Source organism: Flaviramulus multivorans (assembly GCF_021728415.1).
GTDB lineage: Bacteria > Bacteroidota > Bacteroidia > Flavobacteriales > Flavobacteriaceae > Sabulilitoribacter > Sabulilitoribacter multivorans.
On the sequence record NZ_JAKKDV010000005.1, the window covers coordinates 173,015 to 279,853 of the forward strand.

The 106,839-nt window shown below is 33.1% G+C and carries 93 protein-coding genes and 2 tRNA genes (1 of these 95 running past the window's edge); 50 read left to right on the plus strand and 45 right to left on the minus strand.

Annotated elements, in window-relative coordinates:
• On the plus strand, positions 1–1,051 hold the 3' portion of the coding sequence (hutU, locus tag L3X39_RS12265) for a urocanate hydratase (protein WP_237232117.1). Its footprint begins 947 nt before the window's first position; only the last 1,051 of its 1,998 coding nucleotides appear in the window; its start codon lies off the left edge, out of view; it ends in the stop codon at positions 1,049–1,051.
• Complete coding sequence (gene hutI, locus L3X39_RS12270; RefSeq protein WP_237232118.1) at positions 1,051–2,289, plus strand: imidazolonepropionase; 1,239 nt, start codon at positions 1,051–1,053, stop codon at positions 2,287–2,289. Before hutU ends, hutI begins: the two co-directional genes overlap by 1 nt.
• A gap of 346 nt (positions 2,290–2,635) precedes the next feature.
• Here hutI and L3X39_RS12275 read toward each other — a convergent pair whose 3' ends face one another.
• The 3 genes from L3X39_RS12275 to L3X39_RS12285 form a co-directional block, all read right to left on the minus strand.
• Positions 2,636–3,877: an alginate lyase family protein gene (locus L3X39_RS12275; protein ID WP_237232119.1), complete on the minus strand. Its 1,242-nt coding sequence runs from the start codon at positions 3,875–3,877 to the stop codon at positions 2,636–2,638.
• A gap of 136 nt (positions 3,878–4,013) precedes the next feature.
• Positions 4,014–5,246 (minus strand): M48 family metallopeptidase, encoded by a 1,233-nt coding sequence (locus L3X39_RS12280; protein WP_237232121.1) that lies wholly within the window; start codon positions 5,244–5,246, stop codon positions 4,014–4,016.
• Positions 5,247–5,250: 4 nt separating this feature from the next.
• Positions 5,251–6,045: a TrmH family RNA methyltransferase gene (locus L3X39_RS12285; RefSeq protein WP_237232122.1), complete on the minus strand. Its 795-nt coding sequence runs from the start codon at positions 6,043–6,045 to the stop codon at positions 5,251–5,253.
• A 79-nt stretch (positions 6,046–6,124) separates the two neighbouring features.
• Here L3X39_RS12285 and L3X39_RS12290 point away from each other — a divergent pair, with 79 nt between their 5' ends.
• Positions 6,125–6,916 carry a DUF6503 family protein gene (locus tag L3X39_RS12290; RefSeq protein WP_237232123.1) on the plus strand — a complete coding sequence of 264 codons (792 nt, stop codon included), beginning with the start codon at positions 6,125–6,127 and terminating at the stop codon, positions 6,914–6,916.
• Between the two features lie 37 nt (positions 6,917–6,953).
• Here L3X39_RS12290 and L3X39_RS12295 read toward each other — a convergent pair whose 3' ends face one another.
• From L3X39_RS12295 to L3X39_RS12305, 3 genes are all read right to left on the minus strand, one after another.
• Complete coding sequence (locus tag L3X39_RS12295) at positions 6,954–8,255, minus strand: amidohydrolase family protein (protein WP_237232125.1); 1,302 nt, start codon at positions 8,253–8,255, stop codon at positions 6,954–6,956.
• 12 nt (positions 8,256–8,267) lie between these two features.
• Positions 8,268–11,240, minus strand: a complete 2,973-nt coding sequence (locus L3X39_RS12300; RefSeq protein WP_237232127.1) for an amidohydrolase family protein — start codon at positions 11,238–11,240, stop codon at positions 8,268–8,270.
• A 74-nt stretch (positions 11,241–11,314) separates the two neighbouring features.
• Entirely contained in the window at positions 11,315–12,382 is a 1,068-nt protein-coding gene (locus L3X39_RS12305; RefSeq protein ID WP_237232129.1) for a DUF3810 domain-containing protein, read from the minus strand.
• A 73-nt stretch (positions 12,383–12,455) separates the two neighbouring features.
• Here L3X39_RS12305 and L3X39_RS12310 point away from each other — a divergent pair, with 73 nt between their 5' ends.
• Both L3X39_RS12310 and L3X39_RS12315 read left to right on the plus strand, forming a co-directional pair.
• Positions 12,456–13,916 carry an aminoacyl-histidine dipeptidase gene (locus tag L3X39_RS12310; RefSeq protein ID WP_237232130.1) on the plus strand — a complete coding sequence of 487 codons (1,461 nt, stop codon included), beginning with the start codon at positions 12,456–12,458 and terminating at the stop codon, positions 13,914–13,916.
• 354 nt (positions 13,917–14,270) lie between these two features.
• Positions 14,271–14,897 carry a luciferase domain-containing protein gene (locus L3X39_RS12315; RefSeq protein ID WP_237232131.1) on the plus strand — a complete coding sequence of 209 codons (627 nt, stop codon included), beginning with the start codon at positions 14,271–14,273 and terminating at the stop codon, positions 14,895–14,897.
• A 241-nt stretch (positions 14,898–15,138) separates the two neighbouring features.
• On the opposite strand, the gene yidD is transcribed toward L3X39_RS12315, so the two are convergent.
• The 6 genes from yidD to L3X39_RS12345 all read right to left on the minus strand — a co-directional run bounded on the left by yidD (position 15,139) and on the right by L3X39_RS12345 (position 21,044).
• Positions 15,139–15,363: a membrane protein insertion efficiency factor YidD gene (gene yidD / locus L3X39_RS12320; protein WP_237232239.1), complete on the minus strand. Its 225-nt coding sequence runs from the start codon at positions 15,361–15,363 to the stop codon at positions 15,139–15,141.
• 79 nt (positions 15,364–15,442) lie between these two features.
• Positions 15,443–16,927 carry a cysteine--tRNA ligase gene (cysS, locus tag L3X39_RS12325; RefSeq protein ID WP_237232132.1) on the minus strand — a complete coding sequence of 495 codons (1,485 nt, stop codon included), beginning with the start codon at positions 16,925–16,927 and terminating at the stop codon, positions 15,443–15,445.
• Positions 16,928–16,940: 13 nt separating this feature from the next.
• Positions 16,941–17,303, minus strand: coding sequence for a four helix bundle protein (locus tag L3X39_RS12330; RefSeq protein WP_237232133.1), 363 nt, complete (start codon positions 17,301–17,303; stop codon positions 16,941–16,943).
• Positions 17,304–17,405: 102 nt separating this feature from the next.
• Positions 17,406–18,083: a GTP cyclohydrolase I FolE gene (folE, locus tag L3X39_RS12335; protein ID WP_237232134.1), complete on the minus strand. Its 678-nt coding sequence runs from the start codon at positions 18,081–18,083 to the stop codon at positions 17,406–17,408.
• A gap of 282 nt (positions 18,084–18,365) precedes the next feature.
• Complete coding sequence (locus tag L3X39_RS12340) at positions 18,366–19,874, minus strand: OmpP1/FadL family transporter (RefSeq protein WP_237232136.1); 1,509 nt, start codon at positions 19,872–19,874, stop codon at positions 18,366–18,368.
• 30 nt (positions 19,875–19,904) lie between these two features.
• The gene (locus tag L3X39_RS12345) at positions 19,905–21,044 is read right to left on the minus strand and encodes a hypothetical protein (protein WP_237232137.1); all 1,140 of its coding nucleotides are present in this window, start codon (positions 21,042–21,044) and stop codon (positions 19,905–19,907) included.
• Positions 21,045–21,142: 98 nt separating this feature from the next.
• Between L3X39_RS12345 and proS the strand changes: the two genes are divergently transcribed.
• From proS to L3X39_RS12375, 6 genes are all read left to right on the plus strand, one after another.
• On the plus strand, positions 21,143–22,621 hold the full coding sequence (gene proS / locus L3X39_RS12350; RefSeq protein WP_237232138.1) for a proline--tRNA ligase: 1,479 nt from the start codon (positions 21,143–21,145) through the stop codon (positions 22,619–22,621).
• A 147-nt stretch (positions 22,622–22,768) separates the two neighbouring features.
• A tRNA-Glu gene (locus L3X39_RS12355) sits at positions 22,769–22,840 on the plus strand.
• Between the two features lie 26 nt (positions 22,841–22,866).
• Positions 22,867–23,118, plus strand: a complete 252-nt coding sequence (gene rpsT, locus L3X39_RS12360) for a 30S ribosomal protein S20 (RefSeq protein WP_237232139.1) — start codon at positions 22,867–22,869, stop codon at positions 23,116–23,118.
• Between the two features lie 240 nt (positions 23,119–23,358).
• Positions 23,359–23,904: a YceI family protein gene (locus tag L3X39_RS12365; RefSeq protein WP_237232140.1), complete on the plus strand. Its 546-nt coding sequence runs from the start codon at positions 23,359–23,361 to the stop codon at positions 23,902–23,904.
• 29 nt (positions 23,905–23,933) lie between these two features.
• Entirely contained in the window at positions 23,934–25,199 is a 1,266-nt protein-coding gene (locus L3X39_RS12370; RefSeq protein ID WP_237232141.1) for a hypothetical protein, read from the plus strand.
• Between the two features lie 109 nt (positions 25,200–25,308).
• A complete protein-coding gene (locus L3X39_RS12375) occupies positions 25,309–25,896 on the plus strand; it encodes a YceI family protein (protein ID WP_237232142.1) in 588 nt (195 codons plus the stop codon).
• Positions 25,897–25,977: 81 nt separating this feature from the next.
• Here the strand turns inward: L3X39_RS12375 and rho are convergent, their stop codons facing one another.
• Positions 25,978–27,573 carry a transcription termination factor Rho gene (rho, locus tag L3X39_RS12380; protein WP_237232144.1) on the minus strand — a complete coding sequence of 532 codons (1,596 nt, stop codon included), beginning with the start codon at positions 27,571–27,573 and terminating at the stop codon, positions 25,978–25,980.
• Positions 27,574–27,760: 187 nt separating this feature from the next.
• Between rho and L3X39_RS12385 the strand changes: the two genes are divergently transcribed.
• Entirely contained in the window at positions 27,761–28,171 is a 411-nt protein-coding gene (locus L3X39_RS12385) for a DUF4293 domain-containing protein (RefSeq protein ID WP_237232146.1), read from the plus strand.
• 150 nt (positions 28,172–28,321) lie between these two features.
• Here the strand turns inward: L3X39_RS12385 and L3X39_RS12390 are convergent, their stop codons facing one another.
• Complete coding sequence (locus L3X39_RS12390) at positions 28,322–28,819, minus strand: metallophosphoesterase family protein (protein WP_237232148.1); 498 nt, start codon at positions 28,817–28,819, stop codon at positions 28,322–28,324.
• A gap of 126 nt (positions 28,820–28,945) precedes the next feature.
• On the opposite strand from L3X39_RS12390, the gene L3X39_RS12395 reads away from it, so the two are divergent.
• The 3 genes from L3X39_RS12395 (at position 28,946) to L3X39_RS12405 (ending at position 32,910) form a co-directional block, all read left to right on the plus strand.
• Positions 28,946–30,100, plus strand: coding sequence for a hypothetical protein (locus L3X39_RS12395; RefSeq protein ID WP_237232150.1), 1,155 nt, complete (start codon positions 28,946–28,948; stop codon positions 30,098–30,100).
• Between the two features lie 301 nt (positions 30,101–30,401).
• Complete coding sequence (gene truA / locus L3X39_RS12400) at positions 30,402–31,151, plus strand: tRNA pseudouridine(38-40) synthase TruA (protein WP_237232152.1); 750 nt, start codon at positions 30,402–30,404, stop codon at positions 31,149–31,151.
• Positions 31,144–32,910 (plus strand): ABC transporter ATP-binding protein, encoded by a 1,767-nt coding sequence (locus tag L3X39_RS12405; protein WP_237232154.1) that lies wholly within the window; start codon positions 31,144–31,146, stop codon positions 32,908–32,910. The genes truA and L3X39_RS12405 overlap by 8 nt, the downstream gene beginning before the upstream one ends.
• Here L3X39_RS12405 and L3X39_RS12410 read toward each other — a convergent pair.
• The 5 genes from L3X39_RS12410 to folP are packed head-to-tail and all read right to left on the minus strand — an operon-like array spanning position 32,907 to position 36,834.
• Positions 32,907–33,698 carry a DUF3667 domain-containing protein gene (locus L3X39_RS12410; RefSeq protein ID WP_237232155.1) on the minus strand — a complete coding sequence of 264 codons (792 nt, stop codon included), beginning with the start codon at positions 33,696–33,698 and terminating at the stop codon, positions 32,907–32,909. The two genes, L3X39_RS12405 and L3X39_RS12410, sit on opposite strands and share 4 nt — an antisense overlap.
• A 1-nt stretch (position 33,699) precedes the next feature.
• On the minus strand, positions 33,700–34,485 hold the full coding sequence (locus L3X39_RS12415; protein ID WP_237232156.1) for a DUF3667 domain-containing protein: 786 nt from the start codon (positions 34,483–34,485) through the stop codon (positions 33,700–33,702).
• Positions 34,485–35,270 carry a diadenylate cyclase gene (locus L3X39_RS12420; RefSeq protein WP_237232157.1) on the minus strand — a complete coding sequence of 262 codons (786 nt, stop codon included), beginning with the start codon at positions 35,268–35,270 and terminating at the stop codon, positions 34,485–34,487. Before L3X39_RS12420 ends, L3X39_RS12415 begins: the two co-directional genes overlap by 1 nt.
• Positions 35,271–35,305: 35 nt before the next feature.
• Positions 35,306–35,998: a hypothetical protein gene (locus L3X39_RS12425; protein ID WP_237232158.1), complete on the minus strand. Its 693-nt coding sequence runs from the start codon at positions 35,996–35,998 to the stop codon at positions 35,306–35,308.
• 11 nt (positions 35,999–36,009) lie between these two features.
• Positions 36,010–36,834: a dihydropteroate synthase gene (folP, locus tag L3X39_RS12430; protein WP_237232159.1), complete on the minus strand. Its 825-nt coding sequence runs from the start codon at positions 36,832–36,834 to the stop codon at positions 36,010–36,012.
• Between the two features lie 104 nt (positions 36,835–36,938).
• On the opposite strand from folP, the gene L3X39_RS12435 reads away from it, so the two are divergent.
• The 11 genes from L3X39_RS12435 to L3X39_RS12485 all read left to right on the plus strand — a co-directional run bounded on the left by L3X39_RS12435 (position 36,939) and on the right by L3X39_RS12485 (position 47,745).
• Positions 36,939–37,475: a DUF1599 domain-containing protein gene (locus L3X39_RS12435; RefSeq protein ID WP_237232160.1), complete on the plus strand. Its 537-nt coding sequence runs from the start codon at positions 36,939–36,941 to the stop codon at positions 37,473–37,475.
• Between the two features lies 1 nt (position 37,476).
• Positions 37,477–38,790: a BT_3928 family protein gene (locus L3X39_RS12440; RefSeq protein WP_237232162.1), complete on the plus strand. Its 1,314-nt coding sequence runs from the start codon at positions 37,477–37,479 to the stop codon at positions 38,788–38,790.
• Positions 38,787–39,863, plus strand: a complete 1,077-nt coding sequence (locus L3X39_RS12445) for an ABC transporter permease (protein ID WP_237232240.1) — start codon at positions 38,787–38,789, stop codon at positions 39,861–39,863. The genes L3X39_RS12440 and L3X39_RS12445 overlap by 4 nt, the downstream gene beginning before the upstream one ends.
• A 2-nt stretch (positions 39,864–39,865) precedes the next feature.
• Entirely contained in the window at positions 39,866–40,369 is a 504-nt protein-coding gene (locus L3X39_RS12450) for a TlpA family protein disulfide reductase (protein ID WP_237232164.1), read from the plus strand.
• A 144-nt stretch (positions 40,370–40,513) separates the two neighbouring features.
• Complete coding sequence (gene tpiA / locus L3X39_RS12455) at positions 40,514–41,263, plus strand: triose-phosphate isomerase (RefSeq protein ID WP_237232165.1); 750 nt, start codon at positions 40,514–40,516, stop codon at positions 41,261–41,263.
• Positions 41,264–41,417: 154 nt separating this feature from the next.
• Positions 41,418–42,494: a right-handed parallel beta-helix repeat-containing protein gene (locus L3X39_RS12460; RefSeq protein ID WP_237232167.1), complete on the plus strand. Its 1,077-nt coding sequence runs from the start codon at positions 41,418–41,420 to the stop codon at positions 42,492–42,494.
• Between the two features lie 15 nt (positions 42,495–42,509).
• Positions 42,510–43,922, plus strand: a complete 1,413-nt coding sequence (locus tag L3X39_RS12465; RefSeq protein ID WP_237232169.1) for a T9SS type A sorting domain-containing protein — start codon at positions 42,510–42,512, stop codon at positions 43,920–43,922.
• Between the two features lie 121 nt (positions 43,923–44,043).
• Positions 44,044–45,939, plus strand: coding sequence for an ATP-binding protein (locus tag L3X39_RS12470; protein WP_237232171.1), 1,896 nt, complete (start codon positions 44,044–44,046; stop codon positions 45,937–45,939).
• On the plus strand, positions 45,929–46,564 hold the full coding sequence (locus L3X39_RS12475) for a response regulator (RefSeq protein WP_237232172.1): 636 nt from the start codon (positions 45,929–45,931) through the stop codon (positions 46,562–46,564). Before L3X39_RS12470 ends, L3X39_RS12475 begins: the two co-directional genes overlap by 11 nt.
• 35 nt (positions 46,565–46,599) lie before the next feature.
• The gene (gene prmA, locus L3X39_RS12480) at positions 46,600–47,436 is read left to right on the plus strand and encodes a 50S ribosomal protein L11 methyltransferase (RefSeq protein ID WP_237232174.1); all 837 of its coding nucleotides are present in this window, start codon (positions 46,600–46,602) and stop codon (positions 47,434–47,436) included.
• 33 nt (positions 47,437–47,469) lie between these two features.
• Positions 47,470–47,745: an ATP-dependent Clp protease adaptor ClpS gene (locus tag L3X39_RS12485; RefSeq protein ID WP_237232177.1), complete on the plus strand. Its 276-nt coding sequence runs from the start codon at positions 47,470–47,472 to the stop codon at positions 47,743–47,745.
• Here the strand turns inward: L3X39_RS12485 and L3X39_RS12490 are convergent.
• Positions 47,742–48,545 carry a sulfite exporter TauE/SafE family protein gene (locus L3X39_RS12490; RefSeq protein ID WP_237232179.1) on the minus strand — a complete coding sequence of 268 codons (804 nt, stop codon included), beginning with the start codon at positions 48,543–48,545 and terminating at the stop codon, positions 47,742–47,744. The two genes, L3X39_RS12485 and L3X39_RS12490, sit on opposite strands and share 4 nt — an antisense overlap.
• Before the next feature lie 190 nt (positions 48,546–48,735).
• Here L3X39_RS12490 and L3X39_RS12495 point away from each other — a divergent pair.
• Both L3X39_RS12495 and L3X39_RS12500 read left to right on the plus strand, forming a co-directional pair.
• Positions 48,736–48,809 (plus strand) — tRNA-Arg (locus L3X39_RS12495).
• A gap of 142 nt (positions 48,810–48,951) precedes the next feature.
• Entirely contained in the window at positions 48,952–49,929 is a 978-nt protein-coding gene (locus tag L3X39_RS12500; protein WP_237232180.1) for a type I phosphomannose isomerase catalytic subunit, read from the plus strand.
• 18 nt (positions 49,930–49,947) lie between these two features.
• Here L3X39_RS12500 and L3X39_RS12505 read toward each other — a convergent pair whose 3' ends face one another.
• The 7 genes from L3X39_RS12505 to L3X39_RS12535 all read right to left on the minus strand — a co-directional run bounded on the left by L3X39_RS12505 (position 49,948) and on the right by L3X39_RS12535 (position 60,927).
• Positions 49,948–51,606, minus strand: a complete 1,659-nt coding sequence (locus L3X39_RS12505) for an alpha-amylase family glycosyl hydrolase (protein ID WP_237232182.1) — start codon at positions 51,604–51,606, stop codon at positions 49,948–49,950.
• A 2-nt stretch (positions 51,607–51,608) separates the two neighbouring features.
• A complete protein-coding gene (locus L3X39_RS12510; RefSeq protein ID WP_237232183.1) occupies positions 51,609–53,477 on the minus strand; it encodes an alpha-amylase family glycosyl hydrolase in 1,869 nt (622 codons plus the stop codon).
• A gap of 10 nt (positions 53,478–53,487) precedes the next feature.
• Positions 53,488–54,645 (minus strand): alpha/beta hydrolase, encoded by a 1,158-nt coding sequence (locus L3X39_RS12515; protein WP_237232184.1) that lies wholly within the window; start codon positions 54,643–54,645, stop codon positions 53,488–53,490.
• Positions 54,642–56,579, minus strand: a complete 1,938-nt coding sequence (locus L3X39_RS12520; RefSeq protein WP_237232185.1) for a glycoside hydrolase family 13 protein — start codon at positions 56,577–56,579, stop codon at positions 54,642–54,644. The genes L3X39_RS12515 and L3X39_RS12520 overlap by 4 nt, the downstream gene beginning before the upstream one ends.
• A gap of 25 nt (positions 56,580–56,604) precedes the next feature.
• Complete coding sequence (locus L3X39_RS12525; protein ID WP_237232186.1) at positions 56,605–58,911, minus strand: glycoside hydrolase family 65 protein; 2,307 nt, start codon at positions 58,909–58,911, stop codon at positions 56,605–56,607.
• A gap of 1 nt (position 58,912) precedes the next feature.
• Positions 58,913–59,581 (minus strand): beta-phosphoglucomutase, encoded by a 669-nt coding sequence (pgmB, locus tag L3X39_RS12530; protein WP_237232187.1) that lies wholly within the window; start codon positions 59,579–59,581, stop codon positions 58,913–58,915.
• Positions 59,582–59,853: 272 nt separating this feature from the next.
• Complete coding sequence (locus L3X39_RS12535) at positions 59,854–60,927, minus strand: LacI family DNA-binding transcriptional regulator (RefSeq protein WP_237232188.1); 1,074 nt, start codon at positions 60,925–60,927, stop codon at positions 59,854–59,856.
• A gap of 238 nt (positions 60,928–61,165) precedes the next feature.
• Between L3X39_RS12535 and L3X39_RS12540 the strand changes: the two genes are divergently transcribed.
• The 5 genes from L3X39_RS12540 to L3X39_RS12560 all read left to right on the plus strand — a co-directional run bounded on the left by L3X39_RS12540 (position 61,166) and on the right by L3X39_RS12560 (position 70,946).
• A complete protein-coding gene (locus L3X39_RS12540; RefSeq protein WP_237232191.1) occupies positions 61,166–64,069 on the plus strand; it encodes a SusC/RagA family TonB-linked outer membrane protein in 2,904 nt (967 codons plus the stop codon).
• Between the two features lie 31 nt (positions 64,070–64,100).
• Positions 64,101–65,690 carry a RagB/SusD family nutrient uptake outer membrane protein gene (locus L3X39_RS12545; RefSeq protein WP_237232193.1) on the plus strand — a complete coding sequence of 530 codons (1,590 nt, stop codon included), beginning with the start codon at positions 64,101–64,103 and terminating at the stop codon, positions 65,688–65,690.
• Between the two features lie 16 nt (positions 65,691–65,706).
• Positions 65,707–67,047 (plus strand): SusE domain-containing protein, encoded by a 1,341-nt coding sequence (locus tag L3X39_RS12550; RefSeq protein WP_237232195.1) that lies wholly within the window; start codon positions 65,707–65,709, stop codon positions 67,045–67,047.
• Positions 67,048–67,110: 63 nt separating this feature from the next.
• Positions 67,111–70,008 carry an alpha-amylase family glycosyl hydrolase gene (locus tag L3X39_RS12555; RefSeq protein ID WP_237232197.1) on the plus strand — a complete coding sequence of 966 codons (2,898 nt, stop codon included), beginning with the start codon at positions 67,111–67,113 and terminating at the stop codon, positions 70,006–70,008.
• An 11-nt stretch (positions 70,009–70,019) separates the two neighbouring features.
• Positions 70,020–70,946 (plus strand): T9SS type A sorting domain-containing protein, encoded by a 927-nt coding sequence (locus L3X39_RS12560; protein WP_237232199.1) that lies wholly within the window; start codon positions 70,020–70,022, stop codon positions 70,944–70,946.
• Between the two features lie 67 nt (positions 70,947–71,013).
• Here L3X39_RS12560 and L3X39_RS12565 read toward each other — a convergent pair whose 3' ends face one another.
• Positions 71,014–72,117: a glycoside hydrolase family 53 protein gene (locus tag L3X39_RS12565; protein ID WP_237232200.1), complete on the minus strand. Its 1,104-nt coding sequence runs from the start codon at positions 72,115–72,117 to the stop codon at positions 71,014–71,016.
• A gap of 864 nt (positions 72,118–72,981) precedes the next feature.
• Between L3X39_RS12565 and L3X39_RS12575 the strand changes: the two genes are divergently transcribed.
• Positions 72,982–74,952 carry an endonuclease gene (locus L3X39_RS12575; RefSeq protein ID WP_237232203.1) on the plus strand — a complete coding sequence of 657 codons (1,971 nt, stop codon included), beginning with the start codon at positions 72,982–72,984 and terminating at the stop codon, positions 74,950–74,952.
• 70 nt (positions 74,953–75,022) lie between these two features.
• Here L3X39_RS12575 and L3X39_RS12580 read toward each other — a convergent pair whose 3' ends face one another.
• Together L3X39_RS12580 and L3X39_RS12585 are read right to left on the minus strand one after the other, a co-directional pair.
• Complete coding sequence (locus tag L3X39_RS12580; RefSeq protein WP_237232204.1) at positions 75,023–76,870, minus strand: M56 family metallopeptidase; 1,848 nt, start codon at positions 76,868–76,870, stop codon at positions 75,023–75,025.
• Position 76,871: 1 nt separating this feature from the next.
• Positions 76,872–77,231: a BlaI/MecI/CopY family transcriptional regulator gene (locus L3X39_RS12585; protein ID WP_237232206.1), complete on the minus strand. Its 360-nt coding sequence runs from the start codon at positions 77,229–77,231 to the stop codon at positions 76,872–76,874.
• 261 nt (positions 77,232–77,492) lie between these two features.
• On the opposite strand from L3X39_RS12585, the gene L3X39_RS12590 reads away from it, so the two are divergent.
• Positions 77,493–78,443 carry a calcium/sodium antiporter gene (locus tag L3X39_RS12590; protein ID WP_237232207.1) on the plus strand — a complete coding sequence of 317 codons (951 nt, stop codon included), beginning with the start codon at positions 77,493–77,495 and terminating at the stop codon, positions 78,441–78,443.
• A 28-nt stretch (positions 78,444–78,471) separates the two neighbouring features.
• Here L3X39_RS12590 and L3X39_RS12595 read toward each other — a convergent pair whose 3' ends face one another.
• Positions 78,472–79,632 (minus strand): glycoside hydrolase family 130 protein, encoded by a 1,161-nt coding sequence (locus tag L3X39_RS12595; protein ID WP_237232208.1) that lies wholly within the window; start codon positions 79,630–79,632, stop codon positions 78,472–78,474.
• 156 nt (positions 79,633–79,788) lie between these two features.
• Complete coding sequence (locus tag L3X39_RS12600) at positions 79,789–80,811, minus strand: glutamine synthetase beta-grasp domain-containing protein (RefSeq protein WP_237232209.1); 1,023 nt, start codon at positions 80,809–80,811, stop codon at positions 79,789–79,791.
• A gap of 276 nt (positions 80,812–81,087) precedes the next feature.
• On the opposite strand from L3X39_RS12600, the gene L3X39_RS12605 reads away from it, so the two are divergent.
• The 6 genes from L3X39_RS12605 (at position 81,088) to pyrF (ending at position 88,590) form a co-directional block, all read left to right on the plus strand.
• Positions 81,088–83,274: a glutamine synthetase III family protein gene (locus tag L3X39_RS12605; protein ID WP_237232210.1), complete on the plus strand. Its 2,187-nt coding sequence runs from the start codon at positions 81,088–81,090 to the stop codon at positions 83,272–83,274.
• Positions 83,275–83,356: 82 nt separating this feature from the next.
• Positions 83,357–84,535 (plus strand): AIR synthase related protein, encoded by a 1,179-nt coding sequence (locus L3X39_RS12610; RefSeq protein WP_237232211.1) that lies wholly within the window; start codon positions 83,357–83,359, stop codon positions 84,533–84,535.
• Positions 84,536–84,689: 154 nt separating this feature from the next.
• Positions 84,690–85,649 (plus strand): DUF3078 domain-containing protein, encoded by a 960-nt coding sequence (locus L3X39_RS12615; RefSeq protein WP_237232212.1) that lies wholly within the window; start codon positions 84,690–84,692, stop codon positions 85,647–85,649.
• Positions 85,650–86,051: 402 nt separating this feature from the next.
• Positions 86,052–87,128, plus strand: a complete 1,077-nt coding sequence (gene prfA, locus L3X39_RS12620; protein WP_237232213.1) for a peptide chain release factor 1 — start codon at positions 86,052–86,054, stop codon at positions 87,126–87,128.
• A 47-nt stretch (positions 87,129–87,175) separates the two neighbouring features.
• Positions 87,176–87,778 carry a hypothetical protein gene (locus L3X39_RS12625; protein WP_237232214.1) on the plus strand — a complete coding sequence of 201 codons (603 nt, stop codon included), beginning with the start codon at positions 87,176–87,178 and terminating at the stop codon, positions 87,776–87,778.
• Positions 87,775–88,590 carry an orotidine-5'-phosphate decarboxylase gene (pyrF, locus tag L3X39_RS12630; protein WP_237232215.1) on the plus strand — a complete coding sequence of 272 codons (816 nt, stop codon included), beginning with the start codon at positions 87,775–87,777 and terminating at the stop codon, positions 88,588–88,590. Before L3X39_RS12625 ends, pyrF begins: the two co-directional genes overlap by 4 nt.
• Here pyrF and L3X39_RS12635 read toward each other — a convergent pair.
• Together L3X39_RS12635 and L3X39_RS12640 are read right to left on the minus strand one after the other, a co-directional pair.
• Positions 88,587–88,736, minus strand: a complete 150-nt coding sequence (locus L3X39_RS12635) for a hypothetical protein (protein ID WP_237232216.1) — start codon at positions 88,734–88,736, stop codon at positions 88,587–88,589. The genes pyrF and L3X39_RS12635 overlap by 4 nt on opposite strands.
• Positions 88,737–88,814: 78 nt before the next feature.
• Positions 88,815–89,015: a Lacal_2735 family protein gene (locus L3X39_RS12640; RefSeq protein WP_237232217.1), complete on the minus strand. Its 201-nt coding sequence runs from the start codon at positions 89,013–89,015 to the stop codon at positions 88,815–88,817.
• A gap of 203 nt (positions 89,016–89,218) precedes the next feature.
• Between L3X39_RS12640 and L3X39_RS12645 the strand changes: the two genes are divergently transcribed.
• Complete coding sequence (locus tag L3X39_RS12645; protein ID WP_237232218.1) at positions 89,219–89,692, plus strand: hypothetical protein; 474 nt, start codon at positions 89,219–89,221, stop codon at positions 89,690–89,692.
• A gap of 10 nt (positions 89,693–89,702) precedes the next feature.
• Here L3X39_RS12645 and L3X39_RS12650 read toward each other — a convergent pair whose 3' ends face one another.
• Complete coding sequence (locus L3X39_RS12650; protein ID WP_237232219.1) at positions 89,703–90,404, minus strand: DUF4197 domain-containing protein; 702 nt, start codon at positions 90,402–90,404, stop codon at positions 89,703–89,705.
• A gap of 43 nt (positions 90,405–90,447) precedes the next feature.
• Here L3X39_RS12650 and L3X39_RS12655 point away from each other — a divergent pair, with 43 nt between their 5' ends.
• A complete protein-coding gene (locus L3X39_RS12655) occupies positions 90,448–91,404 on the plus strand; it encodes an MBL fold metallo-hydrolase (protein WP_237232220.1) in 957 nt (318 codons plus the stop codon).
• On the opposite strand, the gene purU is transcribed toward L3X39_RS12655, so the two are convergent.
• Positions 91,399–92,253, minus strand: coding sequence for a formyltetrahydrofolate deformylase (gene purU / locus L3X39_RS12660; RefSeq protein ID WP_237232221.1), 855 nt, complete (start codon positions 92,251–92,253; stop codon positions 91,399–91,401). The genes L3X39_RS12655 and purU overlap by 6 nt on opposite strands.
• Positions 92,254–92,398: 145 nt before the next feature.
• Between purU and L3X39_RS12665 the strand changes: the two genes are divergently transcribed.
• Positions 92,399–95,815 carry a methylmalonyl-CoA mutase family protein gene (locus L3X39_RS12665; protein ID WP_237232222.1) on the plus strand — a complete coding sequence of 1,139 codons (3,417 nt, stop codon included), beginning with the start codon at positions 92,399–92,401 and terminating at the stop codon, positions 95,813–95,815.
• A 4-nt stretch (positions 95,816–95,819) separates the two neighbouring features.
• On the opposite strand, the gene L3X39_RS12670 is transcribed toward L3X39_RS12665, so the two are convergent.
• On the minus strand, positions 95,820–96,515 hold the full coding sequence (locus L3X39_RS12670) for a DUF4328 domain-containing protein (protein WP_237232223.1): 696 nt from the start codon (positions 96,513–96,515) through the stop codon (positions 95,820–95,822).
• An 88-nt stretch (positions 96,516–96,603) separates the two neighbouring features.
• The gene (locus L3X39_RS12675) at positions 96,604–96,999 is read right to left on the minus strand and encodes a hypothetical protein (protein ID WP_237232224.1); all 396 of its coding nucleotides are present in this window, start codon (positions 96,997–96,999) and stop codon (positions 96,604–96,606) included.
• A 123-nt stretch (positions 97,000–97,122) separates the two neighbouring features.
• On the opposite strand from L3X39_RS12675, the gene L3X39_RS12680 reads away from it, so the two are divergent.
• The gene (locus tag L3X39_RS12680) at positions 97,123–97,563 is read left to right on the plus strand and encodes an Lrp/AsnC family transcriptional regulator (protein WP_237232225.1); all 441 of its coding nucleotides are present in this window, start codon (positions 97,123–97,125) and stop codon (positions 97,561–97,563) included.
• A 32-nt stretch (positions 97,564–97,595) separates the two neighbouring features.
• On the opposite strand, the gene L3X39_RS12685 is transcribed toward L3X39_RS12680, so the two are convergent.
• Positions 97,596–98,807, minus strand: a complete 1,212-nt coding sequence (locus L3X39_RS12685) for an MDR family MFS transporter (RefSeq protein ID WP_237232226.1) — start codon at positions 98,805–98,807, stop codon at positions 97,596–97,598.
• Positions 98,808–99,075: 268 nt separating this feature from the next.
• Here L3X39_RS12685 and L3X39_RS12690 point away from each other — a divergent pair, with 268 nt between their 5' ends.
• Complete coding sequence (locus L3X39_RS12690; protein WP_237232227.1) at positions 99,076–99,675, plus strand: DUF1684 domain-containing protein; 600 nt, start codon at positions 99,076–99,078, stop codon at positions 99,673–99,675.
• An 81-nt stretch (positions 99,676–99,756) separates the two neighbouring features.
• Here the strand turns inward: L3X39_RS12690 and L3X39_RS12695 are convergent, their stop codons facing one another.
• The 5 genes from L3X39_RS12695 to L3X39_RS12715 form a co-directional block, all read right to left on the minus strand.
• A complete protein-coding gene (locus tag L3X39_RS12695) occupies positions 99,757–100,143 on the minus strand; it encodes a GNAT family N-acetyltransferase (RefSeq protein WP_237232228.1) in 387 nt (128 codons plus the stop codon).
• A 42-nt stretch (positions 100,144–100,185) separates the two neighbouring features.
• Positions 100,186–100,824 carry a DUF1801 domain-containing protein gene (locus L3X39_RS12700; protein ID WP_237232229.1) on the minus strand — a complete coding sequence of 213 codons (639 nt, stop codon included), beginning with the start codon at positions 100,822–100,824 and terminating at the stop codon, positions 100,186–100,188.
• Positions 100,825–100,835: 11 nt separating this feature from the next.
• Positions 100,836–101,201: a fluoride efflux transporter CrcB gene (gene crcB / locus L3X39_RS12705; RefSeq protein ID WP_237232230.1), complete on the minus strand. Its 366-nt coding sequence runs from the start codon at positions 101,199–101,201 to the stop codon at positions 100,836–100,838.
• Entirely contained in the window at positions 101,202–102,227 is a 1,026-nt protein-coding gene (locus L3X39_RS12710; protein WP_237232231.1) for an SRPBCC family protein, read from the minus strand.
• Positions 102,228–102,670: 443 nt separating this feature from the next.
• Positions 102,671–102,856: a hypothetical protein gene (locus L3X39_RS12715; RefSeq protein WP_237232232.1), complete on the minus strand. Its 186-nt coding sequence runs from the start codon at positions 102,854–102,856 to the stop codon at positions 102,671–102,673.
• A gap of 38 nt (positions 102,857–102,894) precedes the next feature.
• Here L3X39_RS12715 and L3X39_RS12720 point away from each other — a divergent pair, with 38 nt between their 5' ends.
• Entirely contained in the window at positions 102,895–103,281 is a 387-nt protein-coding gene (locus L3X39_RS12720; protein WP_237232233.1) for a pyrophosphohydrolase domain-containing protein, read from the plus strand.
• Between the two features lie 36 nt (positions 103,282–103,317).
• Here the strand turns inward: L3X39_RS12720 and L3X39_RS12725 are convergent, their stop codons facing one another.
• A complete protein-coding gene (locus L3X39_RS12725) occupies positions 103,318–104,385 on the minus strand; it encodes a branched-chain amino acid aminotransferase (protein ID WP_237232234.1) in 1,068 nt (355 codons plus the stop codon).
• Between the two features lie 93 nt (positions 104,386–104,478).
• Here L3X39_RS12725 and L3X39_RS12730 point away from each other — a divergent pair, with 93 nt between their 5' ends.
• The 3 genes from L3X39_RS12730 to L3X39_RS12740 all read left to right on the plus strand — a co-directional run bounded on the left by L3X39_RS12730 (position 104,479) and on the right by L3X39_RS12740 (position 106,700).
• Complete coding sequence (locus tag L3X39_RS12730) at positions 104,479–104,982, plus strand: DUF4920 domain-containing protein (RefSeq protein WP_237232235.1); 504 nt, start codon at positions 104,479–104,481, stop codon at positions 104,980–104,982.
• A gap of 1 nt (position 104,983) precedes the next feature.
• On the plus strand, positions 104,984–105,709 hold the full coding sequence (gene mnmC2, locus L3X39_RS12735; RefSeq protein WP_237232236.1) for a tRNA (5-methylaminomethyl-2-thiouridine)(34)-methyltransferase MnmC2: 726 nt from the start codon (positions 104,984–104,986) through the stop codon (positions 105,707–105,709).
• 85 nt (positions 105,710–105,794) lie between these two features.
• Positions 105,795–106,700 carry a TIGR01777 family oxidoreductase gene (locus L3X39_RS12740; RefSeq protein ID WP_237232241.1) on the plus strand — a complete coding sequence of 302 codons (906 nt, stop codon included), beginning with the start codon at positions 105,795–105,797 and terminating at the stop codon, positions 106,698–106,700.
• The last annotated feature ends 139 nt before the right edge of the window (positions 106,701–106,839 follow it).

A 106,839-nucleotide genomic window follows, 5' to 3' on the forward strand; every position in this document is an offset into this window, starting at 1 on the left:
AAACGTAGTAGATGTTTGGGAGCGTTTTTATTATGACAATATATTTATACATGTAGGTTCGGATCAAACCTCATTACATATTCCTTGGACTGGTGGTTATTACCCCGTTGGAATTTCTTATGATGAATCCAATAGATTAATTCGAGAACAACCAAAGCTATTTAAAGAAAAAGTACAAGATTCGTTACGAAGACACGCTGACATAATCAACAAACACGCTTCTAGGGGCACTTATTTTTTCGACTATGGCAATGCTTTTTTATTAGAAGCTTCACGTGCTGGAGCAGATGTGATGGCTGATAACAATATCGATTTTAAATATCCATCCTATGTCCAAGATATTTTAGGGCCTATGTGTTTTGATTATGGATTTGGTCCTTTTCGATGGGTTTGTACTTCAGGCAAACCAGAAGACTTAGACAAAACCGATGAGATAACTGCTGAAGTTTTACAAGAAATCATGGAAAACTCACCAGAGGAGATTCAACTGCAAATGCAAGATAATATTACTTGGATTCAAGATGCCAAAAAAAATAATATGGTGGTAGGCTCACAAGCACGAATTTTATATGCAGATGCTGAAGGACGAGCTAAAATTGCGGAAGCATTTAATAACGCTATTGCAAAAGGTGATATCGGACCTGTTGTTTTAGGTCGCGATCACCATGATGTGAGCGGTACAGATTCCCCTTACCGAGAAACCTCCAATATTTATGACGGTAGTAAATTCACTGCGGATATGGCTATTCATAACGTTATTGGAGATGGTTTTAGAGGTGCTACTTGGGTGTCTATTCATAATGGTGGTGGTGTTGGTTGGGGCGAAGTGATAAATGGTGGTTTTGGAATGTTATTAGACGGTACTAAAGAAGCAGAAGCCCGATTAAAAAGTATGCTTTTTTATGATGTTAATAATGGTATTGCTAGAAGAAGTTGGGCAAGAAATGATGAAGCTATGTTTGCTATTAAAAGAGAAATGGAACGCACACCAAATTTAAAAGTAACTTTACCTAACTTAGTTGATGATAATTTATTAAACGATTTATTTTAATGATAACCCTTTTTAAAAATATCAAAGAGCTCATTCAAGTTAGAAACGAGACTATTTCGTTTGTTTCTGGCAAGAATATGAATGTTTTGCCTACCATAAAAAATGCGTATTTATTGGTTGAAAATGGCATTATAGCAGATTTTGGTTCTATGAGTAATTTAAAATCTATGGATGCTGATGAAGTTATAGATGCCACGGGAAAAATGATATTACCTACTTGGTGCGATTCTCATACACATTTAGTTTATTCAGGAAATAGAGAAAGTGAATTTGTTGATAGGATTAAAGGATTATCTTATCAAGAAATTGCCAATAAAGGTGGTGGAATTTTAAATTCAGCGAAAAAACTACAAGAAACATCAGAGGATAATTTATACGAACAAAGTAAGGTACGACTAGAAGAGGTTATTCGGCTAGGAACCGGTGCTATCGAAATAAAATCGGGGTATGGCTTAACCTTAGAATCCGAACTAAAAATGCTCCGTGTTATTAAACGCTTAAAAGAAAATTACACGGTTCCTATAAAAGCGACTTTTCTTGGTGCTCATGCAGTTCCTTCTGAGTTTAAAAACAATAAAGAAGGGTATATAAAATTGCTTATTGAAGAGGTACTTCCTCAGGTAGCTCAACAAAAACTAGCGGAATATATGGATGTCTTTTGTGAAAAGGGATATTTCTCGGTGGAAGATACCGAACGTATTTTACAAGCAGGAAAAAAGTATGGCTTAACACCTAAAATTCACGTTAATCAATTCAATTCTATAGGCGGTGTACAAGCAGGCGTTAAGTATAAAGCGCTTTCAGTGGATCATTTAGAAGAAATGACTAATGAAGATATTGAAGCCCTTAAAAACACCAAAACAATGCCCGTAGCTTTACCTGGTTGTTCATATTTTTTAAGCATTCCATACACACCAGCAAGAAAAATGATTGATGCAGGTTTACCTTTAGCTTTGGCGACCGATTATAACCCTGGGTCTTCACCTTCGGGAAATATGAATTTTGTGGTTTCAGCTGCTAGTGTAAAAATGAAAATGACGCCTGAAGAGGCTATTAATGCTGTAACCATTAATGGCGCTTATGCTATGGGTCTAGAAAAAGAAGTTGGTTCTATTACCGTTGGGAAGCGTGCCAATATAATCTTAACAAAACCAATTAATTCTTACGGTTTTATACCATATTCTTTTGGGAATCCTCAAATTGAAAGCGTTTATATTTCAGGAAAGAAAATAGGTTAATTTATTTAGAGCGTTTCAACACATTTTTCTGCTAATTAGTAGATTCGATTAGATATTTTTTTGTAAGGTTTCGTTTAATCTGTTCGTTTATAGTTAGTTGTGAAAAATAGGTTATGCTTTACCTAGTATGATTATTCGAAAAGAATAATCACTTCCACTTAACCAATTAACGCAATAATGAACTATACGCGTTGTTAGCCATAGAAATTTTTCTGCTAGATTTGTTTTCAATTTATCCACAAGCTCGTCAACCTCATTTCCTCAATACACTTTTATTGTCACTGTATTAAGTCAACTGTTCTGATCAGAAAATGGACTCGTCTTGAATACTTAGAACAAGCAGGATTTACCAGCCTTCAGGCAATGGATCGAGTAATTGCACGATGGCCGATGGAAGAGGAGATTCTGGCAGGTTATGCAACACATTCGCGTATTTGCGATCCTGAAAACCATTTGCCGCATCCCAATATAAACGTGCTGCGCTGTCATTGCTATGGGATCGAATTTGCTTTATAGGCCATTCTTTCTCACCGAGGATAAATGGCGTCATATAGTCGACTGCGAGTGCTATGCAACGGCCTTCTAAACTGCGATAGGCAAATAGGTCGTAGTCGAGATGGCGACCAAGGCGAGCCACAGTAATCAGAGCTCGAGCATTGAAAATACTGTAGTTTAGCGACCGGGTGCGGATGAGCTCCTGTGGTTGGCGGCCATCGATGAAGACCTGGGAAAATATTCGTGTTGGCATGTCATCAAGTTGTTTTCGTGCCAAATCAAAGTTTTTTCCATACAGTGCGTAAAGAATGAGTTGAGCATTGTACCAGGAACCATGGTTATTCGGTTGCATGGATTCTTCGATACCTTCGGGACTTTCCACCATCCAGGTTGCAAATTGGTTAAACCAACTCCGCAATGCGTTTGCATCCTCTTCTGTCCATCCTGGAAAGGATTCCAGTAGAATCGCGCAATCAATCACCCAGTGCATACGCCATGCCTCTAGGACTCCCGATGGACTATTATAGTTGTGACCACGGCGTTTCTGACCGAACTGCACATTAGGGTTCATCTTCGTTTTAGGATCTAGGAACCATGCGCGTAATTGCTCAACAGCGCTTTCTGCATAGCGCTTGTTGCCAGTGAAATACCAAGCGGGTACCAGAGACGTAACTCTGTCAACCATAGCTTCCATCCGTGAGACGTCTGAAGTAATACGATCGGGATTTACTTCTCCGTCACGCCATATATAAGGACCCTCTGGATTCTCAGTATCTGGCCACCAATAAGGACTATAGCTGTAGTAGTCGTGTGGGTTGCCACTAGGCGGTAAGTCTCCCTCGTCAACTACGTTGACAATAGCTTGCTCAAGCGCGGTATCGGCGTATTCAACGACTTCTTTCAAGGCTGCGACTAAATTAGGATTGCCTACTGCAAGTCCTGCTTTTACTCGCAGGAGTTGGTCGCCTTGACCAATCAGCAAGGGTGGTGTGGTATTAGGTTCCCTGTTTTGGGTAAAAGCGAATGCTGAATTTAGTATTAATAAGAATGACAACAAAAGGTTGTGGAAACGTAGCTTAAGTAATATATTCATTGGTTTCGGGTTTTTAATTGGCTACAATGCAATGATATGAACTTTTCTAATAGTGAAATAAGTTCAGAACAAGTAAACGAAGTTAGTTAATTTTCCGTGTAAAATCAAGCTCCTAACAAACCATAAAACTACTTTTCTACTTCCTCAAATTCTCAATCCGTTCCAAAAGTGTTGGATGGGAATAATGCATAAACACATAGGCAGGGTGTGGTGTTAAATTACTTAAGCTATTTTTTGATAGTTTTTTAAGCGATGTAATTAAAGGTTCAGCTTTATATGTGCTTTTAGCATAGTCATCAGCTTGATATTCAAATTTTCTTGAGAATATATTCATTATTAAACTTGTAATTTCAGAAATAGGAGCGTATAATAATCCAAAAGCAATCAACCCAATATGAAAACTTGGTGTTTCAACTCCTAAGGCTTGCGATAATAACGGATTGGAAATAAACAAAGACAAGATATAAAGTGTTAACCCAGTTAATAAAATAGAGGCAAACAAGTTAAAAATAATATGCTTCTTTTTGTAGTGCCCCACTTCGTGGGCCAAAACAGCCACTATTTCGTCTTCATCCAAATCATTGATTAATGTATCATAAAGAGTAACCCGTTTTTCACTACCAAATCCTGAAAAATAGGCATTCGCTTTTGTACTGCGTTTCGAGCCGTCAATCACAAAAATTTTGTCTAGTTTAAAACCAACAGTCTCAGTATATTTTGATATTTTATCTCGTAAACTTCCTGTTTCTAACGGCGATTGATTGTTAAATAAAGGCACAATAAGTTTAGAGTAAAACATATTCATAAATAATGTAAATATGGCCATTAAGCCCCAAGCGTATAACCAGAAGTGCTTTCCTGTAGCCTGATAAAACCAAATGACTAAAGCTAAAATACCACCACCAATGATAGCCATCATTAACCAACCTTTTATTTTGTCTAAGAAAAATGTTTGTACACTTGTTTTATTAAACCCGAACTTTTCTTCAATTACGAAGGTGCTGTAATATGAAAAAGGGATGGTTAAAATATCACTTCCTATCATAATTATACCAAAGAAAATTAAAGCGATAATTATTGGGTTTTCACTAAAACCTCTTGCTATGTTATCCACAAATTCAAAACCATCAAAAAATAAAAAAGCGAGTGTTAATACCACAGAAAATGATGAGGTTAAGATTCCAAATTTATAGTTTGTGGCTTTGTATTTTTGCGACTTTTTATATTCAGCTTCATCATAAACGTCTTGCAAATCCTTTGGAAGTTTATCATTAAAATGTTGGGCATTTAATGAATCTATAACTTTATCAACTATAAAATTGATGATGATTATTGCAATTATGATGTAAAATAGTGTATTTGAGGTCATATAGTTATTTAAAATTTCTTTGTCTTTTAGCTTCAAAAATAAGTATTCCGGCAGCAACCGAAACATTCATGGAATCGATTTTACCTTGCATAGGAATAATAATATTTTGGGATGAGTTTTCTAGCCATTCATTACTTAATCCTGTAGCTTCGGTACCCACAACTATTGCGGTTGGATTGGTAAAATCTTGCGTATGGTATGCAACCGAAGCTTGTAAGGCAGCACAATAAATATTAATATGCTTAGAATTTAAAAACGAAATTATTTCTGAAGTGCTACCCACTGCAATTTGATTGGTGAAAACACAACCCACGCTAGAGCGAATAATATTAGGGTTATACAAATCAGTTTTCGGGTTTGCAATAATAACAGCATCCACATTTGCGGCATCGGCGGTTCTTAATATAGCGCCAATATTACCTGGCTTTTCTGGAGCTTCGGCTACTAAAACCAACGGTGTTTCCGTTTTAAATTGCAATGCATGTAGATTGTGATTTTTACTTTTAGCAACTGCAATAATACCTTCTGTTGTGCTTCGGTAAGCCAATTTTTGGTAAACATCTGCCGAAGTTTCAATTACTTGAATATTGTCATTTATTAGCTGGTTAATTTTCTCTTCAGAAATTATATCAGGATTAAAAAGCACGGTTTCCAGCTCATAGCCTCCTTTTAAGGCTAAACTAATTTCACGTTCACCTTCTATTAAAAACAACCCACTTTTTTTGCGTTCACGCGATTTGTCTTTCAACTGAACCAGTTGTTTAATGTATGCGTTTTGTGTGCTTGTTATGTTTTTCATATTCCCAAACAAAAGTAATTCTTTTGATGTAATTATTATCTATTAACTTCGTCAAAGGGATAAACCAAAAACATATATCATGAAAATTAAATTATTGATTTTATCATTATTACTGTTAATAATGTCTTGCAAGAACAAAACTGAAAATACTACAAATTATTCGGAGGAAAAATTAGACGTAACAACCAGTATTTACCCTGAAAACATAACTAAAATTTTTGAAGCACATGGTGGTTTAGATACTTGGAATGCCATGAAATCCCTTGAATTTACTATGACTAAACCTGATGGCAATGAGGTAACCACGACCGATTTAAAAAACAGAAATTCATTAATAATGATGCCAAAACATAGCATTGGTTTTAACGGAAAAGATGTTTGGTTACAATCAAAAGATACAACAGCTTATAAAGGAAACCCTCGATTTTACTATAATTTAATGTTCTATTTTTATGCAATGCCTTTTGTTTTAGCTGATGATGGTATTATGTATGATGAAGCAGAACCATTAATATTTGAAGGTAAGAGCTACCCTGGTATCAAAATTTCATATGAAAGTGGAGTAGGTGAGTCACCAGAAGATGAATATATTTTATACTATGATTCAGAAACCAATAAAATGACCTGGTTGGGATACACCGTGACTTACTTTTCAAAAGAAAAAAGTAAAGAATTTCATTTTATAAATTATAGTAATTGGCATAATGTTGAAGGGTTGTTACTTCCTGAAACACTTAGTTGGTATAATTATGAGAACGGTTTGCCAACAACCAAGCGTAACGACTTACAGTTTACAGACGTAAAACTTTCAGAAGAGAAACCAAATCAACAAATGTTCGAAGTTCCTGAAGGCGCTGAATTAGTTGAATAATTAAAAAAAAGCGAGCTACTTAGCTCGCTTTTTTTTGTTACTGATTTTTAAATTTTTCAGAATAGCGTTTCCAAAGCTCGGTTTGGTGCGTTTCTAAACTCAATAACCTACCATCAATAAAAGCGTGGGTTATTATATTAGTTCGCATATCCAACGCATCGCCTTCACTTATAAAAAGGGTTGCGCTTTTACCTGATTCTAAGGACCCATAGGAATCATCAATTCCTAAAATTTTGGCTGTATTTAATGTGATAAGTTGCAGTGCCTGTTCTTTTGTTAGTCCATGTGCAACTGTAGCTCCGGCATAAAAAGGTAAGTTTCTGGAGTTCATGCGTTCCATACCGCCTCCTGTAACCTGTAAAGCAACCAAAACGCCTTTATCTACCAATGGTTTTGCAGATTTATAAGGCAAGTCATAATCATCATCCGTATGACTAGGTAATGAAAGCGTACGTCTTAATAAAACAGCAATGCTATTTTGACTTAATAAATCGGCGACTTTATAAGTTTCTCTACCGCCTACAATCACCATATGCTTAACACCGTTCTCTTTAGAAAAATTAACCGCATCAATGATGCCTTTTTCGTCATCAACATGGATATAAAGTTTTTTAGAACCACTAAAGATACCAGCCAATGCTTCAAAAGGCAAATGGGTTTTAGTCTTAGTGCCTTTATTGTAGGCTTTTGAGTCATTAAAATATTTTTCAATCTCTGTCACTTGCTCACCGTACTTGTCATTAGGCTTTAAACCTGGCTCTTCGCCTAACCACCAACGACCATTAGAAAAGCTATTAGGCCAATTCATGTGTATACCGTCGTCGGTTTTTATAGCAGCATCTTCCCAATTCCATGCATCAAATTGCACTATCGATGAAGTTCCAGAAATGCGACCACCTGTTGGCGCAATTTGACCTAATAATACACCGTTAGGGCGCATCGATTCCACTATTTTAGACTCGGCATTATAGGCGATTAAACTTCTTATATGAGGATTCCATGAACCTAATTCAGTTTCGTCATCCGATGCTTTTACTGCATCAACTTCAACAAGTCCTAGTGTTGAATTGGGTACTATAAAACCAGGATATACATGTTTTCCAGTCGCTTTTATAATGTTCATTCCGGTTAAGTCCATTTTTGCAACTTTACCGTCTACAATAGTAGATATTTTTCCATCTTTTAAAATAATTAAACTATTTTCTATTGTGGTGCCGTTTCCAATATGGGCGGTTGCTCCAACAATGGCAATTGTTTCAGTTTGTTTAGGAGCTGGTGTTTGTTGAGCTATTACGATTAAAGAGCACAACATTGAAATATATGTAAGTAAAATTTTCATATTATCTAGTTTTTAAAATTCATTATCTATTGAATCACAATGCAATAGCTCTTTTTCCTTCTTTTTAACCGGTTGCGTTTTTAAGCCTTTATTTTTAGCTTGCAACATCATATTAATAAGTTCGCTTTTCTCCTCTTGAATTTTAGCACGTAGCATTTCGTCACGTTTTAAATCAAAATAGGTGACGCCTTCAATGATGGTTTTTTCCGCTTTTGCATAAATAGATAAGGGATGATCGGTCCACAACACCACATCAGCATCTTTACCAACCTTAATACTACCTACTCGATTATCAATATGAAGCAGTTTTGCAGGGTTTAAGGTTACAAATTTTAAAGCATCTTCTTCGCCCACACCGCCATATTTAATAGATTTTGCAGCTTCTTGATTTAATCTTCTCGACATTTCTGCATCATCACTATTAATAGCAACGGTTACACCTGCGTTATGCATAATAGAAGCGTTGTAAGGTATGGCATCATTAACTTCGTATTTATAAGCCCACCAATCGCTAAAGGTAGAACCTCCAACACCGTGTTCTGCCATTTTATCAGCAACCTTATAGCCTTCTAAAATATGTGTAAACGTGTTTATATTAAAGCTGAATTTGTCAGCCACTTTCATGAGCATGTTAATTTCACTTTGAACGTAAGAGTGACAACTTATGTAACGTTCTTTGTTTAAAATTTCTGCTAATACATCTAGTTCTATATCCTTTCTGTAGGGCTTACCGCTTTTCTTTAAAGCATCATATTCTTTAGCTCTATTAAAATAGTCAACAAAAACTTGTTCTACGCCCATTCTAGATTGAGGAAATCGCATATTAACTTGTGCCCGTGACTGTTTTACGTTTTCGCCTAATGCAAATTTTATAAATTGTGGTGAGTTGTTATAAACAAGGTTGTCTGCAGATTCTCCCCATTTTAGTTTTATAATAGCGGAACGACCACCAATAGGGTTTGCTGAACCATGAAGAATTTGAATAGATGTAACACCACCTGCAAGATTTCTGTAAATGTTTATATCCGAATCATCAAGAACATCTTCAATAGTTACTTCTGCAGAGGAGTTTTGACCACCTTCATTCACAGAGTCCGTACCAATATGAGAATGTTCATCAATAATACCCGCAGTTAAATGTTTTCCGGTGGCATCAACGACTGTTGCAGTAGCATCCGATAGGTTTTTACCTACTTTAGCTATTTTTCCATTCTTAATTAAAACGTCGGTATTTTCTAAAACACCTTCGTTTTCATTAGTCCAAACCGTAGCATTTTTAAATAAAATAGTTTCAGCTTTTGGAAGCTCATTAAAGCCATATGCCATATTTGGATACGATACCGGTATAAAAGTATGGGATGCTTTATCGTCTTCTTTTTTATCAGATTCAGTTTTGTTTTTAAGTATAGATGGTATTGCTGAAAATGAAACTTCATTACCATTTGGAAGTATTGTTTTTCCATTTAACACCATGTTTTTATCGACGTTAGCAACAATTCTAATAAATTCTTGTTTTGTGGAATCAACAGTGGTCATGGAGATATTAACCCAATCATCTGAATAGGTTATTTTCGAGCCTAATTTTTTTTCTTGAGTTGTTATTTCAGATTTAAGCTTACTAAGTTCACCGCTGATAGACATTTTATAAGTATCACCCAATAATGCAAACTCATAGTTACCTCTTATATCTTTTTTGGTCATATCTTCAATAACCGTTTTTGTACCTTGAACCCAATTTTCATAAAGGGTTGTTTTTTCATCAAAAATATCTCCAGAAGTAATTAAAAAATTAGCTAAACTTCCGTTTTTTAGAGAACCAATAATATCAGACTTTCCAATTATTTGAGCAGGTATTGTTGTTAAAGCTTCTAATGCTTTTTGTTTTGATAAACCCGCGTCAATCGCTTTTAAAAGATTTGATTTAAATTCTTTGGGAGATTTCAAATCATGTGTCGTTAAAGCAAAGGCAATATTGTTTTCTGCTAATATTTTAGGGTTTGATGGTTTTTGATTCCATGCCCGCATATCGCTTAAAGACAATTCTGAAGCTAAATACGCATTTTCAACATCATAAGCGTCTGGAAAATTAATAGGTAGAATAAGTTTAGCATTTGTATTTTTAATATCACTTATGCGTTCATATTCATTACCGCCACCAAGCATCACATATTGAATATTGTAAACATCACCAACCTTATCGGCTCTCATAATATTTGCTCTACTACCAGCATCAAAAATTTGAACTAGCGACTTATTGCTGTTTAAAGCTTCTAATGATAAATCTTTTGTTTTTACATGCCCTTTAGCATACCAATCTGCATCAATATACATTTGGCGCAACAAAGCCATACTTCCCATAATTGAAGCTGGATATGACTGACTTGATGTAACACTTTTACTGAATGATAAGTATTGACCAGAATTTTGATCTAAAATTCTATGCTCATTACCGCCTTCATTATTTAAAGCAACTAAGGAGCCGCTACCTCTTACGATTCCGTCTTGAATATGCGTATTAACAACTCCAAAGCCAGCTTTCAGCAATTCATTGGCGGCTTTAGAATCGTAATTGAATTTTTCTATGGCTTTGTTTTCAGGCATTACATGGTCATTCCAATAATAACCAGTCCTAGTCGCATCATATTGAGCCGATCTACCTCTTGTTGTTGAGCGTTTAGGTTGCTCTACACCAAAACTTGAATACAAATCAATAAAAGACGGGTAAACGCTTTTACCGTCTACATCGACGATAACTGAATTCTTCGGAATTTCAACCGAAGTTCCAGAAGAAACAACTTTACCATCTTTAATCAGTAAAGTTCCTTTCTCTATAATTTGAGTTGGGGTTACATAAATTTTAGCATTTGTAATAGCGGTGTAATTATTGTTTGTAGTTGATACACCATCATTTTTGGGGAAATAATCTTGGGCATTTACTGCGATTGAAAATATAAACGCAGTAAAAAGGAGGAGTTTTTTAACCATAGTTTTGAATTAGTTTTGGCTAAAAATAGAGAAATTAGGATTTGATTAACGAATTCTTAAGAAAATTTAACTTTTTATAAAGATTTTTCATCAAAATAGTTAGCTAAAAGTGCTACCACGTAGCTATAACTTTCCATGCCTTTACTCTGTTTATTGGCTTTTAAAAAATTACCATAAAATATTTTAAAAAAAGGTTCAATAGGATTTTGGTGTGCTTCCCAAAACAATCTAACTTCTTCGTAGTTTTTTAAAATACCGGTATTTACATCGGCTACCATATCTTCAAATAAACATTCGTCACGGTTGTATATTTCATTTAAGCAAAAACGTAAAGCAAAAGTGTATCCGGAATATTTAAAATATATGTCGTCATGGTTTATAGCGGCTAAACATCCAATAAAATTAGCTTCATTTTCAGCAGCATATCCTAATTGATGTGCAATTTCATGGGAAGACGTTGTTGGAAATTTAAACGAAGGTATTAATCCATCAACTTGTGCTTCATTAGTTAAAGGGTTTAAATACCCACTAAAGCCCATATAGGTTAAAGGGTAACTAAATAATGATTTTTTAATGCTCTTTGGGTGATACTCCAAATGCGGAAAAGTAGTTTTTAAGTTTTCGTAGCCTATTGGAGCAAGTTCTATAATTTCTCCTTTACCGTATGGGATTTCAACTCTTAAAGTATCGTTCTCCTGAATTTCGGCATGAATTTGATTAGACTTTTCAATCAATTTTTCAGTCACAGCTATAAGTTGCTCGGTGGTATAGTCTGCGTTTAAATTAAGGTTTTCATGTAAGGGTAAACGGTAATAGTTAAGCCCCCAAAACAAGTGAAACGCAAAATATATTATAGATGCTGCTGCGGCTACGTCTCTAATCCAGTTTTTAGTATCTTTTCTAAGGCGCTTACGGTTTACATAAATCCATCTGATTATATAGATGATAGCAAAAGCATACACGAAATCGCCAAATGAAAATGGCAACCAGCCTAATGCATATCTGAATAGTTTCGATGTAAATTGATAAAAACCATTGCTGTAAAACCTTTCAACAAATTCTGGAAAATGAGATAGTAACTTTATTAATAAATACTGTGGAATTAGCGATAAGGCTATAATGGTTTTTTTGTTCTTCAACATGTTTCAAAAATAAGGAAATGTTTATAATTCCTGTTCAGATTAACTACCTTTGTTGAACTATATAAATAATGTTATGAATTCAGAAATAAGACAACTTCAACCACAAACACTTTGGAATAAATTTGCCGATTTAAATGCTGTACCACGTGCTTCAAAAAAAGAAGAACGTGTCATCGCTTTTATGAAAGATTTCGGAAAAAATTTAAGTTTAGAAACTATTGAAGATGAAGTTGGTAATGTTATAATAAAAAAGCCTGCCACCAAAGGAATGGAGGATAGAGTGACCATTGTTATGCAATCGCATTTAGATATGGTGCATCAAAAAAATAACGATACTGTTTTCGATTTCGATACACAGGGTATTGATATGTATGTGGATGGCGATTGGGTTCGAGCAAAAGGCACAACCTTAGGTGCAGATAACGGTTTAGGTGTTGCTACTATCATGGCAATTTTAGAAAGCACCAATATTCAACATCCAGCAATTGAAGCCTTATTTACTATTGATGAAGAAACGGGAATGACTGGTGCAAAAGGGTTGAAAGGTGGCTTGTTGAAAGGAGAGATATTATTGAATTTAGATACCGAAGAAGATGATGAAATAGGCGTAGGGTGTGCAGGTGGTATTGACGTAACAGCTACCAGAACTTATAATGAGGAGGAAACACCAGAATTTAAAATTGGTTATTCTATCACGGTTAAAGGTTTGCAAGGTGGTCATTCTGGGATGCAAATACATGAAGGTTTAGGAAATGCCAATAAAATAATGAACCGTTTATTGTTTGACGGTTTTGAGAAATACGGATTGCGAATTTCCGAAATTGATGGTGGTAGTTTACGAAATGCCATTCCTCGCGAAAGTAAAGCTTTAGTGGCTATTGATGCTATGCATGATAAGGGATTTGTATCTGAAATGAAACAGCATGCTGAGGTTATTAAGAAAGAATTAAAAACCATGGAACCTAATTTAGAAGTTATAATTTCTAAATGTGAAACTCCAAAAACCATCATGGATTTGGGAGTTCAAGAAGGTTTAACAAGAGCATTATATGCTGCACTAAATGGTGTTTATAGAATGAGTGCTGATATTCCTGATTTGGTTGAGACATCCAATAATATAGCACGTGTAATTGTAAAGGATGGGCAAATTAAAATTTGCTGTTTAACACGGTCGTCAGTTGAAAGTTCTAAAATGGATTTAGCCAATACGCTTCGTGCTACGTTTGAGCTAACGGGTTGTGAAGTGGAGTTTTCTGGAGATTACCCAGGTTGGACACCCAATATGGATTCGTCTATTTTAAAAGTAATGCGAAAGCTGTATGAAGATTTAAACGGAGAAAAGCCGCATGTAGCAGCATGTCATGCCGGTTTAGAGTGTGGTATTTTAGGGCAAAATTATCCAGATATGGATATGATTAGTTTTGGACCCAATATTAAAGGCGCTCACTCGCCAGATGAACGTGCACAAATTTCGTCAGTGCAAAAATATTGGAAATTTGTTTTAGAAATTTTAAAGGAGATACCTAAAAAATAACTTTATTTGGTAAGTTCGTTTAGCATTAAGTATATGAAGCGTTGGGTCTTTAAAAGAACGTTACTTTCGGTCTATAATTTACTTTGTTTATAACCGCTAATATTGATTTTACTGCTTATATATCAATTAATTATATACATTGTTACCGGCTACTATTTTTCTATTCTGTTTTTAGCATTGGTAAGTCATCCTCTTTACATCTTTTTGCTTGTGCAGTGGCATGAGCGCTCCTCTATGAAAATCACTATGCGAAGAATATTTAAAATTGAATTCTTCATAAATTAATAATCAAGTTTTATTTGTGATCCCATAACTTTTTGCATATCTTTAAGTACACTATTAACTGAAAATTGGTTGGTCACATCACTCAACATATTAAGAAATGGAGGAATCAACATATTAAAAATAATACTAACCTTCATAATAACGATTTCTTGTAGCAACGATGCTTCCAAAATAGATAATGATATTGTAAATATTGATATTGTAGTTGATGTAGTTGACTCCGTGGAATTACCTCAGCGACCTGGTTCTCGTCCTGAAACAACTACTGATATACCGCACATTCAAATTGGAGTAGAACTAGTACCTGAAGTCAATGATGAGTTGTTTCGAAGAGTTTATTCCATACCTGGAATTGAGAATCGTCAATCAGTTATTGCAGGATGGCGGAGTTTGTGGTTAACCGAAGAAGTGACCGTGATTGTACCTGACGCAATAATAGACGGTCGAGAATTTGGCCATATACATGATGATGGTAGTTTACACATCTTTTTAGAGCCTTCCCGGAGTCATGAAGCGGTTGAAACCTGTTGGGCAATTTTTCATCCTTTTACAGTACAAAATTTGTTAGGATGGGATGGCTTCGTCATGCTCTATACCCCACAATCCTTTGATGAACTTGATGTAACATTTCAACTTATTGTTGATGGGTATAACTATGTTACAGGACAAAACCTATTGGCTACTGATTTTTATTAATGAGACTATTTAATTCTAACCCGTTTAACAAATGCAGCTTCAGGGTCATTTGAAATTCCAATAGATGTTATTTTTCCGCAGATTGTAATTGAGTATGGATTGATTTCGCAACGAAGGTGTTCTCATATGGTAGGCAATGCAATGATATAAACTTTTTTAATACTGAAAGAAGTTCAGCACATGTGGTTTATATCAGTAGTTAAACGAAGGTAGCTGAAAATTTTTACAAAATCAAGTGTTTTTAAGGCACAGGGTCATATCCCGAACCACCCCAAGGATGACAACTAAAAATACGCTTTAATGCCAGCCAACCACCTTTTATTAAACCATGTTTTTGTAGTGCTTCTTTAGAGTAATGGGAACAAGTAGGTTGATATCTACACGTTGCAGGCGTTATAGGCGATATCAGTAATTGATACACTTTTATCAAAAACAAAAACGGTGCAATGAGGAATTTTTTCAAAATATTGTTATTTGTGAGTTGTTTGTTGTTAAGTTGAAAATAACTAACAACTTAACAACAAACGACTCAACTACTAACTAGTTTAGTTTACAGAAAATGTTGTACCGTCTTTACCATCTTTAAGTTGGATACCTACTTCTGCTAGTTCATCACGAATTTTATCAGATAAGGCAAAATCTTTATTGGCGCGGGCTTCTTGTCGTAATTTAATTAATAAGTCAACAGCACCAGAAAGTTTATCGGTTCCAGTTTCATTAGCTGATGTTTCGTTTTCTAATCCTAAAATATCAAAAACAAAAGCGTTAATCGTACTTTTTAAAGTTGCTAAATCTTCTGCATTTAAACTCTCAGAACCTTCTTTTATCTGATTGATATATTTAACAGCTTCAAATAAATGAGCTATAAGAATGGGTGAATTAAAATCATCATTCATAGCATCATAACATTTCTGTTTCCATGTATTTATATCTAACGATGATTTTTCAGAAGCCTTTAAATCCTTCAAAAGATTTATAGCATCCATCAAACGGTAAAAGCCTTTTTCGCTGGCTAATAGGCCATCATTTGTAAAATCTAAAATGCTTCTGTAATGTGCCTGAAGCATAAAAAAGCGTGCAACACTAGGCGCAAATGCTTTAGTTATATTTTTATTATCGCCTGTAAAAATCTCATTTGGTAAAATATAATTGCCTGTAGATTTAGCCATTTTTTTACCATTCATAATTAGCATATTGGCATGCATCCAATAGTTTACAGGTGTTTGTCCTTTTGCGGCTTCATTTTGTGCAATTTCGCATTCGTGATGCGGAAATTTTAAATCCATACCACCACCATGAATATCAAAATGTTCACCCAAATATTTAGTACTCATAGCAGTACACTCTAAGTGCCAACCTGGGAAACCATCGCTCCAAGGCGAAGGCCAACGCATAATGTGTTGAGGTTCGGCACGTTTCCAAAGTGCAAAATCCTGCGGATTTTTTTTATCACTTTGTCCGTCTAACTCACGCGTGTTATGAATTAAATCTTCTAGCTTACGTTTGCTTAATTTTCCGTAGTCATGTGTTTCATTAAACTTATGTACATCAAAATATACCGAGCCATTTACTTCGTATGCAAAACCATTATCAATAATAGTTTTTATAAGTTCTATTTGCTCAATAATATGTCCGGTAGCAGTGGGCTCAATACTAGGCGGTAAAAAGTTAAAGGTGTTTAAAATATTATGGAAATCAACGGTGTAACGTTGCACGACTTCCATAGGCTCAATTTGCTCCAAACGGGCTTTTTTAGCAATGCGATCTTCACCAACATCGGCATCATTTTCTAAGTGTCCAGCATCCGTAATATTACGAACATAGCGCACTTTATATCCTAAATGTTTAAGATATCTGAAAATAACGTCAAAAGACATAAAAGTTCTCACATTACCTAAGTGCACATTGCTGTAAACGGTAGGTCCACAAACGTACATACCAACATGTCCCTCATTAATTGGTTTGAAGGTTTCTTTTGTACCAGTAAGTGAATTGTATATTTTAATTGATTGTTTTTCGTAAAGTTGCATAGCTGTTAAGTCGTCAGGATTTCAAAAAATGATTTCGTAAAGCATTAATCTTGTTTGTCACCGATTCAACTTCAAATCTAATATTTTTATAGTTTTCCTCAGAAATAAATTCTAATTCTTTTGAAATTATTACTTGATTTAATAATTCTAGTGTAGAACTGTAAGCCATTGTCATAAAATGGGCTTTGTCTTTTTTTGTTAACCTTGAGGTGCCTTCAGCAATATTAGAAGATATAGAAACAGAACTTCTTCGCATTTGAGAAATTAAACCAAATTTTTCATCATCAGGAAGAAATTTTGTTTGATTGTAAATGTTTTTTGCAAGTTTTATGGACTCTTTCCAAACATCTAAATTTTCAAAAGAATATGTATGCATTTTTTATTTTAGTTGTTTGTTGTTGAGTCGTTTATCTTTCATATGAAAAGTTTATTTTTTAGTTGCAACTTAACAACAAACGACTAAACAACTCACCCATATTTAGAATTTAGTCTCTAGCTTTATGTAATCTAAAAACTCTCTTCTTACAGTTTTGTCTTTAAACTTTCCTCCAAATTCTGATGTTACAGTACTACTCTCAATATCTCTAATACCTCTTGAGTTTACGCATAAATGTTTTGCATCAATAACACAAGCAACATCTTGCGTATTTAATACCTCTTGAAGTTCTTTTACTATCTGTATAGTTAATCGTTCTTGTACCTGTGGTCGTTTTGCAAAATAATCAACAATTCGGTTCATTTTAGATAAGCCAACTACAGTACCATTCGAAATATAAGCTACGTGTGCTTTACCAACAATAGGTAATAAGTGATGCTCGCAAGTAGAATAAACAGTAATGTTTTTTTCAACTAGCATTTCACCGTACTTATATTTATTTTCAAAAGTGGATGCACTTGGTTTTTTCTTAGGGTCTAAACCACCAAAAATTTCCTTTACAAACATTTTAGCCACACGATTTGGTGTACCATTTAAACTATCGTCTGATAAATCAAGCCCTAAGGTTTCCATAATATGACGCACATCATCCTTTATGATATCTATTTTTTCTTCATTCGATAACTTAAAAGCATCCAAACGAAGTGGTGTATTTGATGACGTTCCAACGTGGTCATCTCCTAAAGAGTCATATTCTTCAATGTCGTTGTTAATTTTCATCTGTTAAAAAGTAACGAATTAAGTTTGCAAAGATAAACAAATCAGTTTTGTTATGATTTATCTTAACAAACAATTAATTAGTAATTCATAATTTGGGCGTTCCCTGTTTCTGAAACAAGTTCAGAATAAACAGGTCGGGCTTTTTGCGCTACATGGTAGCTTGCTTCAATCCCTAACGCGGTAATTTTAAGCATTAGTCTAAGTTTAGTACGAATAATTACGTATAAACACAAAAGCCTGAACGTTTTAGGGTTCAAGCTTTTTTATTGTGGATTAATAGTATTAAATATTAAAACTTAAGGATAAAGTAATATTTGAATTTTTTCTATCAATAGAAACTGCATCCGTTAAACCTACATTGTATAATGGTCTTTCAAACGAGCGTTCTGCTTCATCGTACGTAATATCTAGTTTGGTGTTGCCAAAGTTGTAACCAATACCAAGGGAAAATCCATTTAAATCACCTACAGTTACACCATCAGCATACGGGCTTTCTTCAAAACGATAACCACCTCTAAAACTAAATTGTTTGTGTTTGTACTCACCACCAATTCTATAGGTAGAGGCATCGGTAAATACGTTGCTCATAATCTCATTCTGATCAGCAAAATAAGCATCACTAGTAGGTTTAAATTTTGTTTTGCCGTAATCTTTTTTAGAATAATCGAAACTAATTAAACCTTGATTTGCAAATACATAAGCTAAACTTCCCGTTACCTTAGCAGGTGTTTGCAGTCTGTATCTAGGATAAATATTTACAATATCGGCTATGAAAGTTATATCAGGGTCAGCTAAATTGGTATCTATAAACTGTGTAGTTTCTTCTTCAATAGTAAACCAAGTAGGAGAGTCGTAAGTAAGACCAACTCTAAACTCCGGACTTAATTTCATAATACCACCTAACTGAAACGAAAATCCGTTACCTCTAGTTGATAATGTATTTCCAAAATCTATTTGAGTAATAAGCGAGTTTGTGTTAGCATTATCTTCTAATAATAAAGTAGATCTTTGGTAGTCAATAAAATGTGAATTTAAGTTTAAGCCTACATACAGATTGTCTTCGTACTGAGCGGCTAAGTTGAACGTGACTTTACCATTGTAACCTGTAGCTGCGTAGGTATAATCATGATCAAAAGTCCCATTATCAAGATTAGAAAAATAGGTAGTATTATCATCATCATCAGCATCTGGTTCTAGAATGAAAGATTGATACCCTAAAAAGGCTTGCTGATGTGCAAAACCAAATACTTCTCCTATGTCTCTGTAGGCGTCTTCTATAAATTCACCATCTAACAACGAAATATCACCTAATCGTATACCATCGGCATAGTTTAAGAAATATAAATCAATGGATTGATTATTAGTATTGGTTCCTCTTGCATACCAGTTATCATTAAAATTATTGGTTTGATCATAGGCAACCGAAAGCGCAAGTTTTTTCCATGGAGAACCACTATTATTGGCAAAAACAAAAGCGGCACCACCTTGACTGATATCAAAATGCGATTCGTTTGTTGCTCCTAAGCCATTAAAATAATTGGTATTATTTTGAATGTCTGTATTAGACGCGGTAAAAGAGGCATGACTTTGAGCAAAAACTGCAGAACCTGCGGGGTTTAAACTAACAGCACTCATATCGCCACCTAAGGCTCCAAAAGCACCACTTAAAGCTCTAAAACGAGCCGTTCCTTGAATTTCGTTTTGCGAAAACCTTAGTGCATCACTAATGTCTTGTGCGTAAACTGTAGACATAGATAGCATACCTATGAATAGTAAATGTAACTTTTTCATATTTAAACTTTTGTTTCTTTAATTAAAAAATTAACCGCGTCTTCTTCCTCCACCCGAAGATCCTGAACTACTTCTACCACTGCTAGATGATCGCGTAGTTGAACCTGAAGATGATGATCTTGAACTCCTGCTTGGAGTGTATGATGAGTTTCTTGAAGACGATCTTCTGCTGAAATTATTATTCCCTGAACTTCTACTCGTAGTAGGTCTGTTTACTGTACTAGAACTACGTCTTATATTTGAAGACGATGATCTGGTAGTTGAGTTTGTAGAAGGTGTTCTTGTAACGCCTGTTGATCTTCTTATAGTTGAAGTGTTGGCACGCGTTCCATTAGAATTATAACCTCTTCTAACACCAGTTGTGTTATTAGAGCTTATACTACTTCTTCTTCGTGAAGTATTATATTTTGAAATAGTATTTGTATTTGTATTTCTAGAATTTACAGAACTACGTCTGTTAGTATTCGAGTTTATAGAATTTCTTGCATAATAGCTACCTCTTCTGCTTGCATTGAAAGAAGCATTTCTACTATAATACCTGTTTCCATAGTATCTATTATTGAATCTATTATATCCATAGTAGCCATAGTTTCTAAAACCCCATGGATTATAAGCCCAACCTCCATAAAAGCCACCGTAGTATGGACCCCAATAAGGATCGTACCATCCCCAATTGTTCCATCCCCAATTGTTCCAGCCCCAGTTGTTCCATCCCCAACGGTTCCATCGGTTCCAGCCCCAACCCCAGCTAAATCCTGCGTTCCAGCCCCAGTTGTTCCAACCGTTGTCAATGTAATTGATGGTTACGCTATTGCTGTTTTGACCCCAACCAGCATAACCATTATAATTATTGTTTATGCTATCGTTTTCAATATAATTGTCGCTTTCGTAAGCATCAATATCAGTGAAAATAGCACCATCTGCATATAAATTATCAGACTCAATAGATTTGGTTTTAAAATAGTTTTTATAATAAGAACTATTTGATTCGTTTGGCACTTCAACAACAGTCGTATTACCTCTTTGTTCCACGGTAATAGGTTCTGCACCATAAATACCATCATTATCAACACCAACATATTGATAAGAACCACAAGAAGCTAAGGTAAGAATAAATCCTACCAAGGCCACAAATGGCATTTTTGTTCTTAAGTAGTTGTTAAATTGCATATCTATATAATTTTATTGTTGAACATAACAAAAATAGTTAGTTTTGCTGAACTATTTTTTTGTTAAGATAATCACAATATTTGTGCCAAAATAGAGATATGAGTAAAAAACTTACTAGTAGAGCGGAAGATTATTCAAAATGGTATAACGAATTAGTTGTTAGAGCAGACCTAGCGGAAAACTCTGCGGTAAGGGGTTGTATGGTAATAAAGCCTTATGGATATGCTATATGGGAGAAAATGCAAGCAGAATTAGACCGAATGTTTAAGGAAACAGGGCATCAAAATGCTTATTTTCCATTATTTGTGCCTAAGAGTTTGTTTGAAGCTGAAGAGAAAAACGCTGAAGGATTTGCTAAGGAATGTGCAATTGTTACTCATTACAGGTTGCAAAACGATCCTGATAAACCAGGTAAGCTACGAGTAGATCCAGAAGCTAAGTTAGAAGAGGAACTTATTGTAAGACCAACGAGTGAGGCTATTATTTGGAATACTTACCGTAACTGGATTCAATCGTATAGAGATTTACCTATACTAATAAATCAATGGGCTAATGTGGTGCGTTGGGAAATGCGTACCCGACTTTTTTTACGAACTGCCGAATTTTTATGGCAAGAAGGTCATACCGCGCACGAAACAAAAGAAGAAGCATTGGAAGAAGCGAGATTAATGAACAATGTATACGCTACGTTTGTTGAAAATTTCATGGCTATTCCAGTGGTGCAAGGATTAAAAAGCGAGAGCGAACGTTTTGCTGGTGCCGAAGAAACATTTTGTATTGAGGCTTTAATGCAAGATGGAAAGGCGTTACAAGCCGGAACATCTCACTTTTTAGGTCAGAATTTCGCAAAGGCGTTTGATGTAAAGTATGCCAATAAAGAAGGTAAACAAGATTATGTTTGGGCAACATCTTGGGGTGTGTCTACGCGATTAATGGGTGCATTAATAATGACACATAGTGATGATAACGGACTGGTTTTACCTCCTAATTTAGCACCAAATCAAGTTGTTGTAGTGCCTATTTATAAAAGTGAAGAACAACTTGATGCCATCACTGAAGTGGTTAATGGTATTATGAAAAATTTACGTAGTAAACATATTTCAGTAAAGTTTGATAACAGAGATACTTTAAGACCAGGAGCCAAATTTGCACAGCATGAATTGCAAGGTGTTCCTTTAAGAATTGCTATAGGTGCACGAGATTTAGAAAATGGAACCGTAGAATTAGCTCGACGAGATACATTAACTAAAGAGGTTGTACCATTAGATGGTTTAGTAGATAAAGTTGAATCCTTAATGAAGGAGATTCAAAACTCTTTGTTTAATAAAGCTCTGGACTTTAGAAATAGTCATATTACCAAAGTTGATACTTTTGAAGAATTCAAAACAGTTTTAAATACCAAAACAGGCTTTTTATCTGCGCATTGGGATGGAACTGCCGAAACGGAAGATAAAATTAAAGAGCTAACAAAAGCTACCATAAGATGTATTCCGTTAGACGGAGATGCAGAAGATGGTGTTTGTGTGTACTCTGGTAAGCCTTCAAAACGTAGAGTATTGTTTGCAAAAGCGTACTAAATAATTTTTTTTAAAAAAAGATTATATAGCACTTGCAACATTTAAAAATAGTTGTATTTTTGCATCCGCAATGGAAACATTGTAAGTTATTTGAAAAGTATTGTAAGTTTAAATATTGTATTATAAATTTGCATGCTTAAAACAAATGGCCCGTTCGTCTATCGGCTAGGACGCCAGGTTTTCATCCTGGTAAGAGGGGTTCGATTCCCCTACGGGCTACAATTTTTAAAAAAATAAAAAAACAAATGGCAAATCATAAGTCAGCATTAAAAAGAATTAGAAGTAGCGAAGCAAAACGTTTGGTTAATAAATACAAGCATAAAACGACTCGTAACGCTATTAAAAAATTACGTGAGTTAACAAGCAAGAAAGAGGCTGAAGCTATGTATCCTGAAGTTACTTCAATGATTGATAAATTAGCAAAGAAAAATATCATTCATGCTAATAAAGCTGCAAACCTTAAATCTGGTTTAGCAAAACACGTTGCTGCACTCTAATGCAAATTAAAGTTTAAAATATTCAAAAGCCTCTCAGAAATGAGAGGCTTTTTTTATTCAATTATTTCTTCAATTTTTCTTACCAGTTTAAATATAATTGTTGAATTTTTTTCTTCAATAAATTCATATATGACAAAAATCATATAATACTATTTTGTTTCGGTAGAACTTTGCATAGTAATATTAATCTTAAATACTATGCGAACGATTAAAACAATAAAAAGTATAAAATTTATCAGCTTGATTGTATTGCTCTTTACAATCTCAAATGTGCTTCAAGCGCAAGAATTCACTTTAAATAATAAAGAATCTTCATTAACAGTTTTTGGAACTTCAAGTTTACACGATTGGCACGTTGTAGCGGAAACAATGAGCGGTAAAATCGTATTTGTAAGCACAGAAACTGGCGACTTGCGAAAATGTGATTTTGAAGTAATAGCAGAAAGCCTTAAAAGTGGTAAAAAGTCTATGGATAAAAACACTTATAAAGCTTTAAAAACCGATTCGCATAAAACAATAACTTTTCAACTTGCTGAAGTAAAAGATATTGTAAAAAAAGAAACAGGTAAGTTTTTGTTAAAGTGCACGGGTAATTTAACCATTGCTAATGTAAAAAAGTTAGTTCCTATGCAATTTAGTCTTGAAATTGTAAATGGCAAAGTCATATTAACTGGTGAAAAAGCTATTAAAATGACAGACTTTAACATAGAACCACCAAAAGCTTTACTGGGTACCATAACCACAGGAGACGACATCACAATAAAATTTAAAACAATTTATAAATAACTTAATAAATACACTAAAAGTAAGAACTCATGAAAAATTTAATCAAAAGTAGTATACTGTTTATAACCTTATTAGTAGGAACTAGTTTTTATGCTCAAAATAGAACATTAGATAATTATAGACAGCCAGATAAAAATGGAATTAACGTGTTTGAAGCACCAAAAGATACGGTCTCAACTTTTACCGATATTAAAGTAAGAGTAGGTGGTTCTTCAACTTTACAATTTCAGTCTTTAGACCATGAAAATTCTGGAGCAGTAGCATTAAAAGAAATTGGAACTAACTTTAATTTGGCAACAGCCAATTTAGACTTAGATGTTGCATTGTATGATGGTATTAGAATGCATTTACGTACCTATCTTTCTTCACGTCATCACCCAGAGCCTTATGTAAAAGGAGGGTATTTCCAAATTGATAAATTAGACTTTATTAGTGAAGGATTCTTGAGTAATTTCATGAAGAATGCCACTATTAAAATAGGTCATATGGAAAACAACTATGGTGATGCTCACTTTAGAAGAAGTGATAATGCTCAAACTATTTATAATCCATTTGTTGGAAACTTAATCATGGATGGGTTTACAACTGAAGTAGGAGCAGAATTGTATTATCAATGTGACAGCGGATTTTTAGGAATGGTTGGCTTTACTAATGGTAAATTAAATCAAGCGGTTGACAATCCTGATACTGGAGGCGCTTCATTCTTAGCTAAATTGGGTTATGACAAACAATTTAATGATGACTTCCGTTTCAGATTAACAGGATCTCTTTACAATACGGGAGCAGTTAGAACCTCTTATTTATATAGCGCAGACAGAACCGGTTCTCGTTACTATTTGGTGTTAGAAGCTGAAGATGCTAGTACCTCTGGAAACTTTAGATCTGGTCGTTACAATCCTAACTTTGGAAATAAAGTTACTGCTATTATGATAAATCCATTCTTAAAATATGGTGGATTAGAATTTTTCGGAACTATTGAAACATCAAAAGGTAGAAGAAATACCGAAACAGAAAGAAGAACTGCAAAACAGTTTGCTGGTGAACTAATTTACAGATTTGGTAACACCGAAAACTTTTACTTAGGAACCCGTTATAATAAAGTAGATGCCGAAGAAGCAAATGGTGATGATATTGAAATATCAAGATTTCAGTTAGGAGCTGGATGGTTTATGACCAATAATATATTGCTGAAATTAGAATATGTAACCCAAAAGCATGACGGCTATAATGCCGCAAGTATTTTTGATGAAGGCAAATTTAATGGCTTAATGGCTGAAGCTGTAATAAGTTTCTAACGAATGAAAAAATGATAAAGTAAGTCTTAAAGGTGTACTTCAAAAACAACAACAAATGTACTTTAAGACTTACTTTAATTTTGCGATGTAGAAAATACAAATCAAAAAAATGAACAACGTAAAAAAAATATTGCTTTTAATCTCTATAATGTTAACACTAGCTTTTTCAGTTGTGTTAACAGGCAATACTACGGTACTAATTACTCCTGAAAGTAAATTGCTTATCAAAGGAAAAACCAATATTAATAGTTTTAAGTGTGAATTTGATATTTTAAAATTAAAGAAACCTATCCCTGTTTTTTTTCAAAAGATAGATGATAAAATGGTTTTTGATAATACGGTATTGGTTTTAGAAAACAATTGCTTTGATTGTGGAGGTAAAGCAATAAATAGTGATTTTCAAGAACTTTTAAAATCGGATGTGTATCCAAACACACAAATTAAATTAAAAGAAATTTGCAAGGATGCAAACAACAAAAATAAAGTACTAGCCTTCCTAGATATTACAATTGCGGGAGTTACAAAATCTTGTAGCATTCCTGTTCAATTGAAAGGCGAGGAAACATTATTGATAGAAGGCGTTTTAAGCTTGAATATTTGTGACTTTAATTTAGAACCTCCAACAAAAGCCTTAGGCCTTATAGTAGTAAAAGATATGATTGATGTTAATTTTCAATTGGTTGTAAAAGAGTATTAAGATTATGAAGTTCTAATTATAAATAAAAAAAGCCTTAACATAAAAGTTAAGGCTTTTCAGTTTAATGTTTAGTTAGTCGCATTATCCATTCATGGATATTAAAAATTCTTCGTTGTTTCTTGTTTGTTTAAAGCGGTCGTTAATAAACTCCATAGCTTCAACAGGATTCATATCTGCAAGGTATTTACGCATTACCCACATACGTTGAATCGTATTGTCGTCCAATAATAAATCATCACGACGCGTACTTGAAGATGTTAAATCGATAGCAGGGAAAATTCTACGGTTCGATATTTTTCTATCTAATTGTAGTTCCATATTACCAGTTCCTTTAAATTCTTCAAAAATCACTTCGTCCATTTTAGAACCAGTTTCAGTAAGTGCCGTAGCAATAATGGTTAAAGAACCTCCATTTTCAATGTTACGAGCAGCACCAAAGAAACGCTTTGGTTTGTGTAGTGCATTCGCATCTACACCACCACTTAATATTTTACCAGATGCTGGTTGTACGGTATTATAAGCTCTCGCTAAACGCGTAATAGAGTCTAATAATATAACAACATCATGTCCGCATTCTACCAAACGTTTTGCTTTTTCTAAAACAATGTTTGCAATTTTTACGTGTTCGTGTGCTTCTTTATCAAAGGTAGAAGCAATTACTTCACCACGTACGTTACGTTGCATATCGGTAACCTCTTCAGGACGTTCATCAATTAATAAAATCATTTGATAAACCTCAGGATGGTTCGCCGCTATGGCATTAGCAACATCTTTAAGTAACATAGTTTTACCCGTTTTAGGTTGCGATACAATCATACCACGTTGCCCTTTTCCAATGGGAGAGAACAAATCCATAATTCGAGTAGAAATAGTACTTTGCTTTTCAGCAAGGGTAAATTTTTCTTTTGGGAATAAAGGTGTTAAATGCTCAAAAGACACGCGGTCTCTAACAACCTCGGGTTTCTGACCATTAATTTTACTCACTTTTATTAAAGGAAAATATTTTTCACCTTCTTTTGGAGGTCTTACATGACCTAAAACAGTATCACCCGTTTTTAAACCAAACAATCTAATTTGCGATTGCGATACATAAATATCATCAGGTGATGATAAATAGTTATAGTCCGATGAGCGTAAAAACCCATAACCATCTTGCATAATATCTAAAACACCTTCACTTTGTATAATGGCATCAAACTCATAATCAGGTTCGCGATAACGATTTCTGCTATCTTTATTTCCTGTATCTACATTACCATTTTTTTGGTTTTTATGCTGATTTTTTTGTGGGTTATTATGACTTCTCTGGTGAGGCTTTTGTTGGTTATCGTTTTGTGGCTTCGGAGCTTTATCCGCTTTGGGTGTATGCTCTTGTTTTTTTGCTGCTACTTCGTTAGCATCGTTTGCAGGAGCTGTTTCTTTTTGTTCAGGAGCTTTAGGAGCCGGTTTTTGTACACGTTGCCTTGGTACTCTTTGTTTCGGTTTTGGTTTAGTTTCAGTAGATTCAGCGGGAGCTACAACAGCTTTCACAGTACTTGGGTCTGCAGCTTGTTGGTCTAATATTTGGTAAACTAAGTCCTCTTTCTTTAATGAACGATATTTAGATACGTTCAATTTTTTTGCAATCTCTTGTAAATCAGAGAGCTTCTTCTCTTTTAGTTGTGAAATTTCAAACATTGATGTTTAATTGAATATTTTATTTTGAATACAATCTTGGTGTTATTCTGAAAAAAAAATGATTTTTATTCTGAAGATTAACCGCTTGTTATTGCGATTGTTGTGAATTATTACTGCAATTATACAACTTTATTTTATTTTTTTGCAGTAAATCTATTATTTTTGCGGTCTAGTTTTTAAAAAAAGTATGTTACAACGTATTCAAACTATATATTTATTATTAGCTGCTGGAGTTTCTGGCGGGCTAATCTATGTGTTTGAGTTGTGGCAAACCGAAGATGGTGTAAAAGTATTTGCAAACCATACCGATTATGTATTTGCAGCTTTTTTAACATCGGCGTTTTTTTCAATAGTTTCTATATTTCGTTACAAAAACAGGAAGTCTCAATTTATGTTGGGACGCCTTAACATCATATTAAACTTTTTTTTACTAGGATTTTTCGTGTATCAATCTCTAAATGTATCTGGAGAAACGGCGGTTTCTGAGAAAGGTATTGGGATGCTTCTCCCTATTGTTTCTATCGTGTTTTTGGCATTAGCCAATAAGGCCATCAAGAAGGATGAAGATCTTGTAAAATCTGTTGATAGATTGCGATAAACCTAACATCTTAGTAGTATTAGTGCGTTAAAACCCAAGGTGAAAGCTTTGGGTTTTTTTATACTGTCAGTTCGAGTGAATTTGCTTTTAAGCAAATTTGTATCGAGAACATAAAAAAGGATGCCGCTGCAATCCCTAACGCAAAACGTTTTAGTAACGTTTATCAAACTCAATAACTTCTAAATTGTCAATTTTGTTACCATCAATCGTAAAACGAAGCATGGTACGGGTTTTATGAAAACCGTGTTTACCAACAGCACCAGGGTTCATATGTAACAGGTTTAATTTTTTATCAGGCATCACTTTTAAAATATGCGAATGCCCACAAATAAACAGTTTTGGTGGGTTAGCTTTAATGGCGTCTCTCACGCGCATATTATAAGCATTGGGGTAGCCACCAATATGGGTTATCCAAACATCAACACCTTCGCACATAAAACGGTTGTTTTCAGGAAACTCTAAACGTATTTGTGAGTCGTCAATATTACCATAAACAGCGCGTAAAGGTTTTAGTTCTTTTATAGCATCGGTAACCTGTAAATCGCCAATATCGCCAGCATGCCAAACTTCATCGGCTTGTTTTACATACTTTAAAATATCGTTATCTATATAACCGTGTGTGTCTGAAAGCAGTAATATTTTTGTCATTTATGTAGTGTACAAATCTGTTTGTAAAGTTATTGATTATTGTTTTATTCTGCTGATGAATTTTTATTGATTTTGTCAGAAAAAAATGATAACTTCGATAACTTTACCTGCAAGCTGAAAAAACGAATGAAAAACAAAATACTGATTTTATTACTGACTTTATCATCAATAATTTGCTTTGGTCAGAACTCAAATGAAAATGTTCTATATGTTGTTGATTCTATTCCTTTAATAGAAGAACCTAAAGAAGGATTTGGAACATTAACGGAAAACGAAATTGATAATGTTGTTGTAGTAAAAGACACAAAAGTAATAGAATCTTCTGGCTATAAAGATTTGGATGGAATTATTTATGTTTTCACAAAAGAATATGTGAAAAGACCTGATAGCATAAAAGCAATTCCGACAACTAAATTAATGACCAAAAAAAATGGAACTTGGTATTTAAAAAATAGTTCAACACCATATTCAGGAAAATTTATTGACTATTATCTAACTGGAAAAAAACAAGGCGAGGGAATTTTGTATAACGGAAAACTAAAAGGTAAACGTCTGCTTTACCATTTAAGTGGAAATATATCTGACGAAATTGAATACGAGAACGGAATTTCAAATGGACTTGAACAAAGATTTTATGAAGATGGAACTTTAATGCAAGAAGGCAGTTTTGAGAACGGAAAGGAAACTGGAATTTGGAAAATGTATCATCCAAACGGACAATTAAAACAACGGACAAACTTTGTGAATGGAAAAATGGATGGAGAATCAATTTCGTATTACTCAACAGGAGAAATTAAAGGAAAAAACGTTTATAAAAATGGTGTTTATCAAAAGGATAAAATAAATGACAAACTTTTCAAGTTATACAACGAGTCTCAAGAATTGTACAAACAAGTAAACTATAAAGGAGCAATAAGGAAATTAGACAAAGCATTGGAATTGAAACCAAATTGGGCTGACGGATATTTTGCAAGAGCCACAATGAAATTAAATGATTTTCAGTTTGATGAAGCAATAGAAGATTTCAATAAAACTCTTGAGATTGAACCGTATTTTACAAATGCCTATTCGAATCGAGCTTTTGCTATTTTAAGAAAACACGAACTTGGAAATGGTCGGACTTTATCCAAATCCAAAGACATCCAAATAATCGCTTCAAAAGAAACTGAAATACCAGAATCGGATCTGACTAAAATTTGTGCGGATTTGAAAAAAGCTGTGTCACTTGGAGATGATAATTGGATGGTTTTAGAAGCATTAGAAAAACATTGTAAAGAATAAAGCCAATTGCCAACACCGTATATAATTTATTGCTAGTTCTAGTCTACTTACGAAAATCCTCGCGTTAGGGATTGAACGGCATGTTTGAACTCCCTGACGAAGGAAGGAGTGAGTAGTGAAAGCCCGACCTGGTTCCTGAACTTGTTCTAGGATAAAGGTAATGCCCAAGGTCTCGATACTATTCCGAAAAAATAGGACTAACTCGAAGTGGCAACACTTTTAATATTTAATTAAGATTCTGGAATGCGCTGAAATAACAAAACTGTCTATCTTTGTTGTTTCAATAAAAGTGTAAAACACCTTGCGATATTTTTTAGAACTTTCTTATAACGGTGCAGCGTATCATGGTTGGCAAAATCAACCTAATGCGGTATCAGTCCAAGAAGTATTAGAAAAAGCATTATCTACCTTGTTAGGAGAACCTATTGCTATTGTTGGCGCAGGACGTACCGATGCTGGCGTACATGCCACACAAATGTTTGCCCATTTTGATACGGATGTAAAGTTTAAGACTAAAAACTTTATTTTTAAACTGAATGCCTTTTTGCCTAACGATATTGGCATAAGAGATATTTTTAAAGTGAAGGCTGATGCACACGCTCGTTTTGATGCAATAAGTAGAACGTATTTGTACAGAGTAACGCTAGAAAAAGATGTGTTTACGTTTAATAATACCTATTATGTAAAACAGTCGCTGGATGTGGATGTAATGAATAAGGCTTCGAAAATATTATTTGACTATAAAGATTTTCAATGCTTTTCAAAAAGTAATACGGATGTAAAAACGTATTATTGTGATATAATGCAAGCGGAATGGTTTTTTAAAGATAACGAGCTACATTTTGTTATTAAAGCCAACCGATTTTTGCGAAACATGGTAAGAGCGGTTGTTGGTACCATGATTAATATTGGGTTGGGTAAACTGAGCATTGATGATTTACACACCATAATTAAATCTAAAAATAGGAGTGAAGCAGGATTTTCGGTTCCGGCGCACGCCTTGTATTTAACGAATATTGAATATCCTGAGGATATAAAAATACATGAGTGAAGTAAAAGAAAATATCTTTGATTTTAAGCTTTTTAAGCGTCTTTTTCAATATATAAAGCCTTACAAGTTTATTTTTGGTGGATTGTTAATCCTGGTAATATTACTTGCTATTTTTAGTGTTGCAACACCTAAAATAACCGAAATTGCTATTGACGATAGTATTACAAACCAAAAGGAACAGGGCTTTTTGTTTTACATTATGTTGATGCTTGCCGTTTTAATCTTGCAAACGGTTTTTCAGTTACTTTTTATCTATTACGCGGCTTGGTTAGGGCAAAATTTAGTGATGGATGTTCGTGTAAAGTTATTTGACCATTTACTGCGTTTTAAAATGAAGTATTATGATAATTCTTCGGTTGGTGTTCTTATAACCCGTGCTGTAACGGATATGGAACGTATTGCCGATATTTTTGGCGAAGGATTATTTATGATTTTTAGAGATTTGCTTACTATGGCTGTGGTTTTTGGCGTGATGCTTTATACCAACGTTAAGCTGAGTTTAATTGTTTTTGTGATGTTGCCGTTGCTATTGTACGCAACACGCTTGTTTCAAAAATACATGAAAAAGGCTTTTGAAGAAGTGCGTAATGAGGTTTCTAACCTAAACTCGTTTGTACAGGAACGATTAACGGGCATGAAGATATTACAGTTGTTTACGCGTGAAGATGTAGAATACAAAAAGTTTACCGTTATAAACGAGCGGCATAAAAAAGGATGGCTTAAAACGGTATGGTATAACTCTATTTTCTTCCCAATTGCCGATTTAGTGTCATCTCTTTGTATTGGTTTAGTAGCATGGTATGGTGGTTTAAACGTTATGGAAGGCACCGTTACCAAAGGAGTTTTAGTAGCCTTTATCATGTACATTCCTATGTTATTTAGACCATTAAGGCAAATTGCTGATAAGTTTAATACCTTACAAATGGGTATGGTAGCTGCCAATAGAGTTTTTAGAGTTTTAGATACTACCTCGCACATTGATGACAAAGGAACACACGTTGCAGAGTCGTTTAAAGGTCATATTAGGTTTGATAATGTGCATTTTAGTTATGTTGAAGACGAAGAAGTTTTAAAAGGCGTATCATTTGATGTAAATGTGGGTGAAACCATTGCTATTGTTGGAGCTACAGGTGCTGGGAAATCGACTATTATAAACTTATTAAATCGTTTTTACGAAATTAAAGACGGTGCTATTTTGGTGGACGGGATAAACATTAAAGACGTAACCTTGGCGTCATTACGTACGCAAATTGCGGTGGTATTACAGGATGTATTTTTGTTTGCAGATACCATTATGAATAATATTACACTAAATCAACCCGACATTACTGAAGCGCAGGTAACCCAAGCGGCTAAAGATATTGGCATTCATGATTTTATAATGAGTTTACCTAATGGATATCAATACAACGTAAAAGAACGCGGTGTGATGCTGTCTTCGGGTCAGCGACAACTTATTTCGTTTTTAAGGGCTTATGTTACCAACCCAAGTATTTTGGTGTTGGATGAAGCTACCTCGTCGGTTGATTCGTATTCTGAGCAACTTATTCAAAATGCTACAGAAAAAATAACCCAAGGACGAACCTCGATTGTTATTGCACACCGATTGGCAACTATTAAAAAAGCGGATAAAATTTTAGTAATGGATGCTGGAAAAATTGTGGAACAAGGAACGCATGATCAACTTCTGAAAAAGGAAAACGGGTACTACAAGAATTTATACGAAGTTCAGTTTTTACAAAACGAAGAGGTTGCTTAACCGCCTCTCGCAGCTCTTTGGGCTTCAATCATTTGTTCCATATCCCCATTTAAATACATAATTACCACAAAAGCAATTGTAACAATTATAAAAACTATTGCTAAAACAACTAAAAATAGAAGTGTTCTTAAAATGATATTTAGAAAGTTTAGTTGGTATAAGCGTTTTAAACAGAATGCAGAATACATTATCATTAAGGGTATAGAAACCATGCTAAAAACACCTTGTGAAACCCCAAAAACAGCAACGATAACACCAGTAATTCCTGTAAAAATAGATAGCTGTGCTTGGATATAAAGGAATACCACAACTAATTCCGTATAGTTGAACTTATTTAAACCAACAAAGGACACTCTAGCCATAATAGCATATAATGGAACATAGAGCATCATAACAATCGATTGATATTCTTGAACAAAGCTTACGTTTTTCTTTTGTAAATCTTCAGCACCGGGTGTCGTAAATGTTGAAAAATCGATAGACTCTGGAAAGAATTTATTTAATACCAATAAATATAAACCTGAAACGGTAAGTGCTAAACCAAAGTAACTAATTGGGTTCACATATTTTTTTCTAACGCCATCTATATAGGTCCCTATAACGTCTTCTGGCTTAGTGAATAATTTTATAAATGTTCTTAGTAGCTTATTGTCGTAATTAAAAAAGGTTTCACTAATATGTTCAAACAGATTTTTTAAGGTTAATCTATTTCTAATTACTTTGCCACCACACGAATAACAAAACTCACTTTCTGGAGATAAGTCGGTATTACAATTTCTACAATTCATTCTACGCAATTAAAATTCCTATTATCAGCCCTAATAATAATGATATCGTTAAAAAAACGGCAGAAATAAATACCAAAATTATAAAAAAGCTACCAAGGGTTTCCAAATAACTAGTATTAAAAACACGCTTTAATACATAGTAAAAATATATAAAGTTTACTATGGTTATAAGGCCTGTAATAAGCATAAAGTTAATGCCAAAACATAAAAAAAGTATTGTAATTATAGCTGTAACAATAACAATTTGAGCAGAATAATATAGATTAATTATTATATGCTCAGTGAAGTTAAAACGTCTGTTACCAATAATAAAATACGTTAACCACGTAGCTATTGCTGAAAAAGGAACCGATAAAATATAAATTAAACTTTGATAGTTATTAACCTCTTCATAACTGAAGTTTTGGGGCGAAAACGGATTTTTATCTTGATTTGGAAAATTTTCAAGAGTGTTACCAAAAGGCATATCAATATTATAAGCATCCTTAAAAAAGGTGTTCATTAAAAATATTTGAAACCCCACTAAGGTTAATGAAATGGCAAAATATTGAATGACGTTGATGTATTTTTTCCGAGTACCGTTTATAAAACTAATTATAACTTCTTCAGGCTTAGTAAACAGAAGTTTGAATGTTTGAAAAAGCTTATTATCATAATTGAAAAACTGGCTATTAATATCTTGAAAAATACTTTTAAGCGTAAGCCTGTTTTTAATCACTTTTGCACCACACTCAAAACAATATTTTTGAGTATCAAGTAATTTAGTATCACAGTTTTTACATGTCATTAAACCAAATCCTTTTTTATCATTAAATTAAGTTGATTGGTGTCTTCAAAAACTACAAATTCACCATCTTTAAAATAAGAAATATGCCCCGTTTCCTCACTTACAACTAAAGCTAGAGCATCCGTTTTTTCAGTGATACCAATGGCTGCACGGTGTCGTAAACCAAACCGTTGCGGAATGGTTTTTTCGTTATTAACTGGAAGAATAACCCTTGTTGCTTTTACAATATTGTTGCTTACTATAATGGCGCCATCGTGTAACGGACTATTTTTAAAAAAGATACTCTCTATAATGGGTTGGGTAACTTTTATATTCATTTCATCACCCGATGAGGCTAAGAAATCAAGGTTATTGTTGCGTTCAAAAACAATAAGCGCTCCCGTTTTAGACATACTCATTTTATTACATGCCGACATGATAGCATCTACATCGGTTTCACTTTCACCTTCCGTTTTTAAGAAACTAAATTGTTTTAAAAATTTTCGTCGCCTATTAAAATTGGTCGATCCTACCATGAGTAAAAACTTCCGTATTTCTGGTTGGAACACCACTATTAAGGCTATAATTCCCACTTTCATAAAGCCACCAAAAATACCAGTAAGAAGTTCCATTTCTAGAAAACTGGTGAGTTTCCACACTAAATAGATAATGATGATGCCTATAAAAATATTGATAGCAACAGTGCCTTTAACCAGTTTGTAAATGTAGTAGAGTAGTAGTGCTACTAAAATAACATCGATAATATCTACAACCGAGAATTTTAAAAGGTCTTTAAAGATTTCCAAAGGCTAGTGGTTTTGGTAAATTTAGTAAAATATGGTTAAAATAAAACGAATTCTTCCTTCCATATAATTATATTTTCTAAATCTATTTTTGATAATGTCGATTTTACAGAAATGTAATCTTGAAATAATAAGTTGTTCTGAAAGGACAGTATTATTTTACCATAGTATTCTTTTTTTAAGTGGTTTTCAAGCTCTGAAACGCTTATTTCAGATAAATTTAAAACCTCTAAAGGATTAATCCTATTGGCGTATAAATCTTGTATTAAAAGTGTTCCATTTGATTTAAACTCCAAAAGTAACATTGGTTCTTTTGGTATAACCGATGCAATTATTTTTGGATAATTTGCTTCAATATTATATTTAGTATTTGTAAACTCAACAAATCCTAAATCGTTTCTATTGGTATCATGACAAGTAAAATAGTTTTTAGCATTTTCATTTTTATGACCTGCGTTTTGCTTTTTTTCTTGTAAAAATTTAATATGAGGAATCACTTGTTTTAAAGTCAATCGTTTATCAACATTTACTAACCAATTAGTAGTGCTGATGAGGTTTTTTCTGTTGAGCTCTACACTATCTTTTTGAGTTTCATCATAAAACAAATAAGCGGCAGATACATCATGTACTTCAGTAATTTGAGAATGATTGATTTCAGGTAATTCAATCACTTTTTTATTTCCGCAGGAAAAAACAAAACTTACTATCAATAACAAAATTATTCGTTTCATAAACTTGATAACTAACAACTTAACGACTCAACTAATTTTATACACTCCATAGCTTCTTTTACATCATGAACTCGTAAAATGGAAGCGCCTTTTTGTAACGCCACAGTATTTAAAACTGAAGTACCATTTAGTGCTTCTTTTGCTGTGGTCTCCAATGTTTTATAAATCATTGATTTTCTTGAAACCCCAACTAACAAAGGTTTTTCAATCATTTTAAAAAGTTCTAATTTATTTAAAAGCTCAAAGTTTTGCTCGGTAGTTTTTGCAAAACCAAACCCTGGATCAATAATCATATCAACAATTCCTAAAGCTTTTGCAGCAGTGATGCGTTCGGAAAAATAAAACAACACATCTTTTACTACATTTTCGTAGTCCGTTTTTTGTTGCATCGTTTGAGGGTTTCCACGCATGTGCATCATAATATATGGTACGTGTAAACTTGCAATGGTTGGCAACATATTATCATCTAATTTTCCAGCGGATATATCATTAACCATAGCCGCTCCAGCTTCAATACATTGTTTTGCTACCTCGCTTCTAAAGGTGTCAATGGAAAGTAATATCTCTGGAAACTGCTTTAGAATAAGGTTTACAATGGGTGTAATTCGCTTTAACTCTTCATCTTCACTAACTGGGTCTGCATTAGGGCGAGAACTATAGGCACCAACATCAATAAAAGTTGCACCTGCGTTTAACAAGTTTTCAACGTGAACAAGAATGTCTTTTTCGTTTTTATGCTGACCGCCATCGTAAAACGAATCGGGAGTAATGTTTAAAATTCCCATCACTTTAGGTGATGATAAATCAATAAGTCGGCCTTTACAATTAATTGTCATTCATACTGTTTTGCAAGGTGTTTGTACATAGTTTAAAACTTTAAACCATAAACCTTGAAGGTTTTAATTATTTATGCGAAATTTACGCAAAATTCAATTTATTTATGCAAGATACTTCAAAACAATACGATGCAGTAATAGATACTTGTAAAAGTTTGTTTGTTAAAAAAATGAGCGATTATGGTAGTGCGTGGAGAATATTACGATTACCATCGCTTACCGACCAAATTTTTATAAAAGCGCAGCGTATTAGAAGTCTTCAACAAAACGATGTTAGAAAAGTAGATGAAGGTGAGGTAAGTGAGTTTATAGGTATTATCAATTACTGCATTATGGCTTTAATACAGTTAGAAAAGGGTGTGGTTGAACAACCCGATTTATCGACTGAAGAAGCTACCGCTCTGTACGAAAAGCATGTGGCAATTACTAAAAAACTTATGGAAGATAAAAACCATGATTATGGTGAAGCGTGGCGCGATATGCGGGTAAGTAGTTTAACCGATTTAATTTTGCAAAAGTTGTTACGTGTGAAGCAAATTGAAGATAACCAAGGTAAAACATTAGTTAGTGAAGGTATTGATGCTAATTATCAAGACATGATTAATTATGCGGTTTTTGCAATAATCCATATAAATAATTAGTATGAAAATATTGGTCGCTATATCAAGAATATTAGTCGGTATTTTATTTATCATCTCAGGATTAATAAAATTAAACGACCCACTTGGATTTTCTTATAAACTACAAGAGTATTTTAGTTACGATGTATTAAACTTACCATTTTTAGAGCCTTACGCACTCGGAATTTCGGTATTGGTGGTTGTTTTTGAAGTTGTTTTAGGGGTGTTTTTAATCATTGGTTACAAACCAAAGTTTACAGTTTGGAGTCTGTTGCTCATGATTGTGTTTTTTACGTTTTTAACCTTTTATTCTGCCTATTTTGATAAAGTAAAAGATTGCGGATGTTTTGGAGACGCTTTAAAGCTAACGCCTTGGGAGAGTTTTACAAAAGACATCATTTTGTTATTTTTTATTCTGATTTTATTCATTGGAATAAAGCATATTAAACCAGTATTTACTAAGCTTCCAACAACAATATTAGCACTTTTAAGTTTTATTTTTTGTTTGTGGTTTGGGTACCATGTGCTTGAGCATTTACCTGTAAAAGATTTTAGGGCTTATAAAATTGGTGCGAATATACAAGAAGGTATGACCGTTCCTGACGATGCGCCTAAGCCAGTAATTGAATATTATTGGAAATTTAATGTGAATGGTGAGGAAAAAGTAATTACTACAAATGGGTCTTATCCTTCAGTAGAAGGTGATTTTGTGAGTGTAGACACTAAGGTTATTGAAGAAGGTTACCAACCTCCAATCTACGATTTCTCAATAGAAGCAGCAGATGAAGATTTAACTGATTATTTTTTAAGTAAAGAAAACTTAATAGTTGTGGTTTCTTATAGTCTTGAAAAAATTGAAAAACATGGAGCTTTAAAATTAAAGGCGCTACAAGATAAAGCAATAAGCAAAGGGTACGACATTATAGGTTTAACTGCATCAGGAGAACAAGCTAAAGAAAGTATAAACAAAACCTATAATCTGAGTTTTAACTGGTACTTATGTGATGAAAAAGCACTAAAAACTGTTGTGCGTTCAAATCCTGGGATTTTAGAGTTGGATAAAGGTACCGTGATGCAAAAAGTGCATTGGAATGATATTGAGGAGTTAAAGCTTCCTAAAGTTGAAAGACGAATTGAAACTAAAAAGGAACTTTCGGAAGTTGGATATTTTATTAATGGTGAAGCTTCTACAAAAGAGGAGGTTGAGACACTTGATTCATCGAAAATAGAAAGTGTTAATGTTATAAAGGATTCAATACGACTTAAAGAAATTAACTTAGAAAATAATACAGTTTACACTGGTATTGTTGAAGTTATTTTAAAACCAGAAAACTGATTAGCTACTTACTAAATAAAATCGCTTACGCTTTACTCACATTATTTGGAGTAGTTACTGTTATCTTCTTTTTATTTAATGTGCTTCCGGGGGATCCTGCTAGAATGATGTTAGGTCAAAACGAAGATAGTGAGCAACTGGCACTAATTAAGCAGAAATACGGATTCGACAAACCCATAAGTACTCAATTTTTGTATTATTTAAATGATTTGTCACCACTTTCATTTCATTCAAAAAATATAGAAGACTACACTTTTTTAAGCGAGGATAAATACAGTGCTACGAAATTGTTCACTATAGGAAATACCAGCGCGGTTATAAAATACCCTTACCTAAGAGAATCGTTTACTAAACAAGGAAAAAAAGTAAGTCAGGTTTTAGCTGAAACATTACCAAATACCTTTGTTCTAGCTGTTGCAGCAATAACAATAGCCATTATTATTGGTATTCTTTTAGGGATAGTTTCAGCACTTTTTAAAGACCATTGGCTCGATAAAACTATTCAAATATTTAGTACACTAGGTATGAGTGTGCCATCATTTTTTAGCGCCATCTTATTCGCATGGTTTTTTGGGTATGTGCTTCATAAGTATACCAATTTAGAAATGACAGGAAGCCTATATGAACTTGACGATTTTGGAGAAGCGATGCATATTAAATGGAAAAATTTAATATTACCAGCGGTGGTTTTGGGTATTCGTCCGTTGGCAGTCGTTATTCAACTCATGCGAAATTCTCTGTTAGAAGTTTTTAATCAAGATTATATTAGAACTGCTATGGCGAAAGGTTTGAGTGAGTTTCAAATTATTAAAAGACACGCAGTAAAAAATGCTTTAAATCCTGTGGTTACAGCTATTTCAGGCTGGTTTGCCTCTATGTTGGCTGGAGCTGTTTTTGTTGAATATATTTTTGGATGGAATGGTTTAGGAAAGGAAATTGTTAATGCCTTAAACACCCTAGATTTGCCAGTAATAATGGGTTCTGTTTTAATTATTGCCGTATTATTTGTAATTATTAATATTTTAGTCGACATAATCTATGTCTGGTTAGATCCTAAAGTGAAACTAGAATAAATATGAAGAAAGTATATTGTATTATTCTATTGCTAATAAGTTTTTTTAGTTGTAACACAAAAACGCCTACTGCATTTACTGAAGAAGCATTATCTGAAGTAATAACAACGCCATCAGGCGAAACTATAACCTTAAAAAATGTACTGGAAGAATATAAAGGTAAAGTGGTATTGATTGACGTATGGGCTTCTTGGTGTCGTGATTGTCTTGTTGGTTTACCAAAAGTAAAAGCTTTACAAAATGAGTTTAAAAATGATGGCGTTGAGTTTGTTTTTTTATCGGTTGATAGAAACGTTGCTTCGTGGAAACGCAGTGTTCAGAAATATAATATTCAAGGCAATCATTACTTTATAAACTCTGGGCAAAAAGGTCCGTTTTCAGATTTTTTAAACTCCAATTGGATACCACGTTATATGGTGATTGATAAAGCGGGGAGCATTGAACTATTTAAAGCCAAAAATGCCGAGGATTCGAACATAGTAGAGTCTATTAAAAAATCTCTTTAATACCTTTTATTTTTACGAAAAATGTTGATAATTCAACAAAATTCAATCAAATTCTCATCAATTTATCCAGACGTAACCCTTAATTTTGTAACTGCTATTAGTTGCTAATTTTCAGCAAACTATAGCCCAATTAAATTTTATAAAATGAGAAAAAATATCGTAGCAGGAAACTGGAAAATGAATAACGATTTGGCACAAACACAATCGTTAATAACGGACTTGAAAAAGCAAACAAAAACTTCTAACGCTGAGGTTATGATTGCACCACCTTTTACCAATCTTTGGCATGCGTTTGAATCGCTTAGACAAGATGATATAGAAGTAGTAGCGCAAAACATGCATTTTGCATCTAATGGAGCATATACTGGTGAAGTAAGCGCAAGTATGTTAAAAAGTATTGGAGTACAAACCGTTATTTTAGGTCATAGTGAGCGTCGCGAATATTTTAATGAAACGGATGAATTACTAGCGAAAAAAGTAGATGCAGCTTTAGCTAAAGATATGCGTATTATTTTTTGTTTTGGAGAGGAATTAAAAGACAGAAAAAAGGGCTGGGAAGAGACCGTAGTTGGAAATCAGATTGAGAATGCTTTATTTCACTTGGAAGCATCAGCATTTCAAAATATTGTATTAGCGTATGAGCCTGTTTGGGCCATAGGAACGGGAGAAACAGCGACTCCAGAACAAGCTCAAGATATGCATGCATTCATCAGAAAAACAATTGCTAACAAGTATGGTAACGACATAGCAGATGAAGTATCTATACTTTATGGCGGAAGTGTAAAACCAAATAACGCAGAAGAAATTTTCTCTAAACCTGATGTAGACGGCGGTTTAATAGGAGGCGCATCATTAAATGCAAAAGATTTTTTTGCTATTGTAAATGCGTTTTAAATAAACAATTTTGCTATTCCTGCTCGGACAGGAATCAATTTTAAGGGTATTCCCTGATTTTTTATAAATCAAGGAATGCCCTTACTTTTTTTTCGGTAAGTGATAATACATTGCAATAAACAAATAGTATAAATCATTAAAACTCAAAAATATCATGAAAACATTACTCTTTTCTATTGCTTTTATCATAGCAATCTCAACACAATCACAAACTGTACATGTTGTGGATAATAATCAAGGTTCAGGAGCTCAATTCACGACTATACAGGCAGCTGTTGATGCTGCAACAGCAAACGATATTATTTATGTACAACCTTCGCCAAATAGCTACGGTAATATTCTTATGACTAAACCACTAAGTATTTATGGTATAGGTCATATTCCAGAATTAAACGCTGGTCAAGTTGCTTCAATAAGTGATATTTACTTTAGAAGCGGTAATGCTTCTGGGTCAAAGATATCGGGCTTATATATTAACAATATTTATTTGGACTTGACCACAGATAATAACCATGATGTAATAATAACAAACAATCGGATTGCTTATATAGGTGGTAACAGCTCAACTTCAAGAGCAAACAATGCTATTATTTCTGGTAATTATATAAGAAACGCTAATTTTAATGCAATAGATATTTATAGTTCCCAAAATTGGATAATCTCAAATAATATAATTGAGCAACCCAATACAAGTTCAACTTGGTCTACATTTAGTAGGTTCAATGCTTCAACAATTTTTAATAATAATATCATTTGGACTCGCCAAAACGGAGATGCTAATAATTCTATTCAATTATTTAATAATTGTAGTGGTACCCAAATAAGCAATAATATCTTTTTATTTAGGGGAACCAATGTTGAAAATATGAACCTTGGCAGTAATAATGCATTAACCTTTCAAAATAATTTAACCTATAGCTATAATTCAACCCTTGATGCATTATCTGGTACCAATATTGACAATTCAGATCCTCAATTTGTATCTTTCAACCCCAATGCGTCTTTAAACTCAACATCTAATGATTACCAAATTCAAGCTGGTTCACCAGCAGAAAATGCGGGGACTGATGGCAATGATTTAGGTGTTTATAATGGTAATTTTCCTTTCAATTTAAGAGGGTACCCCACAGAGTTACCATATTTAACCGATTTTGTAATTTATAACAATATTATAAGTGCTGGAACGCCATTAAATATTAATATAAAAGCGAACGCGAATATTAATAACTAATTAAAAACTGTAATAATGAAAAAGCTCAATTTTATTTTGGTTGCTTTATTTACATGTTTTGTGGTAAAAGCACAAATTACCTCAGCGGAATATTTTATTGATACTGACCCAGGTGTTGGAAATGGTACACCCTTAAATCTTTCGGGCAATAGTATTGATCAAAATTTTAATATTCCAACATCAGGATTGGCTGATGGTGTTCACAAGCTGTACGTTAGATTGATTAATACTGATAACTCATGGAGTTTGTATGATAAGCAGGTCTTTTTTGTAAACCCAGATAAATCCAATTTGGCAAATATCGCTTCTGCGGAATATTTTATGGATACCGATCCTGGTGTTGGAAATGCCAGCCCTTTAACTGTTTCAGGGAATATTATCGACCAGAATTTAAGCATCCCAACTACTGGAATATCCAACGGTATTCATAAATTATATGTTAGGGTGATTAATGATGATGATTCTTGGAGTATTTATGACAAAAATGTGTTTTATGTTAGTCCAAGTAACTCAAATTCAGCAAATATCGCTTCCGCAGAGTATTTTATTGATACCGACCCTGGCGTTGGAAACGCAAACCCATTAACAGTTTCTGGGAATATTATCGATCAGGATTTAAACATTCCAACCACTGGAATATCCAATGGTATTCATAAATTATATGTTAGGGTAATTAATGATGATAATTCTTGGAGTATATATGACAAAAATGTGTTTTTCATAAATCCGAATAACACCAATAACGCCAGTATCGCTTCCGCGGAATATTTCATCGATACCGACCCAGGTGTTGGCAATGGAACACCATTAGTGGTTTCCGGAAATATTGTTGATGCTGATTTTAATATAGCTACAACTGGATTGTCAGAAGGTATTCACAAACTATATGTACGCTTGTTTAATGATGAAAACACTTGGAGTTTGTATGACAAATACGTTTTTTACGTCAGTCCTAATAACTTAAATACCGCTTTAATTACTGCGGCAGAGTATTTTTTTGATATTGACCCCGGAATTGGTAATGCTACGAGTATAGATTTAGATGATGCAGAAATTATTGATGAAGATTTAGTATTTCAAGTACCAGCAAATTTACCTGCCGGCGATCACTTTTTATATGTGCGTATTCAAAATACTGACGGTAACTGGAGTCTATATGCCTTAGGAGAAAACATAACCCTTGGTACAAACGATTTGGATTTAAAGTATTTTAAATATTACCCAAACCCAGTAAAGGATATTTTGTATTTAAATACTAACAACCAAACTATTTTAGATTTTAAAGTAATTGACTTGAATGGAAGGGTGATTTTAAATGAAATTCCAGATAATTTCACAATCAATTTAAATCGATTAAACTCTGGAACTTATCTTTTTCAACTTAAAACCGATACGGGACATATTTCGAAAAAGTTTGTAAAAGAATGATAACTCTAATGGCATTTTAAAAGGAAAGAATAATTTAAAATTCCGTATTTTAAAGCATCCATTTGATATAATTTTGAAAAAGCAACTTACATATTTTTTTCTAGTTATAACATTTAGTTGTTTGGCTCAGAATCGTAGTGTACAACTGGATAGTTTACTTTTATTAGCAAAAACAACTACCGATAACTCAGTAAAAGCTTCTGTTCACTCGAGGTTAGCATGGTTGTACATAAATAATGATATTACCATAGCCGAGGCGCACTTAGACTCGTCTATGGTGTTATATTCTCAGCTGAAAGATAAAAATGGTATTGCCATTTCTAATTATAAGTACGCTGTATTGAACAGGTTCTTAGGTGAATATAAAGTTGCTCATAGGTATATTGACAAGTATTTGGATTTTGCCGAAACTTTAAAAGATACATTTAAAACTGCAAACGGTCTTTTTCAAAAAGGCGTGATTTTCAGCCTTCAAACTGATTATCAATCTAGCTTAAAACAATATCATAAAACGTTGAGCCTTTATGAAAGTTTAAAAGATTCAACAGGAATGGGCTTTACGCTTAATAGTATTGGTATTGTTTATAAAAATTTAAAAATGTATGACAAAGCCATCCAAAGCTATGAACAAGCTGTGGCCATACATACAAAGAACAACGACCTCAATAATTTAGCAAATGTATATAATGGATTGGGAAGTGTGTATTCAGAACTACAGAATTATGACAAAGCCCTTGAATATTTTCATGAGACTTTAGTTATTGATGAAAAGATAAACAATAATTGGGGAATGGCCCAAGTATCAAAAAACATTGGTTTGATACATTTGGAAAAACAGAGCTATTCAAAAGCATTAGAGTATCTTAATAAAGCTCATAAAATTCAAGTAGCTTATGATTACACATCAGATATTGCTGAAACTTTAACCCAATTAAGTTCTGTCTATATGGAACTTGGGAACTATAAAAAAAGTGAAGCCTTATTGAATGATGTGTTGCAACATAATATTCCTTCAAAAAAGGTTTATCAAAATTTACATTTGCAATCCTATAAACTATATGATAAAATTGGAAAACCTAAATTGGCATTGTACCATCATGAAAAGTATACGGCATACAAAGACAGTATTTTTAATGAAGAAAATTTAAAAAATGTAAATACGCTTCAAATACAATTTGAAACAGAAAAAAAGGAAAAAGAAATAGTAGAGCAGGAGTTGAAATTGAGTAAACAGGAAGATGCGTACCAAAAAAAGAAAATGCAATATGGTATCATGACTGGGATAGCTGCAATTTTATTAATAACATCTCTTTTAACATTTTTTATTTTTAAGCAACGCCAAAAAAGAAAAACACAAGAAATTTTAACTTTAAAACGCGAACATCAAATAAAAACTTTAGAAGCTTTGATTGAAGGAGAAGAAAATGAACGATTTCGAATTGCAAAAGAACTACATGATGGTGTAAATGGCGATTTAGCAGCTATAAAATATAAACTATCTTCTTTGTTAGAAATGAATAATAAAGTAATAAAGGAAGCCATTACCATGATTGATGATTCTTGTAAACAAGTACGTGCCATTTCTCATGACTTAGTGCCACCTTCGTTAGAAAATTTTGATTTAGTTGAAGCTGCCGAAGTTTATTGTAGTAATCTTAGTGAAACAAACCCAGAAACGGATATTGTATTTCAGCATATGGGTGATGCCGTTGACTTACCTAAAAAAGTAGAAATTAATATCTTTAGGATTATACAAGAGCTCGTTACAAACAGTTTAAAACATGCCAAAGCAACCATAGTAAATGTACAGATAAGTAATCGTAACAACCATATTCAAATTACTGTGGAAGATAATGGTATCGGGTTTAATAAAGATAACTTGAAATCACAAGGTATTGGATTAAATAATGTAAAATCGAGAGTTGAATACTTAAACGCAACCATGGATTTAATGTCAAATAATAACGGCACATCGTATACTATAGATATTGATAAAGAGCGATTAAATGAAAATTAAAGTTTCAATAACAGACGATCATGAAATGGTATTAAAGGGTATAGCCTCTATGCTTTTAAATACGCCTGAATTGGAAGTTGTAGGTATGTATAAAAATGCCCAAGAAACGCTCGAAAACATTGAAAATGACAAACCTGATATCCTCTTTTTAGACATTAATTTACCCGATATAAATGGCATTGATTTAAGTAACCAATTATTGAAAAAATTTAAGGAGTTAAAAATAATAGCGCTTACAAATTTTGAGGATATATCGTTCGTAAAGCGTATGCTTAAAAATGGTGTTCATGGTTATTTGTTGAAGAATACTGATAAGTTAGAACTCATAAAAGCTATGAAAACAGTACTTTCTGGAGAACTGTTTTTACAAAAGAACATAAAAAATAAATTGTTAATTCAATCTACAGGGAAAATAACCGACAATGGCTTAAAACCAAATTTAACACGGAGAGAACACGATGTTTTAGTTGCCATTTCGGAAGAGTTAACAACACAGGAAATTTCAGAAAAACTCTTTATCAGTCCTAAAACCGTTGAAACACATCGGATGAATATTATGAGCAAGTTAGGGGCAAAAAACAGTGTAGGCATCATTAAAATAGCCATAGAAAAGCAATTGCTTTAGTAATTAGATATATCTTTGCATTTTTAAAATTCATTATGTCAGATACGATTTATATTGGGTATTATTTTAAAGTAAAACCTATACAACCCGCAGTAGAAATTCTAATTGCAGAACTTGGTTATGCAGGTTTTGAAAGTTTTGTTGAAACTGAAGAAGGTGTTACAGCATACATTCAAAAAGAAGACTGGTATGAGAATATTCTGGATGATATTCAGATATTAAATTCCGATGAATTTGAAATTGGTTTTACTTTTGAAGAGATAGCACAGACTAACTGGAATGAAGAATGGGAAAAAAATTTCAACCCTATTGTTGTTGATAATGTTTGTTCTGTTCGTGCGCCCTTTCATGAAAAGCTTAATACTAAATATGATATTATAATCGAACCAAAAATGAGTTTTGGTACGGGGCATCACGAAACTACACACATGATGATTCAGCATATTCTAAAAAATGATTTTAATAATAAATCTGTTCTCGATATGGGTTGCGGAACGGGAGTTTTAGCAATTCTTGCAGAAATGAAAGGCGCAAAACCAATAGATGCTGTAGATTATGACAATTGGTGCTACTTAAATAGTTTAGAAAATGTTGAGCGAAATAATTGTCAGCATATTACAGTTATTGAAGGTGATTCATCTGTATTAAAGAATAAAAAGTATGACATTATAATAGCTAATATTAACCGTAATATCTTGTTACAAGATATGAAAACCTATGTATCATGTCTTAATAAAAACGGTATGTTATTTTTAAGTGGATTTTATGATGATGACATTACATTAATTCAAGAAGAATGTGAAAAACATTTGTTAAAATTTGAAGAAAAATTAGAAAGAAACAATTGGGTTTCATTAAAATTTTTAAATTAGTACAACGTTAATCCCCAAAAGATTACTTCAATTATGAGCACAAAAGAAAAAGTATCAGAAGAATTATTACTTGAAGAAGGTGTTGTAACCCAGAACGAAATTGTTTTACACAATGACGATGTTAATACCTTCGATCATGTTATTGAAACGCTCATTTATGCTTGTGATCACACTTCTGAACAAGCAGAACAATGTGCACTTCTTGTACATTACAAAGGAAAATGTACAGTTAAAACTGGTTTATATGACGATTTAAAACCTCGTTGCTCCATGCTTTTGGAAGCAGGTTTAAGTGCTGAAATTGTTTAAGTTTTATTCGCTTTTAGTTCTTTATAGATAATATAAACAGCCATTATTAGTATAAAAAAACCAAAGCTTTTTTTGAGTTTATTACCACTAATAAATTTTGACAGATATACACCAATAATAATTCCTACTACAGAAATTAGGGTAAACACAAGCAAGAAAGCCCAATCAATTTCAAAATTTTGAACATCACCCAGAAAGCCTATAAGCGAGTTAATAGTAATTATAATTAATGACGTGCCTACTGCTTTTTTCATAGGGATATTTGCCCAAATAACTAAGGCTGGCACGTAAAGAAAACCGCCGCCCGCACCAATAATACCAGTAATTACACCAATTATAATACCTTGAAAAAAAGTTTTAAAATAAGGTTGACTTTTCAAAATTAAACCTTCTTCCTTCTTCTTTTTAATCATTGAAACCGAAGCCAATAACATAATAATTGCAAAAATTATCATGATGAACATCTCTTTGGTAAGTTGATAGTTACCTAAATTCAAAATAGTATTAGGAATAGCTGGTACTAAATATCTTCTTGATAAGTAAACAGCAATAAAAGAAGGGAATGAAAATGCTAACCCCGTTTTAATCTCAACTAACCCCTCTTTATATTTTTGGAATGTGCCAACCATTGAAGATGTCCCTACAACAAAAAGTGAATATGCCGTAGCAACTACGGGATTATACCCCAAAAGATATACTAATAGAGGCACTGTAAGTATCGAGCCACCACCACCAATAAGTCCTAAAACTAAGCCAACAATAAGTGCTCCAATATATCCTAATATATGTGTAGAGTCCATTTATTGGAGCATATTATATTTATAAAAAAATAACTTGTTCAATTTCAATATAAAAAGATAAATTTTAAAAAAAGTATTAATATTTTTTCAAAATAAAATTAGTTTAAATCCAAAAGTAACGAATTACAAATTTGAAATAAATTTTTGGTGGAGTTTTAATAAAAATAGTATATTTGCACCCACTTTAAAAGGCCACGTGGCGCAACTGAATAGCGCACTTGATTACGGCTCAAGAGGTTGCAGGTTTGAATCCTGCCGTGGTCACTACAATAAAAAAGGTTTCAGTTAATTGAAACCTTTTTTATTTGAATAATGATATAAACTTTAAGTAAAAAGAGTTTAAATTTTAACTCCTGAAAGTATTTTTTATATTAGGTGAAATTTATTTGAACTGGATCATCAAAAAATGGCATTAAAATTATACCCATTAAAGTTCCAACCATTATTTAAATACCGTCTTTGGGGTGGGAATAAATTAAAAACAAAGCTTCATAAAAACTATGACGCAGCAAGCATTGGTGAATCATGGGAGGTATCAGACGTTAAGGGCGATGAAACTAAAGTTTTGAGTGGCATTTTAAAAGGACTAACGCTTAAGCAACTAATTCAAACTTACAAGGGCGAATTTGTTGGAGAAAAGGTATATAAAAGCTTTGGAGAAGATTTCCCATTATTAATAAAGTTTATTGATGCTAAAACACCATTATCTATTCAGGTTCATCCAAGTAACGAGCTAGCAAAAACCAGACATAATTCATTTGGAAAAAATGAAATGTGGTATATTATGCAAGCTGATGAGGGTTCAGAACTAATTGTTGGTTTTGATAGTGAAATTGATAAACAAAGTTATCAGGAGCATTTGGAACATGATACAATCCTTGATGTTTTACATCACGAAAAGGTTTCAAAAGGCGATACCTTTTATATCCCTACGGGGCGTGTACATGCTATTGGAGGCGGTATTTTATTAGCCGAAATCCAGCAGACCTCTGATGTTACTTATCGCATTTATGATTACAACAGAATAGATGCTGCAACCGGGAAACAACGAGAGTTACATAATGACTTAGCCATTGATGCTATTGATTTTAAATATCATGACAATTTTAAAACATCATATAGTAAAGAGATTAACAAAAGTAATAGACTAGTACATTCGCCATATTTTAAAACAAATTTTATAAGAGTTTCCGGTGAATTAGAAAAAGACTATTCTAAACTTGACTCCTTCGTAATTTATATGTGCGTTAGCGAATCTTTAGAGATTGAAAGTTTAAATGAAACTTACTCACTTAGTGCGGGTGAAACATTGCTTATACCCGCTACAATAAATAAACTAAAAATTAAAGCAAAAAATGCCGAATTACTCGAAATTCATATGTAAATTTTACTTGAAATAAGTTTAAGCTTTTTCTAATAAAACTATATTATAATCAGAATTAATTGTTGCTTTTCCATTTTTAACTTCCGTGCGATAGCCAGAGTAGAAGTCATGTACTTGGTCACCGTCCTTTAAAAGTTTTGAAACATCAATAGTTTTTTCGCCCTTAGGTAAATCTAACCCAACTACTACTAAATCACTAAAATTAGCTTTAGTATAGCTTCTTGAAAACACGTATGGATTTTGCGAAATCATTTGATGAATCCCTGCTCCAATTGCTGGATGATTTGCTCTAAATTTGCCTAGTTTTTGCCAATGTGCTAAAATCTCTTTTGTTTTAGAATCATTTTGAATATCATCCCAATTCATTTTAGAGCGCAATGTAGCATCACCAACAGTACCCTCAATTATTAATGAACGTGCAGATTCATCACCATAATAAACCTGTGATGTACCTGGGCATAATAATAACTTTGTTGCAGTTTCAAAAGGTTTTTCTCTTGCGGCGTCAAATGGTTGACCATCATCATGAGAACTTAAATAATTCAAAGTTCCATGCCCTTTTAAATCTGAACTTAATATGTTCGAATATTCTTTAAAAACATCTTCTGTTGATTTTTGCTTAATATTCCATTTTAATTCAAAATTAATAAGGCTATGAAAAGCATCATCAAAGTAATTTACTTTTTTATCGCCTATGTCAAATAATTTACCAGAACTGATATTGTAATTATATACTTCACCTACTAAATAAAAAGGGTTATCATCTAAAACTTTTTCTGGATTGTTTTTCTTGAATTCTGTAAAGGCATATTCACATTCTTTTTTAAATTCTTGCCATACAAATTCTTCGGTATGTTTTACCGTATCCACTCGATATCCATCAATACCAAATTCGGTAATGTAATCTGTTAACCATTTCATGATATAAAATCGTGGTGCTCGCGGGTGTCCTGTGCGCTCAAAAAAATCATCTAATTCAGCTACTTCTTGGTTGTAGCGCCCTTCTGCTTTCCATTTTTCAATAAGTTGAGGAGGAAGCTCAACAGCATCATTACTTTCAGTTTTGATGTCTGGTAAATTTTCAACCAAAGTACACATGGTAGTACCCTTATAAGACTTGAAATCACACGGTGGTTCGGTTCGAACCCATTCATCAGGCCATACGGGGTCTTTCTCAGTTACAGGTCCTGTATGATTAATAACGGCATCTAATAAAATGCGAATTCCATTTCTGTGTGCTACTTCAACTAATTCTTTTAGATCTTCAGTCGTTCCGAAATTAGGGTCTATAGCAGTCCAATCACTGGTCCAATATCCATGAAAGCCATAGCTAAAACCTGTGCCTTCATCGGTTCCTCCATGAATTTGCTCTACAATCGGAGTCATCCAAATAGCACTAATTCCCAAATTTGTAAAGTAACCTTCTTCAATTTTTTGGGTAATACCCTTAATGTCGCCTCCTTCAAAACCACGAAGTTTTCCAGTTTCTTCAGTACGATTAAAATTCACATCGTTACTTGTATTTCCGTTATTAAACCTATCTGTTAAAAGAAAATAAACATTTGCACCTTCCCAAACAAATGGTGTTTCCTGAATTGTTTCTTTGATTTGAGCAGACTTTTCTTTACAATTTGATAAAGAAATAATCACGATTAAAAAGGCTACAATTTTTTTCATTATTAGTTTAGTTTTAAAATGAATGACTCTAAAGGATTTATCTTTATATGAACACTTCCAACACCATTTTCCACAATTAAATTTGATGAAAATTGATGGTATAAAGCATCTAAAGTATTATAACTACCGTCATGTAATTCCCATTTTGAAACGATTTCATTTGGTAATTTTAAATGGAAGTTATAACCGTTTTCAGCGTCAAAATTAGAAATAATAACTAGTTTTTCATCATCACTCCATCTCACGAAAGATAGTAATTTATCATTATAATTTTTGGTATGCTGTCTGTTATATAAATGTATGTCTTGATAATTTTCAGTAAGCGCAGAACTTTTGATTGTAAAATTTAGTAATCGTTTATAAAAATCACGAAGTTCCTTTTCTTCGTTTGTAGATTGCCCACCATCAAACGCTTTAATATTCATCCAACGTTGATGAGCGGGTACTCCTATATAATCAAAAATAGATGTTCTGGAAGGTTTTCCAAATCCAGCATCTTCTTTACCTAGTTCCCCAACTTCTTGACCAAAATAAATCATGGTTGGTGATGTACTAATAGTTGCAGAAACCACCATGGCGGGTTTACCTTTTTCAGCACTTCCAGCAAATTCAGGACTTGCTATGCGTTGCTCATCGTGGTTTTCTAAAAAGTGCAACATATGATGTTCAATATCTTTTAAATATTCTTGAATAGGAGGAATATGGTCCGTTTTACCATGCCCTTGCATCACGTGTTTTATGGTATCATAAAGTTGTACCTTATCATAAAGGTAATCCATTTTTCCTTTTTTAATATAATCTCGGTAAAGGTCTGGATTGTATACTTCGGCTAATAAAAAGGCGTTCGGAGTTTTCATTTTAATATGAGAATTCATATAACTCCAAAACTCAACTGGAACCATTTCTGCCATATCATATCTAAAACCATCCACTCCAAAATTCAACCAGTATAGTGCAATATCCTTAAACTTTATCCAAGAATCAGGAACTGTTTTGCCTTGCCAAAATTGATAGTGCTTTGTGTAGTCCTCATTTTCAAATTCTTGAGGCAATTCAGCAAAAGACTTATTTCCATAAGGATCTACACCATAATTTACTTTTACCGTTTCGTACCAATCATAAAAATGTGGTTGTGATGAGCTTGAACCATTTCCAGTCCATTTAGCGGGAAATTCTTCAAATTTATTGTCTGACAATCTATGTTTTTCGCCACCTAACGGCTTATAATCATTTAAAGGCTCAGGAACTTTAAAATGCTCACCAGGAATATAATAAAAGTTGTTATTTACATCATAAACCAAAGTGTTGTTATCTGAATCACCAAAACTTTCAATGCCTTCTGGATTTGAAATACTTTTATAATTTCGTGCCACATGATTTGGAACAATATCAATAATTACTTTTAAACCCGCTTGGTGTGAACGTTGTATAAGTGCTTTAAACTCTTCTAGTCTTTTTTCTGGGTTGTCAGCTAGGTCAGGATTTACATTGTAATAATCTTTTACTGCATAAGGCGACCCAGCACGACCTTTAACCACGTCAGGATCATCATTAGAAATTCCGTATTGAGTATAATCTCTAATAACGCAATGATGAGGAACACCTGTGTACCAAATGTAGGTAACTCCTAAATCTTTTATTTCTTTTAAAGCTTTATCTGTGAAATCTGAAAATTTCCCAACACCATTTTCTTCAATAGTTCCCCATGGTTTATTGGTTGTATTTGTGTTTCCAAACAATCGGGTAAACACTTGATAAATGACTTCTTTTTTAGGTTTTTCCACAATTAATTTTTTTTGTACTAATTCTTTATTTTTATTACAGCTGAATAAGATTATAACTACTATTAAAATGTTTAACTTATTTTTCATAGGATGTTATTTAATTTTCAGAAAATAACCAAATAATGGCTTCTTCAAAATTATTTTTCCAAAGTGCTTCATTGTGCTTGCCATCGGGTACAATTTTTGAATAGATATTGTTCACAGGAAAATTTTGATTTTTTAAAGCGGTAATTATACTATTCATATCTTTGACCGTTTTGTTTATTTCTTGAAAAGATACGTTTTCGCCTTCTTTTCCTCCCGCTAAAAAGTACATTTTTGTGTTTTTAACAGCGCCATGGGTATTGGTAAACGCATTAATATCAGGCGCAAACCAAAATGCAGGTGAAAACACACCAACTTTACCAAAAACATCAGAATATTTCAAACCTGCATAAAATGAAATTAAACCTCCCATGGAGCTACCCATTATTGCTGTATTATTTTTATCGGTTAAAGTTTTATAGTTTGAATCTATATAAGGTTTTAATGTTTTTATAATAAACTCCAAATACGCATCACCTTCTCCACCGCCATATTTTTCATTTTTCCAAGGTGAATACTCGTCTAGTCTTTTATCTTTTCCGTTGTCAATACCAACAACGATGTAGCTTAAGCCCTTTTCTTGATACAGTTTATTTAATGTTTCATCAACAGACCACTCACCAGAATAAGATGTACTGTTATCAAAAATATTTTGACCATCATGCATATATATCACTGGAAAAGATTGATTTTCAGTTTCATAATTAGGAGGTAGATATAACCAAATACGACGCTCTCTATTGAGTTGAGGTATTTCAAAATCCTTGGATAAAATAGATACATTTTTAGCGGCTGTTGAAAGTTTTTCTATACTAAATAAGTTGTTCCAACCTGCAATTTTTATTTTGATGGTATCATTTGGTCTGTTAAAAGTGTATGTGCGATTTTCGATGCTCAAACCATTTTTATCACATTCTACCGATTCCCAAGAGCCTTGAGTAAATTTAAATTGAATTTGATCTGAAAGCTTAGGAATCGTTATTGAATAAAAACCATCTTTATGTTCAAGCTCGTATTTTTTTTGGCCTCCAGACCAACCTTCAAAATCTCCAGAAATGAAAATAGCTGAATTTTTTGCGGTTTCTTTAGGAATTTCTTCAACTATAATAGTTGTTTGAGCAAATCCTATTTGGACGAGTAAAACAATTAATAAGTAACAAAATTGTTTCATTTTTTGGTCGATAAAAATATTACGCCTTTTTCTTTTAACTCAATATTGTCTCCCCAAATAAAATCCTCATCAGTAATGATGTTTTTTAAGGTTTTGTCGTCTAATCCGATTTCAGAATAACGTTTCAAATCAATGGTAATTGGGTTTTCGTTTTTATTAAGGATTAAAACCACGATTTCATTATCCAACACTCTAAACAGAAAGTAAGTGCCTATAAATGGCGCGAAATGAATTGTTTTACCCTCATGAATTGCTTTGCTATCTTTTCTATAGTTCAATACTTTTTTTAAGAACGATTGCATGTCTTTTTGTTCGCCAGTCAGACCGTCACCGGTAAACGCATTTACAATATCACCTTTCCAACCACCAGGAAAATCTGTACGAATTAGTCCGTGATCTCCTGGTTTTTCAAAATCATTCATTAAAATTTCTGTACCATAATATATTTGCGGTGTACGAGGCAGCGTCAAAATAGTACTCAAAGCCATTTTTGTGTTTGCAATATCCCCCTTTAATTGGGTGAAAACTCGACTCATATCGTGGTTGTCTGGAAATATCAAAATGTCCTCTGGTTTTGTGTATGCAAAATCGTTTGCTAAACCTTCATACATTTTTACAAGGCCTTTATCCCAAGATTCATCTTCATTTAATGCTTGAACTATATTAGTCTGCATTGCAAAATCCATAGTTGATCTTAAATTTGAGTCATACCCATCTTTGTTTTTATGCTCGTCTTGCCAGTAGGCAATAAGTAGGGGATTTGTACTCCATTCTTCACCAACAATATTAAAATTTGGGTATTCTGTCATTATAGCTCCCGCCCAATTTGCCATAAAATTTTTATCAGGATACGGGTAGGTATCTTGCCTGATACCTCCAAGATTCAACGTTTCAATCCACCAAATGCTATTTTGGATGAGGTATTTGGCCATAAATCGATTGCGCTGGTTGAGATCGGGCATTGATTCTACAAACCAACCATCTGTCATCCCTTTTTTATCGATTTCAGATGCGTAAGTATCTTGATTTACTGTTCTTTTGTGATTTGAAAATTTAGTTTTCTCCCAATTCCAATTGTCAATATTATCTTCATAATTCTTCTGATAATTTATCCAATCTTTAAATGGAAGATCCTTCATCCACCAATGCTTGATACCACAATGATTGGCCACCTGGTCCATAATAAGTTTAATACCTTTCTCTTGTCCCTTTTTCGATAGTTCTATATACTCATCTAAAGTACCAAACCGAGGGTCTACTTGATAAAAATCTGTCATGGCATAACCATGATAAGATGATTCTTGCATATCGTTAGTTAATAAAGGACAAGGCCATATAGCAGTAAAACCCATATCGCTGATGTAATCTAAGCGATTTGTAATACCTTTAATATCACCACCATGTCTGCCATAATCATTTTCTCTGTCAATTGTTTTTTCTAATAGATTGGTATTTATATCGTTTAATGTGTCACCATTAGCAAAACGGTCTGGTGTTATTAAGTAGATAGCATCACTACTATTAAATCCTACAAAATCTTCACCCGATTTCTCTCTAGATTTAAGCTCAAAAGTATGAACTAAGTCGTTTTTATTTTCTTGTTTGAAAGTGATATTGAATTTTCCCGGAAGTACATTTTTATCAATATTTAAATCTAAAAACAAATAATTTGGACTATCAGCTTTGTGAACTTTTTCAATGGAAACTCCTTTATATGATATACTAGGAGTTGCTTCCGAAATATTAGGATGTTTTACTAAAAGTTGTAAATGAGAATTTTTAAAACCAATCCACCAATTTTTTGGCTCAATCCTTTCAATATCAAATGTTTCAACCGCAACAGAATTAGTTTCACCGTTAGCTAAAATAACTTGTTTTTTACACGATAAATTAAGAATCATTGTACTTAAAATGAGCAAAAAGATGTTTTTCATGATAAAATTTTAAAAATTAGTGCTTCTAAATAGTTACTAAATTATTAGGTGTAATCGTTACTAATTTACTATTCACAGAAATTTCCAACGATTTTGTGCCTTCTAGCTCGAAATGAGTTTTATCTTTTGTAATATTTACTTTTATAATTTGATTTCTAAAATTTACTTTAAATGAATAAGCATCCCATTGTTTAGGTATTTTAGGTTCAAATTCTAAAGTGTTGTTTCTTATGCGCATACCACCAAAACCTTCAACAATGCTCATCCAGGTTCCCGCCATAGATGTAATATGAAGTCCTTCTTCAACCTCCTTATTATAGTCATCTAAGTCCAATCGAGAGGTGCGTAAATAAAAGGTGTATGCTTGTTCCATTCTGCCTAATTTAGCAGCTTGAATACTATGCACACAGGGAGACAATGAACTTTCGTGCACTGTAAAAGGTTCGTAAAAATCAAAATGACGCTCTAATTCTTCATTTGAAAACTGATCTTCAAAAAAGTAAAACCCTTGTAAAGTATCAGCCTGTTTTATATATGGTGAACGTAAAATTCTATCCCAGCTCCATTTTTGATTTATAGGACGTTGCGATTTGTCTAAATCAGAAACCGTTATTAATTCTTTGTCTAAAAATCCATCTTGTTGAAGGAAAACTTTATGTTTTTCTGAGTATGGGAAATACATATTATCTGCTACCGCTTTCCATTCTTTTATTTCAGAATTAGAAAGTTTAGCTTTATTCATGATGCGCGTATAATTTGAAGTATATTCCGCTTCAACCTTTTTAATATTTTCTATGGCATAATTAATACACCATTTAGCTATATAGTTTGTATACCAGTTATTATTTACATTGTTTTCATACTCATTTGGTCCAGTAACACCTAAAATAACATATTGGTTTTTGTTAGTTGAAAATGTAGCACGTTGTTGCCAAAAACGAGCAATTCCTATAAGTACTTCTAATCCCTTTTCTGGGATATAGCCGTAATCTCCTGTAAACCTGTAATAGTTATAAATAGCGAACGCAATAGCACCATTTCTGTGTATTTCTTCAAAGGTAATTTCCCATTCGTTATGGCACTCTTCACCATTCATAGTTACCATTGGATACAATGCGGCACCATTTTTAAACCCTAACTTTTCAGCATTTTCAATTGCTTTTTGAAGATGATTATATCGATATTCTAAAAGATTTCTTGCTACCTGTTGATCTTTTGTAGCCATATAAAAAGGAATACAATAAGCCTCTGTATCCCAATACGTACTTCCTCCATATTTTTCTCCAGTAAATCCTTTAGGGCCAATATTTAACCTTGAGTCTTTTCCTAAATAGGTTTGGTTTAATTGAAAAATGTTAAACCTGATACCTTGCTGAGCTTTTACATCACCTTCAATTGTGATATCGGACATATTCCAAATATCTGACCAAGCCTTTTTCTGATTGTTTAACAATTCTACAAACCCCTTCTTAGTTGCCATTTTTAAAACGTTTTTGGCTGCAGAAATTAACTGTGATTTGTTGTGGTTTCTATCTACTGTATATCCTCCAAATTTATGGATAGTATATATGTCGCCTTTTTTAACTTGATAGGAATAGCTGAAAGTGGCTAAATTAGAATCAGCTTTTATATTTGGTTCGATTAATATAGATTTATCATTTATAAAAACCTGTGATTCCATGAAAGTACAGGTGTAGAAATCTGTTTTCATGGTTTTAGCTTCTATAAATGCTTGATTATTTTCATGACTAACATTTAGTGTGTCCCAAAATTTATCATCCCAATTAGTATCTTCGTTAGTAATTCCTGAATCTAAATAAGGCTTAAATACAATTTCGGCGTCACTATTTATGGGTGTGATTTGATATTGAATAGCCCCAACTTCATCTAAATCTAAACTTAAAAATCGCTTAGTGTTTACATTGATGGTTATACCGTTTTGAAGCGTTGCTACAAATTGTCTGGAAAGCCACCCTTCTTTCATGTTTAACTCTCTTTTGAAATTCTCTACTTTTTTACAAGTAAATAAATCTAATGATTCTCCGTTAACAATAACATTAATACCTATCCAATTTGGAGCATTCAATACTTTTGCGAAATATTCAGGATATCCATTTTTCCACCAACCTACACGGGTTTTATCAGGATAATAAACACCTGCAATATAGCTCCCTTGGAATGTAGCACCAGAGTATTGTTCTTCAAAATTAGCACGTTGTCCCATAGCACCGTTGCCAATACTAAACAAACTTTCTGAGGATTTTACGCGTTTTGCATCAAAGCCCTCTTCAATAATCGACCAATTATCTGGTTTTATGTAATCTTGATTCATGTTACTTTATGTTATTTTTAGAAAGAAATTTTTCGAAGAAATTTTCTGGTATTTCTGTTAAGTTATTAAAATTATAATTAGCTGCATTAAGCGTTTCTTTATTTCCAATCCCAATCGATGTCATATTTGCTCTGTTAGCAGCTTCAATACCTGCAATGGCATCTTCAAAAACAATACATTTTTCAGGTTTAAGATTAAGTTTTTTTGCTCCAATTAAAAAAACTTCAGGGTCAGGCTTTGCCTTATTGACACTATTACCATCAACAATGCCTTCAAATCTGTCCAGTAAATTAACTTGCTTTAATATTAATGGTGAGTTTTTACTGGCTGATCCTAAAACATATTTAATACCTAATTTATCCAAATTATCCAATAACTTTTCAGCTCCAGGTAGTATTTCTTCAGGTCCCATTTTAGTTATATAGTTAAGATAGTCTTCATTTTTACTTACTAGATATTCTTGCTTTTTACTTTCTGGCAAGTTTATGTTTCCAATATCTAATAAAATTTCTAAAGATCTAACTCTGCTTACCCCTTTTAATAGTTCATTATGAGCTTCGGTAAACTCAAACCCTAACTCGTCTGCAAGATTTTTCCAAGCTAAAAAGTGGTATTTTGCGGTGTCTACAATGACTCCGTCTAAATCGAAAATAACTCCTATTTTATTCATTAATGTTACTGTTTAAGCAAAATACATTATAACAATAAAAACGACCATGCTTAAATTGTATGATGGTATTAAAAAGGAAAGGTGTTATCGGAAAGGTTGAAAAAATCTTCAAAATTCCTATAAATAAAAAGCGCTTTTCCATTTAATAGTATGTTTTTATTAATACTATTTGATAAGCGATATACTTATCAAAACTTATGTGAGAAGTGAAAATATAAGTTTTGATGTGTTGGCAAATATATAAAAGATTTTAACGTTTCCTAAAAAATATTTTATTTAGTGGATTCTCTTTCTATAATTTCAGTTTCAATTACCATTTTAATATAATCAGCTTTTGAGTCATCTTCAATAAAATATTTGTCGTTTTCAATGTCATTAGCTTCAAGTCTGTCTATCAGCAAATTAGCTGATTGTTCGCCTATTTTTTCACCATGTTGACTCACAGTCGTTAGACTAGGTGTAGCATGTTTAGATAAAACACCATCCGTAAAACCTATAACTTGAATATCATCGGGAATTTTATATCCTAGTTTTCGTGCAACTTTCATCGCGGTTACTGCATAAAGTTCGTTTACTGCAAAAATTCCATCTATAGTAGGATTGATTTTAAGGAAATTATGAATTTCTGTTTCTAAAATTTCTATGTGATTCTCAACATTAAGACTATCATCAATCTTTAAAATCAAATCAGAATTGGCAAATATTTTATGGTTTTCTAATGCTTTTAAATACCCCTGAGTTCTTAATCTACCAACGCTTACATAATCCATTGTTGTTAAAAGTGCTATATTTTTACAACCATTTTCAATAAGTTTATTTACAGCTTTTAACGCTCCATTAAAATCATCAACTATTACTTTGTCACAAGCAACTTCATTCACAACTCTATCAAACATTACTATAGGTATTCCTTGACTAATAGTAGCATTGAAATGATGGTAATCTTGTTTTAGTAAAGTTTCTTTTGAAATAGATAATATAAAACCATCAATACTACCATTTGCGAGTAATTCCATATTAATAATTTCTTTTGTAAACGATTCATTGGAGAGTCCAACAATAACATTGTAACCTCTTCTATTGGCAACTTTTTCTATGCCTCGTATAACCGTTGAGAAAAAATGGTGAACGATTTCTGGAATTAAAATTCCTATAGTTTTCGTTTTTCTATTTTTTAAACTAAGGGCAATATTATTTGGTTTATAGTTATATAACTTAGCAAAAGCCTGAATTTTCTGCGTAGTATCTTCACTTATTTCCTTACTTCCGCTTAAAGCTTTTGAAACTGTTGAAATAGACACATCTAATTCTCTGGCAATCTGCTTCAATGTTATTTTCTTCTTCATAAAACCTAACTAATTAAAAAAGGGCACTATAATAAGGGTTAAAATTAACAATTATTTAAAACAAACATATGTTTTTGTCAGTATTTCATACGAATTGCAGAAAAGTTTTCAACACGAAAACGTTTTCGCAAATAATTTCGTAATCCTAAATGATTTTTTTACAAATGCTTTATATAGATTTGGATTGAGAAGTGAAAATATAACAAACTAATTAAACACTTAAATTAAACTAATTTGTATGAAAAGAAACACTAAAAGTTTACTGTTTTTCATGCTTATTTTTCCTGTTTTTATATTTGGGCAAAATACGCTGAAAGGTAAGGTAATAGAACAGTCGACCTCTATTCCGCTTCCTGGTGTTAATGTTGTTATAAAAGGAACAACAACAGGAACTTCAACTGATTTTGATGGAAACTATCAAATAGATGTTCAAAATGGAGATGTTATTGTATTCACATATATTGGCTACCAAGCTCAAGAAATTACTTATGTGGGTCAAGCAACTTTGAATGTTCAGTTAATTGAAGATACATCACAACTTGATGAAGTTGTGATTATCGGGTATGGTGCAACTACAATTAAAGATGCCACTGGCTCGTTAGACCGGATTGATTCTGAAGAATTTAATAGAGGAGCCATAGTGTCTCCAGAAAACCTTTTAGCTGGTAAATCTGCAGGGGTTAGAATTACCACTTCGTCAGGTTCTCCAGGTGCTGGTGCAGAAATCAGAATTAGAAATGGGGGCTCATTAAGTGCCAACAATAGCCCATTAATCGTTGTTGATGGTATTCCATTAAGTGGCGGTAGCTTAAATGCTATCAACCCTAACGAAATTGAAAGCTATACAGTATTAAAAGATGCTTCCGCTACAGCTATTTATGGTTCAAGAGCAACAGCTGGTGTTGTAATTATAACTACTAAAAAAGGTAAAACAAAGGCACCTTTAAAAGTAGAGTACGATATACAAGCATCGTTTGGGAAAATTATCGATAAAATTGATGTTTTAAGTGCGTCACAATTAAGACAATATGTTATTGATAACGGTGAGGATCCTAGTTTTTTAGGAAATGCTAATACAGATTGGCAAGATGAAATTTATGAAACCGCTGAAGGAGCTATTCATAATTTAACTTTAACCAAAGGTTTTAAAAACGGATCGTTAAGAACTAATTACAACTTATCGAATCAGAATGGTCTTTTAATGACCTCGCAGTATAGAAGAAATGCTATTAACATTAATTTTGAGCATAGATTTTTAGAAGATCATTTAAAGGTAAATGTTACGTCAAAGGGAAGTTTGGTAGATAACCGTTTTGCAAATGAAGGTGCTATTGGTAGTGCTTTATTCTTCGACCCAACACAACCCGTAGAAGGAAATTATGGGGGCTATTTTGAATTTGAAGATGCCGATGGGGTAGCAAATCTTGCTCCAAGAAATCCAGTGTCATTATTAGAATTAAATGATAATAGACAAAGAGCTAAAAGAAATATTTCCAACATTCAGTTAGATTATAAATTCCATTTTTTACCTGAATTAAGATTAAATGTGAATGCTGGTTTTGATTATGAAGAATATGATGGTAGATATTTTTCGGATGGTAGGGCTGGGTTTAATAATCTAAATTCTGGACAATTCCCAAGCTTAGGAACTTATAATGGAATAAATAAAAACAGACTATTAGATTTCTACCTTAATTATAAAGAAGATTTTGAAGGGTCACTTTTATCGGGGATTGATATGACTGCAGGTCATACTTACCAGAGATTTTATAATATTGGAGATAGTAGAAACAGAAACACTGCAACAGGAGCTTTTGAGGTGCCTTTAGCTCCTATACCTTTTCAATTAATTTTAGAGTCCTACTTTGCTAGAGCAAATTTCACTTTAGATAAGAAATACATTTTCACAGCAACTTACAGACGTGATATTTCATCTCGTTTTTCAAAAGAAAACAGAAATGCTGATTTCCCATCCGCAGCTTTTTCTTGGTTAGCTTCTGATGAGGATTTCTTAAAGGATTCTAAAGTAATTTCAAACTTAAAATTACGATTAAGTTGGGGTGTTACTGGTCAGCAAGATATTGGTGGATCTTTCCCATATTTAGGTGTTTATTCTAGAGGCGATATTAGATCTCAATACCAGTTTGGACAAAACTTTATACCAACTATCAGACCAGAAGGTTATAATGAAGACATCAAATGGGAAGAAGCTACCATGTACAATGCAGGTATTGATTATGGGCTTTTTGATAATAAAATATCGGGTACTTTAGACTTTTATTATAGAAAGAATAAAGACTTGTTACAATACTCTCAAGTTCCAGGTGGTAGTAACTTAGAAAACTTTTTAGACCAAAATGTTGGTGAAACGGTGAGTAGAGGTATTGAAATTGGTTTAAATGCTACACCATTTAAATCAAAAGATTTTACATGGGATGTAAGTGCTAACTTTACTTTGAGTGATGTAGAAATTACGAAACTTACATTAACAGATGATCCTAATTTCCCTGGACAACCTTTAGGAGGAATTTCTGGAGGAGTTGGAAACACCATACAAATTAATGCTTTAAATGCAGAACCAGGTAGTTTTTATGTTTATAAACAAGTTGTCGACACCAATGGAAATCCGCTTGAGGGAGTATATGTAGATTTAAACGGTGATAATGTCATTAACGATAGCGACAAGTACAGGTTCCAATCTGGAACACCAGATGCTTTCTTTGGTTTTACGTCTAGTATGAACTATAAGAATTTCGATTTTAACTTTACACTCAGAGGTAGTTTAGGTAATTATATGTATAATAACTTTAGATCTGCTAACGGTTACGGACAAGCAATTTTAAACCAAATTGGTGATTATTACGGAAATGGTAGCGTAGACGTATTAAATACTGGTTTTGAAAATAATCAACAATTTTCAGACCTATACGTTGAAAATGCTTCTTTTATGAAATTAGATAACGTATCTTTAGGCTACACAGTTCCATTTGAGAAGGTAACATTCCGCGCTACTCTAATAGCTCAGAATGTATTCACTGTTACGAATTATTCTGGTTTAGACCCAGAAATTTCGGGAGGTATAGACAATAATATTTATCCTAAACCAAGAACCTATTCTTTAGGATTAAATTTTGCTTTTTAAAAAAATAAAATCAACTATAAAAGAAAATAATATGTTAAACAATTTAAAGAAAGTATTGTTTTTGTTTTTTGGTGTTACAATCATGGTTTCATGTACAGGTGAAATAGACGATTTAAAACCAATAAATCAAGAAACATCTGCTTCGGTTTTTGATAACCCAGAAGCTTATAAATCTTTTTTAGCTAAAATTTATGCAGGTATAGCAATTAGTGGTCAACAAGGGCCTGCAGGAAATCCTGACCTCGCAGGATTGGACGAAGGGTTTTCTAACTACCTTCGATTGTATTGGAAACTTCAAGAATTAACAACTGATGAGGCTCTAATAGGATGGAATGACGGCACTATTAAAGATCTTCATTACCAAAACTGGACTCCAGGAAATGAATTTATTCGAACCATGTATGATAGAATTTTATATCAAATTGCATTGGCCAACGAATTTTTGCGACAAACATCTGATGGCGTTTTAGACTCAAGAGGTGTTGATGCTAACTTAAAGGCAGAGATTCAAACTTACAGAGCTGAAGCAAGGTTTATGAGAGCTTTAAGCTATTATCATGCATTAGATTTTTATCGTAATGTTCCGTTTACAACAGAAGAAGATCCCATAGGAGCGTTTTTGCCAAATCAAACAAATGGTCAAGATTTGTTCAGCTATATTGAATCAGAATTAATCGATATTGATGCAGATTTAATGGCTCCAGGACAAAACGAATATGCTCGTGCTGATAAGGCAGCTGCTTGGATGTTGTTATCAAAATTGTATTTAAATGCTGAGGTTTATACAGGAACTGCAAGATATAGTGATGCTAGAATTCAAGCAGAGAAAGTGATAAGTTCGGGCGTGTATAGTTTAGAGCCAAATTATGAATATTTGTTTTTGGCGGATAATCACTTATCAAATGAAATCATTTTCCCGATAGCTTTTGATGGCTTAAATACGCAAGCCTACGGAGGAATGACATTTTTAGTTCATGCTCCTGTTGGAGGAAGTATGTCTCCTGCCGATTTTGGAGTTAGCGGAGGATGGGCCGGAGTAAGAACAACCAGTGCATTTGTTGAAAAATTTCCAGGTATGGAAAACTCAGCTGATGGAAGAGAGTTATTTTATACAGCAGGTCAAACTTTAGAAATTGAGAATGTTTCTAGATTTACAGATGGTTTTGCCATTGCTAAGTATAAAAACCTAGACAGATCTGGTACCCCAGGTTCAGACCCATCGGGAGAGTTTCCAGATACCGATTTTCCAATGTTCAGGTTAGCTGAAGCTTACTTAATTTATGCTGAAGCTAATGTGAAAGGTGGAGGAGGAGATGCTGGTACAGCTGTTGGATACATTAATTTACTAAGAGCTCGTGCTTACGGAGACTCGTCTGGGAATATTCAAGCATCCGATTTAACAGAAGATTTTATTCTTGATGAAAGAGCTCGTGAATTATATTGGGAATGTCATAGACGAACTGATTTAGTTCGTTTTGGAAAGTTTACTTCTAGTTCTGTTTGGCCTTGGAAAGGCAATGTCCCTGGAGGTACAACAACGGAGTCATTTAGAGATTTATTTCCATTACCAACGTCAGATTTGAGTGCAAATCCAAACCTTATACAAAACCCTGGTTATTAATTAAAAAAAATATAAAATGAAAAAAATTAAAATTTTATTAGTAATGATTGTAGCTATGGCTAGCTTCAATTCTTGTGAAAAAGATGAATTAGTATTTACTGCACAAGCTCCAGGCGAGTTTACTTTTACTAACAACTTTTTGTCTGAATATATATTAACATCAACAACTTCTGCTAACATAGGAGAACGTTTTACTTGGGAATCTCAAAGTTTTGATGTTGAAACTGCAGTTACTTATGAGTTACAAGGTTCAGTCTTAGGAGACTTTACAGATACGGAGGTTATTGGTAGTACATCAAGTAATGATATAGCAGTAACAGTGGGCAAACTATTATCAATGGCATCAGCTGCAGGTTTAGATAATGATCCTAATACTGAAGAGCCAAACACTGGTAGTTTGTATTTTAGACTCAGAGCTTACTCTGGAAATAGCGCGATAGAAACCTTATCCGCTGTTCAAGCTTTAACTGTTGTTCTACCTGAAATAGTTGATAATGGCGGTGGTAGTGGAATTACAATTTCATCTTGGGGAGTTGTTGGTTCTGGATATAATAACTGGGGAGCATTTGAAGATGGAAACTTCTATTCAACAGGAACCGCAGATGTATATGTAGCTTACGTAACACTGGTAGATGGTGCTATCAAGTTCAGAGAAAATAATGCTTGGGACAATAATCTAGGTGATGATGGTGCTGATGGTACTTTAGAGTCAGGTGGTGCAGATATTGTAGTAACGGCTGGAACATATAAAATCACTTTAGATTTAGGAGCAAACACTTATACTATGGAACCATATTCTTGGGGTGTTGTAGGTAGTGCTTACAATAACTGGGGAGCTGATGGTCCCGATGCGAAATTTTACTATGATTATACAACTGATACTTTTAAAGTTGGTGTAAGATTATTAGATGGTGCTATGAAAGTTAGATTTAATAATGATTGGGCTACAAATTTTGGAGATACTGGAGCAGATGGAACTTTAGACGAAGGTGGAGACGATATTGTCGTTACAGCAGGTCATTATCTAATTACAATTGATTTAAATGCTAATACATATACGGCTGTTACAACAGATGTGCCTGGTGTTGTAGGTAGTGCCTACAATAATTGGGGTGCAGATGGTCCAGATTTTAGTTTAACTGAAATTAGCGCTGGCTTATATGTTGGAGATATTATTACTTTAGTAGACGGAGCTTTTAAATTCAGAATGAATAATGATTGGGCAGTAAACTATGGTGATACAGGCGCCGATGGTACAATTGATGAAGGAGGTGATGATATTGTGGCTACAGCGGGTATGTATAGAGTAATATTAAATACAACAGAAGGAACTTATAAATTAAATCCTCTGCAGTAAATTTTTTAAACTTAACTTAAAGGGCTGAATTAAATACTCAGCCCTTTTTCAACTTTAAATAGTATGAACAAACTTTACCTAATATTAATAACCTTATTCTCTTTTAATTTCTTGGTTGGTCAGGTCACAGTGACCCCAAATCCTTTTGAAATAGATGAGTCTATAACTATCACTATCGATGCTAATAGTTCATCTACAAATTGTAATGGATTCAGTAATCCGAATAAAGTTTATGCACATTTAGGTGTGGGTGATGATAATGATGAATATGGAATAAAAGTTGTTGGAAATTGGGGGCAAGACGATGGTGTTGGCGAAATGACTAATAATGGTAACGGTACATGGAGCATTACATTCACTACAAACACTTACTTTGGTTTAACACCTGCAGAAGAAGCTAATGTTACTAAAATGGGGATGGTTTTTAGAAACGAAAACGGTAGTCAAGAATTTAAAGATACTGATTGTACAAATTTTATATTTGATGTAGGAACGTTTCAAGTAAGCTTGAGTTCACCAACTGTAAATTCTACAACTATTCTGGCATCCGGAGGCAGTTTAAGTATATCTGCATCTAATATTGGTGGAAATGCTAATTACGTCTTAAAAGCTAACGGAAGCACAATAAATACGCAGTCAAATGTTTCTTCATACAATTATAATCACACCAATATTACTAGTAATCAGAAATATGATTTAGAAGTTACTTTAGGAGGAACTACTATCACAAAGAGCTTTTCTGTATTAATAGATCCAGGTACAACTGTTGAAACTCTTACGGGTGATTACGTAGATGGTATAAATTATGACCCAAGTGATCCAACAAAAGCAACATTATTATTATATGCTAATGGTAAAGATTTTGTTTATGTAGCTGGAAGTTTCAATAATTGGCAACCAGATTCAAATTACGCTATGAAGCGTGATTATTCTAGAAATGGAAGATATTGGCTTACTTTAACAGGTTTAACACCTGGACAAATTGAAACCTATCAATATTGGGTAGTAGATAAAACACCTACAACAAACTCGCAAGCTTTAGTTGAAACGGCAGACCCGTATTCAACTTTAGTATTAAGTTATTATGACGACCCTTGGATTCCAACATCAACATATCCTAACTTACCTGCTTATCCTAATACTGGTAATCAATTTGAAGTTAGCGTATTACAAACCAATCAACCAGAATATAATTGGCAGGTTACTAACTTTAATAAGCCGAAAAAAGAGGATTTGATCGTTTACGAAGTTTTACTCCGAGATTTTGATGCTGATCGAAATTTTCAAGACATTATCGACAGAATTTCATATTTCAAAAACTTGAACATTAACGCTATTGAATTAATGCCCGTTATGGAATTTGAAGGTAATGAAAGTTGGGGATATAACACCGCTTTCCATAGAGCGCTTGACAAATACTACGGAACAGCAGAGAAGTTGAAAGAACTTGTTGACGTATGCCACCAAAACGGAATTGCAGTAATTTTAGATATTGCATTAAACCATGCATTCGGTAGAAACCCAATGGTAAGAATGTGGTGTAATGATCCTGATGGAGACGGTTATGGTGCTCCAAATACCGACAATCCATACTTAAATACTGTTCCTAGACATAGTTATAATGTTGGGAGTGACTTTAATCATCAAAGTGGTAGAACTAAAGAATATGTAAAAAGTGTTGTTAAACATTGGATTGAAGAATTTAAAATTGATGGATTTAGATGGGATTTAACCAAAGGGTTTACGCAAAATTGTACTGAGAACGACCAAACATGTACTAATAATTTACAAGCTGATAGAGTTGCTGTTTTAAAGGAATATGCAGATTACTCATGGAATTTAGACCCAACTCATTATGTGATTTTTGAGCATCTAGGTTCTGATGCAGAAGAGCAAATGTGGGCAGATTATAGAATTTCTGGTGAAGCAGATGGCATTTCGAAAGGTATAATGATGTGGAGTGAAATGTGGAATGATTATAAGTCACTCGCAAACGGTTATGCAAGTTCTTTTGATAGAATGGGGCATACCGCTCACGGATTTACTGAAAAGCGTACACTAGGATATCCTGAAAGCCATGATAAGGACAGAATTATGTATGAAATGACTACTTTCGGTAACTCTGGCACAGGGTATGACATTAAAGACCTTAATACAGCATTGGCAAGAATGTCTACATTAGGTGCTGTAACATTAACTATTCCTGGACCCAAAATGGTATGGCATTTTGCAGATTTAGGGATGGATGATTCTATTTGGCTATGTTCAGATGGGGTTACTGTTAACTCTGATTATGATGGGAATAATGACGGGGACTGTAAATTAAGTACAAAACCACAGCCTCAATGGGCTGAAAATTGGCTTGGTAATTCTAATAGAAAGCAAGTGTATGATGACTGGTCCAGATTAATTCAGTTAAAAACACAGGAAGCTGTTTTTGAAGGCGATTACACTATTGAATCTGGAACATTAACTCCCAAAATTTATGTTTTTGATAACGCACTCCCAACATCGAGTTTAAAGAATGTTGTTATTTTAGCAAATTTTGATGTAACAGCGCAAAATGTAATACCAAATTTTCCAAATACAGGCACTTGGTACGATTTAATGGATGAAACAGGTGGCACTTCCATTAATGTTACAGATACATCTAATCCTATAAACTTAAGTGCAGGTACCTTTAAGATATATGGAAATGCAGCTTCAACTTTAAACACTAGTGATATATTAGACGTGAATGATTTCACATTATATCCAAATCCTGCTGCAAATACGTTTAAAATTAATAAACCAGTTGAAACCGTATCAATTTATGATACTACAGGAAAACTAATTTCAACTTTTAAAGGTGGATTTAAAAAGAATTATGAATTTAATATTTCAAATATAACCCAAGGTCTATACATCGTAAATTTCAAAACTGATTCTACTTCTGTTTCAAAACGTTTATTAATTAACTAAACTTTAAAACTATGAAGAATTTTTACATGTTTTTATTTTTAATTTCAGCATGTTGTTTAAATGCCCAAACAACTGTTAATTATGTTCAGCAAGCAGCAAATTATAGTGCTTTTTTTGCTGATAGTGGTGGCTCATTTGATAATGGGGCTACTGAATTTGGAATGTGGGCAAATGGTGGAGGCGCAAAACAATCTGTGGCTTGGAGAAATTTCACAGAAGATGGAACTACATCTGGAACGCTATCTACCATGGCGGTTGGAGATAAATTTACTATTACAGTTTCTGCAACTCAAGCATCTTTTGGTGTAATCGGGTTAGCACTACTATCTAGCCCATCAGCAACAACAACATGGGCAGATAGAATTAATAATTATGCAGTTCAGGTGAATTTAAATGGAAATGGCGGTGCTAATGATCCTTGGGAAGTAGTTTCAAACGGTGGAACTGTAGATGCTTCAAGCATTGGTGGTTCAACAAATTATGCTGATTTTAAATTTGAGTTTACATTAAATACAGCAACCACAATGACAGTATCTATAAATGATGGTACTGAAACCTTTAATATTACATTAAACAATCAAGATATTACGGGGTATTCTGTTTATTTTGCTGATGATTGGAATGGAGCAGCTAATGCCAATATATATTGGAAGCCAACTTCTGAGTATACATATGCGTCAACTTTGCATACAGAAACATTAGATTTTGAAACAGCATATTCAATTTATCCGAATCCAGCAAAGGATTCTTTTTCTATAAGTAAGAAGGTAGATGAATTATACATTTATGATATAACTGGGAAAATTGTAAAATCATTTAAAGGGAGCTTTGATTCGGCGCATGAGTTTAATGTTTCAAGCTTACCAAAAAGCATTTACTTAATAAAAATCACAGATAATTTAGGGAATGAGACCACGGATAAGCTTTTAAAATTATAATTAACAGCTTTTGATTTATATAATAAGCCTTTCTAGTCAAATAGAAAGGCTTATTGCTTTAAATATGCTAATTTTTGGAGGCGTTATAAAATTTCATCCCTAAGTTGGCTTGATTATTATGATCGAACAAGGTCGCATTATCCCAATGAGAACCTTGTCCCCAAAGTGTGGAGCAATTTGTTGAAACCCAAGCTGGCTCCCAATAAATTAAACCTTCGCCTCCAGCTTCTAATATTTTTGCTTTTAGTGCATTTAAATAATCCAATTGTCCTTGTTGAGTAGCCGGATAGCCAGAAATTAAAGCATTAGAATCTAAAATATTATTGGCAGAATCAGCATTGTCAAGCGTAAAAGGATAAGCTGTTTCTACAATCATTAAACGTTTCTTATAAGTGCTGATCAAAGTTTTTAAAGGGTTCGCTACATTACTCAACGTGTAATCAGACCATAGTGGGTAATAGGATAAACCAATCCAATCATAGTCGGTAATACCAGCAGATGTTGCTTGCTCAAACCACCAAAGCCCATTTTCCGGTTGTGCTATGTGTAACATAACTCCAATTTCTTTGTTTTTTTCGGAAGCTATATCTCGCACCGCTTTTATGCCTTTATTTATTAACGACGCATTCCTTTCCCAGTTGATGGGTGATATTGATTCTCCTTCTTGCAAAATCATTTGATTAATTTCATTTCCAACCTGAACTATATCTGGTAAAAGATTTGAAGCAAATAAGTCGTTTAAGGTATTATATGTGTAGTTGTATAATAAATCACCTAAGGCTTCAGTATTATCAATTTCACTTAACCAAGCGGCAGGAATTTCTTGTTTAGAAGGGTCAGTCCAAGTATCAGAATAATGAAAATCTAATAATACTTGCATACCTTCTGCCTTTGCACGCTGAATAGATTTTTTAACATCTTTGTAATTTGAGTAATTTGTCCATGTTGGATTATGCCATAACCGAATACGGACTAAGTTGGTACCAGCATCGGCAAATATCTTGTAAGGGTCCTTTATGCTTGAATCAAAATCTTTGTAAATAGCACCACAATCAATCATTTCATTAACATACGATAGGTCTGCACCGTAATAAAAATCGATATTATTAGCGTTATCAGGCGGGTTTGAATCTGTAGGGTTATTTGATTCTTGAGAAGAACAAGAAATCATAAGAATCAAATTCAAAATTATAGGCAAACACTTCATTACTATAGTTTTTATATTGGAAAAATAAATTTACCACTATTTTTCAATCTTTTAGCATATAGTTTTTGAGAGGATTGCTACTGTATAATAAGAATATTGATTTAATAAGCTACGACTTGAGTAATGTTTTTTACTAATCTAAAGCGTTTTTTGTTACATAATATTTCCAACCAATGATTAGCAATTGGAATTTGGATGCTTTAGCCAAATCTAGTTGTTGCTTTGAATAGCTTGGTAAAACTATTTTATTAACCTTAGATAATAATTTGAAAATTTGCTTTTTCACTATGTATTGTTTCTAATAGGGCAAAAGTAGTAAAACTTATTCTAGACTAAGTTTTACCATTTGGTTTTTTAGAATATTGATATAATGAAGAGGATTACATCAATAACAAGTTTTGCAAGTATTATCATAATTTTGGTGTTTAAAAGGTTAGAAAAAACAGTTTTTATATCAATGTTTTTTGAAGATATGTATAACCGAATATATCCAGCAAACCTTTTTATTAAAATCTATGATTTTGAATACTAATTTGTAAATAAAAAAATCAAATAAGTTTTAATGTTTTGGATATTGTCTTCAATTAAGTTTCTATTTGTAACTATAAAATAAATAATTATTATAAATCATAATATTTGAGGGGGTTTATTTTACTTGATTTATAAAACCTAGGGAAGTTTCATTTAAAAAGTAGTGTTTTTTCAGTGTTTCATCATTTTTCAGCGTAATAAGTCTCTTTAAAAATCAAATACCAGTTGTTAATACTTTTAATAATAAAATGTAATTAGGGTTCAGTTTTCAACCGTATATTTGTAAAAATGCGCTTTATGAAAAGAATAATAGTTTTCATCGTTATGATTTTGATGTCCCAAATAGTGGTTTCACAAATTGTAATAAATGAAATTGATTGTGATACGCCTGGAGTAGATTCTATGGAGTTTGTAGAATTAAAATCAGATACTTCAAATTTTCCTCTTGATGGTTATGTTCTCGTTTTTTTTAATGGTTCTACCAATACTACAACCGGACAAGGTAGAAGTTATTTAGCACTCGATTTAGATGGTTATGTAACCGATATTAACGGATTATTGTTAATTGGGAGCAATTCTGTAAGCCCGTTACCTCAATATTTAATTCCTGAAAACACCATTCAAAATGGGGCAGATGCTGTTGCTATTTATCAGGCAGACGATTTAGATTTTGAGACGCCTACCTTAGCTTATGTAGATGAAACGCTTATTAATGTGTTGTTATATCAAACAAATGATAGTGATGGAAGCGAACTGGTAACTATTTTTTCTGATTTTGACAGTGGTATTCAAATTATAAACGAAGGAGCAGCACAAAATACAAACTCGATTCAAAGAAATAATGATGGAACTTATTTTACTGGAACTCCAACACCAAGACAATTAAATGATGGTAGTGGTGTAGTGCTTAACGGTATAGCAATAACAATTAACCAAAATCAATATAATGAGGGAGAAATTTTCGATATTACTTTTACGACTGAGCAAAATGTATCATCAACCTTAAATTTTGATATAGTTTTAGATTTTGGAACGTTTAATACGTCTGATTTTACAGGAAATACTTCGTTAACCATTCCAAGTGGACAAAATACAACGTCAACTACTATTACGCTTGTTGACGATGTCTTTGACGAAGGAGATGAGGTTTTAAAAATTAGCTACGTTAGTTTGCCATCAGAATACTTGATATTAAATAGTAATTTACAAATTAGAGTAGTTGATAACGATTTTACAATGGCGAGTTTTGGAACGCCTTTAAACCCAACTTTTGGAACTGTTACCAGTTCACAGCCCAGTGGTTATTATAATAGTCTGGATGGTTTATCTGGTTCAACTTTAAAACAAGCTTTACAGGATATTATAGCAAATCCAGCTGTGGTTAGAGCGCAAACCTATGCAGATATTATAGATATATTAAAGGAAGCGGATCAGAACCCTGCAAACAGCAATCAGGTTTGGTTAGTGTATTTAGAAGAAGGACGTGCAAAATTAGATTTTCAAACAACCTCAGATAATACAGGTAAATGGAATAGAGAACACACGTTTCCCAGGTCTTTAGCAGGATATAATGATATAGATAATGACAATATTGCAGATGGGAAAGACATTTTTTGGACTACGAAAGCAGATTCGCTACGTCATGGTAATTCTGATGGTCATGCACTTAGAGCCGCCGATGGACCAGAAAATAGCATAAGGAGTAATCAACACTATGGGCAATATACGGGTCCTTCTGGAAATGCGGGAAGTTTTTATGGAGATGTTGCTAGAAGTGTTTTATATATGGAAATTAGATATAACGGATTGCAAATTGTGAATGGGTTTCCGAGTATAATGGGGCAAATGGGAGACTTAACAACACTTCTTAATTGGCATAGAAATGATCCGCCTGATGATTTTGAAATGAATAGAAACAATGTGGTTTATACTTGGCAGTTTAATAGAAACCCTTTTATTGACCAACCAGATTTAGTTGAATATATTTGGGGAAATATGGTTGGAGAAGTTTGGAATCAATCCCTAAGTGTTAAAGAAGACAATGATTTAAAAGTTCAAATTTATCCAAACCCAAGTCATAGCGATGTTTTTATTAAAGGACTTAAAAATGAGGCTCTAATAGAAGTATTTTCGATGGATGGGAAAAAGATAAAATCTATTAATAATTTTGAAAACAATTCTATAAAATTAAATCTTACTACAGGGATGTATTTTTTAAAAATAGAATCTGAAAATAAATCAACTATTAAAAAAATTGTGATTATTTAAAAGTGTTATAATATCATAAAAAAACCTCAAACATTTAAGTTTGAGGTTTTTTTTAAGCTAGTTAATTAGTTTAGTTTTTATTTTTTGTAATAATTTCTACAACACCATCTTTAGCCTTATCTCCATGCTTTTTAATTGCAGCATCACCTTTTAAAACATTAATACTTTCAATGTCATCGGGGTTTAAGTCATCAAGTTTATCTTTTTTAACTTCTTTGCCGTCTATAATGTACAAGGGTTCTTTGTCACCATCAGTCGAAATTATAAACTTACTATCGCCTTTGTCCTTAGCAATAGTCTTTATTTTATAGGCTTTACCACCTTTTCCTTTTGTAACAATAATATCTTCGGTTTCACTAACACCATCACTTTCTACATTAATTTCTACCTCATTATCTTCATCATCAGAGATAAATATATTATCACCTTTACCGCTCTTTTTTATAATAAAAATGTTGTCTTCTTCTTCGTCGCCAGTAATTATTTCAACATCTTTATTTTTTCTTATTTTTATGTGTTTTGTTTTATCTCCTTTAGTAGTAAAATGAATGTCTTCTGTGTGGACTTCATGCACTTCATCATCGTCAGAAATAAAGAAAGCTTTTCCTTTTCCTGAAGCGTGAACAATGTGTTTTGAAGAGGAGTTCCCAATAGAAATGTTTCCACCATCTTTATCATATGTAATTTTAATTGGCTTTATAGCGTCATCCGAATCAATATTATAATTAACATTAGATTGTTTCGAACTAACCTCTATTTTAATAGCAGTAATTTCACCATCATTATTGCGCTTTATACCTTTAAATTTAGCCTCAAAACCTTCTTTTTTAAGCTTACTTTTTAATTTTTCAAAATCTGCATCCTTAAAATCTTTAGTAATTAAAACCATTTCTTTATCCCCTTTAGCAATACTTTTAGTTTGCTCTAGAGCGGGTGCAACGGTTTTAGTTTTACTCTTTGGATTTGTTTTAGGATGATTGTTTTCAACAACGTTTTTTTCAGTAAAAAGAACATCATTATTTAAAAAAGTGTTTGACGTATTTAGTTGTTCTTTAATTGGTATTTCCTTTTCAACATAAACTTTTTTAGTATTAAAGCTCATAAGAAATATTACCAATAAAGGAATAACGAGAGCAAATTTAATTTGATTGATTTTCTTTGATTTTGTTTTGTGTAACATAACGATTCGTTTTTTGATTAATGAATTATAAAAATTATTACTTAAAGCCAATTGATGATTTGGTAAACTCGTTTTAAGTAATGTGTATTGATAAGCTTTTTTACAGTTTGAAAAGTTTATAGCAGCGTGGTCTGCTAAAAATTCTAAATTTTGTTTTAAGTCTTTGTTGTAAAACCATATAAACGGATTAAACCACAGTAAAATACAAGCCAATTGGGTAAGTAAAATATCAATTGAGTGGTATTGCTGTACATGTATTTTTTCGTGGGTAATTATTTGTTGCAATTCGCTTTCGCTAAACTGATTTGGGTTATAAACTATCCAGTTGAAAAACGAAAAAGGAGATACATTGGCTTTGGTTTCAATAAAAGTGTATGCACCATTTTTATAACCTTTATTATTAAAAATCAATAAAAATAATGAGCTAATTTGTATTAAAAATCTAGCCGTAAAAAATGTAACACCCAGTATGTATATAATTGGTAAGTAGTCAAAAACATTAAAGGAATTTTTGGCTGTTTCAACATGTGTAGCATCTTCAAAATTGTAGTGATTGATTGTAATAGGTTTGTATTCAATGTATTCGTTAATAACAAAAAAAGGCACTAAAAACGATGCGATTAAACCAACTAGTAAAAACCATCGGTTTTGCTCAAAAAAGGTATCGCGTTGTAAAAACAACTTATAGCTAAAATAAAAAATAGCAATAACTGCACTAACTTTAAGTAAATATTCCATCTTATTTTTGGTTTTCTATTAAAGCAATAATTTCTTTTAAATCTTCAACACTTATTTTCTCTTCTTTGGCAAAAAACGATACCATGTTTTTATAAGAATTATTAAAATAATTATCAATAGCAACATTCATGAAACCCTTTCGGTAATCTTCCTTACTTACAATAGGGTAGTACTGGTGCGTTTTGCCATAAGCGTTATAAGCAACATAGCCTTTCTCCTCTAAATTCCTAATTATGGTCGATAAAGTGTTGTAATGCGGCTTCTCATCCTTTATTTCAGCAAGTACATCTTTTACAAAAGCTTTCTCTAGCTTCCATAAAATATGCATAATTTCTTCTTCTTTGTTTGTTAACTTCTCCATAAACTTATAATTATTTGGGCGTTGCCCGTTGGGTCGGGCTTTTGGCAGTCGCTCTTTTCAAGTAGCTCCAACAATGCTTCAATCCCTAACGCAAAACAAACTTATAACTATTTTTATAGTTATACAACTAAAACAATAGTTATTTAACTAAATTTTAAGTTTTAATGTCTAATTCAGTAAATAGAGTGTCCCAATCTATTCCATAAAATCACCAACTTTTAACTTATAACTTTTAATTATCTTCGCAAAAAATTTTTACACATGAGTTTACTTTGGGTTATACTAGGTTTTGTACTATTAGTTATAGGAGGAGAGTTTTTAGTACGTTCATCCGTAGCATTATCCTTTAAATTCAATATCTCAAAAATGGTAATTGGGATGACGGTGGTTTCCTTTGCAACCTCGGCACCAGAGTTATTAGTAAGTTTACAAGCAGCCTTATCAGGTTCACCAGCAATAGCAATAAATAATGTTGTTGGCTCCAATATTGCAAACATTGGTTTAGTATTAGGTATTACAGCTATGGTAGGTACTATAACGGTCGATAAATCTTTCTATAAACTCAATTGGCCCGTAATGATGGTGTTTTCAATCGTATTATATTACTTTCTTAAAAACGACAACAAACTTTCAGCCATTGAAGGTGCTTTACTCTTTATAGGGCTTATTCTTTTTTTGATTTTTTTAATTAGAAGCGTTCGAAAAGATAAAATAATTGAGGGAGTAGATGAAACCTTAGCGGTTGTGTCTAACTTTAAAATTTTTGTGTGGTTGCTAATTGGTGCTACAGCACTTTATTTTGGGAGTGAATGGTTAGTTGAAGGCTCAAAAGCCATTGCACTTTCCATTGGTGTAAGCGAAGCTGTTATTGGAGTTTCCTTAATTGCCATAGGCACTAGTGTGCCAGAATTAGCGGCATCGGTTATTGCGGCAGCTAAACAAGAAAAGGCTATTTCATTAGGTAATTTAATTGGTTCTAATATATTTAATATAGCTTCAGTTTTAGGTTTAACCGCTATTATAAAGCCTATTCCAGTTACCGAACCTCAAATACTTTCAAATGACATCTTTTGGATGCTAGGTTTTTCAGCAGTTTTAATTCCACTAATATTCCTTCGAAAGCAAATGCAAATTAGCAGGATTAAAGGATTTGTTTTGGTAATAGCCTATGGTGTGTTTATGTTTTTAGTTTTTACCAAAGGAAAGTTTTAAAAACATAAAACGCTATTTAAAGGTTTACTTAGTTTTTTATACCGTCATAAACCGCCACGGCAATTTTAGAATCGGCAGTTCCGTAATATAAAAACCATTGGTTTTTAAAATATACTAGGCCTTCGACAAAACATACTTCGTTTACCTCACCAACTTTTTCATAATCTTTGTCTGGGTAAATAAAGTAACCCTCTGTTCTATCAATTAACTTATAAGGTGATTTTTTATCAAATAAAGCTTGTCCAGCAGCGTAGGTGAATTTTGGTAAGCTTTTATCATTAAAATTTTCAGCATTACTACCATTATAAATTAATAAAATTCCCTCATCTTTTATCATAGCATAGGGTCCTGGTTCTACGAGTCTACTATCAAAATAACCCATTCTAGGATGTAAAACAGAAATCATTTTTTTAGATTCCGAGTTTTCAGCAATGTCCCAGTTTATTAAGTCATCAGAGTATGCCATAAAAATATTCGTATCGCCAAAATACATCCAGTATTTCCCGTCAATTTTTTTTGCAATCATTTTATTCCCTTGCAACTCACTAACTATAGCTCCAGCTTTAGACCATGTATCTTTATATTTTTCATCTTTTAATACTAAGCCATGTTTTACCCAAGAAATTAAATCTTTTGATGATGCTATACTTAAGCGCGCCGTTTTACCATCATAGGATGTATAGGTCATAATATAGTCTCCAGAGTCGCTTTCCACAATTCTGGGGTCTTCAACACCATCGAAATAGCAGAAATAACAATCTTCGGAATTTGTTCGATCGGTCATTCCTTTTTTGTAGTTCCATTCATAAACTTTCATCGAGTCATTATCTGGAAAGAAAATAGGTTCAGGCATTTTTTTAAAATTAAGTCCATCATCGCTGATAGCCATTCCAATTCTTGATGTTCCCATAGAATCTTGCGCTCTATATAACAAATAAACTTTGTCATTTTTTACAATAGCCGTTGGGTTGAGTACGTTGCGTTCTTCCCATTTAACCATATTACTTGTTATAGGGTCTAGAAATTTTAAATCTGAAGTCGGGCTTAAAATGGGGTTTAAACTATCTATTTTTTCAAAATAAGGAAACGCCCAACTTTTTATGTTTTCGGGTTGAACTTCTTTCGTTGATTTTTTAGAGTCACATCCTAGAAGTAGGAATGCTAAAATTAAGGTTGTAAATAGTTTCATTATCTCTGCTATTAGTTAGTTTAATTCATTTTGTAAATAACGAAGTTAGACGATTTACAATTCAAAGTCAATTAAAGTTAATAACAAATCACATAAAAAAAAGCGCTTACAAATAATGTAAGCGCCTCTTTTATGAGCAAAACCGTTTCTAAATAATTATAATTTAGCGGATTTAACAGTTTTAATAATACGTCCAGCAATTTTATAAGGGTCACCGTTTGAAGCTGGTCTTCTATCTTCTAACCAACCTTTCCAACCTTTTTCAACAGTTGCAATAGGAATACGGATTGAAGCTCCTCTATCAGATATACCATAAGAGAAATCGTTAATAGAAGCTGTTTCGTGTAAACCAGTTAAACGTTGATCGTTAAACTCTCCATAAACAGCAATATGCTCTTTTACCACAGGGCGGAAAGCTTCACATATTTTTTCGTAAGTTTCTTTATTTCCAGCAGTTCTTAAAGTAGTATTTGAGAAGTTTGCGTGCATACCCGAACCATTCCAGTCCATATCTTTTCCTAGTGGTTTAGGGTGGTATTCAATATAGTAACCATATTTTTCAGTTAATCTATCTAATAAATATCTAGCAACCCATAATTCATCACCAGCTAATTTTGCACCTTTAGCAAATAATTGAAATTCCCATTGTCCGCATGCAACTTCTTGATTTATACCTTCAAAGTTCAACCCAGCAGCAATACATAAATCAGCATGCTCTTCAACTAAACCTCTACCATGTGTGTTTTTTCCACCAACAGAACAATAATATAAACCTTGAGGTGCTGGATAACCACCTACTGGGAAACCTAAAGGTAATTGAGTTTGCGTATCCATTATAAAATATTCTTGTTCAAAACCAAACCAGAAATCATTATCATCATCATCAATAGTAGCTCTACCATTAGATACGTGAGGTGTTCCATCAGGATTTAAAACTTCAGTCATTACTAAATATCCATTATCGCGTTCTGGGTCTGGGAAAATAGCAACAGGTTTTAAAATACAGTCTGAAGATCCTCCTTCTGCTTGACGCGTTGAAGATCCATCGAAAGACCAATTTCCTATTTCTTCTAAAGTGCCTTTAAAGTTTTTATGCTCTTCCACTTTGGTTTTACTTCTCATGTTTTGAGTTGGGAAGTACCCGTCTAACCAAATGTATTCTAATTTAATTTTTGCCATAATGAATGATTTATAAATATGAAATTAATAATATGCCAACAAATATAATTTTTTCTTTAGACACTTTATATTCTAGGGGGTAATTTTATAAACAGGGTGGTTATTTTTATTTATACCCTATTTTTTATGGGTATATTTTAAAAAAAGCATTGTTTTTTATTTAAATATTGAAAAATTGTTAATGATAATATTTTCTACTTTTTGTCAAAATGTAATTTTAGGTACTTATTTTTGTAGCTAAATTACAACCACTAAACTTTTAAAAAAATATTCAAAATGTCAACACTAAGATTTCATGCAGTTAAAGAATCTCTTGCTTTTAAACCTGTAAGTATAAATGAGACTGAACGGAGATCAGAAATTTTTGGAAGAAATGTTTTCAACGAAAATACCATGCGGCAATATCTAACAAAAGATGCTTTTGTAGGTGTTATGAATGCTATTCAATATGGTAAAAAAATTGATAGAAGTATTGCTGATCAGGTAGCTTCTTCAATGAAAGATTGGGCATTGTCAAAAGGTGTTACACATTATACACATTGGTTTCAACCTTTAACGGGGGCAACGGCAGAAAAGCATGATGCTTTTTTTGAAACTATTGGTGGTGGTATGGCTATTGAAAAGTTTGGAGGGAGTCAGTTAGTACAACAAGAACCAGATGCGTCGAGTTTTCCAAGTGGGGGCATTAGAAACACTTTTGAAGCAAGAGGATATACAGCTTGGGATCCAACATCACCGGCCTTTATTTATGGTACTACCTTATGTATTCCAACAATTTTTGTGGCATATACAGGTGAAGCTTTAGATTATAAAACACCATTATTGAGAGCCTTAAACGAGGTTGATAATGCAGCTACCGATGTTTGTAAGTATTTTGATAAGAATGTAAAAAAAGTAACTTCTTCATTAGGTTGGGAACAAGAGTATTTTTTAATTGATAAAATGCTAGCAGCCAGTAGACCAGACATTACATTAACAGGAAGAACACTGTTAGGACATTCGTCGGCAAAAGGACAGCAGTTGGATGACCATTATTTTGGATCCATACCAAACAGAGCTTTAAATTTTATGCGTGAATTGGAAACCGAATGTATGCTTTTAGGAATACCCGTTAAAACAAGACATAACGAAGTAGCTCCAAACCAATTTGAGTTGGCACCTATATTCGAAGAAGCTAATTTAGCAGTGGACCATAATTCCTTATTAATGGATATAATGGGTAGAGTAGCATCGCGTCACAACTTTAAAGTGTTGCTGCACGAAAAACCATTTGCAGGTATTAATGGTTCTGGTAAGCATAATAACTGGTCCCTGTCAACAGATACGGGGGTTAATTTATTATCGCCAGGAAAAACCCCAATGAGTAACCTCCAATTTTTAACTTTTTTCATCAATACAATAAAAGGAGTACATGAGCATGAAGCACTTTTAAGAGCTGCCATTGCTTCAGCGAGTAATGACCACAGATTAGGCGCAAACGAAGCACCACCAGCAATTATGTCGGTGTTTATTGGCGAGCAGTTAACAAAGGTTTTAGAAGAGCTAGAAGGCGTTACAAAAGGAAAATTGTCACCAGAAGAAAAAACAGAATTAAAGTTAAATGTTGTTGGTAAAATACCTGATGTTTTACTTGATAATACAGATAGAAACAGAACTTCGCCTTTTGCATTTACTGGTAATAAATTCGAGTTTAGGGCAGTTGGTTCAACAGCAAATTGTGGTAACCCAATGACTGTTTTAAATACTATAGTTGCTAAACAATTAAAAGATTTTAAAATTGAAGTTGATAAACTTATTGCAAGCAAAGGGTTAAAAAAAGACGAAGCTATTTTTAATGTTTTAAGAGAATACATAAAGTCTTGCAGAAATATTTTGTTTGAAGGGAATGGTTACGGAATAGAGTGGGAAAAGGAGGCGAAAAAGCGAGGTTTAAGTAATAACAGAACCACGCCAGAAGCTTTAAAGGCAAGAGTTTCAAAAGAAACTATTGCATTGTTTGAAGAAATGAATGTGATGAGCAAAATTGAAACCGAAGCACGTTATGAAATAGAGATTGAAGCATACATTATGCACATTCAAATAGAAAGTAGAGTGTTGGGCGATATTGCCCGTAATCACATTGTGCCTACCGCTGTAAAATATCAAAATATTTTAATTGAAAATGTGAAAGGTTTAAAAGAGATATTCGATAAAAAATTTACAACCGTTTCGAACGAACAAATTAATTTAATTGAAGAAATATCGGGTCATATTGAAGCGATTAATGTAAAAGTTACTAATATGATTGATGAACGAAGAAAAGCTAATAGTATAGAGGATATAGAGAAGAAAGCGGATGTTTATTGTAATAAAGTAAAACCTTTTTTCGAAGAAATTAGATATCATTGTGACAAACTGGAGCTATTGGTTGATGATGAGATTTGGCCATTAACAAAGTACCGAGAATTATTGTTCACACGTTAGTGTTTAAAACTTATTAAATCCTGCTTTAAAAAAGCGGGATTTTTTAATTCAAAAAAGTAAATTTGCACCACAATACATCATTATGAGTCAAGAAGTTTCAAAACGTTATGCGCAACGCGGTGTTTCCGCATCTAAAGAAGATGTACACAACGCCATTAAAAATATCGATAAGGGATTATACCCGAGAGCATTCTGTAAAATAGTTCCAGATTACTTAACTAATGATGAGAATTATTGCTTAATAATGCATGCTGACGGAGCTGGAACTAAATCTTCTTTGGCTTATATGTATTGGAAAGAAACTGGTGACGTTTCAGTTTGGAAAGGTATTGCGCAAGACGCTTTAATCATGAATATTGATGATTTATTATGTGTTGGTGCAACAGATAATATCATGTTATCTTCAACTATTGGAAGAAATAAAAATCTGATTCCAGGGGAAGTTATTTCAGCAATAATAAACGGAACAGAAGAATTAATATCTGACCTAAAAACATTTGGAGTAACTATCCATTCTACAGGTGGTGAAACCGCCGATGTTGGCGATTTGGTAAGAACCATTATTGTAGATTCTACGGTAACAGCACGTATGAAAAGAAGTGATGTTATTGATAATGCAAATATTAAGGCTGGTGATGTAATAGTAGGATTGGAAAGTTTTGGTCAAGCTACTTATGAAAAAGAATACAATGGTGGTATGGGTAGTAATGGTTTAACATCTGCACGTCATGATGTGTTTAGTAAATATTTAGCAACCAAATACCCTGAAAGTTTTGATGACTCAGTACCTAAAGAATTAGTGTACTCTGGCAATATAAAGCTTACCGATACAATTGAAAATGTGCCTATTGACGCAGGTAAATTAGTACTATCTCCAACACGAACTTATGCGCCAATTATTAAAGCCATTTTATCCAAATATAAGAGCGATACGGTACATGGTATGGTACATTGCTCTGGTGGAGCACAAACTAAAATTCTTCATTTTGTTGACGAATTTCATATTATTAAGGACAATATGTTTCCTGTTCCACCGCTATTCAAATTAATTCAAGAGCAATCAAAAACCGATTGGAAAGAAATGTACCAAGTATTTAACTGCGGACACCGAATGGAGTTGTATGTGTCTCCTGAAATTGCAGAAAGTATTATCAATATTTCCAAGTCTTTTCATGTGGATGCAAAAATAATTGGACGTGTTGAAGCATCAAAAACCAAAAAGCTTACAATAAAATCAGAGTTTGGTGAGTTTAGTTATTAATTATTTATATTTTTTGTAAAAATGGAATAATTTTTGATGAAAATGTAGTTTTTAAAATAATTTCAGCTAACCATGAAATGAGCCAATCAAATTTTGATGTCATCAAAACGCTAATTGGCGAATTACATCTGGCAAAAAAAACAACCTTCAACAGATGAAAAAAGTTTTATTCCCTCTCCTTTGTTTATGCATTCAATGTGTTATCGCTCAACCTGATTCATTATTTCTTAAAAAAGAGAAAAAGCCTTACCAAGGTCCGCAGTGGGTTCAAAAAAATAAAGCCTCTATTGATTTAAACGAAGTGGCATTCTTTAACTGGAACTCGGGTGGTACCAACTCTATTTCAGCTTTGATTGGATTGAGATCGTCATTAAATTATAAAGACAAATTTTTCAATTGGAAAAATAATATGTTGGTTGATTATGGTATTAACAAACAACAAAAAAGAGAAACTCGAAAAACAGATGATTTGTTTGAGGTCAACTCTAACTTAGGGTTTAGACCAGATAGTTTATCAAATTGGTTTTATTCTGCTAGATTAAATTTTAGAACACAGTTAACAAATGGTTATAATTATCCTAACACTGACGAACCAATTTCTAGGCTCTTGTCACCTGGCTATTTGTTTTTTGGTGGTGGTATGGAATATGGAAAAAATATTGAAACACTATCATTTTATTTTTCACCAATAACCTTAAAAGCCACTTTTGTTTTAGACGAAAATTTGGCTAATGCAGGGGCTTTTGGAGTTACTCCGGCAGTTTTAGATGATAGTGGAAATGTGATTATACCAGGAGAAAAAATACGACGAGAAGTAGGAGTTTTAGTCACTAATAGTTACGAAACTAAGATAGTTGAAAATGTAAATGTAAAACACCAAGTAAGTTTATATTCTGATTATATAAACAATTTTGGAAATGTAGATTTAGATTGGCGGGTTGATTTTGACTTTAAGGTAAATAGCTTTGTGCGAGCCACCTTAGGGTCTCATTTACGATATGATGATGATGTAAAAACCTTAAAACCTTCGGAAATTGAAGGTGAGTTTGACGAAGCTGGAGCCAAAATTCAATGGAAACAATTTCTTGGAGTAGGTTTCGCCGTGGATTTTTAAATAAATTCTCTTAAAATAACTAGAAAAGGAAGACTCAGAAATAAATCCATCATAAACAGACAGGAGAATAATTTCAGAGTTGAAACACCTAAGTTTTTGTAAAGTGTTAGTTTACGTTTAGCTCTTGTCTCATTCAATAAATACCATAGAAAAACAACTAATAACAGTTTAAATAGTAGTATTGGTACTATCTCATATTTAAAAAACGACAGAACCATATTTATTCCTAAAGACCAAATAATAAACGGTCTATAAAAGACGAATATGGAAAAAAACGGATGCATAGTATCAATATTAACGCTGATTAGAGCATAATATTTTTATAATACAGCTAATAGCATAGGATACAAACACCTAAAATTCATAAATTATCGTATTTTTGAGACCCAATTAAAAAGGTAGATGTTAGAGAAATTACAAATAATAAAACAACGCTTTGATGAGGTTAGCGATTTAATAATTCAACCAGATATTATTACAGATCAAAAACGTTATGTGGAGTTAAATAGAGAGTATAAAGACTTGCGAATCCTTATGGACAAACGCGAGAAATATTTAGAGCTTACCAATAATTTAAATGAAGCTGAAAGCATAATTAGTGAAGGTGGAGACCCTGAAATGGTTGAAATGGCTAAAATGCAATACGATGAGGCAAAAGAAGGAATCCCTAAGTTGGAAGAAGAAATTAAGGTATTATTAATACCGAAAGACCCAGAAGATTCCAAGAATGCCGTGGTTGAGTTACGAGCAGGAACGGGAGGAGATGAGGCAAGTATCTTTGCTGGGGATTTGTTTAGAATGTACACAAAATACTGTGAAAGCAAAGGTTGGCGTGTAGAAACGGTGGATTTTAGTGAAGGTACTAATGGCGGTTTTAAGGAAATTCAGTTTGAAGTTTCCGGTGAAGACGTGTATGGAACTTTGAAGTTTGAAGCGGGTGTGCATCGTGTGCAGCGTGTACCACAAACCGAAACACAAGGTCGTGTGCATACCAGTGCTGCTACCGTAATGGTGTTTCCAGAGGCAGAAGAATTTGATGTAGAGATTAATCCTAAAGATGTAAGAATCGATTTTTTCTGTTCTTCAGGACCAGGAGGTCAGTCGGTAAACACAACCTATTCAGCAGTGCGTTTAACACATATTCCAACAGGTTTGGTTGCACAGTGTCAAGATCAGAAGTCACAGCACAAAAACAAAGAAAAGGCATTTAGAGTATTACGTTCACGTTTGTATGATATGGAACTTGCTAAAAAAATGGAAGAGGATGCTGCAAAGCGTGGAAGCATGGTGTCATCAGGTGATAGAAGTGCTAAAATTAGAACTTATAATTATCCGCAAGGTCGTGTAACAGATCACAGAATTGGTTTAACGCTTTACGATTTAAGTAATATTGTAAATGGTGATATTCAGAGAATTATTGACGAATTACAATTAGCCGAAAACACTGAAAAGCTCAAAGCTAATAGTGATGTGATTTAGTACTATTGTCATTCCGCATTTGATGCGGAATCCATTTTTTTAGTTAAATGAGAACATATTTTATAATTTTTGTCGCTCTAATTTTGGTAGGTTGTAAATCTTATCACGTTGAAAACTATGGTTTTCATCAAGAATTGAAAAAGAAGTTTATTGAGACTTCAATTTCTGACGAATGTTTAGAAAAAGCATCTCATTTTGAAGACGTTTATTTATCCGATATAAAAAACTTGAAAGGGTATTCTTGGGACAAAGAGAGATACACAGCAAGTTTTGAAATCACTAATAATAAAAGAGGTTATATTACTATCGCGCCTCAAGGTGTTGAATGTAATTCTATCCGTAAAACTGTTACTTTTGTTCAGCCAAGAGATTTCTCTTTTGAAGAAAATAAGGAAGAGGTATTGCATGATTTGATATGGATATCTAAGAAGCTTTGTAATGAAGATGAATTTAAAGTGGTAGAACAAGCTTTAAAAAAAGTAGTAAATTCTAATAGCTATCGAAATGATGATACCTTTATTTTTTTATACCCTGAGTTAAATTTTGATGACCCAGATTCGAATTTCACTACTAATTTTAATGAGTTTACAGCTATTTTTTACAAAGAACTAGATTCATCTCGATATAGTATAATGTACCTTTTTCAATGACAACAGAACAACTTGTAAATCAAATCCACAAAAAGAAAACCTTTCTATGCATAGGATTGGATGTCGATTTAAATAAAATCCCAAAGCATTTATTAAAAGAGGAAGATCCTATTTTTGCATTCAACAAAGCTATTATTGATGCTACACATCATTTGTGTGTTGCCTACAAACCAAATACAGCATTTTATGAAGCTTATGGTTTAAAAGGATGGAAAGCACTTGAGAAAACGATTAATTACCTCAATGAAAAGCATCCAGAAATTTTCACAATAGCCGATGCAAAACGGGGTGATATTGGAAACACAAGTTCAATGTATGCGAAAGCCTTTTTTGAAGACTTAGGTTTTGATTCAGTTACTGTTGCACCCTATATGGGAAATGATTCGGTAGAACCCTTTTTAGCATTTGAAAATAAACATACCATACTGCTGGCTTTAACATCTAATGAAGGTGCATTCGATTTTCAAACTAAAACTGTTGAAGGAAAGGAACTTTACAAAAAGGTTTTGGAAACCTCTAAAACATGGAAAAATTCTAAGAATTTAATGTACGTTGTAGGGGCGACTAAAGCAGAGTATTTATCAGATATTAGAAAAATTATCCCAGACAGTTTTCTTTTGGTTCCAGGAGTAGGTGCACAAGGAGGTAATTTACAAGACGTTTGTAAATATGGAATGACAAAAAACATAGGGCTGCTAATTAACTCATCACGAGGCATTATTTATGCATCAAGTGATGAATATTTTGCTACAGCAGCGGCATTAAAAGCAAAAGAAATCCAAGAAGAGATGAAAACACTTTTATCTAATTAAATAGAAACTGTTTTTAGTCCTTCTTCAAATTCTACTTTACTAATATCATCAACAAAGTTTGCTATAATTTTTTCTAATTCTTTTAGACTTATTAGCTTATTAAGGTTAGGTTTAATTTTCCCTACTTTACAAAAATGATTATTCATAACGTTCTTTTTTATATTTAAAGTACGTGAAAATGTGTAAATCAGATGTAATGTAAAGGTTAAAGAAATGCTAAATAATTATGACGCAATTTGTGATTTCATTTCTCTTGAAAGATACTTAAGCCTATTTAGTTTGTTGAGTAGTTTAATAGCTCTAAATTCTGATAAATCACTGAGAGCTGAATCTGTTTGGCGAAAATTATAGGCTTGCTCAACAAGTTCTTTATACCTAGTGTTAAGCTTAATTTGTTTTTGCTTTATGGAATCAATTCTGCTCATAGATTCGCTGATTAACAAGTACTTAAATATACATTTTTTTAATCTATAAAGTACCAATACCGGTAGTTTATTTTTGAACAAGCTCGATTTTTTTAATAAGGTTATGTTAATTGTACTATAAATGATGCAAATATTTGATAGTTTTAAACGACTAACTAATTCTAAATATTATGAAATTAATTGTAAAAATAGTGTGTGTCTTTATGTTTTCAATTACTATGCATGCGCAAACTACCAGTTGTAATTGTTGTACCGAAAAGCATGCTGAGTTTGATTTTTGGATTGGAACATGGACTGTTACAAACCCTGATGGTACGTTAGCCGGAAATAATGTTATTGATAAAATTCAAGGCAACTGCATTTTACGTGAAAATTGGACCAGTGCGAAAGGTAATTTTACTGGAACCAGTAATAATTTTTATAATTACGCTAAAAAGCAATGGGAACAAATTTGGGTGGATAACCAAGGGAGTAGCTTACATTTAAAAGGACATAGAGCTGGACACCAAATGATATTAAAAACTGATGTTGCTAAAAACAAGGAAGGAGAACCTTATTACCATCGTGTTACGTGGACTTTAAATGATGACGGATCTGTGCGTCAATACTGGGAAACCATTACCAATGATAAAGATATTACTGTGGCTTTTGATGGTTTGTATAAAAAGACGGAGTAGCTTTTTAGCATTAATCTTGCAAAGCGAAAACCCGCTTTAGTAAATCCGTAGTTCTTGATGATACTTTGTTTCTGATTTCTTTTTCCTCAACGGCTATCATAGTATAAACACCCTTTAAAGCTTCACCCGTAACATAGTCGGTTAAATCAGGGTTTACATTATTAGTAAATGGTATGGCATTGTATCGGTTTATTAAATTATTCCAAATTTCATCGGCGCCAACTTTACTAAATGAACTTTTTATAACAGGATTAAATTTGGCGTAAAGAGCAGTTTCCGTTTTAGAAGTTAAATATTGTGTTGCAGCGTTATCATTCCCTAATAAAATGTTTTTAGCATCGGCAAAAGTTATACCTTTTACAGCATCCACAAAAATAGGTGTCGCTTCTTTCACAGCATCTTCTGCGGCTCTATTAAGTACCTTTAAGCCCTCATCGGCTAAACTACTTAAACCAATATCACGCAATGCTTTGTCTACTTTTTGTAGCTCTTCAGGTAACAATATTTTTACCAGTTCATTTTTAAAAAAACCGTCAGTTTGGGTAAGTTTGGTTACTTGTTTGTCTATACCAAAATCTAAAGCTTGTCGTAATCCAGAAGCAATTTCTTCATTCCCTAAAGTACCTTGGGGCAATTGGTTTACAACCTGTTGTAACTCTGCACAGGCAGTGAAATTAAAAATAAGTAAAAAGGCTAAGGCTTTGCGTATCATAATAAATTGGGTTTTATATCTTTAGCAAATATAGATATAACTTATGAAATCGTTTCAAACAGTATGCCTCATAATTACTTTAGGATTATTTAATTGCAAAAGCGATAAAACTGAAAGAGCTTATAATTCTGAACTAAACCCTAAGCAATATATCACAGTGCTTGGAATAGCGCAAGATGCTGGATATCCACAAATTAATTGTGAAAATGATTGTTGCAAATCTGCTCACGATAATAGTGAAAGTAAAAAACTTGTGTCTTGCCTTGGTTTAATTGATTTAGAAAATCATAAAAAGTTTCTTTTTGATGCAACTCCGGATTTAACCGAGCAAGTTCAAATCCTTAAAACAAACCACCTAGATAACCAAAAAGTTATAGATGGTATTTTTTTAACACATGCGCACATGGGGCATTACACGGGTTTAATGTATCTGGGTTTTGAAGCTTTAGGAGGGAATAACATTCCGGTTTATGTAATGCCAAGAATGAAAAGTTATCTTGAAAATAATGGCCCGTGGAGTCAATTGGTAAAATATAAAAATATTGATATTAAACCTTTGCAAAACGACTCTACAATAGTGCTTAACAATAGCTTAAAAATAACGCCACTTTTGGTTCCGCATAGAGATGAGTTTTCTGAAACGGTTGGATACCGTATTGAAGGTAAAAATAAATCGGCTTTGTTCATCCCTGATATTGATAAATGGCAAAAATGGGAACGAAATATTATTGAAGAAGTAAAAAAAGTTGATTATGCTGTTTTAGATGCTTCGTTTTTTAGAGATGGTGAAATTGATAGGGACATGAGTGAAATTCCGCATCCATTTACAACAGAAACTACGAGTTTGTTTGAAAATGAATCCATGACAACAAAAAGTAAAATTCACTTTATACATTTCAATCATTCAAACCCAACGATAAAGGATTCTCATCATTTAAAAGATAGTATTCAAAACTTGGGCTTTAATTTTGCTAAAGAAGGAAGTCGGTTTCCTTTATGAGAAAATAACGGTTTTATTGTTATAAACCATTACTTTTCGGTTCGTATGAAGTTTTACCGCATTCGCTAAAACAATTTTTTCTAAATCACGTCCTTTTGCAATTAAATCTTGAATGGAATGGGTGTGTGTTACACGTGCTACGTCTTGCTCAATAATTGGGCCCGCATCAAGCTCTTCGGTTACGTAATGACTGGTGGCTCCAATGATTTTCACACCACGTTTAAAAGCAGAATGGTAAGGTTTGGCACCTACAAACGCTGGTAAAAAAGAGTGGTGAATGTTAATAATTTTGTTAGGATACTTATTAATAATTTTCTCAGAAACAATTTGCATATAACGTGCTAAAACTATAAAATTTATTTGATGTTTTTCTAAAAGGGCTAGTTGTTTATCTTCAGCTTCTTCTTTAGTGTCTTTAGTCACAGAAATATGATAAAACGGAATTTGAAAACTTTCAGCTATTGGTTTTAAATCGTTGTGGTTACTTACTATAAAAGGTATTTCTAAATTAAGTTCACCAGAATTGTAACGCCCTAATAAATCGTATAAACAATGGTCGTATTTCGAAACAAATAATGCCATTTTCGGTTTAGCCTCCGATGAATAAATACGCCATTTCATATTAAACCTATCGGCTAATACTTCCTTAAATTTTATTTTAAAATCATCAGTTGAAAACGATTCAGTAAAAAATTCACTTTCTAAACGCATAAAAAAGATATTTTGCTCCCTATCTACATGCTGATCGATGTAAACAATGTTGCCTTTGCGTTCAGCAATAAAATTAGTTACAGATGCAATAATGCCAGATTGGTCTTTACAATAGATTAAAAGCGTAATTTTATTCATTCTATAGATATATAAACGGGCTAAAATTAGTTTAAAAATTAAACAACCCTAAAAATGAATTATAATTTTAGATATTTTCATGTAAAACGTTTATTTTTTTGAATATTTCGTAAATTGCAGCACTAAAATTCAATATTCTTTAAGAATGAAACAACAAGCTCCTTATAAGCCTAAACATAAAGTTCGTATAGTTACGGCAGCATCTCTTTTTGATGGACATGATGCTTCCATTAATATAATGCGTAGAATTATTCAAGCCACAGGTGTTGAGGTGATTCATTTAGGTCATGATAGGAGTGTTGAAGAGGTTGTTAATACAGCTATTCAAGAAGATGTTAATGCTATCTGTTTAACCTCATATCAGGGTGGACATAATGAGTATTTTAAATACATGTACGACCTTTTAAAAGAACGAGGAGCAGAACATATTAAAATTTTTGGTGGCGGTGGCGGTGTTATTTTGCCTTCTGAAATTAAAGATTTAATGGATTATGGTATTTCACGAATTTATTCGCCAGACGATGGTCGTGAAATGGGGTTGCAAGGTATGATTAATGATTTGGTTGAAAAATCAGATTTTGCTATTGGAGATGAACTAAATATTGAAGTTGAAAGTCTTAGAAGTAAAAACCCCAAAGATATTGCACGCGTTATTTCATCAGCGGAAAACTTCCCAGAAGTAGCAAAAGAAACCTTAAACAGAATTCATACAAAAAACAAAAATTCTAAAACTCCAGTATTAGGTATTACAGGAACTGGTGGTGCAGGAAAATCGAGTTTAGTTGATGAGTTGGTCAGACGATTTTTAATCGATTTTCCGAAAAAAACAGTGGGTATTGTTTCGGTTGATCCTTCCAAACGAAAAACGGGTGGAGCTTTGTTGGGTGATAGAATTCGTATGAATGCCATTAATAATCCAAGGGTTTATATGCGAAGTTTGGCAACACGTCAATCTAATTTAGCCTTGTCAAAATATGTAAATGAAGCAGTTGAAGTATTGAAAGCTGCTGAATATGACTTGATTATTTTGGAAACTTCCGGAATTGGTCAGTCAGATACTGAAATTATAGAACACTCTGATGTTTCTTTATATGTAATGACTCCTGAATTTGGCGCTGCTACGCAGTTAGAAAAAATCGATATGCTCGATTTTGCCGATTTGGTTGCCATAAATAAATTTGATAAAAGAGGGTCTTTAGATGCTTTACGCGATGTGAAAAAGCAATACATGCGTAATAATAATCTTTGGGATATACCACAAGAAGAGTTGCCAGTTTTTGGAACTATTGCATCACAATTTAATGACCCAGGAATGAACACGCTTTATAAAGCAGTGATGGATAAACTGGTTGAAAAGGCAAATACAGATTTAAAATCTACGTTTCATATTTCGGATGAAATGAGTGAAAAGATTTTTGTAATTCCACCGAGTAGAACCCGTTATTTATCTGAAATTGCTGAGAATAATAGAGCTTACGATAAAACTGCCAATGAGCAAGTAGAAGTAGCTCAAAGACTTTACGGAATATATAAAACTATAGAGTCGGTGGTTTACAAAACTCCGGGATTAGACAAATCAGGAATTGATACGGAGTCTATTAGTTCAAATACAGTTGAGAACAAAGATTTTGTGAAGATGCTTGTAGGAGAATTTGATAGAGTAAAACTAAATCTAGATCCTTACAACTGGGAAGTTATTATAGGTTGGCAAGACAAAGTAAATAAGTACAAAAACCCAATATACGCCTTTAAAGTTCGTGGTAAAGAGATAAAAATAGAAACTCATACGGAGTCCCTTTCACATACTCAAATACCTAAAGTGGCATTGCCAAAGTACCAAGCTTGGGGAGATATTTTAAAATGGTGTTTGCAAGAAAATGTTCCTGGAGCGTTTCCTTTTGCTTCAGGATTATATCCTTTTAAAAGAACAGGAGAAGATCCCGCGCGAATGTTTGCTGGAGAAGGTGGACCAGAGCGCACTAACAGACGTTTTCACTATGTAAGTCTTGGATTGCCTGCGAAACGATTATCAACAGCATTTGATAGTGTAACACTTTATGGTAACGACCCAGACCACCGACCCGATATCTACGGAAAAATTGGTAATGCAGGGGTTTCTATTTGCTGTTTGGATGATGCTAAAAAACTGTATTCTGGCTTTAATCTTGCCGATGCCATGACCTCTGTGAGTATGACCATTAATGGGCCTGCGCCCATGTTGTTGGGCTTTTTTATGAATGCTGCCATTGACCAACAGTGTGAGATTTACATCAAAGAAAATGGGTTAGAAAAAGAGGTAGAAAATAAAATATCAAAGCTTTACAAGGGTAAAGAACGCCCAAAATATTATGGTAAATTACCAGAAGGTAATAACGGTTTGGGTTTAATGCTTTTAGGTGTTACGGGTGACCAAGTATTACCCAAAGATATTTATGAAACTATTAAAACTAAAACGATAGCCCAAGTAAGAGGAACGGTTCAGGCCGATATTCTGAAGGAAGATCAGGCACAAAATACCTGTATATTTTCAACAGAATTCGCTCTGAGATTAATGGGCGATGTACAAGAGTATTTTATAGAAAATAATGTGCGCAATTTCTATTCGGTATCCATATCGGGTTATCATATAGCCGAAGCTGGAGCAAACCCAATTTCGCAATTGGCATTTACTTTATCTAACGGATTTACATACGTGGAATATTATTTATCCAGAGGTATGGATATTAATAAATTTGGTCCAAACCTTTCATTTTTCTTTTCCAATGGAATCGACCCAGAATATGCCGTTATTGGTAGAGTAGCACGTAAAATTTGGGCAAAAGCGTTGAAGCTTAAATATGGTGCCAACGAAAGAGCTCAAATGCTTAAATATCATATTCAAACCTCAGGGCGTAGTTTGCATGCTCAAGAAATTGACTTTAATGATATAAGAACCACACTTCAAGCGTTGTATGCTATTTATGATAATTGCAACTCGCTACATACCAACGCCTATGACGAGGCCATAACAACGCCCACTGAAGAGTCGGTTCGTCGAGCTATGGCAATTCAGTTAATTATTAATAAAGAATTAGGCTTAGCAAAAAATGAAAACCCCATTCAAGGGTCTTTCATCATAGAAGAATTAACAGATTTGGTTGAGGAAGCTGTACTTTTAGAATTTGACAGAATTACCGAACGTGGTGGTGTTTTAGGAGCCATGGAAACCATGTATCAGCGTAGCAAAATACAAGAAGAAAGTTTGTATTACGAAACTTTAAAGCATAATGGAGAATTCCCAATTATAGGTGTAAACACTTTTTTAAGCAGTAAAGGGTCTCCAACTATTTTACCTGCTGAAGTTATTCGTGCGACTGAGGAAGAGAAGCAACTTCAAATAAAAACATTACAAAACCTTCACAAGGCAAATGATACAAATACTTTATTAAAACAACTTCAGCAAAAAGCTATTAACAACGAGAATATTTTTGAGACGTTAATGGAAGTGTGTAAAGTCTGCTCACTAGGACAAATTACCAATGCTTTATTTGAAGTAGGAGGACAGTATCGCAGAAATATGTAATTTCTTAAACTTCAGCCTTCACACCTATTTGATTTATAAGCGACAAGGATGTATCAGTCTCTCTTAAAATTAGTTCTAATTTTGAGACTTTTTGAATGACCAAAATTGCAAACCCGATGGAAACGACATCTACTAGGTCTGAAAAAATATAAACATTATTTGCACTGATAAATTCATCGATTGTGGTTGCTCGATTCATTTGCTTAGAAGCAAAATTGGCGATGAATCCATTAATTAGATATATAACCCACCATACTACAATAAATTCGGTATTTTTGTTAAAAACTAGAGTCGAATTATATTCTTTGATTACTTTTTGAGTTTTTAAATAAATTTCTTTCATTGTTTTAATTGGTCGAACCCAATTTATAAAAGGAATAAAATAACCCCATACGGAACCATTTTCGGTATACTCCATATTTACATCTAATCTAATTAAATTACCGTAAGCTCTTCTAAACCATTGTATAAATAATACAATAGTTATTATAAAGCTTGAAAAATATGTTAAACTAATCACTATAGATAAATAATCAAGGTTTTCTATATATTCGTCGGTATATTCGCCAAATTCGTATCCTTCTAAAACCATGTTTTGGTAATAGTTAAATCCTACTGATAAAAGATCAAAAAACGCCAAAATACCAAGTAATACCAAAACATATTTACTTCTTTGTGAATTATCCCTTATTAAATCCATAAACTAATTTGTATTAAATAAAATTATATACAATAATAGCATTTTTGGTTATAAAAAGATGATGATAAAAGAATAAAAAGAAATAAGATTACAAGGTCAACATCCAAGAACTTTGAAGTTTTTTAAACTTCTTAAGTTCACTTCTAAGAATTGGTAGAAAATCTTTACCGTTGCTGTTTGATCGCTCTAATCTATAGGAGTTTTTGTATAACTTATTAGTAAGCCGTTTTAGAGAAGCAATATGTTTATACTTGTTTTCGGAATAGCGCTCTAATTCGGCATTCACAATTTCAGGAGCTAATGAAACAGATTGTTGAACAATATCACCTGAGAAGTAAATGTCGTTATCTTCAGTTCCATCTGGTCGCAAGTTTGATAAGTCATGATTTAAGTACATCGAAATGTTTTGCGATAGAGCAAATATCTCTAGAGCTTTTTGATAAATCGGTAATTCCGATAGATTTAATGGGGTATTTGATGACATCATGATTATTTTTCAGCAATTTTACCAAAATTAATCACAACGAACGACATTAGACTTTCGATTTTAAAGTAAAATTGTATATTTGATTTAATTTTTAATTATTTAATATCATTTTTGTTTAAAATGAAGATAGATTCGATTAACAGCAAGATTTTGAAGTGTTTACAACAAAATGCAAGGTTATCTAACGCTGAAATAGGAAGACAGGTTGGCATAAGTTCGCCAGCAGTTTCAGAGCGCATTAAAAAGATGGAAGACTGGGGTATTATTGAAGGTTATAAAACCATTGTCTCTCCTTTTGAAATTGGCTATCAACTCAAAGCCATAATTACTTTAAGGGCATTTATGGGAAAACTAAAGCCTTTTTTGGATAAAGTTAAAACCTACGATGAAGTAATCAATTGTTATAGAATTACGGGTGATGAAAATATAGTCATGGAAGTGGTTTTAAAGAATCAAAAACATCTGGAGACTTTTATTGACCAGCTGATAAGTTATGGCGAAACCAAAACCCAAATTGTGTTATCTCGTGTTGTTAAACAAAAAGAAGTCATTCCAATTTAATAAAATCAGTCCTAAAAACAAATCATTCATTTTTAGGATCTAACTTTTGTAGCTTTTAATTTCTCTTTCAAAATAAATAATATTATAGCGCAAATTGCCGCAATACCCGTAATTATATACCAAGTATTGTCGAATCCTAAAAAGGCTGTCATTTGTAATCCTGCATTATGCCCAAAAATATGGGCTATAGAGAACGACATAGAATATAACGCCATATACTCACCTTGATTTCCTTTTTTAGCTCTATCAACTGCAAAGGCGTTAGAAAATGGAAATGCTATCATTTCACCTAGTGTCATTAATAACATTCCTATTATTAAAACCCCAGACCAACTGGTTAGGTTTAGAATAAGCAGACTTAAACCTGTTAGAACTGCACCAAAAAACATGAGTCCAAGTTTAGTGTATTTAGTGTTTTCTAACCACTTTATCAAAGGCATTTCAAACACAAAAATAAGAAACCCGTTAAGCCCTAGAATTAGACCAATTTGTAACTCACTCAACGTATGAACATCTTTATAATAAATAGTTATGGTGGAGAAGTACTGCAAGAAGACAATACCGAACAGCATCATAGCTATTAAAAAGGTTAAAAAAGCACGATCACTGTACGCCGAATCAGGATTTTCATTTTTAATATCATCCAACACCTTAGCCTTTTTAGGATGTAAAACCTGAATCATCACCAACGTTGCTAAAATACACGTAATACCATCTACCCAAAACAAACCGCTGTAACTTAGCCCCGTTATAATAAGGCCACCAATAGCAGGTCCTGCCGAAAACCCTAAGTTAATAGCAAGACGAATTAAAGTTAGCGAGCGTATTTTATTCTCAGGTTTGCTGTAGGCATTTAGTGCTACAAACATGGCAGGTCTAAAAGTATCTGCAACCAACATAACTATAAATATCCCTATACAAATAGAAGCGAATGTATTTAAATACTGTAAGCAGATAAATAGAATACCAGTAGATAGCAAACTTCTAACCATAACTTTATAATATCCCAAAGTATCGGTAAGTTTACCACCCAACCAAGAACCCGCTACCGAACCCAAACCAAAGGCACTCATAACCCAACCCACATCGCTAACAGAAAAGTTTAAATCTTCTTTAAGATATAGTGACAGAAAAGGAATAACCATGGTGCCAGCTCTATTTATTAAAGTAATTAAAGCGAGCCACCAAATTTCTTTCGATAAGCCTTTAAAGGTATTTAAGTAATTGCTAAATAGTGTTTTCATTATCTCCCAAATCCGACCAAAGGAAGGATATTTAAATTATTAATTTTTAAACAAAAAAAATCCGACTGAGAAGTCGGACTTTTTAATATTGTAATATGCAATAAATAATCACCACAAAATACAACAAGTCCAACATCTTCTAATTAAAGAAGTGGTTGATTGCTTTTTACAAATGGTGACGATAATACGCATGTTTATTTCTTTTTTGATACTTCAAATCTATATAAAATAATTGTAAGTTGTATTTTTGGATTGAAATTTTTTTAAAATGAAGCACTTAATCATAGTAATTTTACTAGTTACAACCGTAGCTTGCGCCCAAGAAAAAAGGCCTTTAAAAGGTGAAACAGCGTTTCAAAAAGAGCAGAATGCTAAATTTAAAGATGCTTCAACTTCGCCTTTAAAAGATAAGGATAGAAAAGCGTTTGAAGGTTTAGATTTTTTTAAGTTCGATTCAACGTATGTAGTTACTGCAGCATTTAAAAGAACACCTAATGAAAAACCTTTTAAAATGAAAACCACTACAGACAGACTTCCTGTTTATATAAAATATGGCGAGCTCACATTTGATTTAAAAGATGAAAATTATAAACTCAATATTTACCAAAACCAAGATTTAATTACGGAAGAAGGCTTTGAAGATTATTTGTTTTTACCCTTTTTAGATGAAACCAATGGTTTAGAAAGTTATGGAGGTGGTCGTTATATTGATGCTAAAATCCCCGATGGAGAGCAAATGATTATTGATTTTAATAAATCGTACAACCCCTATTGCGCTTATAATGATAAATATTCGTGCCCAATTGTACCACGTATAAATTATTTAAAAACCAGAGTTGAAGCTGGAGTTAAGGCTTTTAAGAAGTAGTAAATAGGTTAAGTGAGTTTTTAGAAGCTTATGTCGCTAATCCGTCTTAATTCTAACTAATCATTGTTATAAAAGTGAATTTTATTTTTTCATTGTAATAGTACTCACTTTATCAAATCCAAATTTTTTATAAAATTCTTCTAAATTAGGTTTTGTATTTAAAAATATTTCATCAATTCCATCTAGTTGTTTTAAAATATTTTCGATGATTATTCTTCCAATTCCTCGTTTTTGATAAGTGTTGTCAACAATTATGTCATCAATTAAAGCGCGATAAATTCCATCTGACAATGCTCTTCCAAAACCAATTAATTTAGAATTTTCTCTTACAGTAACAAAGACAGTCAAGCTTTCAAGCATTTTCTTAATATCCTGGTTTTTTCTTTTAGAAGCCCAAGTTGTTTGAGAAAATAGATTTCTTAATTCTTCCTCTGAGGGAAATTCCTTTATGTTGATTTTAAATTTCATACTGGGTTGAGTAATTTTTTTCTGACAAATTCAAAAGAAAAATTATTCCAGCGATTTATGCGAACCATCACAGATTGGAAACCGTTTTGAAAGTCCACAAACACAATCATTAAGCCCTTTACCGTTTAGTATTTTGTCTGTATTTTTTATAATGCGAGAGGTACGTGTTGCAGATTGCTTTGGTTTCGAAAAAAACAAAAGATATCCTTTTTGTCGCCCTGGTGTTAAACTATCAAAGGCTTTTTTTAGTTCTGGGTTTTCTTTAAATTGTTCTTGTAACTCTTCTGGCATATTAAAATCAGAAGTTTTTTTCATTTTAACTTTTACACCTGATTTTTCAACTTCAATAGCCTCAAAAATATAGGCTTTAAGCGTCGATTTAAGACTTTCAATTTGATTGCTATTTGTAAATCGTATTTGTCTTGCAGCTTGTACATTTTCAGTCTGTTGAACTAAAATGTCTTCCGTATCTTTTAGTAGTACGCCTTTTGGAAATAGTATGGCGCAATACTCTTTAAATCCATGTATTAAAACAACGTTTTTATTATTATAGGTATAACAGGGGTGCATCCATTTGTAATCTTCGGTGAGTCCACAATCTAAAATAATATGTCTTAGCAATGTCAATTCTTTTTGCCACTTATCTACATTACTTAAAAAAGTATCCACTTTTGCATTCATTTAATAACGATTTATTTAACCAAAAACATTCCTAAAAACACCGCTAAAAACCCAATAATAAAACTCGCAATGGTATAAAGTGCAAAACTAGTAAAATCACCAGCTTTTAAAAACACATGATTCTCGTATGCAAAGGTTGAAAACGTTGTAAAACCACCACAAAAACCAGTAGCCAAAAGTACCGTTTGGTTTTGTGATAAGGTGTTGTTTTTGGCGGCTAAACCCAATATAATACCAATAAGTAAACTACCTAAAATATTAGCCACAAAGGTTCCGTAAGGAATGCCATTTTCGGAACTGTTTAAATATTTACCTAAAATATATCGTAAAACACTTCCGAAACCGCCGCCTAAAAAAACCAATAAAACGTGCTTCATCTATTTTACAGCAATATAAATTTCGGTAATCCAATCTGCAGGATTTGGTGTGTTCATAGGGTCGGTAGGATATACTTCAAGCATAGGGCCATCTTGAGTAAACTCAAGTCCATTTGCTGGTATGTACGTCATGGTTGCCTCCCAAGTTTCTTTTAAGTTTTCATAGTTGCCTTTAAGGGTTGTTTTAACCGCTTTAAAAGGTTTTAACTGGCCTGTTAAAATATCGCTATCTGGTGCAGTAATAACTCTTTCGGTAGTTGGTACACAAGCTGAAAACATAGTCGCATTGTTTTCTACATCCCATTTGTGATAATAAGTATAAGGTGCTCCAGCCATGTTAATATTATTGTTCATAGCATACGATCCTACTTTGCTCATCATTTCGGGCATTTTGCTTTCTAGTTCACTTATTTTACAAGACGTTGTACTGTATAAATAATAGCCGCCACCGTGTTGTGTAATTCCTTCAATATTTATGCTATATTTTTTCATATCTGCATTAACAATACTATCTAATTTAAACAAACCCCTGTCAAAATCCGGACCTGTGTTTTCTTCGATAGAACCTGCAAAAGTGGTATACATTTTAGTCATAAAATCTTGCTTTCCCTTCATGCCCCATGTTACTTTTGTCCCTTCATCAGTGTTTTCAAAAGTCCAATTAATGTCTGATTCTGATTCAAATGGTTTTATAAAGCTAATATGTTGTGATATGGACTTATCTTGCTCTAATGCAGTGGTTTTCATACTGCCTTCACCTAATACCTCACCAGACCAGCTATAAGTTCCGTCTACACCAGAAGTTTTTTCACCATAAGTTAATGTAGCGTTTGGCTCTTGTTCAATCCATGGAGAAAAATCAGGCCAATTTTTAAAATCGTTTACTTTATTAAATACCATAGACGTGGGTGCTTTAATCACTTTACTTCTAGAAAATTCAAATTCGTTGGGTTGTACTGCAATAAAAATGGCTAACCCTATAATTACTATAAGTAATAAGAATAGTATGTACTTAAGCGCTTTCATTTTTTTTGGTTTGAAGAATTATAACTCAAATATAATCATTTTAAAATTTGAATTTAATAAATAAAGGCAGTTTGAAAGCTTTAATCTATAAAAGAGAAAAATTCGGAATGACAGAAAATAAAATTTAGATGTTTGAGATATTAAAAATGGAGAAAAGAAATTATGCTCTCAAAAAAAATTAAGAATTGGTGAGTGCAACTTTAAAAATTAGAACTTAAAAATTATGGTTCTGTTTTTTTGTTTACACTGAAAGCTAGAAGAATTAAATTAACAACAATTAATACGCTGATAATTATTAGAATTTTCATGTTTTAGTTGATTTAGCTACTTTGTAGATGACGGTATTCAAAAAAGGTTGCGTCAAAAAATAACATTTATTTATAAAACAAATAAAATTGCTTTTTTCCTACCTCTTATTTTATGTTTGTTAATGATTTGTACTGTTATCTGAAGAAAAACTTAATAGCAGCAATAAGTAAAATAAAAGAAATAAAGGCAATCAGTACCCAAACGCTACCAGCATAAAAGCGTTTATGTACTTTCAAATCTTTTCGGTAAGTAAATGCAATTATAATAGCGAAGGCTATAAAAAATAAAACACCAAAAATGATTTGACCTTTACTAAACATATAGTTATTTTTATGCGAATTTAAAGAAAACAGATTAAATGAAAAATAAAATTGAAGCCGTAAAAGCATTTCATACTGCTTTTAAAATTGGGTACAGAGAAAACCCGAAAGCAGATTTAGGATTAGAGAAGAATATGCTACGCTATAAGTTAATGCGCGAAGAGAATGAAGAGTATCTGGAAGCGGCTAGTAACAACGATTTAGTTGAGGTAGCTGATGCCTTAGGCGATATGCTTTATATTTTGTGCGGAACCATTATAGAACATGGATTGCAATATAAGATTGAAGAGGTGTTTGACGAAATACAACGCAGTAATATGAGTAAATTAGGTGAAGACGGACAACCTATTTATCGTGAAGATGGTAAGGTGTTAAAAGGACCCAATTACTTTAAACCCAAAATAGAATCGATTTTAAATAAATAAAAAAAGAGAAGCATTTTGCTTCTCTTTTTTTATTCTTTACTCGACCTTAAAACGCCACCCAAATGGGTCTTCCGCTTTATTGGTTTGAATATCAGTGATGCGTTTCTTTAAATAACTAGCAAAAGTATCATCTAACTTTGGCAACGTATAATCTTGGTCTTTATATCCAAATCCTGAGATAGGTGATATAACCGCAGCAGTACCAGCACCAAACATTTCTTTAAGCGTACCATTTTTGGCAGCTTCAACCACTTCAGTAACGGTTATTTTTCTAACATCTACAGCAATCCCTTCAGACTTCGCTAATTCAATAATGCTTTTACGTGTAATACCATCTAAAATACGATCGCTTGTAGGACCTGTAATTAAAGTATCATTAATACGAACAAAAATGTTCATTGCGCCAGCTTCTTCTATATATTCGTGGGTATTGTCATCGGTCCAAATCACTTGCTGATAACCTTTTTCAATAGCTAATTGTGTTGGGTAAAATTGTCCCGCATAGTTTCCACCGGCTTTTGCATAACCAACACCGCCATTCGCTGAACGCGAGTATTTTTCTTCAATTAAAACTTTTACTTCACCTGAGAAATATGAACCCGATGGTGCTGTTGCAATAATAAATTTATATTCGGTTGCTGGAGAAGCATGAAATCCATTTCCTGAAGCAAAAACAAAAGGACGAATGTATAATGAACTACCATCTTTTTTAGGAATCCAATCTTTATCAACCTCTAACAAAGCTTTTAAACCATCCATAAAATAGCTTTCTGGTAACTCAGGAATAGCCAAACGTTTTGCTGAAATATTTAAACGCTTAAAATTATCTAATGGACGAAATAACCAAACATTTTCTTCGGCGTCCTTATAGGCTTTCATACCCTCAAAAATCGATTGTCCGTAATGAAAAATCTTTGCTGAAGGATCTAATGTAATTGGACCATAAGGCACAACTTTAGGAGCTTGCCATTTGCCGTTCTTAAAATTACATTCTAGCATATGATCCGAAAACACACTGCCAAATTTCAAATTATCAAAATCTACCTCATTTATTTTTGTAGTTTTGGCTTTTAAAACCTCTATATCGTTGATTATAGTATTCATAAGTTTAAACATTTAACGACACAAATTTAACTAAAAACGTTTTTAAAAAAGCGTATATTTACATAAATCGTATAAAATTGAAATTTTAGTAACATGAAGTACTTAAGCTTAATAATTATTGCTGTTTTAATGTTAAATTCTTGTAAAAATAAAAATGAAGAACCTACTAAAACATTGGAAGAAGTTGAGGAAATAGCATATGCTACTTTCGGAAATGAAATAATAGCGGATGATGCGATAGCCTCAAGTTCAATGGCCTCACATTATAAAACAATGGCTGTTAGTGATAGTATAAATTCTAAAATGGTTGCCAAAGTAAATGAAGTTTGTCAAGCCAAAGGGTGCTGGATGACTTTGAATCTTGAAGACGGTAATGAAGTGATGGTTAAATTTAAAGATTACGGTTTTTTTGTACCTAAAGATATTGCTGGGAAAGAAGTAATTGTAAATGGAAAAGCATTTGTAAACGAAGTCTCGGTGGACGAACAGCGTCATTATGCAGAAGATGCTGGTAAAACAAAAGAGGAAATAGCTCAAATTACAGAACCTAAAAAAACATACTCGTTTGAAGCCGATGGGGTTTTAGTTAAACAGTAATTTGAAACGGGAAATAATTATTACTGCCGACGGTTCTACGACCATTCATTTACCTGACTGGAACGAACAATACCATTCTAAACACGGAGCGATACAAGAAGCATATCATGTTTTTATAAAACATGGGCTGCATCATTTTTGTGACCAGTTTTGTCATCCTGAACTTGTTTCAGGATCTCACAAAGAAATCTTGTCTAAAAAAATTAAAGAAATAACGATTTTAGAAATAGGATTTGGAACGGGTCTTAATGCATTTATAACACTTTTAGAAGCTGAAAAACTGAATATAACTATTAATTATATTGGAGTAGAGGGTTACCCAGTTTCAGCAGATGAAATTAATCAACTAAACTATTCTAAAGCATTAAAATCTCCAAACAGAGAAGCCTTATTTAAAAAACTACATGAGGTTTCATGGGAAGAAAAACATAAAATAACTACAAATTTTCAGCTTGTCAAACAGCAAAAAATGTTCGATAAGGTAAATGAAACCAATGTTTACAACCTTATTTATTTTGATGCGTTTGGAGCTCGTGTTCAACCAGAATTATGGACAGAAACTATATTAAAAAAGATGTTTAATGCTTTAAAACCTAACGGAATTTTAGTAACCTATTCTGCTAAAGGAAATGTACGACGCGCTATGCAATCGGTTGGTTATAAAGTTGATAAATTACCAGGTCCGCCTGGGAAACGAGAAATGTTACGCGGTTGGAAACCGGCGTAACATTTAATTATCAATTGTTTTGTTAAACCTTCTATAAATGATTAGTAAACACAACGCGTGTTTTGTAACTTTATCAAAAAAGAAAATGCGTGTTTTAATTACAGGTGCAACCGGGTTGATTGGTGATGAAATTGTAAAGCAATGTCATAAAAAGGACATCAAGGTTAATTACTTAACAACTAGTAAGTCTAAAATTCTTCAAAAGGAAAATTACATGGGATTTTATTGGAATCCTAAATCTCAAGAAATTGATAAAAATTGTTTTAAAGGTGTCGAAGCGATTATCCATTTGGCTGGAGCAACGGTTTCTAAACGATGGACAAATTCTTATAAGAAAGAAATTTTAAACAGCAGGATAGAAACTACACGGTTATTGGTAAATTCTTTAAAAGGCGAACAACATACTATCAAACAAATTATTTCGGCAAGTGCCATTGGTATTTATCCAGATTCTTTAACCAATTATTACGACCAATCATTCAATACCTACAGTAATTCGTTTTTGGGTAATGTTGTAAAAACTTGGGAACGTGAAGTCGATCAATTTTCTAAATTAGGAATAAGTGTTTCAAAAATTAGAATAGGCTTGGTATTGTCTAACAAGGGTGGCGCTTTACAAGAAATGGTTAAACCTATAAAAATGGGGTTAGGTGCTGCTTTTGGTAGCGGAAAGCAATGGCAGTCGTGGATTCATATTAAAGATTTAGCACGCCTATTTATATACGTTTTAAAGCATAATTTGGGCGATGTTTATAATGGCGTTGCACCAAACCCAGTAACCAACCAAGAGTTAACAAAAACCATAGCAAGTGTTTTAAATAAGCCGTTGTTTTTACCTAATATACCGAAGTTTTTTATGAAACTTGTTTTAGGCGAAATGCATACACTACTGTTTGAAAGTCAGCGTGTAAGTTGTAAAAAGATAGAAAATAAAGGCTTTCATTTTAAATATCACCATTTACAACCAGCCTTAGAGGATTTGTTGGGGTGATTTTTAACGCTCGTTTAACGTGATTGTGTATGATTTCGTTGCGTGTTTAAGCACTAAAGTTAGCAAATAAATCACAGATAGAAAGTCCGCGAGGACTTTCGTAAGTAGGCTAGCACTAGCAATAAATTATATACGTTGT

Coding starts and splice junctions, on each gene's coding strand:
- hutI (WP_237232118.1), top strand. CDS start 1,051: ATGATAACCCTTTTTAAAAATATCAAAGAGCTCATTCAAGTTAGAAAC.
- L3X39_RS12275 (WP_237232119.1), bottom strand. CDS start 3,877: ATGAATATATTACTTAAGCTACGTTTCCACAACCTTTTGTTGTCATTC.
- L3X39_RS12280 (WP_237232121.1), bottom strand. CDS start 5,246: ATGACCTCAAATACACTATTTTACATCATAATTGCAATAATCATCATC.
- L3X39_RS12285 (WP_237232122.1), bottom strand. CDS start 6,045: ATGAAAAACATAACAAGCACACAAAACGCATACATTAAACAACTGGTT.
- L3X39_RS12290 (WP_237232123.1), top strand. CDS start 6,125: ATGAAAATTAAATTATTGATTTTATCATTATTACTGTTAATAATGTCT.
- L3X39_RS12295 (WP_237232125.1), bottom strand. CDS start 8,255: ATGAAAATTTTACTTACATATATTTCAATGTTGTGCTCTTTAATCGTA.
- L3X39_RS12300 (WP_237232127.1), bottom strand. CDS start 11,240: ATGGTTAAAAAACTCCTCCTTTTTACTGCGTTTATATTTTCAATCGCA.
- L3X39_RS12305 (WP_237232129.1), bottom strand. CDS start 12,382: ATGTTGAAGAACAAAAAAACCATTATAGCCTTATCGCTAATTCCACAG.
- L3X39_RS12310 (WP_237232130.1), top strand. CDS start 12,456: ATGAATTCAGAAATAAGACAACTTCAACCACAAACACTTTGGAATAAA.
- cysS (WP_237232132.1), bottom strand. CDS start 16,927: ATGCAACTTTACGAAAAACAATCAATTAAAATATACAATTCACTTACT.
- L3X39_RS12330 (WP_237232133.1), bottom strand. CDS start 17,303: ATGCATACATATTCTTTTGAAAATTTAGATGTTTGGAAAGAGTCCATA.
- folE (WP_237232134.1), bottom strand. CDS start 18,083: ATGAAAATTAACAACGACATTGAAGAATATGACTCTTTAGGAGATGAC.
- L3X39_RS12340 (WP_237232136.1), bottom strand. CDS start 19,874: ATGAAAAAGTTACATTTACTATTCATAGGTATGCTATCTATGTCTACA.
- L3X39_RS12345 (WP_237232137.1), bottom strand. CDS start 21,044: ATGCAATTTAACAACTACTTAAGAACAAAAATGCCATTTGTGGCCTTG.
- proS (WP_237232138.1), top strand. CDS start 21,143: ATGAGTAAAAAACTTACTAGTAGAGCGGAAGATTATTCAAAATGGTAT.
- rpsT (WP_237232139.1), top strand. CDS start 22,867: ATGGCAAATCATAAGTCAGCATTAAAAAGAATTAGAAGTAGCGAAGCA.
- L3X39_RS12370 (WP_237232141.1), top strand. CDS start 23,934: ATGAAAAATTTAATCAAAAGTAGTATACTGTTTATAACCTTATTAGTA.
- L3X39_RS12375 (WP_237232142.1), top strand. CDS start 25,309: ATGAACAACGTAAAAAAAATATTGCTTTTAATCTCTATAATGTTAACA.
- rho (WP_237232144.1), bottom strand. CDS start 27,573: ATGTTTGAAATTTCACAACTAAAAGAGAAGAAGCTCTCTGATTTACAA.
- L3X39_RS12385 (WP_237232146.1), top strand. CDS start 27,761: ATGTTACAACGTATTCAAACTATATATTTATTATTAGCTGCTGGAGTT.
- L3X39_RS12390 (WP_237232148.1), bottom strand. CDS start 28,819: ATGACAAAAATATTACTGCTTTCAGACACACACGGTTATATAGATAAC.
- L3X39_RS12395 (WP_237232150.1), top strand. CDS start 28,946: ATGAAAAACAAAATACTGATTTTATTACTGACTTTATCATCAATAATT.
- L3X39_RS12405 (WP_237232154.1), top strand. CDS start 31,144: ATGAGTGAAGTAAAAGAAAATATCTTTGATTTTAAGCTTTTTAAGCGT.
- L3X39_RS12410 (WP_237232155.1), bottom strand. CDS start 33,698: ATGAATTGTAGAAATTGTAATACCGACTTATCTCCAGAAAGTGAGTTT.
- L3X39_RS12415 (WP_237232156.1), bottom strand. CDS start 34,485: ATGACATGTAAAAACTGTGATACTAAATTACTTGATACTCAAAAATAT.
- L3X39_RS12425 (WP_237232158.1), bottom strand. CDS start 35,998: ATGAAACGAATAATTTTGTTATTGATAGTAAGTTTTGTTTTTTCCTGC.
- folP (WP_237232159.1), bottom strand. CDS start 36,834: ATGACAATTAATTGTAAAGGCCGACTTATTGATTTATCATCACCTAAA.
- L3X39_RS12435 (WP_237232160.1), top strand. CDS start 36,939: ATGCAAGATACTTCAAAACAATACGATGCAGTAATAGATACTTGTAAA.
- L3X39_RS12440 (WP_237232162.1), top strand. CDS start 37,477: ATGAAAATATTGGTCGCTATATCAAGAATATTAGTCGGTATTTTATTT.
- L3X39_RS12450 (WP_237232164.1), top strand. CDS start 39,866: ATGAAGAAAGTATATTGTATTATTCTATTGCTAATAAGTTTTTTTAGT.
- tpiA (WP_237232165.1), top strand. CDS start 40,514: ATGAGAAAAAATATCGTAGCAGGAAACTGGAAAATGAATAACGATTTG.
- L3X39_RS12460 (WP_237232167.1), top strand. CDS start 41,418: ATGAAAACATTACTCTTTTCTATTGCTTTTATCATAGCAATCTCAACA.
- L3X39_RS12465 (WP_237232169.1), top strand. CDS start 42,510: ATGAAAAAGCTCAATTTTATTTTGGTTGCTTTATTTACATGTTTTGTG.
- L3X39_RS12475 (WP_237232172.1), top strand. CDS start 45,929: ATGAAAATTAAAGTTTCAATAACAGACGATCATGAAATGGTATTAAAG.
- prmA (WP_237232174.1), top strand. CDS start 46,600: ATGTCAGATACGATTTATATTGGGTATTATTTTAAAGTAAAACCTATA.
- L3X39_RS12485 (WP_237232177.1), top strand. CDS start 47,470: ATGAGCACAAAAGAAAAAGTATCAGAAGAATTATTACTTGAAGAAGGT.
- L3X39_RS12490 (WP_237232179.1), bottom strand. CDS start 48,545: ATGGACTCTACACATATATTAGGATATATTGGAGCACTTATTGTTGGC.
- L3X39_RS12500 (WP_237232180.1), top strand. CDS start 48,952: ATGGCATTAAAATTATACCCATTAAAGTTCCAACCATTATTTAAATAC.
- L3X39_RS12505 (WP_237232182.1), bottom strand. CDS start 51,606: ATGAAAAAAATTGTAGCCTTTTTAATCGTGATTATTTCTTTATCAAAT.
- L3X39_RS12510 (WP_237232183.1), bottom strand. CDS start 53,477: ATGAAAAATAAGTTAAACATTTTAATAGTAGTTATAATCTTATTCAGC.
- L3X39_RS12515 (WP_237232184.1), bottom strand. CDS start 54,645: ATGAAACAATTTTGTTACTTATTAATTGTTTTACTCGTCCAAATAGGA.
- L3X39_RS12520 (WP_237232185.1), bottom strand. CDS start 56,579: ATGAAAAACATCTTTTTGCTCATTTTAAGTACAATGATTCTTAATTTA.
- L3X39_RS12525 (WP_237232186.1), bottom strand. CDS start 58,911: ATGAATCAAGATTACATAAAACCAGATAATTGGTCGATTATTGAAGAG.
- pgmB (WP_237232187.1), bottom strand. CDS start 59,581: ATGAATAAAATAGGAGTTATTTTCGATTTAGACGGAGTCATTGTAGAC.
- L3X39_RS12535 (WP_237232188.1), bottom strand. CDS start 60,927: ATGAAGAAGAAAATAACATTGAAGCAGATTGCCAGAGAATTAGATGTG.
- L3X39_RS12540 (WP_237232191.1), top strand. CDS start 61,166: ATGAAAAGAAACACTAAAAGTTTACTGTTTTTCATGCTTATTTTTCCT.
- L3X39_RS12545 (WP_237232193.1), top strand. CDS start 64,101: ATGTTAAACAATTTAAAGAAAGTATTGTTTTTGTTTTTTGGTGTTACA.
- L3X39_RS12550 (WP_237232195.1), top strand. CDS start 65,707: ATGAAAAAAATTAAAATTTTATTAGTAATGATTGTAGCTATGGCTAGC.
- L3X39_RS12555 (WP_237232197.1), top strand. CDS start 67,111: ATGAACAAACTTTACCTAATATTAATAACCTTATTCTCTTTTAATTTC.
- L3X39_RS12560 (WP_237232199.1), top strand. CDS start 70,020: ATGAAGAATTTTTACATGTTTTTATTTTTAATTTCAGCATGTTGTTTA.
- L3X39_RS12565 (WP_237232200.1), bottom strand. CDS start 72,117: ATGATTTCTTGTTCTTCTCAAGAATCAAATAACCCTACAGATTCAAAC.
- L3X39_RS12575 (WP_237232203.1), top strand. CDS start 72,982: ATGAAAAGAATAATAGTTTTCATCGTTATGATTTTGATGTCCCAAATA.
- L3X39_RS12580 (WP_237232204.1), bottom strand. CDS start 76,870: ATGGAATATTTACTTAAAGTTAGTGCAGTTATTGCTATTTTTTATTTT.
- L3X39_RS12585 (WP_237232206.1), bottom strand. CDS start 77,231: ATGGAGAAGTTAACAAACAAAGAAGAAGAAATTATGCATATTTTATGG.
- L3X39_RS12590 (WP_237232207.1), top strand. CDS start 77,493: ATGAGTTTACTTTGGGTTATACTAGGTTTTGTACTATTAGTTATAGGA.
- L3X39_RS12595 (WP_237232208.1), bottom strand. CDS start 79,632: ATGAAACTATTTACAACCTTAATTTTAGCATTCCTACTTCTAGGATGT.
- L3X39_RS12600 (WP_237232209.1), bottom strand. CDS start 80,811: ATGGCAAAAATTAAATTAGAATACATTTGGTTAGACGGGTACTTCCCA.
- L3X39_RS12605 (WP_237232210.1), top strand. CDS start 81,088: ATGTCAACACTAAGATTTCATGCAGTTAAAGAATCTCTTGCTTTTAAA.
- L3X39_RS12610 (WP_237232211.1), top strand. CDS start 83,357: ATGAGTCAAGAAGTTTCAAAACGTTATGCGCAACGCGGTGTTTCCGCA.
- L3X39_RS12615 (WP_237232212.1), top strand. CDS start 84,690: ATGAAAAAAGTTTTATTCCCTCTCCTTTGTTTATGCATTCAATGTGTT.
- prfA (WP_237232213.1), top strand. CDS start 86,052: ATGTTAGAGAAATTACAAATAATAAAACAACGCTTTGATGAGGTTAGC.
- L3X39_RS12625 (WP_237232214.1), top strand. CDS start 87,176: ATGAGAACATATTTTATAATTTTTGTCGCTCTAATTTTGGTAGGTTGT.
- pyrF (WP_237232215.1), top strand. CDS start 87,775: ATGACAACAGAACAACTTGTAAATCAAATCCACAAAAAGAAAACCTTT.
- L3X39_RS12635 (WP_237232216.1), bottom strand. CDS start 88,736: ATGAATAATCATTTTTGTAAAGTAGGGAAAATTAAACCTAACCTTAAT.
- L3X39_RS12640 (WP_237232217.1), bottom strand. CDS start 89,015: ATGAGCAGAATTGATTCCATAAAGCAAAAACAAATTAAGCTTAACACT.
- L3X39_RS12645 (WP_237232218.1), top strand. CDS start 89,219: ATGTTTTCAATTACTATGCATGCGCAAACTACCAGTTGTAATTGTTGT.
- L3X39_RS12650 (WP_237232219.1), bottom strand. CDS start 90,404: ATGATACGCAAAGCCTTAGCCTTTTTACTTATTTTTAATTTCACTGCC.
- L3X39_RS12655 (WP_237232220.1), top strand. CDS start 90,448: ATGAAATCGTTTCAAACAGTATGCCTCATAATTACTTTAGGATTATTT.
- purU (WP_237232221.1), bottom strand. CDS start 92,253: ATGAATAAAATTACGCTTTTAATCTATTGTAAAGACCAATCTGGCATT.
- L3X39_RS12665 (WP_237232222.1), top strand. CDS start 92,399: ATGAAACAACAAGCTCCTTATAAGCCTAAACATAAAGTTCGTATAGTT.
- L3X39_RS12670 (WP_237232223.1), bottom strand. CDS start 96,515: ATGGATTTAATAAGGGATAATTCACAAAGAAGTAAATATGTTTTGGTA.
- L3X39_RS12675 (WP_237232224.1), bottom strand. CDS start 96,999: ATGTCATCAAATACCCCATTAAATCTATCGGAATTACCGATTTATCAA.
- L3X39_RS12680 (WP_237232225.1), top strand. CDS start 97,123: ATGAAGATAGATTCGATTAACAGCAAGATTTTGAAGTGTTTACAACAA.
- L3X39_RS12685 (WP_237232226.1), bottom strand. CDS start 98,807: ATGAAAACACTATTTAGCAATTACTTAAATACCTTTAAAGGCTTATCG.
- L3X39_RS12690 (WP_237232227.1), top strand. CDS start 99,076: ATGAAGCACTTAATCATAGTAATTTTACTAGTTACAACCGTAGCTTGC.
- L3X39_RS12695 (WP_237232228.1), bottom strand. CDS start 100,143: ATGAAATTTAAAATCAACATAAAGGAATTTCCCTCAGAGGAAGAATTA.
- L3X39_RS12700 (WP_237232229.1), bottom strand. CDS start 100,824: ATGAATGCAAAAGTGGATACTTTTTTAAGTAATGTAGATAAGTGGCAA.
- crcB (WP_237232230.1), bottom strand. CDS start 101,201: ATGAAGCACGTTTTATTGGTTTTTTTAGGCGGCGGTTTCGGAAGTGTT.
- L3X39_RS12710 (WP_237232231.1), bottom strand. CDS start 102,227: ATGAAAGCGCTTAAGTACATACTATTCTTATTACTTATAGTAATTATA.
- L3X39_RS12715 (WP_237232232.1), bottom strand. CDS start 102,856: ATGTTTAGTAAAGGTCAAATCATTTTTGGTGTTTTATTTTTTATAGCC.
- L3X39_RS12720 (WP_237232233.1), top strand. CDS start 102,895: ATGAAAAATAAAATTGAAGCCGTAAAAGCATTTCATACTGCTTTTAAA.
- L3X39_RS12725 (WP_237232234.1), bottom strand. CDS start 104,385: ATGAATACTATAATCAACGATATAGAGGTTTTAAAAGCCAAAACTACA.
- L3X39_RS12730 (WP_237232235.1), top strand. CDS start 104,479: ATGAAGTACTTAAGCTTAATAATTATTGCTGTTTTAATGTTAAATTCT.
- L3X39_RS12740 (WP_237232241.1), top strand. CDS start 105,795: ATGCGTGTTTTAATTACAGGTGCAACCGGGTTGATTGGTGATGAAATT.